Origin of the sequence: Chitinophaga sp. RAB17, assembly GCF_052114225.1 — a bacterium.
Lineage (GTDB): Bacteria > Bacteroidota > Bacteroidia > Chitinophagales > Chitinophagaceae > Chitinophaga.
Window position 1 is genome coordinate 1 of the sequence record NZ_JBFREI010000002.1, and the last position, 115343, is coordinate 115343.

Annotated in this window: 88 protein-coding genes, 2 tRNA genes and 1 riboswitch (1 of these 91 running past the window's edge); of the genes, 47 read left to right on the forward strand and 43 right to left on the reverse strand. The window is 44.4% G+C overall.

Features of this window, described 5'->3' with window-relative positions:
- On the forward strand, window positions 1-3729 hold a 3729-nt coding region (locus tag AB4Z08_RS06035), incomplete at its 5' end, for an Ig-like domain-containing protein (RefSeq protein ID WP_441572834.1).
- Between the two features lie 448 nt (window positions 3730-4177).
- Window positions 4178-8533 carry a glycosyl hydrolase family 18 protein gene (locus tag AB4Z08_RS06040; RefSeq protein WP_441572835.1) on the forward strand — a complete coding sequence of 1452 codons (4356 nt, stop codon included), beginning with the start codon at window positions 4178-4180 and terminating at the stop codon, window positions 8531-8533.
- Between the two features lie 118 nt (window positions 8534-8651).
- Here AB4Z08_RS06040 and AB4Z08_RS06045 read toward each other — a convergent pair whose 3' ends face one another.
- The 10 genes from AB4Z08_RS06045 to AB4Z08_RS06090 form a co-directional block, all read right to left on the reverse strand.
- Window positions 8652-9320, reverse strand: coding sequence for a hypothetical protein (locus AB4Z08_RS06045; RefSeq protein WP_441572836.1), 669 nt, complete (start codon window positions 9318-9320; stop codon window positions 8652-8654).
- 51 nt (window positions 9321-9371) lie between these two features.
- Window positions 9372-11831, reverse strand: coding sequence for a glycoside hydrolase family 31 protein (locus tag AB4Z08_RS06050; RefSeq protein WP_441572837.1), 2460 nt, complete (start codon window positions 11829-11831; stop codon window positions 9372-9374).
- A gap of 140 nt (window positions 11832-11971) precedes the next feature.
- Window positions 11972-13531, reverse strand: coding sequence for a RagB/SusD family nutrient uptake outer membrane protein (locus AB4Z08_RS06055; protein ID WP_441572838.1), 1560 nt, complete (start codon window positions 13529-13531; stop codon window positions 11972-11974).
- A gap of 23 nt (window positions 13532-13554) precedes the next feature.
- Window positions 13555-16506 (reverse strand): SusC/RagA family TonB-linked outer membrane protein, encoded by a 2952-nt coding sequence (locus AB4Z08_RS06060; protein WP_441572839.1) that lies wholly within the window; start codon window positions 16504-16506, stop codon window positions 13555-13557.
- 388 nt (window positions 16507-16894) lie between these two features.
- Window positions 16895-18496, reverse strand: coding sequence for a DUF6377 domain-containing protein (locus AB4Z08_RS06065; protein WP_441572840.1), 1602 nt, complete (start codon window positions 18494-18496; stop codon window positions 16895-16897).
- A 125-nt stretch (window positions 18497-18621) separates the two neighbouring features.
- Window positions 18622-19068 carry a copper resistance protein NlpE gene (locus AB4Z08_RS06070; protein WP_441572841.1) on the reverse strand — a complete coding sequence of 149 codons (447 nt, stop codon included), beginning with the start codon at window positions 19066-19068 and terminating at the stop codon, window positions 18622-18624.
- A 45-nt stretch (window positions 19069-19113) separates the two neighbouring features.
- Complete coding sequence (locus AB4Z08_RS06075; protein WP_441572842.1) at window positions 19114-20262, reverse strand: esterase-like activity of phytase family protein; 1149 nt, start codon at window positions 20260-20262, stop codon at window positions 19114-19116.
- A 94-nt stretch (window positions 20263-20356) separates the two neighbouring features.
- The gene (locus AB4Z08_RS06080) at window positions 20357-21190 is read right to left on the reverse strand and encodes a ferritin-like domain-containing protein (RefSeq protein ID WP_441572843.1); all 834 of its coding nucleotides are present in this window, start codon (window positions 21188-21190) and stop codon (window positions 20357-20359) included.
- A gap of 29 nt (window positions 21191-21219) precedes the next feature.
- On the reverse strand, window positions 21220-21930 hold the full coding sequence (locus AB4Z08_RS06085) for a ferritin-like domain-containing protein (protein WP_441572844.1): 711 nt from the start codon (window positions 21928-21930) through the stop codon (window positions 21220-21222).
- Between the two features lie 263 nt (window positions 21931-22193).
- Complete coding sequence (locus AB4Z08_RS06090; protein ID WP_142684433.1) at window positions 22194-22346, reverse strand: lmo0937 family membrane protein; 153 nt, start codon at window positions 22344-22346, stop codon at window positions 22194-22196.
- Window positions 22347-22606: 260 nt separating this feature from the next.
- On the opposite strand from AB4Z08_RS06090, the gene AB4Z08_RS06095 reads away from it, so the two are divergent.
- Entirely contained in the window at window positions 22607-23062 is a 456-nt protein-coding gene (locus tag AB4Z08_RS06095; protein WP_441572845.1) for a ferritin-like domain-containing protein, read from the forward strand.
- Window positions 23063-23480: 418 nt separating this feature from the next.
- On the opposite strand, the gene thiH is transcribed toward AB4Z08_RS06095, so the two are convergent.
- The 7 genes from thiH to thiS form a co-directional block, all read right to left on the reverse strand.
- Window positions 23481-24593: a 2-iminoacetate synthase ThiH gene (gene thiH / locus AB4Z08_RS06100; protein ID WP_441572846.1), complete on the reverse strand. Its 1113-nt coding sequence runs from the start codon at window positions 24591-24593 to the stop codon at window positions 23481-23483.
- A 31-nt stretch (window positions 24594-24624) separates the two neighbouring features.
- Window positions 24625-25398: a thiazole synthase gene (locus AB4Z08_RS06105; RefSeq protein ID WP_441572847.1), complete on the reverse strand. Its 774-nt coding sequence runs from the start codon at window positions 25396-25398 to the stop codon at window positions 24625-24627.
- Window positions 25386-26018 carry a thiamine phosphate synthase gene (locus AB4Z08_RS06110; RefSeq protein ID WP_441572848.1) on the reverse strand — a complete coding sequence of 211 codons (633 nt, stop codon included), beginning with the start codon at window positions 26016-26018 and terminating at the stop codon, window positions 25386-25388. The genes AB4Z08_RS06105 and AB4Z08_RS06110 overlap by 13 nt, the downstream gene beginning before the upstream one ends.
- Window positions 26015-26767: a hydroxymethylpyrimidine/phosphomethylpyrimidine kinase gene (locus AB4Z08_RS06115; protein ID WP_441572849.1), complete on the reverse strand. Its 753-nt coding sequence runs from the start codon at window positions 26765-26767 to the stop codon at window positions 26015-26017. Before AB4Z08_RS06115 ends, AB4Z08_RS06110 begins: the two co-directional genes overlap by 4 nt.
- Entirely contained in the window at window positions 26743-27324 is a 582-nt protein-coding gene (locus AB4Z08_RS06120; protein WP_441572850.1) for a thiamine phosphate synthase, read from the reverse strand. Before AB4Z08_RS06120 ends, AB4Z08_RS06115 begins: the two co-directional genes overlap by 25 nt.
- Window positions 27321-29177, reverse strand: coding sequence for a phosphomethylpyrimidine synthase ThiC (gene thiC, locus AB4Z08_RS06125; protein ID WP_441572851.1), 1857 nt, complete (start codon window positions 29175-29177; stop codon window positions 27321-27323). Before thiC ends, AB4Z08_RS06120 begins: the two co-directional genes overlap by 4 nt.
- A gap of 83 nt (window positions 29178-29260) precedes the next feature.
- A complete protein-coding gene (gene thiS / locus AB4Z08_RS06130) occupies window positions 29261-29464 on the reverse strand; it encodes a sulfur carrier protein ThiS (protein WP_441572852.1) in 204 nt (67 codons plus the stop codon).
- A gap of 53 nt (window positions 29465-29517) precedes the next feature.
- Window positions 29518-29624, reverse strand: a riboswitch (TPP riboswitch).
- 129 nt (window positions 29625-29753) lie between these two features.
- Between thiS and AB4Z08_RS06135 the strand changes: the two genes are divergently transcribed.
- Window positions 29754-30230, forward strand: a complete 477-nt coding sequence (locus AB4Z08_RS06135) for a lipocalin family protein (protein WP_441572853.1) — start codon at window positions 29754-29756, stop codon at window positions 30228-30230.
- 2 nt (window positions 30231-30232) lie between these two features.
- Here AB4Z08_RS06135 and AB4Z08_RS06140 read toward each other — a convergent pair whose 3' ends face one another.
- The 3 genes from AB4Z08_RS06140 to dnaN all read right to left on the reverse strand — a co-directional run bounded on the left by AB4Z08_RS06140 (window position 30233) and on the right by dnaN (window position 32836).
- Complete coding sequence (locus AB4Z08_RS06140; RefSeq protein ID WP_441572854.1) at window positions 30233-30484, reverse strand: hypothetical protein; 252 nt, start codon at window positions 30482-30484, stop codon at window positions 30233-30235.
- Between the two features lie 48 nt (window positions 30485-30532).
- Complete coding sequence (locus AB4Z08_RS06145; RefSeq protein WP_441572855.1) at window positions 30533-31372, reverse strand: sterol desaturase family protein; 840 nt, start codon at window positions 31370-31372, stop codon at window positions 30533-30535.
- 345 nt (window positions 31373-31717) lie between these two features.
- Window positions 31718-32836: a DNA polymerase III subunit beta gene (gene dnaN / locus AB4Z08_RS06150; RefSeq protein ID WP_441572856.1), complete on the reverse strand. Its 1119-nt coding sequence runs from the start codon at window positions 32834-32836 to the stop codon at window positions 31718-31720.
- A gap of 382 nt (window positions 32837-33218) precedes the next feature.
- Between dnaN and AB4Z08_RS06155 the strand changes: the two genes are divergently transcribed.
- From AB4Z08_RS06155 to AB4Z08_RS06185, 7 genes are all read left to right on the forward strand, one after another.
- On the forward strand, window positions 33219-34478 hold the full coding sequence (locus AB4Z08_RS06155) for a pyridoxal phosphate-dependent aminotransferase (RefSeq protein ID WP_441572857.1): 1260 nt from the start codon (window positions 33219-33221) through the stop codon (window positions 34476-34478).
- A 304-nt stretch (window positions 34479-34782) separates the two neighbouring features.
- On the forward strand, window positions 34783-35388 hold the full coding sequence (locus AB4Z08_RS06160; protein ID WP_441572858.1) for a TetR/AcrR family transcriptional regulator: 606 nt from the start codon (window positions 34783-34785) through the stop codon (window positions 35386-35388).
- A 12-nt stretch (window positions 35389-35400) separates the two neighbouring features.
- Complete coding sequence (locus AB4Z08_RS06165; protein ID WP_441572859.1) at window positions 35401-36015, forward strand: TetR/AcrR family transcriptional regulator; 615 nt, start codon at window positions 35401-35403, stop codon at window positions 36013-36015.
- Between the two features lie 25 nt (window positions 36016-36040).
- On the forward strand, window positions 36041-37399 hold the full coding sequence (locus AB4Z08_RS06170; RefSeq protein ID WP_441572860.1) for a TolC family protein: 1359 nt from the start codon (window positions 36041-36043) through the stop codon (window positions 37397-37399).
- A 43-nt stretch (window positions 37400-37442) separates the two neighbouring features.
- Window positions 37443-38513, forward strand: coding sequence for an efflux RND transporter periplasmic adaptor subunit (locus AB4Z08_RS06175; RefSeq protein WP_441572861.1), 1071 nt, complete (start codon window positions 37443-37445; stop codon window positions 38511-38513).
- A gap of 41 nt (window positions 38514-38554) precedes the next feature.
- Window positions 38555-41737, forward strand: a complete 3183-nt coding sequence (locus AB4Z08_RS06180; RefSeq protein WP_441572862.1) for an efflux RND transporter permease subunit — start codon at window positions 38555-38557, stop codon at window positions 41735-41737.
- Window positions 41738-41896: 159 nt separating this feature from the next.
- Window positions 41897-42772 (forward strand): hypothetical protein, encoded by an 876-nt coding sequence (locus AB4Z08_RS06185; RefSeq protein ID WP_441572863.1) that lies wholly within the window; start codon window positions 41897-41899, stop codon window positions 42770-42772.
- Between the two features lie 45 nt (window positions 42773-42817).
- Here the strand turns inward: AB4Z08_RS06185 and AB4Z08_RS06190 are convergent, their stop codons facing one another.
- The gene (locus AB4Z08_RS06190) at window positions 42818-44404 is read right to left on the reverse strand and encodes a transferase (protein ID WP_441572864.1); all 1587 of its coding nucleotides are present in this window, start codon (window positions 44402-44404) and stop codon (window positions 42818-42820) included.
- A 211-nt stretch (window positions 44405-44615) separates the two neighbouring features.
- Here AB4Z08_RS06190 and AB4Z08_RS06195 point away from each other — a divergent pair, with 211 nt between their 5' ends.
- Window positions 44616-45197, forward strand: a complete 582-nt coding sequence (locus tag AB4Z08_RS06195; protein WP_441572865.1) for a hypothetical protein — start codon at window positions 44616-44618, stop codon at window positions 45195-45197.
- Between the two features lie 130 nt (window positions 45198-45327).
- On the opposite strand, the gene AB4Z08_RS06200 is transcribed toward AB4Z08_RS06195, so the two are convergent.
- Both AB4Z08_RS06200 and AB4Z08_RS06205 read right to left on the reverse strand, forming a co-directional pair.
- Entirely contained in the window at window positions 45328-46743 is a 1416-nt protein-coding gene (locus tag AB4Z08_RS06200) for a nicotinate phosphoribosyltransferase (RefSeq protein ID WP_441572866.1), read from the reverse strand.
- Window positions 46744-46760: 17 nt separating this feature from the next.
- The gene (locus tag AB4Z08_RS06205; protein ID WP_441572867.1) at window positions 46761-47666 is read right to left on the reverse strand and encodes an NUDIX domain-containing protein; all 906 of its coding nucleotides are present in this window, start codon (window positions 47664-47666) and stop codon (window positions 46761-46763) included.
- A gap of 233 nt (window positions 47667-47899) precedes the next feature.
- On the opposite strand from AB4Z08_RS06205, the gene AB4Z08_RS06210 reads away from it, so the two are divergent.
- Both AB4Z08_RS06210 and AB4Z08_RS06215 read left to right on the forward strand, forming a co-directional pair.
- Window positions 47900-48454 carry a TetR/AcrR family transcriptional regulator gene (locus tag AB4Z08_RS06210; protein WP_441572868.1) on the forward strand — a complete coding sequence of 185 codons (555 nt, stop codon included), beginning with the start codon at window positions 47900-47902 and terminating at the stop codon, window positions 48452-48454.
- 38 nt (window positions 48455-48492) lie between these two features.
- Window positions 48493-49110 (forward strand): class I SAM-dependent methyltransferase, encoded by a 618-nt coding sequence (locus tag AB4Z08_RS06215; protein ID WP_441572869.1) that lies wholly within the window; start codon window positions 48493-48495, stop codon window positions 49108-49110.
- A gap of 67 nt (window positions 49111-49177) precedes the next feature.
- On the opposite strand, the gene AB4Z08_RS06220 is transcribed toward AB4Z08_RS06215, so the two are convergent.
- The 4 genes from AB4Z08_RS06220 to AB4Z08_RS06235 form a co-directional block, all read right to left on the reverse strand.
- Window positions 49178-49867 (reverse strand): NUDIX hydrolase, encoded by a 690-nt coding sequence (locus AB4Z08_RS06220; protein ID WP_441572870.1) that lies wholly within the window; start codon window positions 49865-49867, stop codon window positions 49178-49180.
- A 12-nt stretch (window positions 49868-49879) separates the two neighbouring features.
- The gene (locus AB4Z08_RS06225; RefSeq protein ID WP_441572871.1) at window positions 49880-50290 is read right to left on the reverse strand and encodes a hypothetical protein; all 411 of its coding nucleotides are present in this window, start codon (window positions 50288-50290) and stop codon (window positions 49880-49882) included.
- Window positions 50291-50302: 12 nt separating this feature from the next.
- Window positions 50303-50698, reverse strand: coding sequence for a nuclear transport factor 2 family protein (locus AB4Z08_RS06230; RefSeq protein ID WP_441572872.1), 396 nt, complete (start codon window positions 50696-50698; stop codon window positions 50303-50305).
- Window positions 50699-50836: 138 nt separating this feature from the next.
- Window positions 50837-52123 carry a M28 family peptidase gene (locus AB4Z08_RS06235; protein ID WP_441572873.1) on the reverse strand — a complete coding sequence of 429 codons (1287 nt, stop codon included), beginning with the start codon at window positions 52121-52123 and terminating at the stop codon, window positions 50837-50839.
- Between the two features lie 201 nt (window positions 52124-52324).
- On the opposite strand from AB4Z08_RS06235, the gene gcvT reads away from it, so the two are divergent.
- From gcvT to AB4Z08_RS06250, 3 genes are all read left to right on the forward strand, one after another.
- On the forward strand, window positions 52325-53413 hold the full coding sequence (gene gcvT, locus AB4Z08_RS06240; RefSeq protein WP_441572874.1) for a glycine cleavage system aminomethyltransferase GcvT: 1089 nt from the start codon (window positions 52325-52327) through the stop codon (window positions 53411-53413).
- Between the two features lie 91 nt (window positions 53414-53504).
- Window positions 53505-53978 carry an SRPBCC family protein gene (locus AB4Z08_RS06245; RefSeq protein ID WP_441572875.1) on the forward strand — a complete coding sequence of 158 codons (474 nt, stop codon included), beginning with the start codon at window positions 53505-53507 and terminating at the stop codon, window positions 53976-53978.
- 16 nt (window positions 53979-53994) lie between these two features.
- Window positions 53995-54717 carry a 2-phosphosulfolactate phosphatase gene (locus tag AB4Z08_RS06250; RefSeq protein WP_441572876.1) on the forward strand — a complete coding sequence of 241 codons (723 nt, stop codon included), beginning with the start codon at window positions 53995-53997 and terminating at the stop codon, window positions 54715-54717.
- Window positions 54718-54847: 130 nt separating this feature from the next.
- Here the strand turns inward: AB4Z08_RS06250 and AB4Z08_RS06255 are convergent, their stop codons facing one another.
- Complete coding sequence (locus AB4Z08_RS06255; RefSeq protein WP_441572877.1) at window positions 54848-55237, reverse strand: DoxX family protein; 390 nt, start codon at window positions 55235-55237, stop codon at window positions 54848-54850.
- Window positions 55238-55323: 86 nt separating this feature from the next.
- Entirely contained in the window at window positions 55324-56217 is an 894-nt protein-coding gene (locus AB4Z08_RS06260; RefSeq protein ID WP_441572878.1) for a helix-turn-helix domain-containing protein, read from the reverse strand.
- 85 nt (window positions 56218-56302) lie between these two features.
- Here AB4Z08_RS06260 and AB4Z08_RS06265 point away from each other — a divergent pair, with 85 nt between their 5' ends.
- The 12 genes from AB4Z08_RS06265 to AB4Z08_RS06320 all read left to right on the forward strand — a co-directional run bounded on the left by AB4Z08_RS06265 (window position 56303) and on the right by AB4Z08_RS06320 (window position 72131).
- The gene (locus AB4Z08_RS06265) at window positions 56303-57214 is read left to right on the forward strand and encodes an MBL fold metallo-hydrolase (protein WP_441572879.1); all 912 of its coding nucleotides are present in this window, start codon (window positions 56303-56305) and stop codon (window positions 57212-57214) included.
- A 235-nt stretch (window positions 57215-57449) separates the two neighbouring features.
- Window positions 57450-61187 carry a DEAD/DEAH box helicase gene (locus tag AB4Z08_RS06270; RefSeq protein ID WP_441572880.1) on the forward strand — a complete coding sequence of 1246 codons (3738 nt, stop codon included), beginning with the start codon at window positions 57450-57452 and terminating at the stop codon, window positions 61185-61187.
- A gap of 185 nt (window positions 61188-61372) precedes the next feature.
- Window positions 61373-61924, forward strand: coding sequence for a carboxymuconolactone decarboxylase family protein (locus AB4Z08_RS06275; protein WP_441572881.1), 552 nt, complete (start codon window positions 61373-61375; stop codon window positions 61922-61924).
- 67 nt (window positions 61925-61991) lie between these two features.
- The gene (locus AB4Z08_RS06280) at window positions 61992-62876 is read left to right on the forward strand and encodes a helix-turn-helix domain-containing protein (protein WP_441572882.1); all 885 of its coding nucleotides are present in this window, start codon (window positions 61992-61994) and stop codon (window positions 62874-62876) included.
- Between the two features lie 245 nt (window positions 62877-63121).
- Window positions 63122-63466: a DUF7674 family protein gene (locus tag AB4Z08_RS06285; protein WP_441572883.1), complete on the forward strand. Its 345-nt coding sequence runs from the start codon at window positions 63122-63124 to the stop codon at window positions 63464-63466.
- Between the two features lie 108 nt (window positions 63467-63574).
- Window positions 63575-63652, forward strand: coding sequence for a potassium-transporting ATPase subunit F (locus tag AB4Z08_RS06290; RefSeq protein ID WP_441573950.1), 78 nt, complete (start codon window positions 63575-63577; stop codon window positions 63650-63652).
- Window positions 63653-63706: 54 nt separating this feature from the next.
- Window positions 63707-65419, forward strand: coding sequence for a potassium-transporting ATPase subunit KdpA (gene kdpA, locus AB4Z08_RS06295; protein ID WP_441572884.1), 1713 nt, complete (start codon window positions 63707-63709; stop codon window positions 65417-65419).
- 20 nt (window positions 65420-65439) lie between these two features.
- On the forward strand, window positions 65440-67485 hold the full coding sequence (kdpB, locus tag AB4Z08_RS06300) for a potassium-transporting ATPase subunit KdpB (protein ID WP_441572885.1): 2046 nt from the start codon (window positions 65440-65442) through the stop codon (window positions 67483-67485).
- Between the two features lie 25 nt (window positions 67486-67510).
- Entirely contained in the window at window positions 67511-68074 is a 564-nt protein-coding gene (gene kdpC / locus AB4Z08_RS06305) for a potassium-transporting ATPase subunit KdpC (protein WP_441572886.1), read from the forward strand.
- Between the two features lie 128 nt (window positions 68075-68202).
- The gene (locus AB4Z08_RS06310) at window positions 68203-69291 is read left to right on the forward strand and encodes a porin (RefSeq protein ID WP_441572887.1); all 1089 of its coding nucleotides are present in this window, start codon (window positions 68203-68205) and stop codon (window positions 69289-69291) included.
- A 9-nt stretch (window positions 69292-69300) separates the two neighbouring features.
- Window positions 69301-70425 carry a sensor protein KdpD gene (locus tag AB4Z08_RS06315; protein ID WP_441572888.1) on the forward strand — a complete coding sequence of 375 codons (1125 nt, stop codon included), beginning with the start codon at window positions 69301-69303 and terminating at the stop codon, window positions 70423-70425.
- Window positions 70422-72131 carry an ATP-binding protein gene (locus AB4Z08_RS06320; protein WP_441572889.1) on the forward strand — a complete coding sequence of 570 codons (1710 nt, stop codon included), beginning with the start codon at window positions 70422-70424 and terminating at the stop codon, window positions 72129-72131. The genes AB4Z08_RS06315 and AB4Z08_RS06320 overlap by 4 nt, the downstream gene beginning before the upstream one ends.
- Here AB4Z08_RS06320 and AB4Z08_RS06325 read toward each other — a convergent pair.
- A complete protein-coding gene (locus AB4Z08_RS06325) occupies window positions 72122-75067 on the reverse strand; it encodes a PAS domain S-box protein (protein WP_441572890.1) in 2946 nt (981 codons plus the stop codon). The genes AB4Z08_RS06320 and AB4Z08_RS06325 overlap by 10 nt on opposite strands.
- Before the next feature lie 284 nt (window positions 75068-75351).
- Between AB4Z08_RS06325 and AB4Z08_RS06330 the strand changes: the two genes are divergently transcribed.
- The gene (locus AB4Z08_RS06330) at window positions 75352-76056 is read left to right on the forward strand and encodes a porin family protein (RefSeq protein WP_441572891.1); all 705 of its coding nucleotides are present in this window, start codon (window positions 75352-75354) and stop codon (window positions 76054-76056) included.
- Window positions 76057-76173: 117 nt separating this feature from the next.
- Here the strand turns inward: AB4Z08_RS06330 and AB4Z08_RS06335 are convergent, their stop codons facing one another.
- Together AB4Z08_RS06335 and AB4Z08_RS06340 are read right to left on the reverse strand one after the other, a co-directional pair.
- Entirely contained in the window at window positions 76174-76950 is a 777-nt protein-coding gene (locus AB4Z08_RS06335) for an enoyl-CoA hydratase-related protein (RefSeq protein ID WP_441572892.1), read from the reverse strand.
- Between the two features lie 23 nt (window positions 76951-76973).
- Complete coding sequence (locus AB4Z08_RS06340) at window positions 76974-79001, reverse strand: prolyl oligopeptidase family serine peptidase (protein ID WP_441572893.1); 2028 nt, start codon at window positions 78999-79001, stop codon at window positions 76974-76976.
- A 113-nt stretch (window positions 79002-79114) separates the two neighbouring features.
- Between AB4Z08_RS06340 and hflX the strand changes: the two genes are divergently transcribed.
- The 6 genes from hflX (at window position 79115) to AB4Z08_RS06370 (ending at window position 85051) form a co-directional block, all read left to right on the forward strand.
- A complete protein-coding gene (hflX, locus tag AB4Z08_RS06345) occupies window positions 79115-80305 on the forward strand; it encodes a GTPase HflX (protein WP_441572894.1) in 1191 nt (396 codons plus the stop codon).
- Window positions 80305-80646: a Rieske (2Fe-2S) protein gene (locus tag AB4Z08_RS06350; protein ID WP_441572895.1), complete on the forward strand. Its 342-nt coding sequence runs from the start codon at window positions 80305-80307 to the stop codon at window positions 80644-80646. Before hflX ends, AB4Z08_RS06350 begins: the two co-directional genes overlap by 1 nt.
- A 69-nt stretch (window positions 80647-80715) precedes the next feature.
- Entirely contained in the window at window positions 80716-82341 is a 1626-nt protein-coding gene (locus AB4Z08_RS06355) for an ArnT family glycosyltransferase (RefSeq protein WP_441572896.1), read from the forward strand.
- 160 nt (window positions 82342-82501) lie between these two features.
- Window positions 82502-82575: transfer RNA gene (locus AB4Z08_RS06360), tRNA-Asn, on the forward strand.
- Window positions 82576-82845: 270 nt separating this feature from the next.
- The gene (locus tag AB4Z08_RS06365; RefSeq protein ID WP_441572897.1) at window positions 82846-84480 is read left to right on the forward strand and encodes a glycosyl hydrolase family 28-related protein; all 1635 of its coding nucleotides are present in this window, start codon (window positions 82846-82848) and stop codon (window positions 84478-84480) included.
- Window positions 84481-84977: 497 nt separating this feature from the next.
- Window positions 84978-85051, forward strand: a tRNA-Asn gene (locus AB4Z08_RS06370).
- Between the two features lie 523 nt (window positions 85052-85574).
- On the opposite strand, the gene AB4Z08_RS06375 is transcribed toward AB4Z08_RS06370, so the two are convergent.
- A complete protein-coding gene (locus tag AB4Z08_RS06375; protein ID WP_441572898.1) occupies window positions 85575-86318 on the reverse strand; it encodes a hypothetical protein in 744 nt (247 codons plus the stop codon).
- A 353-nt stretch (window positions 86319-86671) separates the two neighbouring features.
- Here AB4Z08_RS06375 and AB4Z08_RS06380 point away from each other — a divergent pair, with 353 nt between their 5' ends.
- Complete coding sequence (locus tag AB4Z08_RS06380; protein WP_441572899.1) at window positions 86672-87622, forward strand: amidohydrolase family protein; 951 nt, start codon at window positions 86672-86674, stop codon at window positions 87620-87622.
- 115 nt (window positions 87623-87737) lie between these two features.
- On the opposite strand, the gene AB4Z08_RS06385 is transcribed toward AB4Z08_RS06380, so the two are convergent.
- The 3 genes from AB4Z08_RS06385 to AB4Z08_RS06395 all read right to left on the reverse strand — a co-directional run bounded on the left by AB4Z08_RS06385 (window position 87738) and on the right by AB4Z08_RS06395 (window position 95387).
- Window positions 87738-90785 (reverse strand): glycoside hydrolase family 38 C-terminal domain-containing protein, encoded by a 3048-nt coding sequence (locus AB4Z08_RS06385; RefSeq protein WP_441572900.1) that lies wholly within the window; start codon window positions 90783-90785, stop codon window positions 87738-87740.
- A gap of 514 nt (window positions 90786-91299) precedes the next feature.
- Window positions 91300-92676: a sugar porter family MFS transporter gene (locus AB4Z08_RS06390; protein ID WP_441572901.1), complete on the reverse strand. Its 1377-nt coding sequence runs from the start codon at window positions 92674-92676 to the stop codon at window positions 91300-91302.
- 47 nt (window positions 92677-92723) lie between these two features.
- Window positions 92724-95387 carry an ROK family protein gene (locus AB4Z08_RS06395; RefSeq protein ID WP_441572902.1) on the reverse strand — a complete coding sequence of 888 codons (2664 nt, stop codon included), beginning with the start codon at window positions 95385-95387 and terminating at the stop codon, window positions 92724-92726.
- Window positions 95388-95948: 561 nt separating this feature from the next.
- Between AB4Z08_RS06395 and AB4Z08_RS06400 the strand changes: the two genes are divergently transcribed.
- Window positions 95949-97238, forward strand: a complete 1290-nt coding sequence (locus AB4Z08_RS06400) for a GH36-type glycosyl hydrolase domain-containing protein (RefSeq protein WP_441572903.1) — start codon at window positions 95949-95951, stop codon at window positions 97236-97238.
- Between the two features lie 93 nt (window positions 97239-97331).
- Here the strand turns inward: AB4Z08_RS06400 and AB4Z08_RS06405 are convergent, their stop codons facing one another.
- The 7 genes from AB4Z08_RS06405 to AB4Z08_RS06435 form a co-directional block, all read right to left on the reverse strand.
- Window positions 97332-98048, reverse strand: coding sequence for a hypothetical protein (locus AB4Z08_RS06405; protein ID WP_441572904.1), 717 nt, complete (start codon window positions 98046-98048; stop codon window positions 97332-97334).
- A complete protein-coding gene (locus AB4Z08_RS06410) occupies window positions 98045-101218 on the reverse strand; it encodes a lantibiotic dehydratase (protein ID WP_441572905.1) in 3174 nt (1057 codons plus the stop codon). The genes AB4Z08_RS06405 and AB4Z08_RS06410 overlap by 4 nt, the downstream gene beginning before the upstream one ends.
- A gap of 48 nt (window positions 101219-101266) precedes the next feature.
- The gene (locus AB4Z08_RS06415; RefSeq protein ID WP_441572906.1) at window positions 101267-101458 is read right to left on the reverse strand and encodes a hypothetical protein; all 192 of its coding nucleotides are present in this window, start codon (window positions 101456-101458) and stop codon (window positions 101267-101269) included.
- Window positions 101459-101607: 149 nt separating this feature from the next.
- A complete protein-coding gene (locus AB4Z08_RS06420; protein WP_441572907.1) occupies window positions 101608-101967 on the reverse strand; it encodes a LytR/AlgR family response regulator transcription factor in 360 nt (119 codons plus the stop codon).
- 15 nt (window positions 101968-101982) lie between these two features.
- Entirely contained in the window at window positions 101983-102180 is a 198-nt protein-coding gene (locus AB4Z08_RS06425; RefSeq protein ID WP_441572908.1) for a hypothetical protein, read from the reverse strand.
- Window positions 102181-102321: 141 nt separating this feature from the next.
- Entirely contained in the window at window positions 102322-103056 is a 735-nt protein-coding gene (locus tag AB4Z08_RS06430; RefSeq protein ID WP_441572909.1) for a LytR/AlgR family response regulator transcription factor, read from the reverse strand.
- Window positions 103057-103062: 6 nt separating this feature from the next.
- Entirely contained in the window at window positions 103063-104202 is a 1140-nt protein-coding gene (locus tag AB4Z08_RS06435; RefSeq protein WP_441572910.1) for a sensor histidine kinase, read from the reverse strand.
- 270 nt (window positions 104203-104472) lie between these two features.
- On the opposite strand from AB4Z08_RS06435, the gene AB4Z08_RS06440 reads away from it, so the two are divergent.
- The 9 genes from AB4Z08_RS06440 to AB4Z08_RS06480 form a co-directional block, all read left to right on the forward strand.
- Entirely contained in the window at window positions 104473-106668 is a 2196-nt protein-coding gene (locus AB4Z08_RS06440) for a peptidase domain-containing ABC transporter (protein ID WP_441572911.1), read from the forward strand.
- A gap of 149 nt (window positions 106669-106817) precedes the next feature.
- On the forward strand, window positions 106818-109217 hold the full coding sequence (locus tag AB4Z08_RS06445; protein ID WP_441572912.1) for an outer membrane beta-barrel protein: 2400 nt from the start codon (window positions 106818-106820) through the stop codon (window positions 109215-109217).
- A gap of 130 nt (window positions 109218-109347) precedes the next feature.
- Window positions 109348-109548 carry a hypothetical protein gene (locus AB4Z08_RS06450; protein ID WP_441572913.1) on the forward strand — a complete coding sequence of 67 codons (201 nt, stop codon included), beginning with the start codon at window positions 109348-109350 and terminating at the stop codon, window positions 109546-109548.
- 149 nt (window positions 109549-109697) lie between these two features.
- Window positions 109698-109904, forward strand: a complete 207-nt coding sequence (locus AB4Z08_RS06455; RefSeq protein WP_441572914.1) for a hypothetical protein — start codon at window positions 109698-109700, stop codon at window positions 109902-109904.
- Between the two features lie 188 nt (window positions 109905-110092).
- Window positions 110093-111406: a radical SAM protein gene (locus AB4Z08_RS06460; protein WP_441572915.1), complete on the forward strand. Its 1314-nt coding sequence runs from the start codon at window positions 110093-110095 to the stop codon at window positions 111404-111406.
- Window positions 111407-111424: 18 nt separating this feature from the next.
- Entirely contained in the window at window positions 111425-112585 is a 1161-nt protein-coding gene (locus AB4Z08_RS06465) for a hypothetical protein (protein ID WP_441572916.1), read from the forward strand.
- A 36-nt stretch (window positions 112586-112621) separates the two neighbouring features.
- A complete protein-coding gene (locus tag AB4Z08_RS06470) occupies window positions 112622-113497 on the forward strand; it encodes a hypothetical protein (protein WP_441572917.1) in 876 nt (291 codons plus the stop codon).
- Window positions 113498-113516: 19 nt separating this feature from the next.
- A complete protein-coding gene (locus tag AB4Z08_RS06475) occupies window positions 113517-115265 on the forward strand; it encodes a galactosyltransferase-related protein (protein WP_441572918.1) in 1749 nt (582 codons plus the stop codon).
- 15 nt (window positions 115266-115280) lie between these two features.
- Window positions 115281-115343, forward strand: the beginning of a protein-coding gene (locus AB4Z08_RS06480) for a hypothetical protein (protein WP_441572919.1). Its footprint extends 1113 nt past the window's final position; the window shows 63 of its 1176 coding nt (coding positions 1-63); the start codon lies at window positions 115281-115283; its stop codon lies off the right edge, out of view.

Sequence of the window (115343 nt, forward strand, 5' to 3'; positions counted from 1 at the left end):
AACCTGTTGCTGAATGGTGCGACTATCAGGGACGCAGCGAATAATAATGCTGTTCTTCTCTTGAATAATATCGGCAATACCACGGGTGTATTTGTTAATACGGCGCATCCAACAGTAACACTGTCTACCGCTGCCGCAGCCGTGGTGAACGCACCGTTTACGGTAACTGCTGTGTTCAGCGAAGCGGTAACTGGTCTTACCGTAGCAGACTTTACATTAACCAATGCGAGTGCTGCTACGCTGCAAACCACAGACAACATTACTTATACCATCATTATCACACCGATAACCGATGGTGCTGTCAGCGTTTTATTGCCGGCAGACGTAGCGGTGAATATTGGCGGCAATGGCAACACTGCGAGCAACACGATTAGTGTAACGGCAGATATAATCGCACCGGTAATTACACAGGTAAGTGTACCTGTAAATGGTTATTATAAAGCTGGTAGTGTGTTGAACTTTATAGTGACATACAGTAAAAATGTGCTCGTTAACACTACAGGCGGCGTGCCATCAATTAGTGTAAATATAGGAGGAACAAATGTTTCAGCGGTTTATACTGGTGGCACCGGTACACAGAATTTATCTTTCAGTTACACGGTACAAAACGGAGACCTGGATATGGACGGTATCACACCTGGTACTAACCTGTCGCTGAATGGTGCTACTATCAGGGACGCAGCGAATAATAATGCTGCCCTTCTCTTGAATAATATCGGTAATACCACAGGCGTATTCGTAAATACAGTGCATCCAACAGTAACACTGTCTACCACTGCCGCAGCCGTGGTGAACGCGCCGTTTACGGTAACTGCTGTCTTCAGCGAAGCGGTGACTGGTCTTACTGTATCAGACTTTGCATTAACCAATGCGAGTGCTGCTACGCTGCAAACCACCGACAACATTACTTATACCATCGTTATCACACCGATAACCGATGGTGCTGTCAGCATTTCATTGCCGGCAGATGTAGCGGTGAATATTGGCAGCAACGGTAACACTGCGAGCAACACGATTAGTGTAACGGCAGATATAACCGCACCGGTAATTACACAGGTAAGTGTACCTGCAAATGGTTATTATAAAGCTGGTAGTGTGTTGAACTTTACAGTGAAATACAGTGAGAATGTGACAGTTAATACTACTGGCGGTGTGCCATTCATCAGTGTAAATATAGGAGGAACAAATGTTTCAGCGGTTTACACGGGAGGCACCGGTACACAGAATTTATCTTTCAGTTACACGGTGCAAAACGGAGACCAGGATATGGACGGCATCACACTTGGTACTAACCTGTCGCTGAATGGTGCGACTATCAGGGACGCAGCGAATAATAATGCTGTTCTTCTCTTGAATAATATTGGCAATACCACGGGTGTATTTGTTAATACGGCGCATCCAACAGTTACGTTGTCCACCACTGCTGCGACTATTGTCAATGCACCGTTTACAGTGAATGTGGTATTCAGCGAAGCGGTAACTGGTCTTACTGTATCAGACTTTGCATTAACCAATGCGAGTGCTGCTACGCTGCAAACCACCGACAACATTACTTATACCATCGTCATCGCACCGATAACCGATGGTGCTGTCAGCATTTCATTGCCGGCAGACGTAGCGGTGAATATTGGCAACAACGGTAACACTGCGAGCAACACGATTAGTGTAACGGCAGATATAACCGCACCGGTAGTAACACAGGTAAGTGTACCTGCGAATGGTTATTATAAAGCTGGCAGTGTGTTGAACTTTACAGTGACATACAGTGAGAATGTGACAGTTAATACTACTGGCGGCGTGCCATCCATCAGTGTAAATATAGGAGGAGCAAATGTTTCAGCGGTTTACATTGGAGGCACCGGTACGCAGAACTTATCTTTCAGTTACACGGTGCAAAACGGAGACCAGGATATGGACGGTATCACACTTGGTACTACCCTGTCGCTGAATGGTGCGACTATCAGGGACGCAGCGAATAATAATGCTGTTCTTCTCTTGAATAGTATTGGCAATACCACGGGTGTATTTGTTAATACGGTACATCCAACAGTAACGTTGTCCACCACTGCTGCGGCCATTGTCAATGCGCCGTTTACAGTGAATGTGGTATTCAGCGAAGCGGTGACTGGACTCACTGCGGGTGATTTCTCCCTGATAAATGCTACAGTTGCTGCACCGCAAACCACCGACAATATTACTTATACCATCATCATCACACCAACCACCGATGGTGCTATCAGTGTTTCATTGCCGGCGGACGTAGCGGTGAATATTGGTGGCAATGGCAATAGCGCTTCCAACACATTAGCTACTACCGCTGATCTGACTGCACCGGTAATTACCCCTGGTCAGGCATTTAGCGTGAATGAACACAGTCCGGTTGGAACAATAGTGGGTACGCTCACAGCCAGGGAAACAGTGGGCACGCTGCAACACTGGACCATTACAATAGATGGTTCCGGTGGAGCTTTCGCTATAGACCCAGTCACAGGAACAATCACTGTAAAAGACAAAACCATTCTGGATAGTAAAGTAAATACTACCGTTACTTTAACGGTGAGGGTAAGCGATGGCCTGAATACAAGTGCAGCTGAAACTGTTAGCATTAGTGTGATACCAATATTATTACCGCCAACAGATATCAGGATCGACAATAATACCATCAACGAAAGGGGCCCTGCAGGTACGCTCGTAGGGACATTGTCTGCTGTTAGTGCAGATCCTGCTGCCACATTTACCTATAGCCTGGTAACCGGTACCGGCAGTACAGATAATAATGCTTTCCGGATTGTGGGCAACCAGTTGCAGACTGCCGCCGTGTTGAACTATGGAGCGAGGAGCATTCGGGTAATGGCTACCAGCAACAATGGATTAACCGTAGAAAAAGTACTGACGATCAACGTGAACCAGGTGAATCAGGCGCCGGTAATGGATGTTATCAATGATCAACGTGTTTGTAACGTCAGCGATGTACAAACATTGCAGATAACAGGTGCATCGCCGGTAGAAGCAGGACAAACCCTGACTTACACTGTAACGGCGGATCAGTCTTATTTCAGCACATTAACAGTGAACAACACGGGCCTGATCTCCTATAGTATGAAAGCCGGTGTCAGCGGTGTATCCAATATAACAGTAACGGTAAAGGATAACGGCGGTACCGCCAATGGCGGCGTGGATGCCCTGCAGCGCACCTTTAAAGTGACGGTTAACAGTCTGCCGGTAATCGTGATTAGTAGTGATAAAGGAACTACCATCAATAAAGGAGATGTGATCCAGTTGACTGCCAGCGGAGGTAATACCTACAGCTGGGCAAATGCAGATGGCATTATCAGCGGGCAACAGGAGGCTGTATTGAAAGTGAAACAACAGGCCACCACTACTTACCAGGTTACTGCTACTAACGTCAACGGCTGTAGTAATACCGGGAAGATCACCATTACGGTAGCAGAAGGATTAAAAATAGATGCGACCAATATCCTGACGCCTAATGGAGATGGGAAAAACGACAGATGGGTAGTAAATAACCTGGCAAGCTATCCTGACAATGAAGTAACGATCTACGATCGTGCAGGCCGTGTAGTATATCATCGCAAGAACTATAGCAATRACTGGGATGGTACTGCTAATGGCAACCCGCTCGCTGAGGGTACTTACTATTATATTCTTCTTATTAAAGATAACAACAGCACCGTGAAAGGATTTATCACTATCATCAGGGATAAATAATAACGTGCTAACATTAAAAAAGGCTTTCTGCATTTAAACGCAGAAAGCCTTTTTTATGATATAAAATATTGATAGTCATGACCAACAACATCTGGCCATTACCACTATACTGCCTGCTTTATGTTGAGTGCGAAGGTATTGCGCCCGGGCAGGAGGGGCTTTCTTTAAGTAGCTAAATATTCAATGATTACAGGGCGGCAATCGATTGAAGAAGGAATTATTTTCAGGAAAAAAAATAATTTATGCTTTCCGATGGTACTATTCGGACTCCTTCCCGACATCGCTTCAGAGAGCCGCTGTAATGTGCATTCCATTGTGTAATTCTGCCGTTTGAAAAACTGAACCTGTAATGAGGCGCCCACTGCCTGGAATACCCGTAGCGTGTGTAAGAGCAACCCATATCAACCAAAACGTATGATTTTTTTTCAACCACAATAAAATCAACAGTATGAATTCCCTCTTTACATTAAGAACCGGCATAGTACGCCGGATGCTGCTCGCATGCTGGCTACTGCCAGGCCTCCTGAGCAGCACTCTGATGGCGCAGGTAAGCCCGCCTGTACCAGCCACCACTCATCAACACAGCAAACAGGTGATAGGCTATATCACCCAATGGGATGCCTGGAAAAATATCGCAGGCATTGTACCTGCTGGCGGTTATAATCACTTGAATGTGGACTACTCGCAGTACACCCAGCTTAATTTTTCTTTCTTTGGCGTAGCGGTAGATGGTTCCCTGCACAGTGGCGACTACCGCAATAAAAACATTTACCAGGTAGGAGCCACGCAAGCCCCGGCAGCTTTGGTAAATACAGATATTTACAGCAGCTGGGATATGTACCTCCTGTATGGAGAACTGGACATCCTTTATAATATATCGGATGGCAGTTACGCTTATTCACTGGGCTATCGCAATTCCGGTGGAGGATGGAGTAATGTCAACACCGGTAAAACAGGGTCTTTCCCTTTATCCGTTCCCAAACAGGGCGGTGCACCAGGTGTCATTGACCTCGCACATCAGAAGGGCGTAAAAGTAGTCGCTTCTATCGGTGGCTGGAGCATGTGTAAACACTACCCTGAAATGGCCGCTGATGCCACCAAAAGGGCCCGGTTTATAGCTGGTTGCCAGGAGTTGATCAGCATGGGTTTTGATGGTATCGACTTCGACTGGGAGTATCCTAATGATCCCGGTATGAACATCGAACATTATGGCCCGGCGGACTTCGCTAACTTTGCCGCACTGGTAGAGCAACTGCGCACCGCTATTGGCCCGAGTAAGATCATCACCGCCTGTTTTGCAGCTGCACCCGCTAAACTACAGGGTTTCGACTGGGCAAGACTCAATAATTCCATGAATTATTTTGACATGATGACCTATGATTATAATGGTGGCTGGTCCAATAAAGCCGGACATAATGCACCATTATATGATTATCCTGGCGCAGAATACAGTGGATTTTCCCTCAATGCCACTACGCAGGCCCTCCGTGCACTGGGTGTAAACATGAGTAAAGTGAACCTGGGCGCTCCTTTTTACGGCCGTGGTGTAATCACCAGCGGTACGGCGGCCCTGAATGGCGCTACCGTTAAACGCGCTGAAACGGTGCAGCCCGATGGTCCTATACAAACCTGCGCGGACTATACCAACTGGGCCAAAGACCAGTGGGATGGTACGCCCAACTACAGCTATATCCTTAACAAAACAGGAAGTGGCTCCGGCTGGACAGACCACTGGGATGATGTAGCTAAAGTACCTTATAAAACCAATGGCAGCTTTTTCCTCAGCTATGACAACGAACGCTCTGTTGGTGAAAAAGCACAGTATATCAAAGACAATAACCTGGCGGGTGTGATCATCTGGCAGGTATTCGGTGATATGCTTAATATGACTGCTTCCACACAGCCCAAGGGAAAACTGATCTATTGCCCTAACACCACTTCTCCCCTGGTGAATAAGATCAATGAAGTTTTTGCAGGTAACGTAGTCGGCAATATACCACCTAAAGTAAATCTCACTTCACCGGTTAACAATGCCACTTATACCCTGCCCGCAACGATTAACATACAGGCATCTGCCAGTGATACCGATGGGGTGGTGAAACGGGTGGCTTTCTATCGCGATACCACGCTGCTGGCTATCGATAGTACTGCACCGTATAGCTATAGCTGGACCAGCGCTGCCGTTGGCAGCTATGCTATCAAAGCTATTGCTACGGATGATAAAGGCGCCAGCACTACTTCCACAGTAGCTAATATTACAGTAACCGGCGGTTCAGTGAGCACCGGAAAAGTGATTGTAGGCTATTGGCAAAACTGGGGTACACCCACAGATGCATCTCCGTATATCCCTCTCCGTAATATAAATCCGAAATACAACGTCATTGAAATTGCGTTTGCTATGAGTGGTACGGATAAGGCTACCATGAGTTTTGTACCGGAGAACACCACTCCTGCCGTATTCGCTTCTGATGTTGCTTACCTGCAATCACAGGGCAAAAAAGTGCTGTTGTCTATTGGCGGTGAAACAGGTACCTTGGATCTTACCACCACCACGCAAAAACAAGCTTTCGTTACATCCCTGAAAGCCTTGCTGGACCAGTATAATTTTGATGGCTTCGATATAGATATTGAAGGAGGTGCTAACCTGCAGCTCAACAGCGGCGACAATGATTTTACCAACCCTACTACTCCCAAAGTAGTTAACCTGATAGCTGCTATAAAAGAAGTAGTGGCTTATCGTAAAGGACTCGGTAAAGATTGCTGGCTGACTATGGCGCCGGAAACTTATTATGTACAAACAGCCTATGGTTCCGCCTATGGACCATTGGTAGGTGCTTATCTGCCGGTGATTCATGGTTTGCGTACAGAGCTTACTTTCATCCACCCGCAATATTATAATACGGGTTCTGTAATGGGCCTCGACAATGGCATCTACAATCAGGCGACTTCTGATTTCATTGTTGCCATGTCAGAAATCCTGTTACAGGGATTCCCGGTATCTGGTACTGGTAAAGTATTCCCACCGCTTCGGGAAGACCAGGTAGCCTTCGGTGTACCGGCATCTCCCAGCGCAGCAGGCGGTGGTTACACCACCCCGGCGAATGTGAAAAAAGCACTGGATTATTTAATTAAAGGACAGGCATACGGTGGCGCATATACGCTACGCAAGCCTGGTGGTTATCCTAACTTCAGAGGTATCATGACCTGGTCTATTAACTGGGATAAGGTACATGCCGATGAGTTTGCAAACAACTATTACGAATATTTCTTTGGTGGCACCCCGGTGAATATCCCACCTGTAGTAAATATTACGGCACCGGCCAACAATACCAATTACAATGCACCGGCCAGTATTACTATTCAGGCTACTGCAACTGATTCCGATGGTTCCGTGAAATCTGTAAAATTCTATAACGGTAGTGCGCTCCTGGCAACAGACAGTGTAGCTCCATATACCTATGTGTGGAACAATGTATCTGTCGGTACTTACAATCTCACCGCCCTGGCAACAGATAATAAAGGCGACAGTACCCGTTCGGCGGTTGTTACGGTGAAAGTAAATACTCCTGGTAATAAACCACCAGTGGTAAATATTACCGCTCCGGCCAATAATGCTACTTATACTGCACCGGCTACCGTGTTAATAAACGCTACGGCAACAGATAGTGCAGGCACTATTGTAAGAGTAGAATTTTATAATGGCGGCACTTTGCTGTCAGTAGATTCTGTTGCACCATACAGCTATAGCTGGGCCAATGTAGCAGCAGGTAACTACGCTATTACTGCTAAAGCAACGGATAACGGTGGCGCATCTACGACTTCAAGCGTAGTGAATATCATTGTGAATCCTGCCGGTGGCGGTGGTTGCGATGGTATTGCTGCATGGGTAGCTACTACCGCTTATAACGGAGGTGCCCAGGTGGTATATGCTGGTAAAGTATACAGTGCCCAGTGGTGGACACAGGGCGATCAGCCAGACCTGAATACCGGCTCCGGCAAACCCTGGAAATATGTAAGGGATTGTGGTGGCACACCTGGCAATACACCGCCAACTGTGAGCATTACCTCACCTGCTAACAATGCATCATTTACTGCTCCGGCCAGTATAGCCGTTAACGTTACTGCCGCAGATACAGATGGCACTATAGCATATGTTACTTTCTATAATGGTACTACGGTGTTGAGTTATGATAGCATAGCACCATATAGCTACACCTGGACCAATGTAGCGGCAGGTAGTTACGCTATTACTGCCAAAGCAACGGATAATGGAGGGGCCTCTACTACTTCCGCTGTGGTAAATGTGGTGGTAAATCCTGCCGGTGGCGGTGGTTGCGGTGGTGTTGCTGCATGGGTAGCTACAACGGCTTATAATGGTGGCAGCCAGGTAGTATATGCCGGCAAAGTATACAACTCCAAATGGTGGACACAAGGCGAGCAGCCGGATCTGAATACCGGCTCCGGTAAGCCATGGGAATACGTGAGAGATTGCACAGGCGCAGCCTTTGCAAATGATGCGGCGTTATCCAAATCAGCTCCTGCTACCCTGCTTTCCTATCCTAATCCTGCCAATGGCAACGAGATATGGTTGAAAGTAGATGGTAATCCGGGCGATAAATTACTGATAGAGGTGATAGACCTGCAGGGAAATGCACCGGTAGTACAACAGGTATATGTGCCTGCGGGCAAAGGCGTACAACCCGTAAGTGTTAATATCAGTAAGGTACACGTAGGTACATGGATTATCAGGGTAACCAGCCAGAAAACACGTAAAGTGAGTAGTACCAAGTTAATCAGGCTATAAGGAGATGGGGATAAATAAAAGGTATCAAATTCCCTGATCTATTATCAGCACTATTAAATAAAAGAGCGTGTATCATTTTTGATACACGCTCTTTTTTATATCGTGTTGCGGAGCTTTTTTATTTTTTCTCCGGCGGAGCAATCTGGTTATGAATTTCTACCAGCGCGGAACTATCTGTACTGATCGTATCTATCCGGTTACCGTTCCACTTAAAGTGGTAGTAGTCATATGTTTCAGAGATAGGTAAAGTAGTATCATCTATACTCTCACTGTGGTTAAGCTGTTCAATTAAGCCCATCCAGTCTCTTTGTTGGTTACGGTATAGCCAGGAACTTTTGTTTACGGCATCACCTGCATCTCCCCAGGAATCAGCCAGCTCTGTTTCAAGGGTAATGACATTCGTTTTTTTATGCCATGCAAATAATTTCACGGAAGAGGACTCATATTCAGAAGGTGTTCTTGTGATTAAGCCAACGGTATTGGCATCGAGGTCGAATTTATAACAGGCATAAAAGAATGGCTCATACCTATCGGTGCTTACTGGCAGCAGGTGAAGCAGAGAAGAGTCTATCAGGGTGCCACGATATTTCCAGTGCCTTACTTCTTCGCCTGGTTTGGAGTCTATTTCTAAGGTATCGGAATTAAATGTTTTGTAGAGTTCCAGTAGTCGGTTTATATCCGGTGAGGAAACGGAGTCACGTGTATTCGTTGTAGTTACACTTTGTTTACCCGAAGAAAATTGACAAGCAGTGAGTCCTAAAAAAAGAATAAAGGCTAAATATTTCATGCCCAAATATAAAGAAGACCCCCTGGAAAATCCAGGGGGCCGTTCCTTTTATTACAAATCCACGTTAATGAGCTGATTACCATTATCCAAGGTTGCCTGCTGTACAGTGCAACGCTCAGCCGGAATAGAGAACCCTTGCGGATCAAAACGGGAAATAGGTGAAAGGAAAGTATACCCGTTTGTTTGTAACGATAGCGGGCTACCGTTAACGGTTATACTTTTTTGCTCATTAAATCCGTGAAGTAATAGTTGTATGTGATGAAATTTAGTGGCATAGCTACCAGTTGCTTTTTCCAATATAATTTTCTTGTCTGCCGGATTATAAGTGATGGTACGTTGATAGAAAACACCTTTTTCATTGTCAAAGCTTTCTCCGTCATCTTCATAATAAACAAAGGAATGTGATTGATTTCCTTTGTAGATATGAAGGAAGAGGGTGTCTGATGGCTTTTCTGCAGTATTTTGTATCAGCGATTGCATAGGTACAATACTGCTTTCTTTTATATATACCGGCAACGTTTTTAGGTTCAGCGGAGTAACCACTTCCTGGTTGCCGGTGGTGGTGCTGTCGTTGTAAAGATTATACCATTTTCCTTCCGGGAAGTAAACGGAACCGAATTCTTTTGTGCTCTCGAAAGGAGCTATCATAAATGCGCTACCATATCCATATTGATTCTGAAAGCGGGTATCGTATACTTTAGGATCAAAAGTATTGGTGAGGGCCAGCGTACGCATTACGGGCATGCCGGTGCGGGTGGCTTCATACATGGAGCTATAGAGATAGGGAAGTAAGCGATAGCGCAGATTAACATAGTTGCGGGTAATCTCCAGTACTTCTTCTCCATATGCCCATGGCTCAGATGATTTGGTATTAATGCCGGTATGATTACGGAAGTACGGAATGAAGGCCCCTATCTGCATCCAGCGGGCATACAGGCTCACAGTAGGATTGCCGGTAAAACCACCGATGTCCATGCCGGAGAAAGGCATACCGCTAACGCCTAAACTATTTAACAGGCGAACACCGAGTAACATATGATCTTCTTCTGCGCGATTGTCGCCGGTCCATATTGCGCTATAGCGCTGGGATCCTGCATAGGCGGCCCTGGTTAATAGAAAGGGCCGTTTTTTCAGCTCTTCCCTGCTGCCTTCATAGCTGGCGCGCACCATCTGTAATCCGTAAATATTATGTGCCTGCTGATGGGTAACCGGATGGCCTTCGTAATCGAAGATGACATTGTCTGGCATTTTCTGTCCCCAGGTAGCTATTTCATTCATGTCGTTCCATATGCCGCGTACACCATCACGCATATACGATTTAATCTGGCCTTTCCACCAATCGCGGCCTTTTGCGTTGGTAAAGTCCGGAAAGTGGCACCAGCCGGGCCATACCTGGCCGGTATAGTTTTGACCATCACTGTATTTAATGAAGATGTCTTCTTTTTTACCGTTTTCATAAGCGGCATAGCCGTCTTCTACTTTGATGCCGGGATCTACGATGACGGTGATTTTGAATCCCATATTGCCCAGTTGTTTGGTCAGCTGAGACGGATTGGGGAAACGATCTTTGTTCCAGGTAAATAGTTTGTAGGCATCCATGTAGTGGATGTCGAGGGTGATACCATCGGCGGGTATTTTTTTCTCCCGCAGGGTCTGCGCGATGCGCAATACTTCGGTGTCCGGATAATAGCTGTAGCGGTTTTGCTGATAGCCCAGGCTCCACAGGGGTGGCATAGGCATACGACCGGTGAGGGCAGTGTAAGAGGCAATGATATCAGCCATTTGCGGATGATAGATGAAATAGTAGTTCATCACCCCTCCTCTTGCGCCAAAAGAGGAAAACCGGTTATTGCTGGCGCCAAAGTTAAAGTCGCTCTGAAAAGTATTGTCGAAGAAAATACCGTAGTTAATATGATGATGGATGCCCACATAAAAAGGAATGGTCGCGTAGATAGGATCCTGATTGGCAGCATATCCGAACTTGTCTGAATTCCAGTTCGTATAGCCTTCTCCTTTACGATCGAGGTTACCGGTTTTTTCTCCCAGGCCAATGAATCTTTCGCCTTCCTGCATTTTTTTGTACGTGGTTACATCATCTCCAATCCAGGAGGTAGTTAACCCGGCTTCATCTTCGTTAATCACTTCTCCCGAAGGGGTAAAAAAATGGATGGAAAAAGGATTTTTTGTGATGCGCAGTTGCAGCGAGTCCGTGATTACTTTGATTTCACTATCATTTTGCGTAGTCTGTACTTTAGTAGCAACCGGTTTGGCGATCACTGCATAGGAGAAGTCAGCGGGCAGCGGATGTTGGTCCATTCTTACCCGGATCACGGCCGGGCTGTACACAGTGATTTCTGCGAAAGCATTTTCTGCACTGATATTGATTTGCTGGCCAGCGATCTTTACCGTGTTTACTTTGCCGATCTTTTTTACCGGGTTTTGTGCCTGGGCTGACAGGCAGGTAAGCAGTAGTAGCCATCCTGAGCGCCTTAGCAAAGCTTTTGTATACATATGAACGATTGATTTTCTACGCAAAAAGTATCCCATCACACTACGGATGTAATGCGTAAAAGTTATTAAACAGCATGTAGCAGGAAGTTTTGCCGGTAGGCAGGATCATATAGATCCTGCCTGCAGCAAAAGGAATATAATTAGTAACCTGGGTTCTGTTTCAGGTTTGGATTTACAGCGAGGTCGCTGGTAGGAATCGGATATACCAGGTTTTTCTCATCATCTGTTGGTTTCAGCTGCCATGGATCGAGGAATTTACCGAAGCGGATCAGGTCTTGTCTTCTCCAGCCTTCCCAATATAATTCGCGGCCTCTTTCATCAAGCATATTGGCGAGGGTTAAGGTAGGCAGTGGAGATGCGCCACGCTTGGCACGCAGATCATTGACGATCAGCAAACCGGCGCCGGCATTGGCAGTTCTTAACTGTGCTTCTGCTTTCATCAGTAAAACATCCGCATAACGGAAGAATACAAAGTCGTTGCTGGCTTCATTGTTACCGGATGATTTATTTGTGGTCAGCATGTCTGGTGGATATTTAAGTACCCGGATACCTGACATTTCTACCTGGTCACCAGTAGCTCTCAACTCTACGGCCTCTGTAAAGATCAGCGGACGTTGACTTCTGTCCAGTATTTTATTACCGTTCTTATCGTATTGTTGTCCAACGAGGAAACCTACTTTGGTACCAGTTAATTCAGTAAGACCTGGATAGGCGCCACCAATACGGCTGTCGGCTGCTTCAAATTTATGGTAGAAGTCAGAAAGAGTAGTAAAGCCATTCCAGCCGCTAGGCGTCATACTGTAATGGAGCGTACACATCCAGCGGCAATAAACGTTATTACCGTTATCACCTCTGGCGGTGCTGATACCAGGTCCGTTTTGTTGCGTGAAGATATTTTCCTTAGAGATCAGATCATTATCCCGCGCAAAGTTTTTGAAGTAATCGCCAGCCCCAATGCTATAGGCGCCCACCGCAGTAATCTGGTCTGCCAGTGCAATGATCTTTTGCATGTCAGCGGCATCGAAGGTGGGTGTTTTCCTATTGATAAAAGTGCCCTTATTCAGGTATAATTTCATCAGCAGGAAACGGGCTGCATCTTTATTAGCTACATAAGCAGGAGTAGCGGGCCTGTCACCGAGGTTAGGCATAATGGCATTCAATTCTGCAACCATGAAATCGATGGCTTCCTGTGGGGTCATTACCTTAGGCGCTTTCAGCAAATCATCGCCGGGTTGACGGACAGGAACCTGACCATACAGATCTAATACGGAGTACATAGATAATGCCCTCAGAAACCTGGCTTCTGCTTCCTGCCCTGCAGTAGGGTGGAAATTTAATACGTTGGTGGCACTGAATTGCTCCAGTAATAGCCGGCTGAAACTATTCGCTATATGCGAATGGTCTGGTGTCCATTTGTGCTCATGTAAGGCACGCCAAACACCACCATCATCCCAGTCTTTACCACGTGTGGGCCCAAGGGCTTCATCGGTGGCGATTTCAGACATGCCCCATACCTGGGAGAAATCCTGGTAAGCCATCTGTAAATTGTTGTAGGCTGTTTGTAACAGCTGAGAGGCTTTGATAATAGAGTCGGCGTGGTCTTTGGTCAGCGTGGAACCCAGCTTTTCATCCAGGGTGCAGGCCGTAAAACCAACACAGCAGGCTACTACGACTATTGCTTTAACTATATTGAAAGACATTTTTTTCAGTTTTTGGTGAAAGATTATAAGGAAAACGATAAACCAAACATCACAGTCCGTGCAGTTGGATAGGGTGAATATTCTATACCAAAAGAACTTACTCCATTCAGGTTTTTATCAGTATTTACCTCTGGATCAAATCCGCTGTACTTCGTAATTACAAACAGGTTTTGGCCGGTAACATACACCGTGGCATTCTTCAGCACTTTACCTACAGTACCAATGCTATAAGAAAGGGTGACGTTATCCAGTTTAAGGAAATTACCCTTTTCCAGGTACCTGGAAGAAACGCCATTGGAGTTGGTCAGGTCTTCACCTTTACCGAGTAATTTCTTCGCGGTGTTAATGGAGCCTAAGTTGCCAATAGGTAATACGGTGTTAGCCGTGTTGTTATAGATTTCAAAGCCAAATGCACCGTGGGAGCTGGCGGATAATGCCCATTTTTTATAATTCACACCGGTATTGATACCTAAAAGTACTTTCGGGTTGGGGTTAGAGAGGTAAACAGGTGCGCCATTGTTGGCATACACGCTCATACCTTTATCATCCAGTCCTTCCCATTTAGGTAAATAGAAAGTGTTCAGTGGATAACCATTCGCGAGCTTCTGGGCAGTAGCATTAGACACACCCTGTCCGCTGATGGCTCCAGTGAGAACATCCGGGCCTACGTAATCTTTCATTTCGTTTTTCAGATAGGTAGCATTCACTCCCAGTGTCCAGTTCCAGTCTTTGCTTCTGATGATATCTCCTTTCAATGACAGTTCCACGCCGGTATTTAAAATCGTACCTGGTAAATTGATCCAGTAGCTGGAAGCAGGTGCCGGTTGGATGGCGGGGAAGCTGAATAAGAGATTGGTGGTATTTTTAATGAAATAATCTACTGTACCGGAAAGTCTGTTTTTTATGATAGCAAAGTCGATTCCTGCGTTGAACTGTTTGGATGTTTCCCATTTCAGATCAGGATTAGGCACATTGCTTAACCGGGCACTTCCACCTGGTCCCAGTTCGTATTGAGCTTCAGCAGCACCGGCAGGAAACTCCTGGTTACCGGTAGTACCATAACCCACTCTCAATCCAAGGTTACTAAAGAAGGTGTTGTCTTTCATGAAATCTTCCTGGGAGATATTCCATTTACCTGCAAAGGAAGGGAAATAGCCATAACGGTTATTCGCGCCAAACTTGCTGGAACCATCTGCTCTTATGGTAGCTGTCAGGAGATATTTATCTTTCAGATTAACAGAAGCTCTGCCAAAGAATGACTGCAGCGAGGAAGATGGATTACGGAATGAGCTGAGATTGGTATTTGCCTGAGGGGGAGCCTGCAGAATATCTGTGTAAGGCACCGCATAGGTGGGGAATCCGGTGGCATTGACATTCACACCAGAGTAATCGAATTTCTGATATTCATAACCTACCAATGCGTTCAGGTGGAAATTAGGGTTCAGCTGTTTATTAAAGTTCAAAGTAGAGTTAAATAACTGGGTATTTAATTCTGCTGTATTGTACAAGCCACTTCCCAGTCCGTTAATTTCTTTAATGTTAATATAGGAAACCGCTTGTGCGCGACGTTGTCCTACCTGGTGATTTACACTGTAGGTGGTTCTTAGTTCCCAGTCATCATTGAATTTAAAGAAGGGGGAAATGCTTCCCAGAATATAGCTGATAGTGGCTTTATCATCATAGGCTGTTGACATTGCCAGGGGATTCACCGCTTGTCCTACCGGCAGTACATAAAAGCTACCGTCGGGGTTCATGAGCGGCCTGGTGGGGTTCCACTGCAGTGCCTGACCAATCAGACTTCCGGTGAAGCCGGCATCATTGGTAATAGGTGCCAGTTGTTCCGCTGTTTGGGCAGCCATGATATTATAGTCAATACCAAGTTGCTTGTTTTCCAGGAATTTATTCTGACCGCTGAGGGTAGCCGTATATTTTTTCATGCCGGTCTTTTTCACGATACCTTCCTGGTTTTGTAAACCAAAGGAAGCCCTGTAACGACTGGTTTCAGTTCCTCCGCTCATTGCTACTCCTACATTTTGGGTGACACCTGTTCTCAGGATGGATCCAAGTCCATCGGTATTGGCGCCATAGTCGCCGGTAGTCAGTTTGTATTCTTTCAGTGCTGACCTGTATTCGTCAGCATCCAGTACGTCCAGCTTTTTCATAATGCTGCTCATCCCTACAGAGTAGTTTACATCCAGTTGGGTAGCACCAACATTACCTTTTTTAGTACTGATGATGATAACACCATTTGCACCGCGGGAGCCATAGATAGCGGTGGCCGAAGCATCTTTCAACACGTCCATGGAGGCAATGTCGTTGGAATTGATAAAGTTGAGCGGGTTGGCATCCGGGGTCTGACCGAGGCCTCCCACAATGATTGCCGGACGAGCCACACGGCCATCCAGTGGTATACCATCCACTACGTATAATGGCTGGTTACCTGCACGAACAGATGATACCCCCCTGATTCTCACAGTAGCAGCTGCACCTGGAGCACCACTGTTATTGAGGATCATGAGGCCGGATACTTTACCCTGAATCAGCTGATCAGGAGCAGTAGTAATCCCTTTATTAAAATCGGCGGCCTTTACCTGGGCAATGGAGCCGGTTACATCCTTTTTACGGGTGGTACCGTACCCTACTACCACTACATCTGTGAGGGTCGTATTTTCCTGTACCAGTTGTACGTTTACGTTAGATTTGTTGGTAATGCTTACCTCCTGAGGGGTATAGCCAATGAAACTGATGATCAATGCGGTTGCTCCCGGGGCAACAGAAACATGAAAAACCCCTTCGGCATCTGCGGTAGTACCGCTCTTCGTGCCTTTTACCTGAACAGAGGCTCCAGGGATGGCGGTGCCGTTCTTGTCAGAGATCTTCCCGGTAATGGTCTTATTCTGGGCGGTGGCAATGCCCTGGAGGGCAAATAACAGCGTGCACAGAAAAAGATTCTTGATGGATCTTGTTTTAAACATAAAGTGGATTTTTTGAACAGCCATCGGTGCTGCTACGTGGATTAAATGTTTTTCATTATTTAGTGAACGGAAATAAGGCGTTGTTTGCAGAGGATATCTCGGCAGCTTGTCAACGTGGATTAAATTGTCATTAGATTTAGAAACAGCTGGTGCCGTTTGTCTTCTTTAAATGGTTTTAATTGCGATGTTTAGAATTTTGGTTTTCTATTTCTACTGATGAATCAAAGTAAAAACACTATCATCAGGTCAACAACTATTACAGTTAAAATATAGAAAATAAAGACGGAATAACCAAAATTATCTGATTAAGATATTTGATAATCAATTAGTTGAAATTATATATAAAATATTTATATATTAATAGAATGAAAGCATTTTGCACCCTTTTTTACAAGGCTTTGATGCCCATAATACGGTTTTCGAACTCTTCGCTGGGGATTAAAGAGCGCTTTTTGATTTTGGTTTTATAGGCGTAAATGGTATTAACGGAATACTCCAGGATACGGGCAATTTTTTCATTGTCACTGATACCTATCCGTATCAGGGCAAAGATCCGGATATCAGTATTGAGCAATTCATTCTCTTTTAATACCACCTGGTTCTCTTTATCGAAGAAAGCATTAAACTCTCCTACAAAGTGAGGGAATATTTTAAGGAACACCCGGTCAAAGTTGGTGAAGAGTTCTTCCCGCTCCTGCCGGATATTAATATTGTTCACCAGGAACTTTAGTTCATTGGGTTTATTGTCGGCCAGCTTTTGTTCCAGGCTTTGTTTGAGCTTTTCTATTTTGCCGATATAGGTGGCATTGATATTAAAGCAATAGCCTACATACTCTTCTTTTATTTTATTGGCTTCCAGCAACTGGTTATTGATCTCCTGTTGCTTCAGGTGCGCGGCGGTGATAATCCGCTGGGCTGTTTTTAGTTTTTGCACCTGCCGGAAAACGGTGATGGCCAATACGACCAGGGCTACCAACAGCAGGGTAACAATGGCAGCGTATATCAACAGCGACTTAGTTCTCTCTTCAGCGGTATTAATCCTTTCATGTTCAATAATCGGCAATATGCTGCTCACCATCACCTTGCGCTGACGGGCGCCATAAAACACGGCTTCTCCGATGGCTCTTTCAATACAGTGGGAAGCATTCTTGATATCACCCCTTTCAAACAACAGGGTAGCCAGACTGTAGCTGGCCATTGTTTCTTTGGTAGAGGACCTGATATCAGCAATAGCGGATCTGGTCATGAGCGCAATGGCAGTATCCGTATTGTGCATGGCCTCATAAATAGCCCCCAACGTACAGGCAGATACAGCCAATCTCCGGTCGCCAATACCCGGTGCATCCAGGTTGGGGTAGATGGCCAGGGCACCGGGGATGTCTCCTAATTTAAATAGTTGTAGCCCCCTGTTGTATCGGTACTCAAAGGAATTGACAGGTATCAGCTGCAAAGCGGAATCAATATAGGTACTGGCCCGCTTAATATAGTCAGGGGTATAGTACTTATCCTGGTTATAGTCGGCCAAATCAAAGTAAAGCCGGCTTTTCATCAGGTAAAACTCAATTTTTAAACTGTCTGGTGCGCCGGTGGCGTCAATGGCATTGACAAAGGCGGCTGTTTCAGTAAACATGCCCGATGACAATAACACGTAGCCAATCTTTACTTTCGATTCTATAATAAGCACGGGGTCATGCAGCTGTATAGCCAGTTGTTCCAGTTGCCGGGCATACACAAAAGCAGAATCAAAATTAAAAACCTTGTAGGCGTTATATAGCTGTTGGTAGATGTGAAACCGCGCAGTGGTATTATTGGCTACAGCTGGTAAGCGGCGCTTTATACTATCAATACCCTTTAGTTTAATAGAATCGTAAATGGCTGATTTCTCCATGGCTTTATTGAGCTCCCGGAGCAAACTGTCCGTAGGCGTTTTGCCATAGGCGTGGGTAGCAATTAATATAAATAGAAACAGATAGCCCAGAATTCGATTCATAGCATGATTGAATGATAAAAGATCACAGGTCACCGCTAAATTTAAGCGACTTTTTTGATATAATATAAAGCGCCGGTTTATTTTAAACCGGCGCCTGTTTATTATTCAATTTTGTTGTAAAAATGCTATAAAACCTTTTTTAGGGTATAATTATGATTACTTTCCATAGCTTTCATGTCTATATCCAGCATCTTCAGTTCATTCTCATCTATTTGTTGAAAGCAGCGTTGCAGGTTTTTGTCTTTATCCGGATTGAGCAGAATGACGGTTGCGCCAGGGTCGGAATGGGTGCCATGCAGTACGGAATAGGTGCCTTCACTGGGAAAGGTCTGATTTTTCCCCTGGTAGGTTTCTTTCAGTGTAAACCGATTATCCGGTTGCCGGTGCAGGGCCAGCTCCGTCACAATACCTTCACAGTCTGCACAGGGCAAGGTGCCGCTATATGTAATCCACGTGGCCGTATCTGCACCGGTGGGGTTAATACCCGAACTATCCACAGCACCAGTATTAGTGCCGGCATGTTGACAGGCAACAAAGGCTACGCATACTAACAGTAATGGCAAGAGTTTCATAAAAGCAGGTTTACTGTTCATAACAACCATTGCACCTTATTGTTTTTACGGGATGACTTCAAACACGAAGAACTGGCTTTCCTCTATAGCGGAAAAGTTATTATCTGCCACAAAAACCAGGCTTTGGTGTCCGTTAGGTAAAACAGGACCGAAGGTCACCCCTTCAATATTGTCTATATATTTTCCCAGGCTCACAAAATCCAGCAAAAGTTTTTTGGTGGCGGGCTTAAAATGTGTGTCTGTCCGGAGTGAGTTAACAGCACTGATATCAGTTGCCAGACTTACATCTGTTATAAAAACTTTGATGGTACAATCTTTTACGCCGGTAGAAAAGGATCGTTCTATTGTCAGCATTTTATGATCAGACAGTACCATGATATCGGATATGCCATTTACCTTAAAGGCATTGGCCGGACTGGCCGGGTATGCCACCGGTTCCAGTTTATAGGCATATTGGGCTACCGGCTGCCGTGTATTGTTATCATATTTTATGAGACGGGTATAGGCTGTTGTGTCGCGTACATCTGCCCGTGGACCATCTTCATAACGGGGTTCTTCCAGGCTCACAAACATATATCGGTACCCGGGCGTAAATCCCAGTCCTTCAAATACGCCGTTTCTGCGCGGACCATTTTCAGTGGCCTGCATCCTGAATTGTGTGGGTAGTATAAAAGAATCAATGTATTGACCGGCGGTGGTGATTTCATATACACCTGGGTTGGTAAGGATGGTATCTTTTTCATTCACGATCCGCTCCCCTTCGCTGCTCCATACCAGGCAATGTTTTTTAGCATTATATCTTAACGCTTCCGGATCGGGAGTTAGCGCGGCATTGGTTTTACTGTCGGGATAGGCGTTGCCGTTAGGTTGCCGTAAGGTAGTGACAGCAGTAAATTGTACACTATCAAAAGATTTGTCAGAAAAGTAAAGCCGCGCTGTATAAAAGCGTGCAGGATTTAATGCTGAGCGGTCATCGCAAATGAGATAATAATTGCCGGTGGTGGCATCGTAATCTATTCCGGACAAACCTCCGGTAACGGTGCCGTTGTAGGGAAGGTTATGTGGAACAATATATTGACCTATGAGTTTCAGCTGTCCGAAACCATTGGCACCAGTGGTTGTTTTACGGGAGGTACTGCAGCTGGAGATGAACAACAGCAAGGGTATACTCAGAAAAAGCAGGTATTTTTTCATGGCGGCAAGTTAGGAAATCTCCCGCATACCAAGCAAGTAAGGCCGGCCCAAAAGAGCCAGCCTTTTCTCCATCTGACCAACTTATATAGCGTATTTAAGCTTTTATAAATAATTTGGCAATGGCATATACCTGGTCCATTGACAATGGTTCATCAAATGATTCAGACGCTCTGTCTGCGCCTATATTACCCAGTGCAGCAATATTGACACCTGCCTGTGAGGTTAATTCTTCACCGGCATAAGTAGCATTTACCGCAGTAGTGGCAATGCCACTCTGATTGAGTGTGATCCATGGTTTCAGAGCAGTAGTAGCGCCAAACTGACCGATAGCGCGGCGCATAGAACGGATATGCGAAGCATGCCTGGCTTCTACAGAGTGAATGCTCAAAGCAGCAGTTAACACGGTAGCATTGCTCTGAATATTACCAGCCTGTCCTTTATAAGCACGTACACCAGTATCTTCAAATGCCTGTGCAATGGCAAGGAACACATTGTAGTCACTGAAAACAGTAGGGAAAGCACCGCCGGCAGTGAAGTCAAACGTAGGACTGTCCAGTGAAGTACCCAAACTGCTCAATACACCTTTCAAAAATACGACGTGTGCATTTTCATGCTTTTGTATGGTTTGAATAGCTGCCTGTGCGGCCGGTGCCGTAATAAGACCAGCAGTATTGACGCCTTTGGTATAATATGCAGCTTCCAGGTATTCCAGTGTGAGTGCGTATTTCAACACATCCACCACAGAAGTACCGCTGGTTTGCGCATAAGCTTTGTTGAACATACTGCCGAGTGCAAATGGAATAGCTGCCAAAGCAATTTTACCGCTGAGGTTTGTAAATTGCTTCATGGCGTTACGGCGGGTATCCAGCCTGTCGTATACTTCAGGATCGATTTTTTCGATTTCCTTGAAAATATTGAGAAGATCCATATGATCAGAGTTTTAACAGGTGAAGTATTTTATTTCGGTAAAGTGTTGGTATCTATCTTGGTTTTAATGAAAGCGCCGGCCATTGCAAACACCTGTGCAGGTGTTCTCACCATATCTAAACCATTGGCATCAATTACATCTGAATCAGCAAATGATCCTGGTGAAATAAGGTCGCGGATATACGCCGCATGACGTGCTTCTACGGATACAATTTTTCCTGCCAGTCCAAGATAGACCAGTCCTGTTGGGGTTTTGGAGATGTATTGCGCAGCACCGTTGTAAGCAGAAACACCTAGATCTTCAAATGTTTTAGCGGTAGCCAGTACACTGTCTCTTTTAGAAAAATCGATAGCACTGAAGTTTACCTCAAGTCCAATAATTGCGCTGCTGCTTAATGCTGCTTTGAAAAATTCACGGTGACCAATTTCATGATCCCGGATGTTCTGAAAGAAATCCAGTTCAGTAGAGGTCATACCGGCATAAGGTGAATTCACTACCTGTGTGTAAAAGGCGGCTTCCAGTTGTTCCAGTGCATAGGCATAATTTAGCACTGCAACATCTCCTGTACCAAGACTTACACCGTTACTGCCGGGGTTGTTGTCATCATCATTTTTGTTACAACTGGCTACCACAGTGGCTGCAGTAACAAGTGCAGAGCCCATACCCAGGTATTTCAGAAAGTTCCGGCGCTGCATATTGGGCATAACTTCCTTACCCCCATCCCGAGAGGGGTTCTTCATAATGTGCATAATGTAAAATTTTATGTGATGAGATAATACATGATCACAATGCTCTGTTGTGTAACAGTAGCGGGTTTCATAGATGCCGGCAGGTACGCTCGCGCAGACACCTGATCGTCATATACGGGGTCTTGTGAAAAGTGGTTTTAAAAAAGAGAAAATATTTTCAGTAGAGTAAAACGGCCTTGGGTAAAACAAAAATTCCTTGTTTAACATGTGCTGTGCAACATATTAAACAAGGAATAAGAAGGTGCAGCGTAATCCTATAAGGCCCTGCCTCTGATTATATTTACAAGGATCGCAATAATAGCCAGCACAAGCAAAGCATGTATTAATCCTCCTGCTGAATAAACAAAGAAACCAAGTATCCATCCTATGATAAGAATTACGGCGATTAAATAAAGAAGGCTGTTCATGTTTTAAGGATTTGATTCACTTCTCCTACTAAAAAATTTATGCCAAGAAGATAATCGCTTTGTTTACAGCCACCTCAGCATTGTTGACACCGCTGTGTTGTGGAAGCTTCTCCACCATCCGAGAAGAAAAAGGACGGGAGTTATAAACACTTCTCTCCGGAAATACTTTATGATAAAGGGTTTAATAAAATGGATACATTTTTGGAAATGAAAAAGGTATATATCAGCACCTATTTTTTTTAACCATAAATTTTTTGATTATGCTACAAGACGAAAAATTGGTAACCCTCTTAAGCGATCTCGTAAAAATCAATAACGACCGGATAGAAGGGTATAAAAATGCGAAGGCTGCCAGTAATGATGCAGATGTAAAAGCATTGTTTCAGCATATGATCAATGATAGTGTGAAATATGTAGCAGAACTGAATCAACAATTATTGGCGCAGGGAGCAGATGCAGAAACAGATACTACTATTAGTGGTAAATTATATCGCACCTGGATGTCTATCAAAACTACATTCACCGGAACTGACAGATATTCCCTTTTCTCCTCTTGTGAGTATGGGGAAGATGCCGTACAACGCGCCTATGCAGATGCGCTAGGCAGTGATACTTCCATGCCTTACAGTGTACGTGAGCTTATCGCAGGCCAACAGGCCAATCTAAAGGAAGCTCACGATACCATTAAGAGTTATAGAGATGTGGTGAGTCAATAGGCATTTTGTGCATTCGGTTTGTGCCTGTTCTTTTTGTTCAAACCACTGCGGAAGGTGGTTGTTCAGGATAGCCATATTACTTTTGAATTAATGAGATTCCAATCATACTTATATTAATAAGTAATATGGCAACTACGGGATTTTCGGTACAGGGCTGCTTCAGGGTTTGAAGCAGCCCTTTTTATGGTCCTTAACCAAGGCATTTAAAGCCCGTTCAGCCCCTAAAAGTGAATTAGGAAATGAGTGCCTGTTCAGTCGGCTGGTGCTTGTTCATTTTGTTCAGTTTGGTTTTGCCCTTTTTATATTCTGCACCTGGTACTATCTTTATTCTGATTGAGAGAAGTAACTCTTGTATGACTTTTTAACCTCCCCATGAAAAACAACAATAATAGCCAGGTGGTCTAACCAGCCACCTTTTTTATTCTCCCGAAAAAGCAGGATCCCAATCTTTCCAAACCGGCTCGTAGCCTTGTTTTTTTAGCATTCCCGCTATTGCAGCCGCGCTCCGCTCATCCGAAATCTCAAACTGCTCCAATGATTGGGCATCTACGGTATAACCGCCCGGATTGGTTTTGGAGGCCGCACTCATCGCCGTAATCCCCAGATGCACAATATTATTCCTGAATTTTTCCTCTTCCCGGGTAGAAATGCTCAATTCAATTTCCTGGTTCAACAACCGGTAAGCGCAAATCAATTGCACCAGCTCCCGGTCGTCCATGACTACCTTAGGGGTAAGTCCGCCGGAAAAGGGCCGCAGCCGTGGAAAGGAGATACTGTATTTTGTTTGCCAGTACTTTTTTTCCAGGTAACTCAGGTGCAACGCCGTAAAAAAGCTGTCTGTCCGCCAGTCTTCCAGGCCTATTAACACACCCAGCCCCATTTTGTGAATACCTGCCCGGCCCAGCCGGTCGGGGGTGTCCAGCCGGTAGTCGAAGTTCGACTTCCGCCCTTTGGGATGGTGCTTTTTATAGTCGTCCTGGTGATATGTTTCCTGGTACACCAGCACAGCATGCAATCCTTCCGCTGTTAGCTCCCGGTAGTCCTGCTCATCCATTGGTTGCACTTCCATGGAGATATTTGAGAAATGAGGACGCAGCAACTGCAGCACTTTCTTAAAATAGTCAGTTCCTACCTGCTGATTCGCTTCCCCGGTAACAAGCAACACATGATCAAATCCCATTTCCTTGATAGCAGCTGTTTCCATCAATATTTCCGCAGGACTGAGGGTTTTGCGTTTGATCTTATTATCCAGGCTAAATCCGCAATAGGTGCAAATGTTTTGACACTCGTTGGAAAGATACATGGGGATGTACATTTGCATGGTATTGCCAAACCGTTGCCTGGTAAGGGTATTGCTGATGGCCGCCATCTGTGCCAGGTAAGGCGCAGCTGCCGGAGAGATAAGGGCGGCAAAATCGTCCAGCGAGCGGCGTTGATTATGTAGGGCCTGCTCTACATCCCTGGATGTTTTAGCATAGATACCGGCTTTTACCTCATTCCACTCATACTGATCAAATATGCTTTTAAACATGATGAAGGATTAATTAGATGATAAAATTGATTTATGCCTCATCCAGAAAGGCGATTAGCGGACTGGAAGCAACAGCGTGGTGGCTACTGCCAGGTAGCCCGGCTTCATAGGCCATGCGACCTGCTTCCACGCCAGCTTTAAAGGCTGCGGCCATCTGCACCGGATTCCGGGCAATGGCAATGGCGGTATTGACCAACACTGCGCTGGCACCCATTTCCATGGCCTGTGCTGCATGTGAAGGGCTGCCGATACCTGCATCTACGATTACCGGAATATTGCTTTGTGCGATAATGATTTCCAGGAAGTCGAAGGTTTTTAAGCCTTTATTGCTGCCAATAGGTGCACCCAGTGGCATTACGGCTGCTGTACCCACTTCTTCGAGGCGTTTGCATAATACAGGATCTGCATGCACATAAGGCAATACCACGAAGCCCAGCTTCACCAGCTCTGTGGCCGCCAGTAAGGTTTCTATGGGATCTGGCATGAGATAGCGAGGATCCGGATGTATTTCGAGTTTTATCCAGTTGGTTTCCAGGGCTTCCCGGGCCAGTTGTGCGGCATACACCGCCTCTTTGGCGGTACGCACACCGGAAGTGTTGGGCAGCAGGTTGATCCGCGGATGTACCAGGTGTTGCAGCATATCATCTGCTTTGTTATCCATTTCTACCCGCTTCAGCGCTACTGTTACCAGCTCGCTGCCGGAAGCCAGCAGGGCGCTTTCCATGATAGCAGGAGAAGAAAACTTACCGGTACCGGTAAACAGCCGGGAACAAAATTGCTTGCCGGCAATGATTAAAGGCTCCATGTAGGGGTGTGGTTTAACTGTTGATGAATATGTGCTACGATCGTTTGTTTGTCGCTGGCCTGGGTAATTAAACCGCTAACGGCTACACCATATACACCTGCTTCCATCAGCGCCGGAATGTCTTCCAGCAAAATGCCGCCGATGGCTATCAGGGGAATGGATATATTTTTTTGTCGCAATGCCTGTAAAATTTGCTGATAGCCGCTCAGACCCAGTATAGGACTTAAGTTTTGCTTGGTAGTTGTAAACCGGTAAGGTCCTACTCCCACGTAGCTGGCGCCATCTGCCACATGTTGGAGGATATCCTCCAGGGTGTTGGCGGTGCCGCCCACAATCATATTGTTGCCGGTAATGGCTCTGGCAGCAGCAACGGTCATGTCCAGTTTGCCTACGTGTACACCTGCAGCACCTACGGCTACCGCCACCTGCGGATAGTCGTTGATGATGAGTGATGCCTGGTAGCTGTCACAGATTTTTTTCACCGCTTCGGCTACCGGTAAAACGGTTTCCGCTGTTTCGTTTTTGATACGCAACTGTATCCATTTGCAGCCGGCATCGCAGGCCGCGAGGATATTGTCTGTATGAGCCGGTTGAGATATATAATGTAATGTGCTGATCATATGTGATGATATCCTGTTAATGATGAATGACTGGCGAGTAATTTCTCCGTATATACTTTACCGTTAGCGCAGGCATCATGCAATGATTGACCATGGGCTAAGCCGGCAGTGATAGCGGCAGATAATACACAACCTGAGCCGTGTTTGGGGAAAACCTCCCTCAGCACCGGCTTAAAAGTATGTATAACATCTCCGGTGTATAAGGTATCATACCCCGGTTTATTTTTATGATGTCCGCCTTTCAGTAATACCGCGCAACAGGCGGACAATTCCCTGGCGGCAGCTTCTCCGTCTGTAAGACCGGATAACATCAACGCCTCATCGTAATTTGGGGTGAGCAGGTATATTTCAGACAGCAGCTCTTTCCATGCGTGTTGTTGTATGCTGCCATGGAAAGTGTATCCTGCAGACGCTTTGAGCACAGGGTCCAGTATAATGCGGATACCGGGAGACAGCTGTTTTACCTGTCGAACCAGTTCCTGCAAGGACTGTATATCCGCCATGATACCGATTTTGCAATACTGCAATTTTGAGTTGTTCAGCAGGGGCTTTGCCTGTGCCAGTATATGCGTTACCGGTAGCCATTCTACCGATATGAACTGTTCGGGTGTTTGTACGGTAATGGCTGTGCATACGCCCAGTCCTGATACCCGGTGTTGCTCAAATGTTTTGATATCTGCCAGCAAACCTGCTCCCCCACTGGGGTCCAGGCCTGCAAAGCTCATTACGTAAGGTCGCTCTTGTTCCATAATTGCTGAATGCGATAATAGTTGTCAACAGCTTTCGCTGGTGTTTTCCAGATGGCACCTAGTAAAGCTGCGCCATCAAACAGCCATTGTTTTAGTAAGATGATATTAGTATGATCCACACCACCTAAGGCGAGTACCGGGCGGTTGTCTTTATTGGTCAGCATGCCCCCTGCCCTTCCATGATAGCCGGGTTTGGAGATGCTGTCGAATACAGGACTCAGCAATAATGTGTTATATCGTTTATTCGTTGACGTTATTTCGCCTGGTGAATGAATACCTGTGCTGTTTTCCCGATACAATGCGGTGGAATGAAAAGCTTTCGCTTCTCCGCTCCAATGTACCCCGGAAAGTCCATATTGGGCTGCGAGTAATGGTTGGTCACGGATGAGAAGGCGATCATAACAATCCGGGTTGATAGCATCCAGCAGGGTCATATACTGTTCGGTCGTCCAGCCTGGCTTCCTGAGTACTATACGCGAAGCGCCGGCGGATAACAGCGCTGCTATTATCCGCTCTTCTTCGTGTAGTCGCTCCGGTGATGTGATAATCCAGATCATAAATAAATCTCTCCACCGTGTTCTGCAAAGGCGGCGGCTTTTTCCTTCATGCCTGCATCCATCGCTTCTTCAGCTTCCAGTCCCTGTTTGGCGGCAAAGTCTCTTACTTCCTGGGTAATTTTCATGGAGCAGAAATTGGGTCCGCACATAGAGCAGAAATGCGCCACTTTTGCGCCTTCTGCCGGCAATGTTTCATCGTGATAAGACCGGGCAGTTTCAGGATCCAGGGATAAATTAAACTGGTCTTCCCAGCGGAATTCAAATCGGGCTTTGCTGAGGGCATTGTCGCGGTGCTGGGCACCGGGGTGACCTTTCGCGAGGTCGGCCGCATGTGCCGCTATTTTATAGGTGATCACACCCTGACGTACGTCTTCTTTATCAGGTAATCCCAGGTGTTCTTTAGGGGTTACATAACAAAGCATGGCACAGCCGAACCAGCCTATCATGGCGGCGCCAATGCCGGAAGTGATATGATCATAGCCGGGTGCAATGTCGGTAGTTAATGGACCGAGGGTATAGAACGGTGCTTCGTGGCAATGTTCCAGTTGTTTGTCCATATTGATTTTTATCAGGTGCATGGGTACATGACCAGGTCCTTCTATCATTACCTGTACCTGGTGTTTCCATGCTATTTTGGTGAGTTCGCCGAGTGTTTCCAGTTCCGCAAACTGTGCGGCATCGTTCGCATCGGCGATACTGCCGGGGCGTAGTCCATCTCCCAGAGAGAATGCTACATCATAAGCCTTCATGATTTCACAGATTTCTTCGAAGTGGGTATACAGGAAGTTTTCTTTATGATGCGCCAGACACCATTTGGCCATGATGGAGCCACCGCGGGATACGATACCGGTGGTACGTTTAGCCGTTAGCGGTATATATCTTAATAAAACACCCGCGTGAATGGTAAAGTAATCAACGCCTTGTTCTGCCTGTTCAATGAGGGTATCGCGGAAAATTTCCCAGGTGAGGGCTTCTGCTTTTCCGTTCACTTTTTCGAGTGCCTGATAGATAGGAACGGTGCCAATGGGTACGGGTGAATTGCGGATAATCCACTCTCTTGTTTCGTGGATATTTTTGCCGGTGCTCAGATCCATGATGGTATCGGCGCCCCAGCGGCAGGACCATACTGCTTTTTCCACTTCTTCTTCAATGCTGGAGGTCACGGCGGAGTTACCGATGTTGGCATTTATTTTCACGAGGAAGTTGCGGCCAATGATCATTGGTTCGCTTTCGGGGTGATTGATATTGGAAGGAATGATGGCTCTGCCGGCAGCAATTTCCTGGCGAACAAATTCCGGCGTCATATATTTCACGGGCGTGTTGGCGCCGAAGCTTTGTCCTTTATGTTGTTCCCACAGTGGGTTATTGGCTTCATATAATTTATCGGCGCACTGGTTTTCGCGGATGGCGATGTATTCCATTTCAGGGGTGATGATACCCTTTTGTGCGTAGTATAGTTGCGTTACATTTTGTCCTGCTTTTGCGCGTAGTGGTTTATGTGTATGGCTCATCAGCGGCATTTTTCCACCTTCCTTCATCAGTTCTCTCACGAATGGGCTGGTGTACTGCGGCAGTTGTTCTACGTCTTTTCTGGCGTTGATCCATTCTTCACGGATGCGCGGGATGCCGGTGCTGACATCGATATCGATGTTGGGGTCGGAAAATGCGCCGCTGGTATCGTAGATGACAACGGGGGCATTGGGAATGGACTCGCCATTTTTTCCGTGCATACGTGTATCCGTGAGCGTTACTTTGCGCATGGCTACTTTTATTGGATGGATGCTACCGTCTACATAGATTTTTTCTGATGCAGGAAATGGTGTACGGCTGATAGCCGCAGGCTGTTGTTGCATGATGTCTGGATTTTTACAGATAGAAATGTTGGTTCCGTAGTTAACGACTACGGAAAAGGCTATACGAAATTTGTGGAACGGGATTAGCCGCCTTGTGTTGCCCGGATAATAGTAATACTATCCGCAGCCGATAACGATTGGTTTTCCCAATGGATTTTGGGAATTACCTGGTTATTGACGGCTACCGCAATGCCTTTTTGAGCGGAGAGTTGAATAAACTGTAAGAGTGCAGCAATGGTTGTTCCTGGCTGCACCGCATAAAGTTTATTGTTTACATGCACTTCCATGATAAATTGGAATTTAGGTGAAACAATAAACTTTAAGGATGTGGAAAGATGAGAAAGGTTCAGTTACTTTTCCCTACGGCAGTATGAACTGCTTCAGGTACTGAGGGTATCATCTCAGTTTATCCGCTATACTAGTGGATAAACACCCCTAAAGTGTAGGCCTAAAAGTAATGCAAATTTTTAGAAATTACGAATTATGAATTACGAATTACGGATTTGTGGGTAGATAATAGTGGATGATCTTTTCACAAATCCGTAATTCGTAATTCATAATTCGTAATTTTAAATCATGGTAAGATTCAATTTAGTGTGTTTATTGATACTGGCCGTTGCTTGTAATGGGGCTAAGAATAAGGAGGTAGTGAAAGAGGAATTGCCGGATGATAGCAGCCTGGTAAGTATCGCAGACAGCAGTAATGCCGGCATTACTGACAGCATCGCTGCTGTTGCGGATACACTGCATGTGGATGCAGCTAAGCTCATAGGGAAATGGGTACAGCCTGTAGCAGGCCTGGATAAAGAAACACAGGGTTTTCAACTAAGAAAGAACGGAACCGCCAAATCCATTAATATGTATACGCTCGTATACGAAAAATGGAGGTTGACGCATGACACCTTACTATTATGGAATCATTCCGAAGGTGTAAAGGACACGTCCACTATTGTGGATACTACTATTATTAAAGAGCTGTCGGATACTTCACTGGTATTATTCCCGGTTAAAGCCGCAGAGGGCTATATAGAAAAGTATCGCAAGCATAATTAAAATCAATTGTACAGCTGCCAGAGTCCTACCAGGCAGGCTACTACAGCCATAAATATACCGGCGGCGGCGAGTTGCATATCGTCAATATTTTTTCTTCCTATAAATAAGGATATCAAACCTATGATGATCGCTACTGAACCTGCGGTGACAGCATAGGAAGGCGTTTTGGTGCTAAAGGCAAATGCGGCCGATAGTACACCAATGATGAGCGCTGATATACAGGCTGTTTTTGTTAAGGCTGTTGAGTGTTGCATATGTATTCGTATTTTGAAAACAGGTGAAGGAATAATTTGTTTATCGTTTTATAGGTTGTTATGTTGACTGCTTACTTTTTCTTCCAGCGCAGTGGTATGTTCCCAGGGTACTTTTAACAAGGTGCCTATTTCCTGGTAGCGGGCATCCTGGTATTCATCTAATCCGTAGCGTATGGCAAGGGTATCCGGTACTTTAACGAAAGTGCCGAACAAACGGTCCCAGATAGAGAATATATTGGCGTAGTTGGCATCTGTTTCCGGCTGGTAATGGCTGTGATGTACCTTGTGCATATCTGGTGATACAATCACCCAGCTAAGCGCATTATCCAACCATTTGGGCAGGTGAATATTAGCATGATTGAACTGTGACATTAAGGCCGACACGCTCTGGTAAAACATTACCATCCAGAAAGGTACTCCCATGGCAACGATGGCAATAAAGAGTGCGATTACCCTGAACAGGCTTTCCACCGGATGATGCCGCAGGGCGGTGGTAGCATCTATCTGCGTATCTATATGATGTATTTTATGAAATTGCCACATCCAGCCGGTTTTGTGTTGTACCCAATGTATGAGCCAGGCGCCGATGAAATCGAGCATTAGCAGGGCGAGTATGGTATGAAGCCATAGCGGAAGCTGCGTCAGGTAAAGAAGGCCGAAGCGGTTTGCGCTGGTCCACTGGGATGCTTTTACAATAAGGAAGGCCAGCCCGGTGTTCACAATCACGGTGGTGAGTGTAAAGAACAGGTTGGTACCCGCATGTTTGTAGCGTTTGTTGCCGAAACGGAACCGGGGCGCCATGCCCTCAATGATCCATAACAGCAAGAGGCCGCTCATTAAAATAGCAGTACGATAGACGGACGGAATATGTTCAAAAAAGGTTACCATATGATGGTAAAATATATATAGTCGTATGTTACTCTGCGCTATGTTTGGTTCTCCTGACCAGGCCAACAAAATCTATACAGTGGATATGGGGAAGTGATCTTATATTATAATACACAGCAATCATATATGCGTTACTGCTATTATCCTTTCGTTACTGTCATGAACCTGCTGGTGTATTTCAACCACTGATTCCGACTAAAAATTACAACTATTTGGGGAATAATAAAAGGCCTCTTTTGGGCCATAGACAAAGAAAAAAGCAACCTCTTTGTTAGAGATTGCTTTATGTATAAGTTTTTAGCTATAAGTATTTTTCTTTTTTAGCATTTAGCTAACAGCAGCCGATTAGTTATTCAGCATCAGCGGCATTACCAGCATCAGCAGATCTTCATTTTCTTCTTTTTCAGAAGGTCTGAGGATACCTGCTTTGGTAGCAGTAGCCAGGTCGATGGAGATTTCATCGCCTTCCGCAGCGTTCAGCATTTCGATGAGGAATTTCGCATTAAAAGCAATTTGCATATCATCACCGGTGTACTGGCAGTTCATGCGCTCGTTACCTTCAAAAGAGAAATCCACATCCTGAGCGGATAACTGTAGTTCGCTACCAGTGATGCTCAGGGCAACCTGGTTAGTGCTTTTATTGGCAAACACACCCACCCGTTTTAAAGCGTTCTGGAAGTCACTTTTTACCACGGTGAGGCGGTAAGGATTATCTTTTGGTATTACTACTTTATAGTCAGGGAAACGGGCATCAATGAGGCGACAGATCATCTGGGCGCCTTCGTGCTGCACGAAGAAGTGGTTCTGGCTATAAGCTATTTTGATAGGAGAATCGTTATCCGGCAAGGCAGACTTCAACAGGTTCAGCGGCTTTTTAGGGACGATGAAGCTATCCGCCTGCGGGCAGGTAACATCTGTTCTTACATATTTCACCAGGCGATGTGCATCGGTGGCTACGAAAGTGAGGCTGTCCAGTGCAATTTCGAAGAACACGCCTGTCATAGCAGGGCGGAGGTCATCGTTGCTCACGGCAAACAGTGTTTTATTAATAGCGGTTACCAGACCGGTAGCGGACATGGTAAAAGAAGTAGTGTCGTCAGCTGCCGGCTCTTTCGGGAAGTTTTCCGGATTTTCGCCCATTACCTTGTATTTACCATTGTCTGAAGTAATTTCTACTGCGTAGGAATTCAGGTCAATGTGGAAAGTCAGTGGCTGGTCAGGCAGATTTTTGAGAGAGTCCATCAGGATCTTCGCCGGAATACAGATACGTCCGGTTTCCTTGGCTTCTACCTCCAGCTTCACCCGCATAACAGTTTCCAGGTCAGTAGCAACTACAGTCAGTTCGTTTTTGTCAATCGAGAATAGGAAATCCTCCAGTATAGGCAATACTGTGTTAGAATTGATAACCCCGCTGATCTGTTGTAATTGTTTTAATAAAGTAGAGGAAGAAACAATAAATTTCATGATTTATATAAGTTTGCTTATCATTTTTTGTTGTTGGGTAACCTTGGCGTGCAAGCCCTGATTCACATAGTTWCCTTTCATAAAAGGTCAAATGTACTGTAAACAAAGATAGAAAGTTTTGTCGTTCTCCCTAATTTCATCACATCTTATACACGAAGATAACGTGGTTTTACACAACGATTTGCAGGTATTCATACATTTGTTTTTAATATAATGCTAGATAGAAAGATTGAAAAACGCCTTTTGTTTAGATGAGATGTAATAACTGCTATTGATTATTGATGAATGTGAAAAGAATTAGGGTATTCTTTTAAATTATCTTCAAATCGGTTACTTTTGCCGCGCTGAAAAATTATTCCAAACCAACAAAAAAAAGCAGGTTATGAAACTGTCTCATTTAGCCGAAACACTGATTGGATCCGAAATCATTAAGTTAGCAGCTGAAATAAAGGAGAAACAGGCCAAGGGTGAGAAGATCTACAATTTCACGATTGGCGACTTTGACCCGAAGGTATTTCCTATCCCGGTTGAATTTGAACAGGAAATCATAACAGCCTATAAGGAGCACCTCACTAATTATCCTCCTGCTGATGGTATCGCGGAGTTAAGACAGGCAGTAGGTGATTTTATAGCTGAGCGTGAAGGTCTCTCCTATGATCCTGCAAAGGAAATCGTTATTTCCTGCGGTGGTCGTCCTATCATTTACGCTACTTTCAGAACGATTCTGGATCGCGGTGAAAAAGTAGTGTATGCTACTCCTTCCTGGAACAATAACCACTACACCCACTTCCTGGAAGCGGAACACGTAGTGCTCGAAACCAAACCGGAAAATGATTTCATGCCCACTGCGGCTGAATTAAAACCACTCCTGAAAGGTGCTACCCTTCTGGCACTTTGCTCGCCGCAGAACCCAACCGGCACTGCCTTCGGCAAACAACAGCTGGAAGAAATCTGCGACCTGGTACTGGCAGAAAATAAAAGCAGGGGTGCTGACGAAAAGCCGCTCTATGTATTGTTCGATCAGATGTACTGGGTACTCACTTTCGGTGAAACACATCACCACAACCCGGTGACCCTTCGTCCCGACATGCGTAACTACACCATCTTCATCGATGGTATGAGTAAAGCCTTTGCTGCTACCGGCGTAAGAGTTGGTTGGGCATTAGGACCTGCACACGTGATCGCTAAAATGAAATCCATCCTCTCTCACGTAGGTGCCTGGAGCCCGATGGCAGAACAAAAAGCTGCTGCCCGCTACCTGGTACAGAAAGAGAATGTGAATACCTACCTGAAACACTTTAAAGGTGAAATCGAAGAAAGACTGGTGAAAATATACCAGGGCTTCGACAAGCTGAAAAAAGCGGGTCACCAGGTAGAAGCCATTGCTCCGCAGGCCGCTATTTACCTCACCGTTAAGTTTGACCTGACAGGTAAAACAACAGCTGATGGTACTGCACTTGCAGATCAGGCTGCTGTTACTTCTTACATCCTGAATGAAGCTAAAATAGCCCTGGTGCCGTTCTATGCTTTCGGATCTGCTAAAAACTCCCCATGGTACCGCCTCAGCGTAGGTACCTGCGTGAAGGAAGAGATCCCGGCTATGCTCGAAAAACTGCAGGCAGCACTGGAGAAATTAAAATAAGCGAGTTTTTGTCTTTGGGCAGGATTATACTGATTTTCAGGATTTTGTTTTAAGGTTTTATATGATGAGCGAAGAAGGATGTGGATTCCACATTCCTCTTCGCTCTTTTTTATTTAAAATCAAAAAACATAAAATATTCAAAATCAGTGTAATCAGTGTAATTCTGCCCTAAGACAATTACTCGTTTCTGACTTTCTGACTTTTACCATCGAAAAGTTAAATACCTGTTAAATGGTCAACTTTAGTTACTATATCCGGAAAAGTTCTTAATTTTGACCTTGAAACTAAAAAAGTCAAAAAGTTGATGCATACAGAAGCTAAAGATGAAATGAGGGATAAGATCCTTGAGGCGGCTCTGAAGCGTTTTACTCATTATGGCGCTTCTAAAACAACGATGAACGAAATAGCAGATGATCTTCACTGCTCCAAAGCATCGCTGTATTACTATTTCCCGGATAAAAAAGCCATGCATACTGCAGTGCTGATGAAAATCGCGGAAGCCTATTTCCAGGCAATGGAAAAGGAAGCAAAGGATGTGAAGTCGGCAACAACAGCATTATATAATATCATCGACCTCCGGAAAGACTTCATCAGTAAATTCTGCCGGCTCGAGATATTTAAAATAATACAGGACAACTCCAAGTTCTTCCTGGAAGAAAAGAAGAAAGCGAAACAACGTGAATTTAATATCCATACAGATATCATTAAAGCAGGTATTGCTTCAGGAGAGTTTAATGTAAAAGACCCCGTGCTAACGGCGGAAATATTAGTACAGGCACTTATGGGTTTACGCTTTTCTGTTCCTGATCATATCCGGGAAGATATGGACCTCGATGATGAAATGATGGACAACATTATAGATAAACAAAAACAACTGCTGGAGATCTTCATTAAAGGAATAAAGGCGTAATAAACGGAAATCATGGTGGTGAGAGAACGGATACTGGAAACGGCACTGAGAATGTTCAGAACCTACGGCGTGAAGGGAGTGACTATGTTTGACATAGCACGTGATTGCGGTATCTCGAAGAAGACAGTATATGAGCATTTTGTAGACAAACAGGCGTTGATAGATGAGGGGATGCAGCAGTTGTTATCTAATCACATTAACTATTTCACAGAATGTCTGCAAACCACAGACAATGCTATTGAAGAGATGGTACGTAACATGAAGTATGTTACCAACATGGCTAAAACGCTGAACCCGGTGATGTTGTACGAAATCCAGAAGTATCATCCGGATACCTGGAAAAGCATTGAGAGTTTTAAGGAAGATGGGATGCTATGTAACATCAAAAAAAATTTAAAAAGAGGGATGGCGGAAGGCCTATACTGTCAGAACCTCCACATAGATATTGTAGCACGTATGCGCCAGCTGCAGCTGGAGGCCGCATTTGATCCGATACAATACCCGGCAGATCAGTTTGAAATGCATGCGGTAATGGAACAGGTAACCGCCCACTTTATATTGGGAATTGCCACTATCAAAGGACACAAACTGGCTAACCAGTATCTGCATATAAAAGAAGAAGAATAAACTACTACGCTAACTGATTTAATTTATGAAGCGATTAAAGTTAACGCTTGTCCTCCTACTGGGGATAGGGGTGTATAATGGCTATGCCCAAACGCAGCTCACCTTACAGGAGGCACTGAAGTTTGCATTAAGTAATAATAAGCAATTGGCTAAAACCAGGATGGACGAAGAAATGGGTAAATATAAAACCCAGGAAGTCCGCTCCCAGGCTTTGCCACAACTAAATGGTAATGCCTCTTACACTGATAACCTGATGTTACAAAAGTCACTCATTCCGGGGGCCGTATTTGGTAAGCCACCAGATAGTTCTATCCTGGTAGCTTTTGGTGTTAAATACAATGCCACTGTTGGCGCAGAACTGAGTCAGCAGATCTTCAACCAGGCGGTGTTTACCGGCCTCAAAGCAGCTAAATCAGGAGAAGAGTATTATAAGATACAAACAGAACAATCTGTTGAAAACCTGATCTATAATGTATCTCAACTTTATTATCAACTGCTCGTAACACAGGAAAAAATTGTTACGACCAATAGTAATATAGAGAAACTCACACAATTGGTAAGCGCTACTAAATCACAGTTTGATAATGGTTTGGCCAAGAAAATTGACCTGGACCGTATCAAAGTGAATCTTACCAATTATGTTACACAACGCACACAGCTGCTGAACCAGTATGCTACGCAAACCAATAACCTGAAGCGGATAATGGGTATGCCACTGCAATCTATGTTTCTGTTGCCACCTGCCTCTCTGAAGGATATTGAAAACAAGGCTGCCGGCGTATTACAGTATGATGATATGAACCTGGCCAACAGAACAGAATACAAATTACTGAAGAAGCAGGAAGAGTTACAGTTGTTTCAGAAGAAAGCTTATCTCGCAGAATATTATCCATCACTGTCATTATTTGGAAGATATTCCTACAACGGGATGAGTCAGCAATTCGCTTTTTCGAAAGACCCATCTAATTCTACCAGTTGGTTCGGTGCCGCCGCCATCGGTGTGTCATTGAAGATTCCCATCTTCGATGGTTTTGGTCGCCGCTCTAAAGTAAACCAACAAAATGTTACACTGCGTCAGCTGAGCAAACAACTGGAAGACACGGAACTGTCGCTCAATACAGATTATGAAAATGCCAAACTGATGGTGCGTAGTAACTTATCTACCATCAGCACGCAAAAGGAAAATATGGACCTGGCCAACGAAGTATATTATTCTACACAGAATAACTACAAACTCGGTCTCGCTGGTTTAACGGATCTGCTGAATGCAGAAACTTCCCTGGCAGATGCACAGAACAGCTACAACGAGGCCCTGCTGCAGTATAAACTGGCAGAGCTGGAAATCATAAAAAGCAAAGGAAGTTTAAAAGACCTCCTCAACTAAACGTATAAACGAAAACAACGATAGACAATCAAACTATTTGCAGATGAAAAAGTTTATAATCTGGGGCGTAGTGACAATAGGTGCAGTGGTACTGATCATGTGGAAGCTCAACGCTAATAAAAAAGCCAACGAGGCCAAAACTGAATTCGTAAAACAAAGCAATATTGGCGATATCCCTGTGCTGGTACAGAAAGTAACCCGCAACGATTTTTCACAGGGCTTCCTGGCTAATGGAAACTTTGCACCTGTTCGTGAATTGTCTTACCTGGCAGAAACTGCCGGCCGCATTACCAAATTACTGGTAGATGAAGGTAGTGTAGTAAGACAGGGACAACCTATTGCTTATATAGATGCACAGATCGTAAGCACAGATCTCGAATCTGCAAAAGCGAACCTCAACCAGCTGAAAGTAGATAAAGAAAGATATGAAGGCGCCTTCCAGACAGGTGGCGTTACACAAAAACAAATGGACGATGCCCGCCTGCAGTATGACATCGCTAAAACACGCTATGAGGCTGCAAGCCGCCGTGTGAGCGATACGTATGTGAAGGCACCTATCTCCGGTATCATCAACAAAAAATACATTGAACAGGGCGCTTACCTTTCTGTTGGTAACAAAATGTTTGACATCGTAGATGTATCCCGACTGAAACTCGCGGTATCTGTTCCGGAAGGCCAGGTGGTAACACTCAAAACCGGTCAGAAAGTAGCTGTCACCAGCAACGTTTTCCCGGAAACAAAGTATGAAGGTACCATCACCTTTATCGCGGCCAAAGGCGACAACTCCCTGAACTATCCCGTGGAAATGGAAGTAGGCAATGTACAGGGCAAAGACCTGAAAGCAGGCATGTATGGTACTGCGCACTTCGTAGATCCCCAAGCGGATAAAACTATTTTCATTGCGCGCACTGCTTTTGTTGGAGGTGTAAACAGCAACGAAATATATATCATGGAGGGTAATGTGGCAAAGAAACGTAAAGTGGTAGCCGGTCGCATTATCGGCGACCAGGTAGAAATACGGGAAGGGCTGAACGAAGGTGATACCGTTATCACCAGCGGTCAGATTAACCTGACAGAAGGTGCCACGGTAGCGGTTCAAGCCGCCACTAAGTAAGCGAGGAAAATGTATCTGGTGTTTGAACAAATTTTTGCAACATGAAGATTACTGAAGTATCGATTAAGCGACCTACGATTGTGGTGGTGGTATTTACCATCCTCACACTGTTGGGCGTGATGAGTTATAAATCGTTGAACTATGAGCTGTTGCCTAAGTTCAGCTCCCCTATCGTAACGATAGCTACTATTTACCCGGGAGCGTCTCCCAACGAGGTAGAGAGTAGTGTCACCAAGAAGATTGAAGATGCGATTGCCTCTATGGAAAAGATCAAAAAGATCACTTCCAAATCCTCTGAAAGCTTGTCTGTTATTACCGTTGAGTTGAATAACGATGCCAATGTGGATATCGCATTGCAGGATGCGCAACGTAAGGTAAATGCTATCCTGGCGGACTTGCCAGGCGATGCGAAACCACCTTCCCTCAACAAATTCTCGCTGGATGATTTACCTATCATGACGCTGTCTGCCACCGCTAAAATGGATGACAAGCAGTTTTATGACCTGGTAGATAAGAAGCTGCAACCTTTATTATCCCGGTTGCCGGGTGTGGCCCAGGTATCGCTGATTGGCGGTCAGGAGCGCGAAATACAGGTGAATGTGGACCCCAAGAAAATGCAGGCATTTAATTTATCTATTCTGCAGCTGCGTCAGCTGATTACCAATGCCAACCTGGATTTCCCAACCGGTAAAGTGAAAACTGCCAATGAGCAGATCCTGATCCGTTTGGCGGGTAAATATAAAAACGTAGATCAGCTCCGCAACCTGGTGTTGAAAACAACAGAAAATGGTACACAGGTACGTCTTACAGATGTAGCGGATGTGCAGGATGCCCAGAAAGATGCGGATCGTATTGCCCGTGTTGATGGAGTGAGTTCCATTGCGCTGCAGGTGCAGAAACAAACGGATGCCAACGCGGTAACCGTGAGTGAGGAAATGAAGAAGACGATCGCACAGATAGAAAAAGACTATGCTGCTAATGATCTGAAGATGCTGGTGGCAAATGATTCCTCCGACTTTACGCTGGAATCGGCCGACTCCGTAATACATGACCTTATCCTGGCGGTGGCGCTGGTGGCGGTGGTGATGCTGTTGTTCCTGCACAGTGTGCGCAGTGCCCTCTTTGTAATGATCTCCATCCCGGCTTCCCTGATCGCTACTTTTATTGGAATGAAGCTGATGGGCTTCTCGCTTAACCTCATGTCTTTGCTGGGTTTGTCGCTGGTGGTAGGTATCCTCGTGGATGATGCCATTGTGGTACTGGAAAACATCTATCGCCATATGGAGATGGGTAAAAACCGCGTACGTGCTGCGTTTGATGGCGTAAAAGAAATAGGATTCACCGTTACTTCGATTACATTGGTAATTGTAGTGGTGTTCCTGCCGATCTCTTTAACCAATGAGCTGGTATCAAAAATTTTGCGTGAGTTCTGTGTGGTGGTAATGATATCTACCATGTTGAGTTTGCTCTCCTCCTTTATGATTGTACCGTTGTTGTCTTCCCGCTTTGGTAGACTGGAACATATCACGGGTAAAAACTGGTTTGAGAAATTTATCCTCTGGTTTGAAGCGCAATTGTCGAAGTTCACCAGCTGGATGACAGATATTCTGCGCTGGGCGCTGGCGCATAAAGCCATTACCCTGATTGTGGCGGTAGGCTTATTGTTCGCCTCTTTCATGTTGTTAGGTAAAGGATATATCGGAGGTGAGTTTATCCCGAAAGGTGACCGCGGGCAATTCATTGTGATGCTGGAAATGCCAAAAGATGCATCTGTAGATCAAACCAACCTGGCTACCAGGACAGCTGAAAAATATCTCAACAAGAAACCGGAAATCACCCGTTTGATCACTACAGTTGGTCAAACCAGTGAAGATGGCTTTGGTAATTCACAGTCTACCGCCTATAAATCAGAGATCACGGTAATGCTGGTAGACCCGGAAAAACGTGCGGATGCGTCAGATATCTATGCAGCAAAGATCAAGAAAGAGCTGAAAAACATCTTACCGGGCGTTAAAGTGAAAACTACGGCGGTGAGCATCATGGGTACAGCGGAGAGAGCGCCGGTAGAGCTGATCGTAATGGGTACGGAACTAGATAGTGTAATGAACTATGCTAAAAGAGCGATGGATACCCTTAAAACCATCAGCGGTGCTACGGAAGTAAAACTGTCTGTAGAAGATGGTAACCCGGAAATCAACGTACAGGTAGATCGTGATAAGATGGCGGCGCTGGGGCTTACCCTGGATGCCGTGGGAGGAACCATGCAAACTGCCTTCAGTGGTACTGCAGATGACTCCAAAGTGAAATTCCGCCAGGGTGATTACGAATACGATATCAACATCCGTTTTGATGATTTCAACAGAAAGAACCTGGACGATGTATCCAATATACAGTTCATTAATGACAAAGGCCAGCTGATTAAATTGTCGCAGTTTGCGGCTGTAACAGAAGGATCCGGCCCGAGTCACCTGGAAAGAAGGGACAAGAACACTTCCGTATCTGTGCAGGCACAGGTAATGGGTCGTCCTTCCGGTACCGTAACACAGGAGTTTACCGATAAGCTGGCGAAGATGGGAAAACCAACAGGCATCAGTTACCTGTTTGGCGGAGATGCCGAAAACCAGGGTGATTCCTTTGGTACATTGGGTGCGGCGTTGCTGATCTCTATTGTACTGGTTTACCTGATCATGGTGGCGCTGTACGATAACTACATCTATCCGTTTGTGGTATTGTTCTCTATCCCGTTGGCGATTATCGGTGCCCTGCTGGCACTGGCATTGACCAACAATACGCTGAACATCTTCACCATATTAGGTATCATCATGTTGATTGGGTTGGTGGCGAAGAATGCGATCATCCTGGTTGACTTTACCAACCAGATGAAAGAGGAAGGTCAGAGCACGTATCAGGCGCTGATACATGCCAACAATGCACGTTTGCGTCCGATCCTGATGACCACTATTGCGATGGTGATTGGTATGTTACCTATTGCGTTGGCAACAGGCGGTGTGGGTGCTATCAAAAATGGTTTGGCGTGGGCCATCATCGGTGGGTTGATCAGCTCCATGTTCCTGACCCTCATTGTGGTACCGGTGGTATACATGGTGGTAGATAAGGTGATGGCGAAGTTTGGAATTGGTAAGCTGTCTACCAAACGTTATATCAGACAACGTATGGTGGCTGCTTATGAAGAAGTACCTCTAAGTGATATTCATTCGAATTAAAGATATGTTACTAACAGTGTAACAGTTGTAGGTTTAGGTAATAGCCGGGATAGTCATATCCCGGCTTTCTTTTTTCTTTGATATTAACAAGTAGTTCTTTCCTTTTCACATTCCATCTTTATTAGCGGCGTATTACTTTTGTGGATATAAATCATCCTTATGAAAAAGTACATCCCCATTTTATCATTATTAGTGCTGCCATTTATTACGCAGGCCCAGCAAACCATAACTGGATTGGCTTTACCTGAAAGCGTAGTAGCTTATAAAGGTGGCTATTTTGTGTCCGACATCGGGGTCAAACTCGATCCCACCGCCAAAGACGGTGATGGTGCTATCTCCTTTGTGAACAGCGCAGGTAAGCTACAGGAGTTAAAGTATTTTAATGATTCACTGAACGCTCCTAAAGGACTGGAGATCATTGGCGATATAATATATGTGGCAGATATTGACCACCTGAAAGGGTATAATATTTCCACCCGCCAAAAGGTATTTGATCTGAACCTGGAAGGAAAAGCAGTACTACTGAACGATTTGAGCAAGGTAGATGATAGTTTGCTGGTGATAACAGACTCTTTTAAAAGTCATGCATTACTGATAAATGTAAATACCGCTTCCTGGACGATACTAAAGGGAGATATGATGGTGCCCAATGGCATTTTATATAACGCGCAACGGGACGAAGTATATGTATGCTCCATGGGCGCTGATTTAGATGGTACCGGTAAATTATTTTCAAAGAAACTGCATGACGACAATGCCGCCTTTGAGCCAATGGAAGGTTCTCCCATAGGGCTTTTTGATGGGATTGTACAGTTAGATGATCACCGTTTGCTGGTATCTGACTGGATCACTATTAAAGACCCGGTGAAAGGTAATTTATATGTGTACGACCTGGATAAAAAACAATACACAAAAATAGAGACAAAACGTTCTCCTGCAGATATCGCATTGGATGTAAAGAAACATGATTTGCTAATTCCGCAATTATTGGATAATAGATTGGAAATTGTATCACTGAAGAAATTAGGGTTGTAAGGCAGAGCGAAGCAGAAAGCTGTGGCCAGCAGCTTTCTGCTTTTATTATTTTCTGGCCATCAATAACATATGTGATACAGGAAATGGGATAGGTAAGGGTACATCATTATTGCACGGGCGCATCAGCTGTACCTTTCCTTCCAGCCTGTTTTTCACAATCCATTCATTCCGCCATGTGGAAGATAGATTATCTAATCTTAGTCCTGCTTCCTCCAGCGCAGCTTTCCAGTCGCTGTAATTCCAGAAACAAAACGTTTCATGCATTTCACTGAGCCAGTTATCGTGGTAATCTTTTTTGAAAAGAAACTCACAGGCATTTTGCATAGATAACTGCGCGTAGGTTTTATCTGCGATGGTTACCCATTCATGGGGTAATTGAAATCCTTCGTGATGACGGAAATCTTTTGCGAACTGTTTGAAAATAGCCATAGTGGATAGTTTACCCAGCCAGGCTGCCAGCTCGTGTGTATTGGCATTTTCAGGTTTAGGCAAATTGTTTTCTCCATCTGTGTTGTTGAGCCATAATAAAACCGTTTCTTCTTTATTCTCAGGTCCTACCACATCTCTGTTAATCCATACGCCGCCGGGAACCAGTTCGCTATAACGGTTACGAATGAACGCTAGCAAATCTTCTCTGCTGCCATACGATTCTATTTCATGTGTGAGTGAAGAGGTATGAATGGTATTCATGCTGCCTGCTTCAAATACGAGGCTTGTCACCGCATTTTTTTGTGAGAAGAAAACTGACGGGTTGGCGAATTCTCCATTATGTTTTCGTTGCAGGCAGATATCGTATAAATGCCGGGATACTTCAATGCCGTAGAAGTCGCACTCATGGAGACGATCATCTTCGCAGGCCATTTTAATCCAGGAGCCTACTGCGCAACCAATGTCGCCGATAGTACCGGGCTGAATGTAGGGTGCTGTTTCGCGGTATTTGTCGGCCGCGATATCGTCCATTTGTTTTACGTACACCTTGTAATCACGGGTAGCGGTGAGATCGCCGTCTGCTCCAATGATAGGATCTTTCAGGATATGCTGCACCTTCTCCCCTACTCCATACAACGACCATATTTTAAAAGATGCCGGGTGCATCTGATCGAGGATGGTTTTGTTTTTGCGCCAGTCACCGGATTGTGCCACCAGTTTTACAATATCCCATGGCATGGGTTGTGTAAACTGATTACTGGCAGGGTCCCATTCTGCCGGTAAAACGGTGTAACCGTGATGGAGGTACATTTCCTTGACTGCAGTAGAACAAATAACGAGGGTGTTTTCCGGATTCAGCTGGTGTACACCTTCGCTGGAATGTCGTATAGTCTTTACCGTATATTCTGTAAAATCGTTGATCACGCCTACGTCATCGATACCATACACAAATGCAGGTACATCCAGCGAGTTGGAGAATTCCTGGATGATCATGGCGCGGAGATAGAATGGTACCGGGTTCCGCTTGGTACCCAGGTGATTGGCAGAAGTAACGGCGAAGATAACACCATCTATTTCCTGTGTGGCTAACGGGTTGCCATACACGTCTTTTTCGCCTTCCAGTTTGCATTTGATAAGGCGGTTCAGGTATTTGAACTGAAAATCTGTTAGCAGGTGATGGCGGCCAGGTATGAGTAGATACATGTCGTGAAGTTAAGCAATGAGATGAATTATCATAAGTCATATTCGTTAAAAAAAGTATAACAATTTAATATTTTGTCATGACCCCGTGCGCGGCTGAGTGACTTATAACCTGCTGTGGAAGGCTATTTTAGCTAGCATGATTCTTGTCTTGTAATAGATGGTTATGCCTGCATGATGTCATCTTTTTTAACGAGTATTAAAAACGTGTCATATGAAAAAAATAATATTGGTCACCTGCTTAATTATCAGTGGTTTCTTCTACGGGAACCTGAGTGCGCAGGTGAAATTGAATGTGAATGTAAATATCGGAAGTCAGCCGGTATGGGGACCAGTTGGATATGATTATGCCGAATATTACTACCTGCCTGACGCAGATGCTTATTATTATGTGCCCAATCATCAATATATCTATCTGAACGGCGGCCGGTGGGTGTTCGCTTCTGCATTACCAGCCAGGTATCACTACGATCCATACAGGAGTTACAAAGTAGTGGTGAATGAGCCGAGACCTTATCTGCATCCGGATATATACAGGAACAAGTATGGTAAATATAAAGGGAATTATAATCAACAGCAGATTATCCGGGATAGCAGAGATGAAAGGTATTATGTAGTAAAAGGCCATCCTATGAATGGAAAGGGTAACCAGAAGAAGTACTACGGCGATGATAACAATGGCAACAAGTATAAAGACAAGGGACACGGGAATAACGGTAATGGGCATGGCAATAATGGTAATGGTAATGGGCATGGGAACGGCAATGGTAATGGTCATGGTCACAACAAGGACTAATCGTTTTTTTATAAGTGTAAGGTGTCTCATTCCTGGGGCACCTTTTTCATTTGCGGTAAAGTAAAAGGCCACCTCACATAGGAGGCGGCCGGGAGCTGAGGCAAACTTGCTGGAAGAAATAAGGATGATTTTAGAGAACAGCGGTTTTGCGGACTTCATCGAAAGTATAGCTCCTGATGACTTCGCCGTTTTCGAATACAGTTTGCAGCAGGTCGGCGGAGGCGGGAGCTTCTGCTTCGCTGACTGTTTTAAAAGTGCTATTATCTTTTATAAGCCTGAGCTTTCCGGCTTTTGATTTTTTGAAAGAGGTGCGTAGGTGGCCGGTGGCATCCAACTCTACCGGCATCTTTTGAACATTGATGGGTGCTCCGTTCACCACAGCGTAAGCGCATTTGAGGGCAAATTCCTGCGTGTCGCGGTTTACGCGCTGGAGCAATGCACCGCCCATACCCAGTACGAGGTTTTCAGCACTGATACCCGCTTGTTTCAAGGCTTCAAATATGCCGGGTATAGAAGAGTAGCTGATACCATCGCCTTGTATTACCCTTACCTGTGGAGGCAATACTTTAAAGCCTTTTTCATTGGTAGTAAAGCCAAACTTATTCATCAGTATACTGAAAATTTTCAGGAGGGTTTGTACCGGATCGCCGCTATCGGGGCGGATAACAAGGGTACCATCTCTCTTCAGTATTTGTTCTTTTAAAGCAGTACCCCAGTATTCTTCACAAGCCCGGAAAATATTGTAGGAGTCGGATACACAGGCAATGGTGCCGGTGGGATAAGTATCCAGTATGTGCCTGAATATTTCCAGTTCTCCTTCTTCTCCCAATAAAGTAACAACAGAGTGTTCGGTAGCGGGAATGGACAGACCGGGTGCTGTGGGGGCATCATAATATCTTTTGGCAAACAGGGATCCGGGAATGGTATCGCTACCAGCGAAGTTAACCAGGTGCGCGCTACCACCTATACCGGCACTTTCTACAGAGCTGGCGCCGCGGAAACCAAAGTCGTTGAGTACAAAATCAATTCCGGCAAAAGCTTCCTGGCTGGCAGTTTCATCATAATATTTCTTTACTACTTTTTTAATTTCGCGGGATACAGATGCTACGGTGCATGGGTACCATACCTGCATGAGCAGTGTTTCGAGGAAGTTGGTGAGCCAGAAACATTCAGGGTCGGTGTTTTCGATGGTCATCAGCACATTTCGTACAGGCACTACCGTACCTTCTGGTACTGCTTTGATGCGGATGGGAAGTTTTCCACCATGTTTGTTAATGATGTATTCAAAGCGGCTGCGGTCAAAGATGTCATTGCGGCCAAAAACCTCTGTGAGCATGGTTTCTGCTTCATCCAGCTTCTCTTTGGTGAATACTTCTCCGGCTAAATATTCTTTCAGAAAATATTGGAGGCCATAGAAAACGGTTTCATCAAATTTGCCACCTCTGCTTTCGAGGTAAGAGTAGATGTATTCGGTGCCGGGAATATAGAGTTTGTGGTGGGAGTATTTGTAAGCATCTGCGAGGAGGATTAGGTTTTCCTTTGTCATATCTCGATATTTTAGTCTTAGTAAGAATATTTTTCTATCAGTTTGGCGAGTAAAGGGAGATGTGTATCTGAAATTTCTCCCTGGGTCATTAAATCCGGTATATCCTTTACCGTTACCCATTTTACTTCGGCCAGGTCGTCACCGGCAGCGGGCGTACCTTCTACCAGGTCTGTACTGAACAGGGTGGTAATGATTTTGTTCACTTCAGAGCGATACCGCCAGTCGTTCACCCGCAGGGAGGCGACGTATTCCATGGGGCCAATTTCCAGTTTGCCACATTCTTCCTGTAACTCTCTGGCAGCGGCCATTTCGAAATTATCGTCTGTTGGGTCGGAAAATCCGCCAGGCAATCTCCATGCTTTTTCGTTGGGCTTACGACCTAACAGTAGCTCTTGTTTATTGTTTCTGAACAGTGCAATATCTACGGTTGCGTATACAGAAGGAAACAGGTTATAGGTATTGTATATGATGCCTGCGCGAAATTCTTCTGTATCAAACACCTTGTCGGATAAGGCTTCCCGCATGGCGGTAGCATTGTAATCTTTCACCGGAGGTAATGCTTCAGTAGTATACTTACCGGTATAAGTGCCCATGAAGCTATCGCGGCTGCCGTATAGCAAAAAGCTTTCGTGTGGAAAGTTGTTATGCAGCAGTTCATCCAGTTTCTGTGACCATACGGCATCGCTTTTCTGATCGCTCAGTGGTAATACGATGATTTCCGGGAACTGTTGTTTGATCATACGTTCGCGGGTGTAGTAGTCGAGCGGATTTTTGCGGCTACCTCTTACCGGGCTTACGCCTAGTATGATCAGTACCCGGTTGTGCTTCTGCTTCACTTGCCGGATTAGTGCCAGATGACCTTCGTGTAAGGAAGGTGTCTGGAACCTGGCGATAATAACTCCTGTGGGCTTTGTGTTTTGCATATCCGAGCTATTTTGTGTAATTGTTACACAAATATATGTAGAGGGTTTGAGATGACAAAATATTTCTTGTAAAAAATACACAAAATAAGAAATCAGTTACCGGAAGATTGAGTGGAATGCAATCTGATGGCAGGCTGAGATAGGATAAATGTAATGAGTTAGCGGGAAAGTTGTATGCCTGCAGGATGAAAAAGAATGTCTTATTTATGAGACATGCATCTTATCTTTGAGCTATGGAAGAAACAGCCCAAAGAATTATTGATGCTGCTATTTATGTATTCAATGATAATCTTTCCGCCACTTTAGACGCTGTTGCAGATAAAGCCGGCGTAACCAGGAGAACACTCAACAGGTATTTTAAGGAGCGTGCGCAGCTGATAGAGAGCTGTAAAACTGAAATGCTTCAGACCTGTGAGCAGGCGATGAATACTGCTTTTAATAGCAATACTGATCCTTTAAAGCAACTGGAAATGATGCTTTATGCCGGAATTGATTGCGGATATAAGTATGCATTTCTGAATAAACTGAAACAGCAAAGCATACCTGTACAAGAAGAGGTCTGTAATGACCAGATGGATAATGTAAAGCAGAAATGGTTTTCGCTGGTGGCGGCCCTGCAAAAGAATGGAGTGGTAGATAGCAAACTTACGCTGTGGTGGATCTTCGTTCTCTTCGGTGGTATGATTAATAGCACCATAGATGCGTTACGGTCTGGTAACGTTGCGCAACATGATATTAAAAAATTCGCCTGGTTTTCTTTTAGCAGGAGTATCGGCATAACGTTTTAAAAATGGAACAGCATGATTGATTTTTTAAAGCCCGCCATATGATAGAATTCTGGGAATCAAGTTTCATAGAAAAGCAATTGATGTGGGGGGCGGAACCAGCAGATTCCGCTATCCAGGCAAAGGATTTTTTCATAGCGAACAATGCTCGTGATATACTGTTGCCTGGATTTGGATACGGCAGAAATGCCAGGATCTTTCTCGATAATGGTATCAAGGTGACCGGCATCGAGATTTCAAAAACAGCCATAGACCTGGCCCAAGCCCAGGGAGCTGATAACATGACTGTTTATCACGGTTCCGTGACGGACATGCCCTTTGATAACAAATTATATGACGGAATATTTTGCTTTGCGTTAATCCATTTATTGAATAACCGGGAAAGGAAAAAGTTCATCAGGGATTGTTATGATCAGCTGAAACCTGGTGGGTATATGATTTTCGTGACGATCTCAAAAAAGGCGCCTATGTACGGGAAAGGCCGGAAACTGAGTAAAGAGCGCTTCGAGGCGCGGAAAGGCGTACAATTGTTTTTCTATGATGCGGATTCAATACAGCGGGAATTTGGAAAGTATGGATTGGTGGAGTTCCCGGAAATGGAGGAGCCTAATAATGGGGCATCATTGAGTTTTATAGCTATTAAATGTAAGAAGGAATAATCGGGCAGATCGATGGGCGGCCGGATATGTTTCCGGCCCTTTCACGGCACACTTCTATTCTCCGAAATTATATCTCAAACGTCATCCCTTCTTTCTTCAACTTAAAATACCGGTCCTCATCGAAGCTGAACAAATTGGCGGGTCTCCCCTGCGACACCTGTTTTTGTTTTTCATTATGCGAAATCAGTATGCCGAGGTGATTGATCTTCTTTTGAAAGTTGCGGCGGTCAATGGGCCGGTCCAGCAAGGTTTCATAGAGTTTTTCCAGATCGGCGATCGGGAATTTTTTATCGAGGAGTTCGAAGCCGATAGGTTCATAGCGGATTTTGCTGCGCAGGCGTTGTACGGCCACGTTAATAATAGTGGCGTGATCAAAGGCCAGTGCAGGCAGTTCTTTGATGTTAAACCAGTTGGCGTCTTCCGCATCGGAGCTGGCAGCCAGTTTAAAGTTAGTGGGATTTACCAGGCCGAAGTACGCGATAGACACTACTCTGCCCCGTGGATCACGGCCCGGGAGACCAAAAGTATACAGTTGTTCCAGGTAGTTGATGTTTACGCCGGCTTCTGTGAGCAGTTCTCGGGTCACTGCTTCTTCCAGGGCTTCTTCGTCCAGCACAAATCCACCGGGCAGCGCCCAGCTGTGCAGATAGGGCTGTATGGTGCGCTTAATAAGCAGTACCACAATGCCTTCTTTGGGAATATATCCAAATACGACCGCATCTACGGTTAGTCTGATGTTTTGTTTTATCGCCGCCAAACTCTTATCTGATTATTTTACTTGAATGTAATGATCTAACTGGGCAGTGCCTTTATGTAAATTTACGAACAAAGGGTTTTTCTGCGGATCAAAAACGATAATAGTGCTTTGTTCCCATATATCCTGAGGAGTGGGTAATTCTATGATCACTTCCTGGCCGTTGGCGCGGTGAAACAGCAGGCTATCTTTTGCGGCGATGTGGCCTTTAAACTGGTGTTGGTCCAGGTAGTCGGTGAGTTGTTTTCTCAGTTGCAGTACGGAATCGTTGAGTGCGCTGGCGGCTGGTTTAAATTCGCGGTACACGTAGGATTTCTCGCTGATCACATCGTAAGCGGATTTGTCTGTCGTGTGCTCGTCATTACGGGAATGGTTACACGCAAACAGTGTTACGGTGATAGTAAGGAGTGATAATATTTTATTCATGATCTCAAAGCTTTAATGTTCGTAACAATCGTAGTTGCGTTGGCGGTAAATTTTGCCATCGCGAAATTCGATGATGGTGCAAATGAATGCTTTCATTATTTGTCCCCGGCGGAATTGTCCTGCATCTACTCCTATTTCGCCGGTCCATTTGGCTTCTACCACGAGGGTATTGCCGGATTCCACCACTTTCAGCACGCTGAAGTGTTGGGATTTTAAAATGATTTTATTGGTGGCCATGCTTTCCAGCATGATCTCAAAATTTCGTTGTTTGATCTCATTAGAGAGCTGATTTGGATATTCAGTCTGAATAATGTTGGGATGAAAAATCCTGGCAAATTCAACGGGGTCTGCTGAAAAGCTCTCCAGCAGCTGGAAATACCGGTATATAAGCGCCAGTTTCTCGTCCATTTAAAGGGATAAATTGAAGTATGTACGGTGCGAAAATATACAATTAGAGGTTAGAATTACGAATTAGGAATTACGAATTACGGATTTGTGGGGAGATAATAGCGGTCAATCTCCCCACAAATCCGTAATTCGTAATTCCTAATTCGTAATTCCTGTGAAGGCGAGTTTGTCCTTATCGTTTGTTTTATCAATGATATTGTATACCAGCTTCAATACGTTGAGGGTGCCATCATAATTTATCTTGTTCTCGCTGGTGGCCGTGCTGGTAGAGAAGTAAAGAACGGGTATATTTTTTTTGTAGAAAGATGCATGATCCGAGTTGTAGATACCGCTGGAATCATATACCAGTGGCAGCTCTTTGGTAGTGGCCTGCTGTAGAATTGCAGCCCATCCCGGGGAGGTGCCGGTGCCGCCGATCTGTAAGGCGGTGCCGGGGTTCAGCTGGCCGATTCCGTCCATATTAATCATATAGTTTACCTGCGAAAGGTTCACGGTGCTGTGGGCCGCAAAATATTTAGAGCCGGACAAGCCCTGTTCCTTGCCGGAGAAGGCGACAATAATATAGTTGTTGTTATGGAGACGGGAGTTGTTCAGTAAGCGGGCTATTTCCAGCAAAGCTGCTGTTCCGCTGGCGTTATCTTCTGCTTTGGACGTGGTTTCCCAGCCGCGGTAGTCGTAATGCGCGCCAATGATGATGGTTCTGGGGGCTTTGTTGTTAATATAGCCGATCACGTTGGTCCCGCTGCGTTTAATCGCTTTAAAGGCAATCTGTATGTTTACCTGGAAGCTGCCGGCATCTTCGGCATTCAGCTTTTTGCTGACATCGTTGCTCACCCAAACGGCCGGTATGCCTGTAGGGGTTGGGTGTTGTTCGAGCCATTTCAGCACTTCTGCGATGGTTTCTTTCCCATTATAAAATACCACCCCGGAGGCGCCGGATTTTTCTGCGATCTGGGTTTGCTGCAGATATAGCTGCAGCATGCTTTTCTGGCTGTCGGTATCTATTTCGGCCACATTGATGAGCCAGATGTTATCGGGTTCATTTACACCGGGCATCGCTTCGCCTTTGGCTGGTTTCTCTGCGCTGAAGGGTAATGGGAGAAATTGTTTGCCTGCCAGCAACTTATCTTCATTGATGGTCATATGGCAGGTGGCTGCCGGTTCGCGGGTTTCTTTTATGGTGAAAGTCTGTAAAAATCCATCTTCTCCCATGGGAGTTAAACCGTTTTGCTGCATCTGTGCGGCAATGTATGCTGCGGCCAGTTGTTCACCGGGAGCCCCGGTACTACGGCCTTCCAGCTTGTCGCTGCTCAGGTAGTTAATGTGCAATTGTAGGTTACCTATGGTTTTTCTGTCCTCTTTCTTCTGTGCATGAACGTATATGGTTACAACCACCAATGGTAACAGCCAGGTTATCTTTTTCACAGCAATCTGATTTGGGTGTTGGTGCAAAATTACGGATTACCAGTGTCGAATAGCTAAATTGAGTGAAGTTCTTTTGACGATCCTATTGTATTCTAACTAATTATAATGTAATGCTTTCGTCTTAAAACAGTCATTCGCCACTTTCTGTTGGCCGTTCATAATTCTCAAATCGCTATTTTTGCCCCGTTTTAAAAACAAAGTATGAAAAACACGCCTTTTACAGAGAAACACATTGCGCTGGGTGCCAAGATGGCCGCCTTTGCGGGTTACAACATGCCTATTTCCTACACTGGTATTAACGATGAGCATCAGGCGGTGCGTACAAACGCCGGCGTGTTCGATGTAAGCCACATGGGCGAATTTATTTTAAAGGGCGAAAATGCACTGGACCTGATTCAGCGCGTTACCAGCAATGATGCATCCAAGCTCACTGCAGGCAAAGCTCAGTACAGCTGTTTACCCAACAACGACGGTGGTATCGTAGACGATCTGCTGGTTTATTGCATCGAAGAAAATAAAGTATACATGCTGGTGGTAAATGCCAGCAATATTGAAAAAGACTGGAACTGGATCAGCCAGTTCAACACCAACAACGTGGAAATGCACAACATTTCCGACAAAACTTGTCTACTGGCCATCCAGGGACCTAATGCTACCAGCATCCTCCAACCGCTCACGGAAGTAGACCTCATCAACATGAAGTACTACACCTTTACAAAAGGCGTGTTTGCAGGGGTACCTAATGTGGTGATCAGTGCTACCGGCTACACCGGTGCAGGTGGTATTGAAATTTATTTTGAAGATGTAGACGGCGCAGCAGACAAGATCTGGGACGCTATTTTCGCAGCTGGTGGCCCTAAAGGACTGAAACCTATTGGTTTGGGCGCCCGCGATACCCTCCGTCTGGAAATGGGTTTCTGCCTGTATGGCAATGATATTGACGATACCACTTCTCCTATGGAAGCTGGTTTGGGCTGGATCACCAAATTCACCAAACCATTTACCTCCAGCGAGTTGTTTGCAAAACAGAAAGCGGAAGGTATTACCAAAAAGCTGGTAGGTTTTGAAATGGTGGATAAAGGTATTCCCCGTCACGACTACGAAATTAAAGATGCAGCAGGTAATGTGATTGGCCGTGTAACTTCCGGTACCCAATCCCCTTCCATGCAGAAAGCTATCGGTCTCGGCTATGTGAAAACAGCTTTCGCAGCGCAGGATACCGAAATATTTATTGCCGTTAGGGATAAGGCCCTGAAAGCAAAAGTGGTAAAAGTGCCATTCCTGAGCTAGGAATATGTATGAATAGCCGGTTAAAGTTGTTAATTTCGGTGCCTGGAAAGTTTTCAGTGCACCGGAATTTTTATATTTTATTACCATATCTATGCCTACCATTCACTTAACTACTGTCATCCATGCTCCGCTGGAGAGGGTCTTTGACCTGAGCAGGAGCATTACGCTGCACAAAAAAAGTATGTCGCACCGCCAGGAGGAAGCGATAAAAGGTCGTACCAACGGACTAATATCCTATAATGAAACAGTGACCTGGCGAGCAAAACATCTGGGCAAAATGAGGGAGCTGACGACTAAGATCACCGCGATGCGCCAGAATGAGTTCTTTACTGATGAAATGACTTCCGGTGACTTTACCCACATGAACCATGAACATCACTTTAAAGAAATCGGCAACGGTACAGTAATGATTGATATCATGGATTTTGGAACGCCCTACGGCTGGTTCGGACGGGTATTTGAACGATTCTATCTGTGTAAATATATGACCAAACTCCTGCAGGAGCGTAATAATGCCATTAAGGGTTATGCAGAGAGTGAAAAGTGGAGAGTAATCCTTGATTAAAGTTAAAAGTAATTGAATGACAGAAAGCAACAAACCCAGCCTGGAAGTATGTTTATCTCCGGCTTTACTACATTTGTTTGATGTAAAAAGCAGTATCGTAGTTATTATAGATGTACTACGCGCTACTTCTACCATTTGCACTGCACTGTATAATGGTGCCTCCAGGGTAATACCAGTCGCCAGTGTGGAAGAATGTGTGAACATCGGCCGCGCCATTGGTGGCATCACCGCCGGCGAACGTGATGGCAGAATAGCAGAAGGACTGGTACACGGAAATTCTCCTTTCGAGTATCCACGTGAGTTTGTAGAAAATAAAACACTCGTTTTAACCACTACCAACGGTACCAAATTATTGCACATGGCGAAAGATGCCATACAAATCATTACCGGCTCTTTCCCTAATATCAGCGCTGTGTGTGATTACCTCATCGCGCAAAATCAAAACGTTATTCTCGGCTGTGCTGCCTGGAAAGACCGTGTAAACATGGAAGATACCCTGTTTGCCGGCGCCGTGGTAAGTCGCATCAAAGCACACTTTGACGTAAACTGTGACTCTGCTGTTGCCGCTGAAACCCTTTACAATACCGCCAAAGGCGATATCTATACCTTTATGACACAGGCCTCCCACTATAAGCGCTTAGCGAATTATGGGCTGGAAAAAGATATACATTACTGTCTCACCGCAGATGGCGCCAATGTACTGCCACTGTTTAAGGACGGGGAGTTGATTGCAGGGTAGTTTGTCTTACCCAGGATTATACTGATTTAGATGATTTCCCAAATTTTGTTTTTTTTGGATTTTATAAGATTAAAAAACTCCTGAAAATCATCTAAATCAGTATAATCCTGCCCCATGACAAAATCTCGCTTTAAGCCGCAGACACGGACGAAACCTTGCCTTTATTCAACGCAAAAAATGTGGTTACCAGCAACATCGTCAACGGGTAAGATATTTCCGCAAAAGAGGCGCCACTGCTCACTTTAAAGATCGTGGCCACGACCATGGTTAAGAATAAACCGATCGCTAATGGTCTTACAAAAAATCCCGTGATTAATGCAAGCCCACCTAGGAACTCTGCCAGGCTAGCCAGTAAGCCAAATCCAACCGGGAAGAAATCAATCCCCACCGTTTTTAAGGTGCCACCCAGGAAGCCCCAGGTACCAGGGCCGCCGGCCAGTTTCATGATACCAAAAATGGTAAATAAAACGCCTATGCCTATACGTAAAATAAGAAATGCCAATTTGTTGTTGTCTTTCATAGCAATTGTAGTTTAGGTAATACCACAAAAGTAGACTACATCAACATACCAGTCGATGGATAAAAAGTGGTTTATATTGTACTTTTTTACATTTGCTGTTCCTGTTCCCTGAATTGCTGCGGAGCCAGGCCCATATTTTTTTTGAAGAAACGATTAAAATAGGCAGGGTCTTCAAAGCCAATCTGGTAGCCAATTTCCTTGATACTGAGGGTATCTGTGAATAACAGGCGCTTGGCTTCCAGCAGCATACGTTCTTTTATAAGGGTGCCGGCAGTTTTGCCGGTGAGTTTTTGTACCAGCGTATTCAGCTGACGGGGTGTAATATGCATCCTGGCGGCATAGTCCTGCACTTCATGCAGTTCATGAAAATGTTGATGCAACAACTTTTTAAATTCCAGCAACTGTGTTTGTGGTATGCCGGGATGAAGATGTGTTTCCTGCAGGTGTTGTTTCCTGATACGCAGTATTTCCATCAGGATCACGCGGATATAGGAAAACAGGATATCTGCTGCGCCGTTGCCCGCCTGGTCGTATTCCTGCAACGCCAGCGTCATCAGGGTATGTAAGCGGGTGTATTCGGCTGGTTGCAGCTCAATAACAGGATAGGTTTGCAGGTTGTCGAACAGGAAGTGGGCGTATAACTGGTTGTCGGGATCATTGCCACTGCTGAAAAACGGCTCGTTAAATTTCAGGGAAAAGCCCCTGCTGCCTTTGGTACGCACCAGTTCATGTACTTGCTCCGGCGACAACATAAATACAGCTGGTCCTTTGAATGGGTAAGCTGTGAAATCTATATGATGTATACCTTCGCTGTCGTTCAGCAACATAATTTCATAATAGTCATGACGGTGGGGATATTGCCGTTTCATGATTTTTCCTTCGTCGTTTATGCCCGCCACCAGCACATCTTTCAGCTGGGTGGGAATGTTGGCCGTAACGCCGTCGGGTATACGATGAGATGGAATCTGTTTTCGCTGCATGTCCAAATGTACAAGAGATTATTAGGTATGTCCATTGAGCCGGCTATCGGGCCGGCGTAGTTTTGTGGGGTAAAATTAATGGAATATGTCAGACGATACATCAAGAAGAAACTGGATCAGGCAAAGTACATTGGCAATGATGGGTTTGCCTGTTTTGTTTAAAAATCCCTATATTCTCAGGACCAACGATAAAGAAGATACTATGACACACTATCTCTGCAGCACCTGCGGGGTGCAATATGAAGCCAGTGCGAAGACACCGGAACATTGCCCTATCTGCGAAGACGACCGCCAATACGTAAATCCGGGCGGCCAAAGCTGGACCACCCTGGAGCAGGTGCAGAAAACGCATAAAAATATTATAGAGCTGGTAGCTCCCAATTTATACGCGATCTATTCTACTCCTGATTTTGCTATCGGGCAGCGGGCGCACTTGCTCATTACTCCCGGTGGTAACATCCTGTGGGATTGTATTGCTAACCTGGACGCCTCTACGATAAATATCATACAACAGCTGGGCGGTATCAAGGCGATTGCACTCTCCCACCCGCATTATTTTTCTACGATCGTGGAATGGAGCCATGCTTTTGGCAATATTCCGGTGTATGTACATCAGCTGGATGCGGAGTGGCTGCAACGCCGCGATGATGTTATTAAATTATGGTCAGGTAATGAACTAACCTTGTGGGATGGTATTAAACTGGTGCTTTGCGGTGGCCATTTTGCCGGTGGTAATGTGCTCTACGCTCCTGCCGGCAAGGGCATGTTGCTCGTGGGTGATGTCATCCAGGTATCCTCCGATAGAAAAACGGTATCCGTGATGTATAGTTATCCCAATAATATCCCGTTATCTGCCCGGGAAATTAATGTATTGCATGCGGCGGTGAAACCCTTAGTATACGATGCCATGTATGGCGCTTTTGGAAAATATATTAAAACAGGTGCATCTGCAGCGGTAGATTTTTCTTTGGAAAGATACCTGAAGCGCATCCGGTAGCCTTATTAAAGGGTTGATAAACAATCATCTATATTTGTAAAAAAAGATAAGGAAAAATTCCCGCTACTTCGCCATGACAACCGGGGTGTGGTTCATGTCTTCCTGATGAGTGGCCTGCGGGTTATTAGAAAATTTCTGCTTACTTTTGTGGATTGCCTTTTTATCAGCTGTTAAGTTTTTTTGATATATCTATTAACCCTTGTGCTGATAATAAAAGCGGGCAACAACGTATAGTATGTCGCTACCCCATTTGCTAAAATATGTTTACAACAACGGCACTGATGAAGTGATCCGCAGGGGGAAGCGTATTTTTTCGGCCGGGGGCGTTGAACTCATCGAGGCAGACCCGGTACTGAAATCAGCTACCTTCCGCGTAAAGAGCGACACACATGCCAATTACTACCGTGTTTCCATCAGCAAGTATGGAGAAACAACAGGTATGTCCATCCGGTGTCAATGCCCATACAACCTGGGCGACATCTGCCGGCACGAAGCAGCCGCGCTTTTCCAGCTACAGGAAATGCTGGATAAAAATCATTTCGAGAGCTTCGACACACAGTTTGATCAGCAGCACACGCTGATTAAAATGAAGTCTATCGATATCAAATCAATTAAACTCCTGACCTCCGGCGCTATCCTCGCCCAGGCAGAAGAAATTGCCAAAAAACATCCTGCCAAAATAAAACTGGCCAAAGATGAAAAGGTAGAAGCCCTCCTGAAGCTGGATGGAGAAGAATTTCCGCTGATCATTCAACGGAATGAGGAACGCTTTTATGATACCCACTGCACCTGCGATGAAACAGAACATGCGCTGTGTGTTCATAAAACAGCCCTCTTCCTCCAACTGCTGCAGAAAAATGGTCCGTTTTACTTCGATACCCTCCGTAACTGGGATAAAGAGAAAAACAAACTGTTATCCTTATACGGCTACTCTCTATCAGATGACCTGAACGGGAAATTCGCCTTCTCTTATATGGATGGCAAACCATTTCTCCGTGTACTCGATCCTACCATTAAACGGGTAGACGGTGCCGGAGCAGGCAGGCAGCCTGTAACGGCTCCCCCGCCACCGGAGGAAACCATTACCATTACACAACGACTGGCAGCGGTTTTCAATGCCAACGAAACGTTGTATCCTTATTTCAAAATAGACCTGGTCAGCGGCGAAATAAACGATGAGCAAACTGCTTTCGTATCACTCGCCAGCAAACTGGATCTTACCAAATACGTAGACTTTTACCAGTACAAGGAAAAAGACAGGGAACTCATAGCGCCTATACGAAAATTACAAGGCAGCGAAGTGAGCAAATTCCTGAGCAAAAACTCTCCGTTTGCCGGTATATGGGAAAATATTACGCACGAAAATGCGGAAGAACTACCCACCGAAACAAAAGAGCTGATGCTGGAATACCTGCATCCTAAACTGGCCAAGCTGTTCCCCCAGCTGGCTGAGCACGGACTGGTATTTGCCCTGCCCAACAGGCAGGCCTTCAAGACAAAAAATTTACAACAGCTGCAAATAGGTGCCGACCGCCTGAAACTGGTGATCAAAACCCATACAGGCGATACGCATGTAGAAGTAAACTGTTACGTAAATATTGAAGGTGAACTGGTAAATGTTGCAGACAACGAATGGGAAAGCCCTTTAATGTTCCTCTATAAACAGGTGATTTATTTGTTTGAAAGTCCACAGGATGCCCTGCACGTGGAACTCTTCAGACAAAGCGGTAAACTGCGCATCGCCAACAAGGAATGGCCGGCTTACCTGAAAGATTACCTGCTGCCTTTAAGCCGGCAGTACGATATCCAGTTCGACAAAGGATTGCTGGCCGAGGTAGATGATATCATGCCTGAATCCCGCGTATTCCTGAAAGAACTGGGTGAAACATTTATCATACAACCAGGTTTCGCTTACCGCGGCCAGGAAGTAGAATGGAATGATGAGAGCAAGATCACCGTGCAGGAAGGCAACAAAGTACTCATCATCCATCGTAATAAAGAGGCGGAAGAAGAATTTGTAGCCAAGCTCCGCACCTTGCATACGAATTTCGCTCAACACGATAACCACAACTATTTTTATCTGCGTGCGAAAGAGGCCCTGAAGAACAACTGGTTCTTCCTCTTCTTTGATGCCCTGAAAGAAATGAATGTGCGTGTGTTCGGATTTGATAACTTGCGCAACTTTAAATTCAGTTCGCATAAACCGGTTACCAATTTACAGATCAGCTCGGGCATCGACTGGTTTGACGCACAGATCGAAGTATTATATGGAGATCAGAAAGTAAGTATCAAGGATATTAAAAATGCACTGGCCAACAAACAGAACTATGTTCAGCTGGCAGATGGCTCCCTTGGGCTGCTGCCGGAAGAATGGCTGCGCAAATATTCCCTGCTCTTTAAAGTCGGGGAAGAAAAAGATAAAGGTCTTAAGCTCAGCAAATACAACTTCAGCGTAATCGATGAACTGTATGAGTTTATAGATGATGAAGCAGTAGTACTGGAGCTGGAACAAAAGCGCCGCAAACTGCTGCAGTTCGATGAGATCCGCAATATTGCGCTTCCTGAGAATTTAATGGCTACCCTGCGGCCTTACCAGGAGAGCGGCTTCCAATGGCTCAACTACCTCGATGACATCAAATGGGGCGGTATTCTCGCCGATGACATGGGGTTGGGTAAAACCATTCAGGCACTCACCTTCTTACAGTATTACAAAAACAAGAACGGTGGTAAAACAATGGCGTTGATAGTTTGTCCTACCACGCTGATTTACAACTGGGAAAATGAAATAAAGAAATTCACACCGGATATCAGACATCATATCCACCATGGCCCTGCACGACTGAAATCGTCAGAAGAACTGGTGAAATTTGATGCCATTATTACTACCTATGGCACCTTGCGCAGCGATATTCAGCTGCTCATGAAAGTGGAGTTTGACTATGTGATTCTTGATGAATCACAGGCCATCAAAAATCCGCAATCCAAGGTTACCAAAGCGGCGCAGCTGTTACAAACAAAAAACAGGCTGGCGCTTAGTGGTACGCCTATGCAGAATAATACCTTTGATATTTATGCGCAGATGAACTTCCTGAATCCGGGTATGCTCGGTAGTGTAGACTTTTTCCGCAACGAATTTGCTACGCCCATCGATAAATTCCAGGATGAAGAAAGAAAAGAACACCTGCGTAAACTGATCTATCCGTTTATTCTTCGCCGTACCAAAGAACAGGTGGCGAAAGACCTGCCGGAAAAAATAGAAACGGTGATCTTCTGCGAAATGGATGCGGAACAACGGCATATTTATGATGCTTACCGTAACACCTATCGCTCTAAAATCCTCGGTGTTATTGAAGATCAGGGTATGGAGCGTTCACAGCTCACCATCCTGCAAGGTTTGATGAAGCTGCGGCAGATTTGCGATTCTCCTGCTATCCTCAACGATACGGAGCAGTATCCGAATCACTCTGTGAAACTGCATGAACTGACCCGCGAAATATCTGAAAACATCGGCAACCACAAAGTGCTGATCTTCTCTCAATTCCTGGGAATGCTGGGGTTGATCCGCGACCGGATGCAGCACCTCAAAATTCCTTACGAATATTTCGATGGGAGTACTTCTACAGTAGATCGGGAAAAAGCCATTCAGAACTTCCAGAACAACGATGAGTGCCGCGTATTCCTGATTTCACTGAAAGCCGGTGGTGTGGGCTTGAACCTCACCGCAGCGGACTATGTATACATCGTAGACCCATGGTGGAATCCGGCGGTAGAGCAACAGGCGATTGACCGTACGCACCGTATCGGACAAACGAAAAATATCTTCGCTTACCGCATGATCTGTAAAGACACAGTGGAAGAAAAGATATTGCAGTTGCAGGAACGCAAGAAGTCACTGGTAAAAGAAATTATTTCTGACGACAGTGGTTTTGTGAAGAAGTTGACGAAGGAAGATGTATTGTACTTGTTCAGTTAATGAACGGTATATAAATAAGTGAAAAGGGGGTGCCTGAGGCGCCCCTTTTTTTATGTGTTCAGGTGTCCGGGAAAATTGTCCATGCGATTGCGTTAATTCTGCATGGTATAGCCGGTTGCTTTGTGTCAATTTTGTGCTATCAATAATAACAGTATAAAATCTTCACAAAGTAAAAACTTAAAAACATGGCACGATTAACTGCATTGAATCCTGACACCGCTTCCGGTAAAACCAAAGAACTGTTTAATGCCGTACAAGGTAAACTGGGCGTAGTTCCCAATATGATGCGTACAATGGGTAACTCCCCTGCCCTGCTGAACGGGTACCTCCAACTGAGCGGCGCACTCGGTGGCGGAAGTCTGGGTACAAAAACGGGTGAGCTGATTGCACTCGCAGTAGGAGAAAGTAACAGCTGCGACTACTGCCTGTCGGCCCATACCTTTATAGGTACCAACCTGGTAAAAATTGATGCCGGAGCTTTGGCTGCATCCAGAGAAGGTAAAGCGGCAGATGCTAAAACACAGGCTATCCTGCAGTTTGCTAAAACACTGGTGAGTAAAAATGGTCATGTGAGTAATGAAGATGTTGATGCTGTGAAAGCGGCAGGTTTAACAGAAGGTGAAATTGGAGAAGTGATAGGCCATGTAGGATTAAATATCCTGACCAATTATTTTAATAATACAGCTGAAACGGAAATTGATTTTCCACCAGTAACAGCACATGCTGCAATAGTTTAATTTTACGCATATAAATAAGCAGGTGAAAGTGCACGCACCTGTTTATTATCAAACTGTTATCACTATTATGGACACATCTGCTGCTTATACACTTACGGATCCGGCTACGGGAAACCTTGCCCTGAAACTATTCTCCTTTGAGAATAACAATCACTTTGACCATGTGCAGCGCAATAATTACTATTCTGTGATTTGGCTGCATCAGGGAAGCGGAACATTGAAATCAGATTTTTCATCTTATGACTTTGATGATAATAACCTGTTGGCATTTGCCCCTTATCAGCCGTTTATGTTCTGTACCAAGTCCCGTTTGACAGGGGTGGCATTGCAGTTTCATCCTGATTTTTTCTGTATTCATATGCATCATAAAGAGGTGTCCTGCAATGGCGTGTTGTTTAACAACATTTACCAGGCCCCCTATGTGAAAGTAGACAGCAGCGCAGCGGCCACTTTCAATATGATCATTGAGCAGATGAAGATGGAAATGAAGCATAAGGAGCTGGCGCAGTATGATGCGCTGATTTCCTATCTTAAGATATTCCTGGTAACGGCTTCGCGGTTAAAGATCCAGCAGCAGGAGGCATTGAATTTATTGTCGGACAGCCAGTACAAAGAACCCCTTATTTTACAACACCTCAAAGATGCCATTGAAGGTAATTATAAGGTGAAACACAGTGCCGGTGATTATGCGACACTGCTTAATATTTCCACCAAGGCCTTAGGGCGTATTACCAGGACGCACTTCAATAAAACCATTACCCACCTTATTGCAGAACGTATCATTGTAGAAGCCAAGCGGGAGCTGTACCTGACCAATAAGGCGGTAAAAGAAATCGCGTATGAACTGGGTTATGATGACGAGTTTTATTTCAGCCGCTTTTTTAAGGCGAACACGGATGTATCCCCACAGATGTTTCGTAATACTGTAGGCTTTGGCCGCGCTGACGGATGATGATTTTTGTAATATTGGAACATGCAGTGCCTTTTAGTTATCTCCTCTTTTTATAAGCAAACACTTTCATTTTTGCATACACCCTACCATTTCTGCATGGTTTTCCTACACCCTGTTCATTCCCTTCTTCCTAAACTATTTTTTAAAATATTGATAATCAATTAAATATATCAATAATAGTTACTTCCCACCATGCTGGCATTCTAATGGCATTGCCCTATTTGTATCAAAACAAATTGATCCAGATGCTACCAGACTCGAAAATCTCTCAGCTAATAGGTTTACAGATCCCGGGATTTACATTTCCCGCTGAGGAACAGGTACCTGCCAAAGGTTCCGTTAGTAAAGTGATTCACACTTTCGCCGATTATACCGGGCGTATGATACGTAGTGAACAATTGCACGAGGTGAAACGTTGCTTCACTGTAGCGGGGGTACTGTACCATAATGGAAGTAATGCATTGCGTAACGCTATCGAGAGCGCATTTATGTATACGTTATCTCCGCTGATCTGCGGAAAGCATAAGGAATTACTGCCTTTATCTCTGAAGAACGTAAGGATCCAGCATTTACAAACAATTGCTATATAAAACAACCTTTTATGATGATGACTATTCTCTTGGTATTGGCGGGGGTGGCCTGCTTTGCCTTATTCTTTAAATCGGTAGACTATTTCGAAAAGATCTAACTCAACTATTATGACTGCATTATTCGTTTTATCACTTTTCGTTTTCGGCTACATGATATATGTACTGTTGAAACCTGAAAAATTCTGATTGGAGTAGTATCTCCCACGCCTATACGCAAAGCTTTTTTAACTAACTATAGAAATGACAACAGAACTTTTAGGCGTAATTGCCACCTATGGCATCACGCTGTTGCTAGCCTGGCCACTGTCCAGGTACATCGTAAAAATATTCCGGGGTGAGCGGACCTGGTCCGATTTTATGTCGCCATTGGAACGCCTTTTCTTCAAAATTTCCGGGATTAATCCGAAGGAAGAAATGGACTGGAAGCAGCACATGAAAGCATTGCTGACGATCAATCTCGTTTGGTTTGTATATGCTTTCTTCGCGTTGTTTTTCCAGGATAAACTGCCGCTGAATCCGGATGGCAACCCGGGACAGTCGGCTGATCTGGCGTTTAATACCGCCATCAGCTTTGTGGTAAACTGTAACCTGCAACACTATTCCGGCGAAACAGGTGTTACCTATTTCACGCAATTATTTGTACTGGCCTTCCTGCAATTTGTAAGTGCTGCTACTGGTATTGCCGCCCTGATAGTAGTGTTTAAGGCGATGAAAGAAAAAACGACTACCAAGCTGGGTAACTTCTGGGATATTTTCCTGAAAACAATTACCCGTATCCTGTTACCTCTCAGCATTGTCATTGCACTCATCTTTATATTTAATGGAATGCCTGCCAGCTTCGCCGGCAAGGATACCATTGTAACCATGCAGGGTGATACCGTGAATGTATCCCGTGGTCCGGTGGCCGGATTTGTGGCCATCAAACACCTGGGAACAAATGGTGGTGGCTTCTTTGGAGCCAACTCCGCACACCCGCTGGAAAATCCGAACTACGTTACCTGGATGACAGAAATGGTGGCACAGGTAGTGATACCTATTGCGATGGTTTTTGCATTGGGCATGTTTATACAGAAAAGAAAATTCGCCAATGTCATATTCGGGATCATGACCATTGGGATGATATGTTTACTGATCCCATCCATGCAACAGGAAATGGCCGGGAACCCGGAAATTGCCAAAATGGGCATACACCAGGTCACGGGGGCCATGGAAGGAAAGGAAGTGCGGTTTGGCGCTGCCGCTACCGGGTACTGGAGTACGGTGACCACCATTATATCTACTGGTTCTGTATGTGGCTGGCACGATAGCACCATGCCTATGACCGGTTTGATGCAGTTGCTGGGTATGATGCTGAACTGTCTTTATGGTGGTTGTGGTGTAGGTATCCTGAACTATTACATCTACATTATCATCGCAGTATTTATATCAGGACTCATGGTAGGCCGTACACCGGAATTCATGGGGCATAAACTGGAAGCGAGGGAAGTAAAGATTGCAGCCATCATTACGCTGTTATCGCCCTTCCTGATCCTGGCTGGTACAGCATTATCTGCCTTTGTGTTATCGCATCATCCAAATGCGGACTGGGCGGTGAAGCCCTCGGCGTGGCTAAACAATCCCAGTTTCCATGGCTTCTCTGAAATGCTGTATGAGTATACTTCTGCCAATGCCAATAATGGTTCTGGTTTTGAAGGTTTGGGAGATGGTAACGTATTCTGGAACGTTTCTACCGGATTTGTACTGATCCTCGGCAGGTTCCTGCCTATTATAGGACCGGTGGCGATTGCAGGTTTGATGGCCTCCAAGAAATATGTGCCTGAATCTGCCGGTACACTGAAAACAGATTCACTCACTTTCGGTGCCATGACATTTGCTGTGATTGTTATTCTCACTGCCTTGTCTTATTTCCCGGCGCTGGCATTGGGTCCTATCGCAGAGTATTTTTCCCTGTAATTTTTTAATGACTGACTACCATGAAGCATGATAATAAATTGTTTCCGAAAGACCTGGTGATGGAGAGCCTGAAGCAGTCCTTCGTGAAGCTGAATCCAAGATTGATGATTAAAAACCCGGTGATGTTCACCGTGGAAATAGGTACCGTTGTAATGCTGATAGTAGCGCTGTATGCGCTGTTTACCGGTGCCAAAGATCAGGGCAGTGCGGCCTATAACGTAGCGATATTTGTAGTGCTTTTCCTCACCGTATTATTTGCCAACTTCGCAGAAGCCATTGCAGAAGCACGTGGTAAAGCGCAGGCAGAAAGCTTGCGTAAAACAAGAGAAGAAACACCCGCTAAAAAAGTAGAGCTGATCGGTGAAATATTCACCAACGAAATAAAAATCGTTTCTTCTGCTACCCTTCGTAAAGGCGACATCTTCGTATGTGAAGCCGGCGATATTATCCCCGCAGATGGTGAGATCGTACAAGGTCTTGCCAGCATTGACGAATCAGCCATCACCGGTGAAAGTGCACCGGTGATCCGGGAAGCCGGTGGCGATAAGTCCAGCGTAGTAGGTGGTACCAAAGTATTATCCGACCATATTAAAGTAAGGGTGAGCACCGAACCTGGTGAATCTTTCCTGGACAAAATGATTGCCCTCGTAGAAGGCGCCAGCAGGCAGAAAACGCCGAATGAAATTGCGCTCACTATCCTGTTGGCTAGTTTCACGCTGGTGTTTATCATTGTATGCGTAACACTGAAACCTTTTGCCGACTACGCACAAACACCTATCACGATTGCGGCCTTCATCTCCTTGTTTGTATGTTTAATTCCAACTACTATCGGCGGTTTGTTATCTGCCATCGGTATTGCAGGGATGGATCGTGCACTGCGTGCCAACGTGATCACCAAATCCGGTAAAGCGGTAGAAACCGCCGGTGATATCGATGTGCTGTTACTGGATAAAACCGGTACCATTACCATCGGTAACCGTAAGGCTACTAACTTCTACGCTACCAACGGTATTTCCAGCGAAGAATTTATTCGCCTCTGTGCACTCAGCTCCTTATCTGATGAAACACCGGAGGGTAAGTCCATCGTGGAACTGGCCGGTAAGGACGTAGTAAATAAATTATCTGTCAGCGGCGCCAGCCTGGTGAAATTCACCGCTGAAACCCGCAGCAGTGGTATTGACCTGCCTGATGGTAACCGTATCCGTAAAGGAGCGTATGATGCCATTAAACGACTGGCAGAAAAAGAAGGATTTAGCTTTCCTGCAGAAACCCTGGCGAAAGTAGAAGCCATCTCTAATGATGGTGGTACCCCACTGGTAGTATCGCTTAATAGCAAAGTACAAGGCGTTATTGAATTACAGGATATCATCAAACCAGGTATCAGCGAACGTTTCGACCGTTTGCGCAGAATGGGTGTGAAAACGGTAATGGTGACCGGTGATAACCCACTCACGGCTAAGTATATTGCTACCAAGGCTGGTGTGGATGATTTCATCGCGGAAGCCAAGCCGGAAGATAAAATGAGTTATATCCGGAAGGAGCAAAATGAAGGTCGCCTTGTAGCCATGATGGGTGATGGTACCAACGATGCTCCTGCCCTGGCGCAGGCTGATGTAGGCGTAGCAATGAACAGTGGTACCCAGGCAGCAAAGGAAGCCGGTAATATGGTGGACCTGGATAACGATCCTACCAAGCTGATTGAAATAGTGGAAATCGGTAAACAGTTGCTGATGACACGTGGTACACTCACCACTTTCTCTATTGCCAATGACGTGGCTAAATACTTCGCTATTGTGCCTGCCTTGTTTGTGACGTCTATACCTGCATTACAGGGTATTAACATCATGAAACTGCATAGCCCTGAAACAGCTATTTTAAGTGCGGTTATTTTCAATGCCATCATTATCCCGATGCTGATTCCGCTGGCATTACGCGGTGTGGCCTACAAGCCAATCGGCGCCAGTGCCCTGCTCCGCAGGAACCTGCTGATATATGGCGTAGGTGGTATCATTGCGCCTTTCATAGGTATCAAATTGATTGATATGCTGATTGCGCTTTTCATGTAATTCTAAATGATTAAAATTTAAAGAGATGAAAAAATATCTTTGGCCTTCTGTAAAACTCACTTTATTACTGGTGGTATTGCTGGGCGGAATATATCCTTTATTCCTGGCTGGTGTAGCTAAAATGGCTCCTGGTAACGGGGATGGTGTAAAGGTGGTGCGTAATGGCAAAGTAGTGGGTTATGAAAATATTGCACAGAAATTTTCTGATGATAAATATTTCCAGCCCCGTCCTTCTACCGTAGATTATAATGCCGCCGGTTCCGGTGGATCCAATAAATCAGCTGCCAACCCTGACTACCTGAAAACGGTGCAGGAAAGAATCGACACCTTTATGGTGCATAATCCGGATGTGAAAAAATCCGATATCCCTGCAGAGCTGGTGACTGCTTCTGCGAGCGGTCTTGACCCACACCTTACGCCTGAAGCGGTGTATGTACAAATCCCAAGAGTGGCTAAACACAGAGGTATTGCTGCTGACCGCCTGAAACAACTGGTGGATGCCAACACCAAAGCACCTGTGCTGGGCGTACTGGGACTGTCTACTGTTAATGTGTTAAAATTGAATATCGCGCTTGATGAGTTGAAGTAAATTAAGCGCTGTCCTGTTATTCCTTTCGCCTGTGAATATCCTATGATGAACTATCTTGCCTGGCAATTCGTCGCAGCGGATTGCCAGTGATTACAACACGAACAACCTATATTAAAAGTCAACTTGAAATGAAAAAAATTCTATTACTGGCCGGCGCATTGGCTGCTGCCATTACTATGTTCGCCCAGGAAGCACCAAAGGCAGAGAAAGAAAAAGACAAGGGTAAAATCACCTTTTCCGGATATGCAGAAGCCTATTACAGCTATGATCTTAATCAGCCGGCAGATCATACCAAGCCCGGGTTCCTGTATAACTACAATCGCCATAATGAACTGAATCTGAACCTGGCCATGGTGAAGGCCAATTATACTTCGGATCGTGTACGTGCCAACGTAGGTCTGATGGCGGGTACCTACCCGCAATACAACCTGGCAGCAGAACCCACTTTGATGCAGTATGTATATGAAGCCAATGTAGGTATCCGTGTAGGCAAAAACGTTTGGATTGATGCGGGTGTAATGCCGGCACATATCGGTTTTGAAAGTGCTATCGGAAAGGATTGCCCTACCCTCACCCGCAGTATACTTGCAGAGAACTCTCCGTATTATGAAACCGGTGCAAAGGTAACCTGGACGCCCAATGACAAATGGTCTTTTGCTGCTATGTACCTCAACGGATGGCAACGGATCAAAAAAGTAGATGGTAACCAAACGCCTAACTTTGGTACTCAGATCACCTTTAAACCATCGGATAAAATATTGCTCAACTGGAGCACCTATATCGGTAATGATCTCCCGGATAGTGCACGCCAGATGCGCTACTTTAATGATGTTTATGGTACCTTTAGTATTACGGAAAAATTCAGTCTCATTGCAGGAATTGACTTTGGATTACAACAGAAAGCCAAAGGCTCTTCCGATCTGAACAGCTGGTACAGTCCTATCGTAATAGGCAGGTATGCATTTACAGATAAATTCGCCATGGCAGCACGTGTAGAACATTATAACGATCAGCATGGGGTAGTGATAAACAGCGGCACACCAGATGGATTTCAGACTACCGGCTACTCCCTTAACGTTGACTTTACCCCGGTAAATAATGTAATGTTCAGATTGGAAGGAAGAACGTTTGATGGGAAAGACAAAACATTTATGAAGGGAACCGAAATGAAAAATACCAGTACATCGATCACTGCATCGCTGGCAGTATGGTTCTAAGCATATAACATGACAGACAAAGAACACTCCGTACAGCATTTTCTTAACCTGGCAAATCGCGCCGGCAGAGGTAAGTTTAAGATATACATTGGCATGAGTGCCGGTGTGGGAAAAACATATCGCATGCTGCAGGAAGCACATGCCATGTTAAGAAATGGGGTGAACATCCAGATAGGTTATATCGAAACGCATGGGCGTGTGGAAACACACGCCCTGCTGGATGGTTTACCCCAGATACCCCGCAGACAGGTATTCTATAAAGGAAAAATGCTGGACGAGATGGATCTCTCCACCATATTATTACTCGCGCCAGACTGGGTAGTAGTAGATGAGCTGGCGCATAGTAATATTCCCGGTTCTAAAAATGAAAAGCGCTGGCAGGATGTGGTAGATCTGCTGAATGCCGGTATTAACGTGCTTTCTGCCGTAAACATTCAGCACATCGAAAGCATAAACCAGGAAGTGAAATCCATTACCGGCGTGGAAGTACAGGAGCGTATTCCGGACCTGGTGCTGCAAATGGCAAACGAAGTGGTAAATATTGATCTTACCGCCGATGAGTTAATTACCCGTTTGAAAGAAGGTAAGATCTATGACCGTTCCAAAGTAGAAAGCGCCCTGAGTAATTTTTTCCAGGCAGATAAAATCCTGCAATTGCGGGAACTGGCACTGAAAGAAGTAACCACACAGGTAGAAAGGAAGGTGGAGTCGGAGATTCCACGTAACCTGCAAATGCGCCATGAAAGCTTCCTGGCATGCATTTCTACTAATGATGAAGTAGCCCGGAAAGTGATTCGTAAAACAGCCCGGTTGGCTGCTTATTATCATGCAGACTGGTTTGTATTGTATGTGCAGGTGCCTGGAGAGAGTTCTGATAAAATAGCGCTATCTGCCCAACGTCATCTTATTAATAACCTGAAGCTGGCTACAGAGCTGGGTGCTGAAGTAATACAGGAGCATAATGCCAAAGTTTCAGAAGCTATCATTAACATTGCATTACAGAAACGGGTCACTACCATTTGTATGGGAAAGCCGCATATCAGTCTTTTTCGTATCATTTTGCGCACTAACCTGTTTAACCAGTTATTAAAAACGCTTTCTTCCAACGATATTGACATCATCATATTATCATGAGTAAGTTCAGATTAAAAACAAAGATCACCCTGGGGGTATTGTTCCTCTACATCATGCTGTTGGTGGTGAGCATACTTGGTTATTACTATCTGAACCGCCTGAATGAGAAAGCAAAATTTATCCTGAAGGATAACTACGAATCGCTGGAATACTCTAAGAATATGCTGGTGGCGCTGGAAGATTTGCCAAAACACCGGGATGCTGCTATGGCCGCGTTTTCCGGCAATCTGAAAAAGCAGCAGGCGAATGTGACAGAACGGGGCGAGAAGGATGCTACTACAGAAGTAACCCGCATTTTTGAACTGTTACGTAAAGATACCACCACAGATGTGGGCGCCATTAAAAAAAGCATCTATACCATCATGGACCTTAACATGGCTGCCATTGTTGGTAAAAATGAAAAAGTGAAGAAAACAGCGGACAATGCGTTAATGTATATCGCCATTATCAGCGGCGTTTGTTTTTTACTGGGATTTACTTTTGTGTATAACTTCCCCGGTTATATTGCCAATCCTATTCATGAACTTACAGAAGGAATCAAAGGTATTGCCAATAAGCAATACAGTAAACGGCTCTATTTTACCTCCGGTGATGAATTCGGGGATCTGGCTACGGCGTTTAATACCATGGCGCAGCGCCTGGACGACTATGAGCACAGCAATCTTGCACGTATTATGTTTGAGAAACAACGTGCAGAAGCGGTGATAGGCAGTTTGAAAGATGCCACTATTGGATTTGATGTCAATAACATTATTCTGTTTGCCAACACGCAGGCGTTGCAATTACTGAGTATGCAGGAAGGAGATGTAATCGGACAGCCTGCTGAAATAGTGTCTAAACGCAATGACCTGTTACGTTTCCTGGTGAGTACCCAGGAGAATGCACCACTCAAAATTGTAGTAGATGGCAAGGAGTGTTTCTTTACCAGGGAAACAACAGATATGCAGCATGAAGGGAAGCGTATAGGCTACGTAGTGATACTCCGTAATATTACCTCTTTCAAAGAGCAGGACATTGCCAAAACGCATTTCATTGCCACTATTTCTCATGAGCTGAAAACCCCGCTGGCAGCATCTGACTTTAGTATTAAGCTGTTGGAAGATGAAAGGACAGGCACGCTCAGTACCGAGCAGAAAGAACTGGTAGACAGTCTGAAACAGGACAACCGGCGCATGATAAAAATTGTGAGTGAGCTGCTGGATTTGTCGCAGGTAGAAAGCGGGAATATACAGTTGCAACCCCAGCCGGTAACCGCATTGAACATTGTGCAATACGCCATGGATACGGTCCAGAAACAAGCCGCCCAGCGGGAAGTAGTTATTCGTACAGACGTTCCAGATAGTTTGCCCAAGGTATTGGCAGATGTGGAGAAAACAGCCTGGGTGCTCGTGAATCTGCTCACCAACGCCATCCGCTATTCCGCTCATGGCGCTGCTATTGACCTGGTAGTGACCAGCACAGGCACTGACATGGTTTCTTTTGTGGTGCAGGATTATGGGAAAGGTATTCCGGTAGCCTTCCGGGGCCGGATCTTTGAGCGGTTCTTCCAGGTGCCTGGCATGAAAGGGCATAAAGGCAGCGGGCTTGGCCTGGCTATTTCCAAGGAATTTATTGAAGCACAGGGTGGTATTATCGGAGTAGATAGCGAAGAGAATAAAGGCAGTCGTTTTTACTTTACATTACCGGAAGCTAATGTTCAGCATTGATCTATATGTTCTTTAATCAGGTGTGCATGTTTATAATAGATCTGCATGATTTCTGTGAGGCGAGGTAGAATTGTATCCAGGTTTTCTTCGAGTCGGGCATCCCGTTCTATGGTATAAGCTACGTTGGAAGCCTGTTGCAGGCCTGCCACGTTAAGGTTAAATTTCATCTGATGTGCCAGCATATATAGTGGTTGCCAGTCCTGTTCATCTACCAGGGTATTCATCTCTGAAAACTTTTTAGGAATGCTGTCGAGCAGGTCTTCCAGCAGGATTTTCACATGTTCTTTTTCACCCGACATCATCTTGTACACCGTGGAAAAATTCAGGGCACTGGGCGCCGTTGTTTCTGCTGCGGTTTTTGTTGACACTTCCGGAACCCCCTCTCCCAGCCCTTTCAGGATTTTGTGAAAAAGATCTTCTCTTTCAAATGGTTTGGAAATATAATCGTTCATTCCTGCCTCTATACAACGTTCCTTTTCTCCTTTCATGGCAGAAGCAGTCATGGCAATGATGTAGGTTTGAATGCCTTTCTGACGTATTGCCTGTGTGGTTTGGTATCCGTCCATACCGGGCATCTGAATATCCATGATGATGCAATCATATGATTTGTAATCCACCATTTCCAGGCCTCCTTTGCCGCTGTTCACCACATCTGTTCTGGCGCCGGCGTTGCGTAGCGTATGAAATACCACCTGTTGATTAATTTCATTATCCTCTACTACCAGTATCGTTTTTCCGTGAAGAGGTTTGTCTATATGAATGAGGTTTCCCTTCTCATCCTTATTGATGATTTCGCCTTTATTCCTGGTGAAGGGGAGTTCAAAATAAAAGCAGGCGCCTTCATCCAGCTGGCTATCCACATGAATAGATCCATGTTGCAGCTCTATCAGCTCTTTGCTGATGGCGAGTCCCAGGCCGGTGCCGCCAAATTTTCGTGCGTTGTCGGTATGTGTTTGTGAGAAACTTTTAAAGATAAGGTCATGTTGTTCCGGGGCTATACCGATACCGGTATCTTTTATTTCAAAGCCCAGTTTAAGTGTAGCTGCTGCTTTATTTTCTTCTACGAGGGATACCTTCATCATTACCTTTCCGTGGTGGGTGAACTTGATTGCATTTTCTACGAGGTTGGTCAATATCTGGTTCAGTCTTATTTCATCGCCCAGCAGGTAGGTGGGAACTGCGCTGTCGATTTCATCAAAGAAGGAAAGTCCTTTTTGTTGGGCTTGTAGTTTCAGCGGGAACAGAGCGTTGTCGATGACCTCGTATACATCAAAGGGCTCGTGTTGCAGATGTAGTTTACCGGCTTTTATTTTAGAGAAGTCGAGTATTTCGTTGATGATGACCAGCAGGTGACTGGCAGACGTTTTAATGGCGCCTGTATATTCCAGCTGGGAAGGTGTTAGCTGGTGTTGTTGCATGAGCAGGTTGGTCATACCAATGATACCGTTCATGGGTGTACGAATTTCGTGGCTCATGTTGGCCAGGAACATTTCCTGTGCGTTAATGGCTTCCTGTGCCAGGGCGTTGGCGTTTTCAACGGCTTTGATATAATTGGCTTTTTCTGTGAAATCCTGTCCGATGCCGCAGATGCCGATCATTTCGCCATCTGCATTACGCAGCGGGAATTTGGTGATGAGAAAATGGTATTCTATACCATTTACCGTGATGATATCTTCTGCTTTTACTCTTGCTTTTGTGGCCAGTACTTCCTGGTCCAGAGGGGCATAACGGGCAACCCAGTCATAGGGTAGTTCCGCATCTGTTTTGCCGATGACATCTTTTTTGGCTACGCCCATCATTTCCGTAAAGCGGTTATTGACCAGCAGGTATTTGCCGGGCATATCTTTTATGAACATCATGGAGGGCATATAATCCAGAATGGCATCCAGTCGTTGTTGCAGGTACATGGGTTGGTCATCGTTTCTTTTTTCCCTGTCTATGTCCCGGACGATGCATTGAAATTCTTTCACTCTGCCGTCTTCCCCATAGATGAGGGCGGCCATTTGTTCTACCCACTTTTTGGTGCCTGACCGGGTGATGATTTCAAATTCCTGGAAGGTGTAGTCATCGCCGGTTTTCACCTGGTTCATATAGAATTCTTCCAGCCGGCGGTGGGTGTCTTCATCGAGGAACAGGGAATAATGTTTGCCTATCAGCTCTGTGGCGGTGTAGCCGGTCATTTCGGCGGCGCGTTTGCTAACGGAAGTAAAGATGCCGTCTACCTGAGATTTGAACAGGATAAGTTCTGTTTCTTCTGCCAGCCGCATAAACGACTGTTCTCTTTTATAGAGGCGGTTGGTTCTTAGTTTCAATTTGAGGAAGAGCCGGTATATGTAGCGGGATTCTCCCAACAGCAGAATAAGGGTAAAGAAGCTGATGATGATTGTTGTGAGGAAGGAATACCAGGTGTATAGATTGTCGTTGTCTACCCGGGCAACGAGTTTACGCCGGTTTTCCCCGAGATATTCCGTTACCAGCTTCATGAGATTGATCCGTAAGTCGTGTCCTTTTTCCGCGGTAATGAGCTGTTTGGCGAGTGCCGGCCGGGTGGCGGCTGTCGTAAATATTTCGTTGTTGTAGGCGATTTTTTCCAACATCACGGTTTCCAGGCTGGCCAGTATTTTTTGAGAGGCAGTATCATTTTCCGAATTATCCCTGATGTTTTTCAGCGTGTTTTTCATGCTATCCGGTAATCCGTAGCTGCTGGCCGGCATGGTGGTTTTATCCATGATCAGCATATCGCGGATGGCGTTGGTATAGCTATTATCCATCATGGCAATACTCCTGACCCTATCGATCATAGCATTGGTTTGTACCATCAGCTCAGAAGCGCTTTTACTCCTTTTCTGCACTATCCAGGCATAGTATACAAATCCGGCGAGTGCCATAAACACTACCAGGACCAGTACCAAAACTGTATTTACAATTTTTTTCATGCGTAGTTTTTCAACGACTCATTAAAAGCATTGGCAGGGGTTATGACCTTAATGAAGGATTATTTATTCAAATTAGGATTTTTTGCGGCAATATTGTTGTTCATCTTGTTCAGTATGGACAGGGGCTATCAGGAAAAGTTTATAGGGGGCAATATCACTTTTTCTGTAACTTTCGACATGGGAATGTATAATACGGAACATGTTTTTGCAATATTTTAACCAATTGTGTTACAATCATTCCATTATATTTGCCTAATATTCTTTTTCCTAAGTATGTATATTATATGAAGAAAATAATTTTTACCCTTGGTCTGATAGCTGTTTCTATTGGAGTTTTCGCGCAGGATGGTGGCTCACCGATGAATAAGGCGGTTAATAAGGTTACCCATTCCAACGACTTTTTGATGATACAGTTATCTTACGATGGCTGGGCAGGTTCGCCTGATAGTATTAAGACCGGCCTGAACAGGGGTTTTAATGTGGCCTTGATGTATGATTTCCCGTTTAAGAAATCCAAACTAAGCATGGCAGCAGGTTTAGGGATAAGCACGAGCGGTATCTACCTGAAAGATCATAGTATGGATATAACAGGAGAGAAGATTAAAAACCAGGCTTCTTTCCCTAGTTCTACTGCCAAAAAGAATAAAGTAGCTACTACTTACCTGGAAATTCCGATTGAATTACGGTATCGTAGCGTGCCAGACAACGCCAATAAAGGTTTCAAAGCCGCGATAGGTGTGAAAGTGGGCGCCCTGGTGGATGCGCATACTAAAGATAAAATTACAGGCCCTAATGGCAGCAAGCAGATTGAGAAGGAGGCTAACCGCGGATTCTTTAACCCATGGCGCTTTTCAGCAACTGCCCGTGTAGGTTACGGTAACTTCGCCCTGTTTGGCGCTTATTCCCTGAACCCATTGTTGAAAGACAATAGCAGCGGTAACCTGGATATCAGACCTTACTCTATTGGTATCTGCCTGAGTGGATTATAATTAAGCTGAAGGCGTAAAGCATAAAGCAAAAAGCTATTAAAGCGAATGACCAGAGCAAAGAATATAATTTCGCTCTGGTCATTCGCTTTAATAGCTTTTTGCTTTATGCCTTCTGCTTTATGCTCCTTTAAATATGGGTTTTCGTTTCTCCAGAAAGGCTAATATTCCTTCCGCATTATCGGCCGAGTTACCGGCTATTTCCTGGCAATATGCCTCGTAGTCGAGTACTGCGTCCAGGTCTTCTGTCATTCCTTTTGTCAGCATTTTCTTCATCAGCGCAATCGCTTTCGTAGGTGCGGCGGCGTAATAAGCAGCTTCGGTGTGTACAGCGGCATCCAGCTGGGCGGCCGGTACTACTTTGTTGACCAGTCCCATTTGCAGTGCTTCCGGCGCTGTAATTTTAGTGGCTTTGGTGGCCAGTTCAAATGCGCGGTGGTAGCCTACTGTGCGGGGCAGAAAATACGAAGAGCCGGAATCCAGCACCAGGGCGATGTTCACAAATATTTCAATCATGGTGGCTTCTTCGCTGGCAATGATCATATCACAAGCCAGTGCGATGGAGCATCCGGCGCCAGCCGCTACCCCATTGAGCCGGCAGATGACCGGCTTGGGCATGTTGCGGATGGCGCGTATAATAGGATTGTAGCGTTTGTGGAGCGATTCGCTTAAGTCGCGCTTTCCTGACTCCATAGATGCCTTCAGGTCTTGCCCGCTGCTGAAGGCTTTCCCCGCTCCTGTCAGCACCACCACTCTCACGGAGGAATCCTTTTCTGCCTTTTTTAATGCGTCCTGCAGCTCGTAGCTGAGCGGATCGTTGAATGCATTGTATACTTCAGGTCTGTTAAGTGTGATGGTAGCAATACCATCCTGGATATCCATTAATAAAGCCGCCATGATAGCTGGGTTGTTTTGGTGATTTACAGGGTTTCTTTCAGCCAGTTAAAGAATTCGCGTTGCCATGCGATGCCGTTTTGAGGTTTCAGTACCCAGTGGTTTTCTTCAGGGAAGTAGAGCAGTTTGCTCTTGATTCCTTTCAGCTGTGCCAGCTGGAAAGCCTGTAAGCCTTGTTCAATAGGCACGCGGAAGTCGATACCACCTTGTATAATGAGGATAGGCGTATTCCATTTGCCGGCATATTCGCTTGGGTTGAAATGTTTGAAGCCGTTGGCATTAGCCGGATCCCAGTAAGCGCCGATATCCCAGTTGGCAAACCAGAGTTCTTCAGTAGTACCATACCAGCTTTTCAGGTCAAAGAGACCGTCGTGGGCAATGAAGGATTTGAAACGATTTTCGTGTACGCCCGCCAGCATGTATACAGAATAGCCGCCGTAGCTGGCGCCTACTGCGCCTAAACGGGATTTGTCTACATAACTTTCTTTACTCACATCATCAATGGCACTCAGGTAGTCTTTAATGGGTTGTCCGCCCCAGTCCTTACTGATAGATGCATTCCACTCTACCCCATGTCCTGGCATCCCTCTTCTGTTAGGTGCTACCACAATGTAGCCCTGAGAAGCCATCAGCTGGAAGTTCCAGCGATAGGAATAAAACTGGGATACGGGAGACTGTGGGCCGCCCTGGCAATACAGCAGGGTTGGATATTTTTTAGCAGGGTCAAAGTCCGGAGGGAAGATCACCCAGGTGAGCATATCCTTGCCATCCGTGGTTTTTACCCAGCGCTTTTCAATTTTGCACATGCCTATTTTGTCGTAGGTCGCTTTATTGACGTTGGTAAGCGCCGTCACAGTGCCTTTCTGCAGATCTACCGTGAAGAGTTCCGCAGCATGGTTCATATCAGTACGGGATACTACCAGGGTATTACCGCTTTGCGCGAGCATATCATTGATATCGAAATCACCGGTAGTGACCTGACGTATATGCTTTTCCGTTGTTTGGGCGATGTTTTTCTGCAGGGTGATTTCCAGTACCTGTTCCGTACCTTTTATAACGGCGAGGAAATATATTTTTTTGCCATCGTTGCTGAAGCGGGTCGCGCCGGCAGTGCCATCCCAGCCTTTGGTAAGATTGGTGATGGTGCCGGTAGCACGGTCCATGATGATCACATCATTTTTATCTGCTTCGTAACCATCGCGGGCCATGCTTAGCCAGGTAATGTACTTGCCATCCTGGCTGAAAGCGGGTGCCACATCGTATCCCATCATGCCCTGAGAGAGGTTGCGGGTGCTTTTGGAATCGAGATTAAATTCGTAGATGTCGGTATTGGTGCTGAGGGCGTAATCTTTCCCGTATTTCTTCTTTGTTACATAGAGAATACTTTTCCCGTCCTGGCTCCAGATCATGTCTTCAGGGCCACCGGAGGGTACCTGCGGGCAGTCATACGGTTCATCTGCCATAATATCTACAGGCGTACCTACTTCCCCGTTATTATACGTAGCATAAAACACATGGGAGAAGTTGCCATCTTCCCAGGTATCCCAGTGACGGTAGTTGAGGTTATCATAGATCTGTACGTTGGATTTCGGGAGATCGGCGTAATGATCGACGCCAGAGATCTTCTTTACTTTCACTTCTTTCGAAAACAGGATATGCTTACCATCGGGGGAAATACGGATGTTTTGCATACCGCCTTCCACATTGGTTTTCTGTACCGGATCGGAGCCATCGGCATTCATTTCATACCATTGGCCTTTCAGGGAGAAGCCAATTTTATTGCCTGGCAATATGGCTACATCGCCTTCTGCACCTGGTGTTTGGGTGAGTTGCTTTGGTGTACCGCCTGCGAGCGGGATGGCATAGAGGTTTTTTTCTCCCTTATTCTCGGTCATATTGATCTGGGAAACGCCGTAGATAACGGTTTTGCCGTCAGCACTTACCGCTTCTCCACTCACCCGGCCCAATTGCCATAGCAATTCGGGTGTCATTTTATCCTGGGCTACTGCCATAGTTGATATTAATAGTCCTGTCAGTAAAAATGGTTTATACATGATATAGATGGGTTGTTTTGGATCGGGTAAATGTAGGAAGAAAAGGGGATTTTACGGGGTCCGCTAAATGGCGAGCAAATTCTCTGTAAATTTGCTGCAAATTCAGAAATAACTTGATTGAGAAAAAACAAGTAGTAGAAAAAGAAGAAAGAGCCGTCATCGTTGGTGTTATCACCAAGGACCAGACAGAGCGCCAGGTAAACGAGTTCCTGGACGAGCTGATGTTCCTGGCAGAAACAGCGGGTGCTCAGGCCGTAAAACGCTTTACCCAGCGACTGGCACATCCTGACAGGGCTACCTTTGTAGGTAAGGGAAAGTTGGAAGAAATACATCAGTTTGTTGCAGGCAGGAATATTTCACTGGTCATATTTGATGATGAGCTGACCGGCTCTCAGATAGCCAATATAGAAAAAGTGTTGAAGGTAAAGGTGATAGACCGCAGTGATCTTATCCTGGATATTTTTGCCCGCCGCGCCCGCACTGCACAAGCAAGAGTGCAGGTGGAACTGGCACAGTACCAATACATCCTGCCACGTTTGCGTGGTATGTGGAGTCACCTGGAAAGACAGGGAGGCGGTATTGGCAGCAGGGGACCTGGTGAAACGGAAATCGAAACAGATCGCCGTATCGTAAAGGATAAAATAGCGCTGTTACGCAAAAGACTGGAAGACATCGACCGGCAATCGCTTACCCAGCGTCAGGAACGGGGTGAATTTATTCGTGTGGCGCTGGTAGGTTATACCAACGTAGGTAAAAGCACCATCATGAATTTGCTCAGCAAAAGTGAGGTATTTGCCGAAAACAAACTGTTTGCCACCCTGGACACCACTACCCGTAAGGTAGTTTTTGACCAAACGCCTTTCCTGCTCAGTGATACGGTAGGATTTATCCGCAAGCTGCCCCACCACCTGGTAGAGAGCTTCAAATCCACGCTGGACGAGGTGCGCGAAAGCGATATCCTGATCCATGTGGTAGACATTTCCCATCCGCAGTATGAAGAGCAGATTGAAGTGGTTAACCGCACCCTGCAGGAGCTGAAAGCCTTCGAGAAGCCCACCATCATGATCTTTAACAAGATGGATCTGTATGAGGCCAACACCTTTGACCAATGGCTGGAGCCAGAAGTAAAACAGGATATCCTGAATAACCTGAAACAACACTGGGAAACAAAGACCCAGGGCAACTGTGTATTCATTTCCGCGCTGGAGAAAAGGAATATTGAAGAGCTGCGTAAAACCATCCTGGATAAGGTATCGCAGCTGTATAAGGAGCGTTTCCCTTATAAAACTGAATTCTTCTACTAATGGCCAAAGAATATTCCTGGTATAAATTAGAAGAAGGCCGGCTGCCATTTGCGGAGAAAGAAATCAGTGTAATAGAGGTAAATGGGAAAAAGATTTGCTGTACCCTGCACGAGGGACGGCTTTTCGCCTTTGCATATAAATGTCCGCATGCCGGTGGCATTATGGCCGATGGGGTGATAGATGCCGCCGGTAACGTGGTTTGCCCGTTGCACCGCTATAAATTCAGTCTGAAAAACGGCTATAATAGCAGCGGCGAAGGCTACTACCTGAAAACCTACCCCATAGAACAGCGTGAAGACGGCCCCTGGCTGGGTATGGAGAAAAGCGGCTGGTTCTGGTAAGCAATTATCTTTCTGTTAAAAGTGATATGTGTGTTTGAAGTAACCGGTATATGCCTGTAACTTTTCGTCATGCTGACAACACCTACAACGCGCAGATTTATACTTACGGAACAACAGGTATGGCTGCTGATAACAGCCATGGTTATACTGTTGCAGTTCAGTGCACTGTTTGTACCTATCCTGGAGCCTGATGGCGCACTTTATGCCGGTATTGCCAAAACCATGGTACTGAAACATGACTACTGGAATCTCTATGCAGATGGTCATGACTGGCTGGATAAACCCCACTTCCCTTTCTGGATGGCTGCTATCAGCTTTCAGCTCTTCGGCATTCACACCTGGTCTTATAAACTTCCTGCCATTCTTTTTTTGTTGATGGGCGCCTGGTATACTTATCGGTTTGCACTGCTGTTATACGATGAAAAGGTGGCCCGCTGGGCAGTTTGCATCCTGCTAACCGCCGAGCACCTGGTGATTTCCAACAACGATGTCCGGGCAGAGCCCTATCTCACGGGATTGATCATAGCAGCAGTCTATCATTTTTATAAGCGGGGAATCCTCCTGGGAGCCGTTTTTACGGCTTGTGCCATCATGACCAAGGGTTTGTTTGCCCTGGTGCCTGTTTGCGCCGCAATTGGGGGGCAAATGCTGTTTACCCGTAACTGGAAGGAACTGCTTCACCTGCGCTGGCTCCTGGCGCTGCTGCTCATCGCTGTATTCATCACCCCTGAGCTATACGCCCTGTACCGGCAGTTTGACCAGCATCCGGAGAAAACTGTTTTTGGTACCACCGGCGTGTCCGGGCTGCGCTTTTTCTTTTGGGACAGCCAGTTTGGCCGTTTTATGAACACCGGCCCCATCAAAGGCTCCGGTGATCCGTTCTTCTTTTTCCATACCCTGTTATGGGCATTTCTGCCCTGGTCAGTGATGTTATACGCGGCGGTTATCATCTTCATAAAAAATTGGAAACAACAAAAGGAATACTACTGCATATGCGCCGCCCTGGCCACATTTGCCCTGTTTTCCCTCTCCCGCTTCCAGTTGCCCCATTACCTGAATATTATTTTTCCTTTTTTTGCCATCCTCACCGCACAATACATTTTATCCCTGCACAGCAGCAAAGGGCTGAAATTTTTCCGGATCACACAATACACGATTATCATCCTGCTGGCGGTTGGCGCAGTGCTCATAGACCTGCTCTACAAGCCCGCCATGCATTATGCCTGGCTGCTGCTGGCAGCATCTCTCTGCCTGCTGTATCTCCTCCTCCACTATTGGCTGGATAAATCCACTAAACAAGCGGTGTTTTATCGTACTATTTCCATCAGCATCCTGCTGAATTTATACCTGAATACGATCTTATATCCCGATATGATGCAGTACCAGAGTGGTAGTACCGCTGCTGTGTATGCAAATACCTATCTCCCCGGACGTAGTATTGGTTTCTATTATGCCAATTCTTATGCCTTCGATTTTTACCTGGAGGCGCCGGTGCTACGCCCCGACTCCGCTATGCCGGGCGTTGTATTCACTACGCCAGAGGGGACAGCTGCTTTGCAACAGCAAGGATATACCTGCACCGTTCTTAAATCATTTCCGCATTTTTATGTGAGCAAACTGGATTTACCATTTGTCCGAAAGGTGACACGGGCGGGTGCTTTAGGGGAAAGACAGCTGGTAGCCGTGAAAAAATAATTTTTTTTATTTTGCCAGGAATGCTGTGTGGTGGCTGAATATGCTGGATTTATTTTCTCTTTTGAGTGGTTTTTTTGAAAAAAAACAGAATAAGATTTTGCAAAAATAAAAATTTACCTATTTTTGCAATCCCAAATCGCGTAAACGATGAGGGCAACACTCCTCCTTAGCTCAGTTGGTTAGAGCATCTGACTGTTAATCAGAGGGTCTCTGGTTCAAGTCCAGAAGGGGGAGCAAAAAGAATCATAAAGATTCTAAATGAGTTAAAAACCTGCGCTTCATGCGCAGGTTTTTTTTATGGCTTTTTTATCAGTTTTTTTCCTCCCGCGCAACTCCGGATCATGTTGATCCGCCACTCCCAGTTCACCGAATACGTAAATACAATGCGTATAGTGATTGTACTTTAGAATATATATGATCAGTAGCGGTCTCCATAAATCGTCTCAGATAATTGTACCCTATTTCCGTCATTACGGAATTATCTTAAAAACACTATTTAAAATCATGAAAAAATTCATTTTTATCCTTGTTTGTTTTATTTCTGTTCAGTCTACTGCCAAAAGTGAAAATTGTGTCACTGGTGTAAAAGGTGAACGTAGCTTTTTACAAAAGAATATCCTGAACATAACCAGGTTTAGGGAAGTATTAAATTCCTGCTATAGCGCCGGAGCCAGGATGTTCACAGGGTTGGCGGGGTTTTCACCGGAAACTCTTAATTACGTAGACGTAAAAACATTTGGTGCTGTGGGTGACGGTGTTACCAACGACCTAGTTGCCGTACAGGCAGCTGCAGAACAGGCCTGCGTGAATGGATTAAATCTTTATTTCTCTCCTGGTACCTATAATCTGGGAGATCTTTCTCTCGAGCAATATGCTATTTCTATCCACGATGTGAATGGAATGGTCATATCAGGGAATAAAGCAATGATTGTTTGCAGAAGCACGGGTAGCAATGCGGATAATCAAACCAAGCCGCCTCGTATTTTCCAGGTTTCCAACTCTCATAATCTGACATTTAACGGGCTTCAATTTTTTGATAAAGGGTATTCAAATTCGGCCACCTATCGTGGCGCATATGGGATTTACATACCAGTAACCTCCGGCGATGTTACCAATATTGAAGTAGTAAATGTACATGCCAGATCCATGCTTGGCTTGATGTACAGAGCTTATTCCACCAGCCGTTTTGAGAATATTGATGTACGCAACACGCTGGTGGAGAGAGGATATTATGGATTGATCCTGAATGACCCAAGAAACCTTCATACAAGCTCTTTCCGTACGGATAGCGTAAAAAGAGCACTGTTTCTTACTGGTGGACAGTTCATCAACGCAGATATCCTGAGTAATAACCATCAGGAAGCCAGTGCGGAGGTATTGCTGAAATGTTATGGAATACCACTTAAAAATATCCGAATACATTATCGTAGCGATAGCAGCCAGTCTGCAGGTAATGCATTTGTTTCGCTTGAGCAACAGGGAGATTTATTGGGGGAGTTTCTCATTGATAATGTAGATATAGATGTAGATTGTAGTGGTAGCTCAGTTGGTTATCCTGTAGCCATCAGATCATACAATGGGAGTGGCGTCCTTGAAACGAATACTACTAAGCATTGGGATAATATACACATCCGGGGCTTGTCTGCCGGCACACCTGGTAGACAGGTACAGGTGTTTTCCACTCAAAGTATTCCTGGATTGATTGAAGTAGACCGACAGTTAGATCCCAATAATTTTTTCGCGCCTTATTTCCCCGGATTTGTGCGTAAAGAAGGGAATACCTGGAATTATACAATTACCGGCCCGCTGACAACTGCTACACAGTTTATTGATTTATCAAAATTTCCGGGCTTTCCAGGTAAAGTAGGTACAATAAAAGTACGCTCAGTAATGATAGATAATACCAGTAGTGGAGCTACCACTAACATGAACTATCAGGAAGATCTGCTGTTTGTTGCTGTTGCCAATAATGGAAATGTAAACATTATCAGCCAAACTAATTTACAGAAGAAAAGCAGTACTACTACTGCTGTTGCTACTGCTACTTATTCGGCAAGTGCTAACGGTATTAATGTTACTTTTTCTAGCTATGGAAATAGTCTATCTACTGCCTATTTAACAGTAGAACCATTTCAATAAGGAGATCAGTCGATAAGAGATGAGCTGTTGCAGAGGCAATTATACTTCGGGATAAAATGTGCTGAAGCCTGACACCGCAGTTAATGAAAATAATCCGAATTGAAAAGGCTGCTACCTGGTGGCCTTTTCAATTTGCATGTCGGACCAAGCCAAATTTGTTGGGTTCATACCGTTTCTCCTGGATATTTACATTATACCATCTCCGAAGATTATATTTGATTAATGGCAGTGGTCGCATGTGTAGCCGGATACAATTTCCTAAACATTTATTGGCCAAAACCGATACTGGAGGTAATAGCGTAAAATTGCAGGTAACCACAGCTCCTACGGTATCTCTCCCCATCATCATATCATAAGGAAACATTTTTTACACATCCCCCAATAAAAAACAATATAAACTACACATTTATTCAAATATTTAACTAGCTTTGCCGCCGATGTTCATAAAAATGGGCATTTAATAAGACATTCTGCATGGAATAAGCTTATAGTCATCTTCCTCCTTAGCTCAGTTGGTTAGAGCATCTGACTGTTAATCAGAGGGTCTCTGGTTCAAGTCCAGAAGGGGGAGCAAGAGTTAATCGTTTGAAAGGTCGCTTAGGCGACCTTTTTTATTTCTACCAATGCTTTTTGCGATCAGACAAAGAGCGGATCAAGTTGAAAACCTGAGGGATGGTGTAATTTTTAAGCATAAAGTTTAGCCAATCCTACCGGCTGCCCGAAAGCCTTCATCACGGATATTTTATAAGGAATTTTATCTTCATTGTCGCTAAATGCTCTTTTAAGATATAGGGCATCAAGAACACGCATCATTGTAATCAGCATTACCTTTTCACTATGTAGATTCCGTCTATGCTCTGCTTAGCACCCGCTAAGTACATATAGAAGCAGTGGAGGAAAGGTGGACTTGATGCGGGGGTGAGGTTCGGATGTATAACAGGGATGAAATTGAATCAGAGGATGTTTGGAGGTCAGCACTGGCCATAGCAGCGCTACTTCAGTACCAGGCTGTAGCTGCGGAAAGAGATGTATTATTGAAAGAAAGCAGGTATAAAGGGATTATTCATCAAAATATCTCCGTGGGCAAGATGGTTTTATTCCAGTTGAATGATAGCTGGATATGCGTGTGTATAGGTAAGGTTAGGAAGCAATTTCGTCCGCTTTGGATAAGTACGTTTTTTAGCATATTTGGGTACCTGTGGTGCTGCTACCGCAATAATATCGGCGGCCATATATTGTCTGCTGTTTGATGGGCCGTCTTTGTACATGGCTCTTACCTGGAAAACCACTACCAGTGAACCCTCCCCGGGTGCATCCAGCGAAACATTTGTTTCCTGGAAAGTGGTATCGGGGTCTATCATGAGTGTAACCGTTTCGCTACCCGTCACCTGACGCGATATAAAATCAATATGCGTTGCGATCACTTTTACTTCCAGGGCAGTAATGCCTTTATACCCATCGATAGTTTGTGCGGGAATATTTAATATCCCGTTAGGGAGAAGCCGTGGCGCCACCGCAAAAAAGCGATCTACTCCGGTATGCTGATTGAATCGGAAGCCTGTGATGGCGGCGTGATGATCGCCGGCAGCAATGAGTAGCTTGTTGAGCCGATTGATGTGGCCGCCGTCACAGTGGATGTCCAGGTTGCCGTAAAAAGCATGACGGATAAAAGCGCCTTTCCTGCTGGCGATGCCAAAGCGCCTGGATGCGCGGCGGGTAGCAGTGGTTTGCCGTACGCTTTCAGGCATGGAGCGCAGGAAGTATTGCCCATTGCGCTTATACCCAATGAGAGGGCCGAGTTTTCCCGTAAAGGGAAGGATAGACATTTGTTTTGCCATGGGAGATTATTTTGATTACTATAAATATAACATAATTCGGGGAACGTGTTTTCGAGCCAGATGGAGATTAGCTAAAGGGAGTGTAATGGGTATTATATAATATTCAAAGATAGTGTAGTAGTGATTTGAGAATGGCAAATGCGAGTGTATTGGCATTTAGAGAATATTCAAAAAAGATATTCCCCCAGATTTTCAACCTGATCCCAAACCTGTCAGTAAACTTTTGTGATAGGCAAAGAGCTAGTTTGAAATGTTTTAATCTTTCGTCAAAAGATGTACTTTCATTTCAGTAAACCCAATTTGCATCGAATGGTCGCTTCAATTTGGATTTTTGTCGTAATAGATTGTATAAAATGCGTACTATCACAATAGAAGAACATTTTGCTACCCCTCTTTTTCTTGCAGGGCCAGGTAACAGTATCACCCAATATCCCGAAATAGCTGAAAAATTGCTCGATCTGGGCGAAAAAAGGATCGCTGAAATGGATAGTGCCGGTATTGATATGCAGGTGCTGTCGATTACTCCGCCGGGGGTAGAGCAAAGTTCAGGTACTGAAGCCATCATTTTAGCCAAAGAAATCAATGATAAGCTGGCCCAGGCCATGGCGGCCTTTCCTGATCGTTTTTCAGGGTTCGCTGCTATTCCAACTTCCGATCCCAAAGCGGCAGTTGCAGAATTAGAACGGGCTGTTGGATCCTTAGGATTTAAAGGGGTGATGATTAACGGCCATGTGAACGGACGTTACCTGGATGACAAATATTTTTGGCCGATATTCGAACGTGTGCAGTCGCTGGGTATACCGATTTATCTGCATCCTACCAAACCGCCCAAAGCCATCAGCGATATCTATTACAGCGGTTTTTCACCTGTCATTGATGAATTTTTTGCAAGTGCTGGTTATGGCTGGCATATTGAAACAGGCATACATGTAATGCGGTTGATCCTGGGTGGCGTGTTTGACCGTTTCCCTGATCTGCAAATAATCATTGGGCACCTGGGTGAGTCATTACCTTTTATGCAGCAGCGGATGAACAGACTGTTCACAACCGAAAGAACAGGACTGGACCGTTCCATAAGTGCCTATTTAAAAGAGAATATCCATTACACGATCGGTGGCTTTAATTATGAAGCACCTTTCCGGAATTTATTTATCGAGGTCGGTGCTGAACGTATCCTGTTTTCCGCCGACTATCCCTGGGCCACTATGGCCAATGCAAAGGATTTTCTGAAGGCGCTTCCAGTCAATGATAGTGAGCGGCAAATGATCGCCTACCAAAATGCTGAGGCGTTATTGAAAATTTAGATCAGTTTTGGCAATTATGTACTGAAAGTCCCGTACTGTTTGCGACATGAATGCGGCATAACATCGGGATTTTCAATCTAATCTTTTTGTATGTTGAGTGACTACCTGCCAGCTATTATTCTATTATTAATGTTGTTATTCCATATGGCAACATATGAATTGAATCGCCTGCTTTTTCGCCAGGTACTTCGTCTGCAATGCAGGTACGTATTGACTTTGGCACGAATGAAGGGAAGGTAAGGCTTACGTTTTCCGGTTTTTCAGATAAGGATCGAAGTCGGATAATCATAGCATTGCCATCTGCAGATGTTTTAACAATCGACATAAAAATCTTATCATTATTTATCTTAACCAGGGGCTTGATATCCACCTTTTCTCTAACAGGGGTAGCTATTAGTGGTTGTGATTGTTCGAGTCCAAAACGATTAGCTTTAACAGCGTCATAGGCATGTTGATGCGGTAAAATCCGGTAACGGAAAGTCAGTTTTCCTTCCTGGAAAAGAGGGAAATTTGTATGCCAATGATTATTAAGGGCCCACGAATATATTGTGGAACTTAAAGGCAGATGCTGAATCCATTGGGGAGAATGAAAAGCGCCTCCGATAATATTGGCGGTCATATTACCACTTTCAAAGATCGGGGCGTCCAATGAGCACCAGGTTACTCCCTTATCTTCATTAGATATATCAAGCCAACGTTGAAAAGCCATCCAATTACGGTTTGCAGCGGGAAGCTGGTCGGCTTCCATTTCTACTACGCCCCAGGGAATATCCATTTTCGTACGTCCGTCAGGGATATCAAAGGCAAAACCAAAATGAATGCCTTCTTTTTGAGTGGTTGCTATTTTATCTACCAGGTTATTTATTTCAATTTCAGGCTTATCTGCAATAACACGAACTTCCCGTGTTAATGCATTGCAACCCTCTGCTTTTGATGTTATCAGTATGGATGCTACAAGCGTCCCGTTTTCTTTAATGACTGTTTTTACCATTGTTGGGCCCGATGCTTTAATGGTATCCTTAGACAAACTACTGGTAGATGCATCATTTGATGCGGCATACTGTGGTCCGCTGGCTGCTGGTTTCCCGCTTCCAGGCAGATATCGGAAACTGTTTACTTTACTTGCATCATCCTTGCTTACAAAGTCGTTGCCTGTTTTATCTTTTATACTAGTTATATCTCCGGTTACGGGATCTATCAAAACTTTAAACAAACCATTCTCCAGGGTATTCCCGTTGGCCATTTTGGCTTTGGAACCCGCTACTGTTTTAGTACTTAATGAGTAGTTTTTTGCTCCCAATGCAGGTATATCAGCCGCCATAAACACTAGTTCACCTGTGCTTAATCGTTGCGAGAGAACTATTTTATTGTTTTCATCCATCACGGAGGATATTCCTTTGCTCTGTTCTGCTGAAAGTGTAATTAAACCGCTTCGCTGCCAGCCGAGGGTATTAAATACCGCAATAGTATTTGATGTTTCGGTTGATAGTGGCTTTAGTGCTTGGGAAAGCAGTTGAATGCTGCTATCTTCGGCGCTCCTGAAGAAGTTTTGCTTCACTTTCCATATTTCATTCTGCATATCAGCCTGGTTGGGGTTCATATAGCACCAGGTATGTTCTGAGCCCATCAGCACATTTCGCCATGCTTCATTCAGCGCTGTGCGAGGTGCTTTTTCACCACGATGAAGCATGGACCAAAGCATATCAGCCTGAATTAACCGCTCCTTGGATTTACGGTTCATGGCTGTTTCTTTTGCAGCTGAACCCAGGCCATCTGTCCAATATTCAGTGAAATCCCCCCTGTAGGAAGGAATGATAGCACCATATTTTTTTTCAAACGCAGACATAATATCTGTTGAACCTGAAATGATTAAATGAGGGAAAGCGTATTCTTCATTCCAGCTTTTAACGGCGTCAGGGAGATCGGCATCTATAGGGGTATTATCTGCCATTGCCCATGTCATTGGAAATAAATCATAGGGATAATCGTTATCCCCTTCCAATTCTTTGAGCTTTGACCACAAATAATCATCAATGAAATTTTCACGTGGATGATCCGTTTTAACAATTTGCAATAGTTTACCCGGATCTTTTTGACCCGCCATTAAAGGCCAGTATTTATATCCTTTTGCCCTTGCTCCGGGAGTATAGTCACCTGGTTGCAGGAACAATACTTTTGAAATGCCGTCCTGCCCAATCCACCAAAATGGTTTAAAATTAAGTTTGTCGGCTAACCCAATGCGGTCCGACCCATTGAAATCAGCAAAGACGTATTGAATGCCAAATTGTGCCGCCATCGGAACAATTCCCCATGTCATGCCGGGAACATCCGTTTGAACGATTGTTTTTACGGGTACGCCTGTTAATTTTTCCAGGCTCTTCGCATCTCCAAAATATCTCGGAAATTCTTCGTCCGCCGTAACACTGGTATTGTCGTTTATATACCCGGCATCTAAGTGTATATAGCCTTTCCGGATAGCTTCCAATAATTCACTTTTTTCGGTTGGCGTTGCATCTTTTAAATAACGTTCCACCGGCCAGATAACTTCCGGGTTCCAAACATACCTTGCTCCTTCCGGATAGCTGGACGTTTCTTTTGCAAGCCTCATTCCGTTAACAAGATTCCGTTTATGAATGATCTCCACATTGGCCTGTGTATTTGTATATCCTATATCTACGTGAGAGTGTGGATAAATATAAACGGTCCATTGCCTTTGCTTAGGGAGCATAAATGATTTTCTTATGACCCTGCTGCCTGATTTTAGTTTTATGAACGCCTGTATCTCTTTCTCTACACCCACCTCAGAAGGTAGCAGCACTTTTGCAGTTTCATAGCCGTATTTGTTGAATGGCAGTAAGGTCGTTTCTGTCCGGCCATCAACAGTTACTTCGATTGCTGAAGATTGATATAAATTACTTCCCTGAAATGTTAGTATTACTTCTCTTCCTGGTTTGCCATCTTTACAATGCCGGTATACACTTGTAGAGGCACAGGTGATATCAAGCGGATGTGGAAGTTGGGCATCTTTTAATTCAAGTTTAGTGCTGAATTCCACTTCACTTAGTCCGTAAACATCACCTCCCCAGTTAGATTGGGCGGCAATAATGACGGATGCCAGCGGTTTTTTTTCGTCAATGGTGATTTCAGTTGCCTGACCATTCAACGCCCTGGCATCCGGCAATTCGAGTTGTTTCAACACAAACCAATTAATCCTATCGGTTGTTCCATATATTTTTGTTAACCGGAATCCACGATTGGACAGGTTATGCTGATTGTGATTCCAGACTAATATAGTGTTAATAGATGTTGACGTTGAAAAATCAAACCTCACCCAGGCCGGAAATGCCGGTAATCCTTTAGCGGGTGCGGTCGCAGCAGGATGTAAGGGCGTATGCCACATGGTACGTGCACTGCCATCATTATCATGCAGGTTATCATGAATACCTGACCCATCTGTTAAATGGTTAACACTTTGATCCGGACCAAAGCTGCCGGATGCAGATAAGCTGATTTCACCGGCCCTGATATTTTTAACTATCCTGAATGCAGTTTGCTGCGCTAAAGTGTTAAGGCAAATAAGGGTAAGTAATAAACTGAATGATATGCAGGGCTTGAATAGTTTCATTACCGTCTATTTATTAAGTTATTATGCTGAGTTATTGCTACTCCGGCTTAGGTTAGGCGAGCATTTTTTCAATCTCTTCCAGACTTTTTCCTTTCGTTTCCATCAGTTTACTTTTAGCATAGAAAAAGGACAGCAGACAGAAAAAGGCGAAAATGAAAAAAGTAACCGCTATACCCAGGCCATCTCTCATGACAGGGAACAGCAGGTTAACGAACCAATCAGATACCCACATCGTCATAATGCATACCGATACAGCCGTGCCCCGTATATGTGTTGGGAATATTTCTGTAGAAATGACAAATTTTAAAGGGCCCAGGGAGAGCGCAAAAAAGAGTAGAAAGAGAATAATCGCCCCTAGCATTAACCACCCTGTTATGCCCATTAAAAAGCAGCAACCGGTCAATAGCAATGCCAGTGCAGCAAACAAGGAACCATACAGGTATAATGGGCGGCGCCCCCAGCTATCCACTTTCACAATGGCAATAATGGTGAAAAGGGTATTCGCCAGCCCCAGTATTACCTGGTAAAACAGGGCATCGCTGGTAACGATACCGGCCGACTTCATGATAGTGGGACCATAAAAGATAATGCCATTAATGCCGCTGAGCTGTGACAAGGCAGTGAGTATCATGGCCAGCGCCAGCAATTTCCGTAAAGGCAAACGCATTAGCTCAGCAAAGCCACCTTTTTGCCTGGATGCTGCTTCCTGGATAGCTTTTAGCTCAGACGCGGCCTCCTGGTCACCACAGGTCTTTATTAATACCGCCAGGGCCTTTTCTGTTTGTCCATACTGCACCAACCACCGGGGACTTTCCGGTACTATCAACAGTAACAATGCAAATATCATTGCGGGGATCACCGCCACCAGGAACATACCACGCCATACCTCTTTTATAAACAGCCAGTGTAACAAGCTTTCGCCAGTACCCACATAGGCAGCCGCATTCCTTTGTAGAAAGAGATTGCTCAAATAGGCACATAGCACGCCAATGGTGATGGCCAGCTGATAAAAGGTGACCAGGGCCCCGCGTTTATGTCCGGGAGCTATCTCCGAAATGTAGAGTGGCGACACATTGGACGCTACCCCTACTGCCATCCCTGCCAGGATGCGATAGAAAATTAATACAGCATATTCTTTTGAAAACGCGAAACCTACTGCACTGATCAGAAAAAGAAAAGCGGCAATAAACAACACCTTTCTCCTTCCTATCTTATCACTGAGATAACCGGAGAATGCCACCCCGGCAATACAGCCCAATAGCGCGCAGGAAACAAACAGGCCTTCCTGCGAAGAGGATAATCCATACTGTAATTTAACAGGTTCAATAATGCCACTCACCACGGCCATATCAAAGCCAAAAAGAAATCCTCCCAGCGCTGCAATAAGCGTGATGAATGCAATAAACCGGCTTGTTTTTACCTGCGTCATATATTTTGGTTGTCAGATGATGAATTATATTTTTTTTAGAAACCAGTTCAGCAATATTCATCTTTTACATATGCCACTACTACAAATGCACTGCCATTGCCCTTATTGGTTATTTCATAATTCCCTGTAGCAGCGGGTACTACAAACGTTTCGGCATAGTGAAAGTCAGCAGACTTTCCATCGCTGCCAACCGATATTTTTTCTCCTTCCACCAGCATACAAATATGACATTGATTATTGGTATTGATACGAATGCTGTCAGTAAATTCATACCGGTAAACACAGTAAAAATGCTCCTCATGCGTAGGGAGTTGTATTTTTCTGCCACCCTCCCATTCTTCTTCCACTATCGGATGAGATATTAATTTATTGACTACATAATCACCTTTCCTGTCGAAACAAAGGTTATTCATGCCATGTTCGATGTTAATCGGGCGAGGTTGGCCGTTGAGTCCTACCCGCTGCCAATCGTATTGTTTGAAGGTAAAAATATAAGGGGTACTGCTGATCTCAAGCACCATGTTGTTTTTCCCGGAGGCGTGTATGGTGCCGCTGGGAATAAGGAACAGATCATGTTTATGTGCAGGAAACTTTTGTACATACTTTTCCACTTCCATCTCAATGCCGTTTTCCTGTGCAGCTATCAATGCCGTTTTAAATTCCTCCGGATCTATCTGATCCTGAAAGCCAAGATAAACATTGGCATCCAGCTCGCAATCGAGGATATAATAGGTTTCGTCCTGTGTAAAATTCTCTCCGAAATGTTCTTTTGCATATGCAGGTCTGGGATGGCACTGAATAGAAAGATTACCGCCATCAAAGGTGTCCAGGAAATCAAAACGGATGGGGAACTCGGTTCCAAATCTTTCAGCAGCCTTGCCAAGTAATTTTTGATTATCTGCATAAAGGAGATAATCGAAAGATACTTCCAGTAAATTATTTTCGCCTTCTATTACAATGCCATTTTCAGGTGTAATCAGTTCAAAAGACCATGCATAGTTAATCTCGTCCTGGTTCAGCTGGGGAATATGTTTTTTCATCCAGTCGCCTCCCCAGATGCCTGCTTCAAACCAGGGTCTTGCCCGGAAAGGTTGTTCCAGCATCTGATTCAGTGTGCTTCTGAATGCATCTCCGTTCATCCAGGTAATCTCCTGTATACGCTGTTCGTCAATAATAGTGTTTATATGAGGGAGTAGTTTGGCTTTATGGTGGCTCAGCACGGGCCAGTCAACGAAATAAAACCGTTTATACATCTGCGAATGCTCTGCTGTATTACTGGCGCCAAGATTGGTAATGCTGCCAGCCCGCATACGATACTGGATTTCATTTTTGGGCACATCTGCATAAAGCAGTTTTCCTTTAACACCGGCTAATGCGGCCCCTGTTCCGTAAATAATGGAAATGTCTGCAGCCGGGTCTGGACTGATCAGGTTTAATTTCTTTTCATCAAAAAAATCTGACAGGTCGCCAGTATATCTTTTCCCAAAAACCGGATCATCTCCATTCAGGCTGCCTGCTATCATCGCATCTATTTCAGTAGCCGGTTTCAGACAGGTATTGATGTCATACCAAAATACATTTTTGTTTTCGGCTCTCAGTGCCGTATGCAACTGCTCCCTGAATTCTTCCCACAATACACCGCCATAGCCATCAATAACTATTACCTTTTCGTTACGTACATCTGCTGCAAGCGAAGCAAAACCTTTATAAACGTTTTCGCCTGAAGAAAAGGAAGGGTATATATCGTAGATGCCTGTATCTGTTGATGATGCACTTGATGGTAGTAGTTCCTGCGAAGTTTTTCTCATTGTCTTGTTACTGTTTGAAAGTTGATGGTTGTCAGCTAGAATAGCTGCACCGGTAATAATACAGTTCTCTGTGTCTTCACACAATTCAATATGTATGCTATCTGCGAGAGATCCTATTTCTCTTTTTATAGAAGGTCCGAATAATGGAAAGGCTTTGGCAATATTTCCGCCGATGACCAGTTCATCACATTGAAATTTTTGTAACCAGGGCAACAAAAAACGACCGATATTTTCGCCATACTGGCTCAATATAGTATGGGCAATGTCTGCATCGCTTTCCACTAAATCCTTTACCGAGGAGATAGTTGTTCCAGTGATTTCCGCATAGGTGTTTAGTATCCACCTGGTAGAAAAATAGTCATCTGCTTTAGCATCTGAAAAATCCTGGTCATAAAAGCCGCCTGAGGAGGGGATGTCAGGATGGTTGTGTAACAATACGCCATCCAGCATGAAAGCGGAGCCAAATCCTGTGCCCAGTGTAATGAAAACCGTCCGTTTGCTTTTAAGCTGGTGCAGTTGGGAAGCGCCGGCAGCAAAGCAATGTGCGTCATTTGAAAATTTGATGCGCGTATTGTGAAGACCGGTAAAGTCTTTTAACGCCTGTTCCATATGCAACCCAAATGTTTTCTCGAACTTCCCACCAACATTCATAACAGCGCAAATGCCTTTCTCATAATCGAAAGGGCCCGGGAAAGCGATACCTACCGTTTCCACGTCATTTTTTCCTGTAAGAAGTTCTTTAATACAATTCCCGAGGGCAACAATAATATTATGGGCGCTGTCGTGAGAATTAAGCGCTATCCTGGTTTTAAGAGCAGGCTCTCCGTCTATTTCACTGATAAGGGTTGCCGATATATGACTGCCACCCACATCCATTCCTATTTTTCTATTCCTCCTTTTCATCTGTTGCTGAAGGTTTAATGCTATACAATAGGTAACAAATCCGGGAATCCTGTTCCTGCCGGGAACAGTTCACCTTCTCTCATTTGCTTCGTTTTGGCTGTAAGTAAGGCCGAACGAAGCAATGGGTATTCAGTGATAGGAATATGTCCATATGTACAAACATATTGCTAAATTAATAATTTCCAAAATACTTCCTCAAAATTGTTATTTATCTATATGAAAAATAATGATGCCCTGCACTTTCAACTTTATTCGGGCAACTCTTTGTATTTCAGCTACTGTGGCTGCTTGATGTCTTTCCGGGGAGAGTTGCTGTCCAAATTTGGGTTAAAATTGCCCCCTATGGCCTGCGTCAGCGGTCATATAGATGGAATAAGGCCACCAGGTTACTTTTTTCAGGTCTTTTTGATGAGAATGCAAGTATTTCCGCTAAAAGCGAATAAATTTTGTCAATATGTATATATGTATATACATTTGAAGAATTGTTTAGGTTAGTTATATTGTTCCGATGGGTATGCTAACCCTTATTGATATCTGTTAATTAAACTAATAGACATATAGATGAGAAAGTACTATTCACTGATGTTGCTGTTTCCTGGTTTTCTTGCCACAGCACAGGTAAAAGAAACAAACAACAAGATACTTACGGAAGAAATAAAGAGCAATCAGTACTTCGCCTTTACAAAAAACAAGGCACTGGAAGTAATGAAAACAGGGTTCAATGCCGGTGATGGCTATCGCGAAGTGTGGATACGCGATTACAACACATTTATTGAACTGGCTTCACAAGTGTATCCAAAAGAAGTGCTGAAAGAAAACCTGCTTGTTTTCTTCAGAATGCAGGGAGATGATGGGAATATTATTGATGGCTTCACTCCGGCAGAAAAAATCGGTAAAGGTGAAACTGATTTTTCCTATTCAAAGCTGGAGCCCCGTTATGCCGGGCATAAAAACACGGTAGAAACCGATCAGGAAACCTCCCTGGTACAGGCGGTCTATAAATACATTCAGCTTACAGGAGATAAAACTATCCTGGATGAAAAGATTGGCAATAAAACTGTTGGCAAACGACTGGAGTGGGCAATGGATTTTCTGATGAAACATCGGTTTAACAAGCAATATGGATTGATTATAGGGGCTACCACGGCCGATTGGGGAGATGTACAACCGGAAGCCGGCTGGGGAGTTGATCTGGATGCCAATACACATCCTGCGATCGATATCTATGATAATGCCATGTTTGTTATCGCATTGAATAACCTGGTGGAAATAATGCCATCCTCAAAACAACAGTGGAATGTGATAAAGAACAAGGTTGCAGCAAACTGCAAAAAATATTTATGGGATAGCAAGCAACAGAAATTCATTCCTCATATTTATTTGAAAGGCTCTCCTTTTCCTGCTGATTTTGATGAACGTAACATCTATTATTTCGGAGGAACTGCCGTTGCCATCGAAGCCGGATTGTTAAATAAGGCAGAGATCAAAGCATCCCTGGACGAAATGGTGAGTAGAGTGAAACAGGCTGGCGCCCCCTCAATAGGTCTCACTCTTTATCCACCCTATCCTGACGGTTATTTTAAGAATAAAATAATGAACCCGGTTTACAGTTACCAGAATGGTGGCGACTGGACCTGGTTTGGAGCCAGGATGATACAACAATTGATTAAATACGGATTTACAACTGCGGCATATGAACAGATACAGCCTATGGTAAAACGTGTAAAAGACAACAATGGCTTTTACGAATGGTATTCAGTAGATAATAAACCAAGAGGTTCCGGAACTTTCAGGGGAGAAGCCGGCGTTTTATATACTGCTATCGTGATGCTGGAAAATTTAAAAAAATAAGTACCACGATCCGGAAAATATTAATAGCATCATATATGGGTCTACTCTTTCAGGAGGGCTTATGTATGATGCTATCCGGCGGAAAATTCACCGTTATAACCGGAAGGTCTTTTCTACAAATGTGGTGAAGACACTTTTCTCGGACAACGTTATTTCCAGCATGCCTTTACAAGAGGGGGTAAACGTAGTATCGTTTGCCAGCTGCCGGTTGGACGAAGGAGATAGTATACCATTAAAAGCACAATTGCCATTTATTGCAATAGCCGCTATTTCTGTAAGATTGCCTTGCAGGGTAAGGATATTGCTGGTAAGATTGTTCTCCTGTACCAGCAGTTTTACTTTTATAGGTTGTTTACCTGAGCTTATCAACCGTGCGGGTAAGTTGCCATTGAAGGTATAGCTGGTTTGCTGAGGAATAAGAATCGCCAGGGTATCAGGAGTAGCAGCCCCTTCACGTTTTACTGATTTAATGGGCACAATAGTGCCGGTATAGGCAGCCGTAATAATACGTGACTGGCCACTGTCTGCCGATGCAACAGCTATAGTTCCATTTCCTGTTATAGATCCGGTAGATTGCTGAAATGAAATCTTTTCATTTCCGGATTGTATGATATACTGCGGTGGGGTATCCAATGAAATATTTACCGGATATTGGGCTGTAACCGGATAAACGATGAACATACTTAGTATCAGCAATAAGCACATTGTAATAGCAAAAGCAAGAATTCCCCAACGCACCATCCACGCAGGAGCTTTCCCTATTATTTCCTGTACTTCAAAAGAATGCTGATAAGTATGATTGTCTATCATGATAGCAGGTTATTTGTTGTTTTTGTTTTATTTCTTGCCAATACAGAGGTATAATGTTTCATCAGGTAATGATATATCACGAGTTCGTGTAGCCGTTGATTAGCTACGAATAGCCTGTTAAGGAACAGATGTATATAATCCGGTACTAAATGTCTTAACGCTTCTGTGGTAGCCTTTTGCTGTTCATTCGACGAATGGATATGCTGGCTGATGGTATTAGTGGCAATGGATCTTGCATGGAATATATCAATCACCGTTGCAGGTATCAGCAATGATTCAGCCAGCAGTTTGTCAATTGCTTTGCTGTTGTCCCGGTATTTATTATTCAACTGGTACAGGAGTGATCCATCACCATTAAATTCCCGGAAGAAGTTTTGCTGAAGCTGTTGTAATAAGTGTAATTTTTGTGCGGTTGTATAGCCAAAGTCATTTAACAGGCAGTCCACTCCTTTCAACGCAAACAGCCAGCGATGTTGTTCATTTCCACCTGATTGTATGATTGGCAGCAATTGTATAACGGCTTCACTGTCGTGAAAAAAGAATTGCTCACTCAGCTCAATATTCACTTTCCCATATCGTTCTATTTCCCGTACATAGGTATCGAACTGTATCTTATGTACAATATCATTTGCTATATAGTCTTCAAAAATTTGATGCAGTCTGCTGATTACATGTTGACTGAATGCGGGATCTGTGGTGTTTCTAAAGCGTATCCGCAGGTGACTGTCCGGATCCTGGTACCGGATATAAAACCATTGCGTAATGATTTTTTCCTGTTTTAACTCTGTCAACAGCGGTAGCAGCTCTTTTGTCAGCAATTTATCCATCCACTTCGCACCGCAATATATTTTGGCATACAGCCATTCGCTGCCTGCTGCAAAAGATCGGGATGCAGTGACTGTCTGATGTGTTTTATATGCTGTTAAGGGAATTTCATGGCTGGTATGGCAGAACGGGATCACCATTTCATTACAGTGGCTGCCCCCCGGACCCGCCACCAGGTTATTGTTTTCATTCACCAGCGATTCATACAAAACTACATTATCCTTATGCAGCTTATCTGTTAACAGCTCTTGTGCATATTCGCAGGAAAGATCCAGGAATAATTCATTGTCGCCTTCTGCCATTACTACTTTTTCGGGCAGATTATATTTTGTCAGCAGTTGCTTCAAACAGTCCGCAGCCGGCGAAGTACCCAGGAGGTCATTAAATTCATTTGAGAACAACAGCCAGCGTGCCCGTTTTAAAATCAGCTGTTTGTAGCTGATACGTGGAAGAAAAGGAGTATTTAAGAATATGTTCCAGTCCCATGTTATATTGAATGGAGCGTATTGATTTTGCAGATCACATAAGAACTTATAGATAGACAGGCTTTGTGTATAATTATGCGCACTGGTAAGCCGTGGTATAATTTCCTTGTTGAGACTTTTGGAACGTAGTATGACCATATTATTTTTCACGGTCACATACAAATCACTTACTGATAGCTGGAATTTTTCATCTACGCTGGCAGTTCCGAGGAAAGGAATTTCGTAGTCATAGAGTTGTGGTCTTAGTAATACGTTACCGGTACGGCCTTCCGGCAGATGTATTACTTCCGCAATTATTTTATCGGGAAATAAGCTTTGTTCATAGTCTACGCATGCTTTCATCTGTTGGGCCAATTCACTGTTTCCGGCTGCAAAGCGGCCCATTAAGGCTAATGCGCCCGGGCCACCGCATGACTTCATGATAAACTGGAAATTGCCTTCGTCCAGCTGTTCATTGTCCATTGCCAGAAGCGTACCCATTAAACAGGCAGTTGCAGGCACATTGCTGGTAGGACCCGCCGGGGTTATTTTTTGCAGATCTGCATCTGTTATTTCAATGGCGTAAGTATTTTCTTTCTGGGCAAGCGTAAACTTTTCAAGTACCAGTTTATTATAAACATTCCATACTATTTGTGCAGCCGGCGTATCACCAGGTACCACCAGGTCGTCTACCAATGGGGTATAGCAGGTTTTATCACCTGCAATCATGCCATAGCCTATACCACTTTCACTGTCTAATACCGTCATTAGTGGCATTTCTCTTTCTTCGTAGCGCTGATAGAATTTTTTGCAGAAGTTTTGTAAATCAGGGGGGATAGCAGCCTGATTTAATACGGTTAGATGTTGCAGATGGCCGGTAATGGTAGCAATTGTTTTGGCTGAAATGTTATTGGCGGTGGTTTTATAGAAAAGATCTACCTGTACCGCATCCTTGCCGGTTATGACAGGAAATTGCTTTTGCAGGATATCGCGGATGCCTGCATAATGCCGGGTACCGATGCCTGGCTGGTCCAGTAAGTATTGTATTTGTTTCAGCAGTAGTGTAAGTCCCGTTTCCCCCGTACCTGCTTCCAGTTGGGCGGATAATGTCCTGAAATAATCCGGGCCTGTAATGGTAGGTTGCCACAGGGATACCAGTATCTGATTTTGAATGAGTGCTGTTATAAAATCAGCCGCATCTGCTGCGGGTATTGACATATTGGTAAGCACTTGTATCAGCTGATGTAAACTGGCTCCTTTGCTGGCGGTAGCTATAATTTGTTCCAGGTAAGGTGTATGGGAGAAGGTGCTGAGAAAATAGTGCCTCTTCTTATCTTGTAACTTGTATTCGTAGTACCGGTAGGTAGCTCCGGTAAGATATAAGCTGGTGTTGGATTGATATTGCAATTGAGTGCTGATGGTTTCATCCTGCAGTAGTTCATCTGCCAATGCCGACAAATAATGCATATCCAGGCGGGTTACTTTGTGATGAGGATCAGCTGTCAGTGCAATATGGGTGGGCTCCTGGCTGATAGTACCAGGTGTACATCCCGCAAATAAGCCATAAGGTGTGCAACGGGTGCACATTCTTACAAGATATTTATAGAGGGTGAGTGCTAATTTATGCTCCTTTTGGGGGCGAAGGGGAATGGTGCCGAGCAGCCATTGTTGTAGTGTTGTATACAAGTCGGGACTGGCCAGATAAATGGCCTCTTGCAGCAAAGGATCTGCAAAGATTTTTTTTATAGCTGCAGTTAACTCGTTTGTATCGTTTCTGTAATTGGTATGTAATGATAACAGCGTACTATATGGCAACAATGGCACCCTTAATAGATAAAAATCAAACGCTTTCAACTGGTTATGAGGTTTGTTGTCGTACATATTTTCAGCTTTTATCAATCTATCCTTCCATCAGCCCCTGGTAGCTTATTACTGCTCGCCGGGCTTTTGGGTACTGTTGTCTTCCAGCCCCAATTGCATAGTAATATATGGCCTTGTTTCTTCGCCACCTCCCAATACAGCGGCCATTTCAGCTTCGCTGAAAGGAATAAATCCCCCTGTGGCCGGAATGTCTGTCATGTGGGGTATCCTTTCGGGATGGCTAAAAAGTTGCTTCAGCATACTATTCATTTTTTAATGTTAATGGTTATATTATTTGCCATGAACTTTGAGCTATGTGCAAAGTGCTTACTATTGTACGTTTGCGCGTTTTTTTTCGATAAGTATTGTTCTTAACACGACGAAAAGCACATTTTGGTTAATATTTACACCTATAGCCCCAGTATTTTTTGCACTTCCTGTTGGAATCTGGTGAAGCTTACGGGCTTGATCAGGTATCCATGGTTCGGGCCTATTGCTATATCTTTTATATGTGATAAGGGATAGGCCGTAACAATAATAAAATGACAATTTTTTGTTCTAAGCAGCAGGTTAATACTGTCTCTCTTAACTCCCTTTATATTCACATCCAATAGGATTAAATCAATCTTATTCTCCAATATTAGTTGCTCTACGCCTTGCAGTTTATCTGTAGACATGATCAGCTCTACCCTATCTATGCTGCCCAGATAATTACTGAGTAACTCCACAGCCAGGGGTTCATCGTCTACTATGGCGCATCTGTAAGACATATCAATAAACCTGGTTTAGTGAGCAACGGAAAGGGATAGTGTAAGACCGTTTATGGTAGTGAAGATGGTATCATGGGTATTGGTGGTATCGCTCCCTGAGTTCATCATTTTGGTAATGCTCAGGTTATTAACAGTGCTCATGTCTGTTTTTGCCACGATTTCTTTATCGAGGCTGAGTTTCACGTGGTGCAGGGGAGATGCTGGATGTTTCATATTTGTATGGATTAATGGGTTTTAGTTTACCATACAAAAATGCAATAGTAGAAACAGAGACGCGTTTTTTTTAGATAAAAGAGAGAACTGACACGACCAATTCAAATTAATCGGTCATTTTTAGTAATTGCCGGCCGTTTATTACTCTTCATCCGCGGTATCCTGGGCTATTCCAAGCCGCTTATTCAGCTCCTGTTTGTATTGTTTGGAGATAATGATAGAGTGATTATTCAATAATTCGGCAGTGTTACCCATGATGTTTTTAATCGCATTCAATTGTACAATATAGGATTTGTGCGCCCGTGTAAACAGGCTGGTAGGAAGCACGCTCTCCATATATTTCATGCGCTGGTAGATGATATATGTCTTTTGCGCGGTCACAATTTTTATATAGTCTTTCATTCCTTCCACATAGTAGATGTCATTAAACACCAGCTTGCACAGCTTCTGTCCATCTTTAATGAACATATAGGTACTGGGTACGGTCTCTTTGGCAGGAAGTTGTTTTTTCTGTTGTAGCAGGATTTTGGCTTTATTGAGGGCTTTCAAAAAGCGGTCAAAAGAAAAAGGCTTCATCAGGTAATCCACCACATCCAGCTCAAAGCTTTCCAGTGCATAGTTAGGACTTGCTGTTGTAAATATGACCAGGGGAGCAAAATGAAGGGAGCGTATCATTTCCACGCCGTTAATAATGGGCATCTGGATATCGGAAAACAGCAGATCGATATGCTGTTGCTGTAATACATCGGAAGCCTCAAAAGCGCTTTCGCAGGCCTGTACCAGTTCCAGCTGGGGGATTTTGGCGATATAGGTGGTCATTAATTCACGGGCAATGGGCTCATCGTCTACAACCAGACATTTAATTTTCTGTTCCATTTGGGTTTAATTGGCAAGTGTTAAGGAGAGGATAACTTTGTAATAGTCTGTTGTATCTTCGATATGGAGTGTATGGCGTCCCGGGTAAAGTAGTTCCAGGCGTTTGCGGGAATTGGATTGTCCTATCCCTCCTACATCGCTTTTTACCATCGTTTCTTCATTTTTGCTATTGCCGATCTCTATTGTTATTTGCGGGCCTTTTGCCTGAATACTTATAAGTATCTCACATTTCCCGAGTGCATTACTTTGTCCGTATTTAAAAGCATTTTCCACAAATGGAAACATTAAAAGGGGACCAATCTGTTGATCACTTATTTCCTGTTCATTGCATTCAAACCGGATATCGGCATTTTTACCATAACGTACGCGCTCCAGCTCTGTATAGTTCCTCATGAAATCTACTTCATTCTGCAACAGCACCTGTGGCGTATCGGATTCGTAGAGGGTGTAGCGCATCATGGAAGAAAGGTGGAGTATTAAGCCAGATGCCTGCTGATCCCCTTTCAGTGAAAGGGTATAAATATTATTCAGGGTATTAAACAGGAAATGCGGGTTGAGCTGGGCTTTCAGGAAGTCTAGTTCCAGGTCTACTTTATCTCTTTCCATGTTTAATCTGCGGATAGTAGCTCTGATTATGTCCAGCACCAGCTTAAGGACCGCGCTGGGTGCGGCGGCAGAGGCAAAAAACCAGGCCCCTTTGAGGGTACGGTGAAGTAAGGATACGCCGAATATCCCTTCGTTTACGATTGTTTCAACACTTTCTTTGGTTACCGGGTCGTGGACAACCAGGTTGTTGTGAATAAACAGACAGGTAAGGTAATTGAGCAGGCTATGTACAAAGAAGGGTATGGTAAAACATATTACTCCCAGTATAAACCGGCCTTTTAAAATAAGGTATGGAACTACAAAATATAGTATAAAGTAGAAGAAGAACATGATACCCAGCATGTTCCTTGTCCCAAACGCCAGACAGGTGGCCAGAGATTCATTGTAGTTGACGTAAACAAGCGTAGTCTGTAAAATCAGTATCAACAGCCACATGGTTGCATGCGCTGCCAGCCTGACTTTTTGGGTATAGAACTTTTCAAACTCCCCGGAAATTATCCAGTTCAATATCGGGTTACCTCTTACAGTTGTGCTCTCCATTGCGTTACGTCTCGTAGAAGTTGGTATTGGTCGAATAATGTTTCACTGTTACCTAAATTTTTCGTGCTTAGCAGCTAAAATAGGGAAAAAAAATTATCGGCAAATTTTTTTTCTCTATAGGAACCGGGCACATGGTGTTTTTTATACTTTTTTACCGCAAAAGTCGCATTAGATGGCACTTTAAAGACTATAAAGACCAATTCCCGGCCAATGAAAGGACCCCGTAAACAAGCTGAGTTTACGCCATTTTAACTAAAAATAACTATCAGGATGGCCATTTTCCCGCATTACAAGCAGCATGATATGATGGACTGCGGTCCCACCTGTTTGCAGATCATAAGTAAGCATTACGGTAAAGTACTTAATATAGAACGTATCCGTAAGCTAAGTGACATCGGTAAAACCGGTGTATCCCTGCTGGGTATTTCCCGAGCCGCAGAGGCATTGGGCATAAGGGCCCAGGGCGGGAAAATAGCTTTTGAAAGCATCGCCGGCAAATCGGTACTCCCCTGCATTGTGCATTGGCGCCGCAACCATTTTGTGGTAGTATATAAAGTAAGCCGCAACAAAGTATATGTGTCCGATCCCGCCAGTGGCCTGATAAAATACTCGCAGGAAGAATTTATAGAGAACTGGGCATACGCCTGGCAGGGCAGTAAAGCCATGGGCGTCATTCTCCACCTGAACCCTACTCCTACCTTTTACCAGCAGGAAGATGATATTCCAGTAAAGGGAATGGGGATGCAGTACTTATGGGACCATGTCTGGCATTATAAAAAACTGCTGCTGCAGATAGGTATCGGCTTAGTGGCCGCGAGTGTGATCCAGTTAGTATTTCCTTTTCTGACGAAAGGCATTATTGATGTGGGCATACAAAATAAGAGCGTGCACTTTATTTATCTTATGCTCATAGGGCAACTACTGCTGAGCGCCGGCCAATTCTTTATTGACCTGCTGCGGGGTTGGGTATTGTTGCATATTACCAGTCGTATCAACATTATGGTACTCAGCGACTTTTTGCATAAGCTGATGCGGTTGCCGTTATCTTTTTTTGATACCAAACTAACCGGCGACCTGCTGCAACGCATCGAAGACCATAAACGCATCGAAAACCTGTTGACCGGTAATACCATCAACACTTTGTTTTCCCTGATAACGCTCGCATTATTCAGTGGTTTGATGCTGCACTATAGCCTGGATATTTTTATAGTGTTTGTTATTGGTAGCGCGCTCTATTTAGGCTGGCTCCTGATATTTTTACGCAAGCGTAAAAAGCTTGACTTTAAACGCTTTGAAGCCCGCGCACAAAATCACAGCAAAACCCTGCAGATCATAAACGGTATACACGAAATAAATCTGAACGATAACGGCACGCAAAAAATATGGGAATGGGAAAGGCTGCAAGCCAAACTGTTTAACCAGAATATAAAGAGTCTCACCCTTAACCAGAACCAGTCTTTAGGCGCCTTGTTTATTAACCAGGCGAAAGATATTCTGATCGTTTTCCTTGCTGCCAAAGCCGTGCTGGAAGGGCGGGTAAGCGTGGGTGAGATGATGGCGATGCAATTCATCGTTGGCCAGATGAACGGACCGGTGTTGCAGATGGCAGGATTCTTACAAACGTTACAGGATGCCAAAATAAGCATGGAACGTTTGGGACAGATCCATTCCCTGCAGGATGAAGAAGTACCTGAAATGCATCAGCAGCACCATCTGCCCTCTGCCAGGAGCATAGCACTGAATGAAGTGTCTTTTGCCTACCCTGGTGCCGGCAATCAGCTCATATTAAAGGATATCAGCTTTACCATTGAAGAAGGACACACTACCGCCATTGTAGGCGCCAGCGGCAGTGGTAAAACAACCCTGCTGAAATTGTTATTGAAAATGTATCCGCCAGTGGAAGGCACTATGCAAATAGGCGGTAGCACCGACTTCCGCGGCATCAGCCCTAAATTCTGGCGCAGACAGTGCGGCATTGTAATGCAGGAAGGATTTATTTTTTCTGATACCATTGCAGGCAACATTATTATGGGTGATGAACAACCTGATATAGCCAGACTTGAACATGCATTGGCGGTTGCCAACCTAACACAGTTTGTAAACGACCTGCCATTGGGCCTTAATACAAAGATAGGTGCAGAAGGTAAAGGGATCAGCGGAGGGCAAAAACAACGTATACTCATCGCAAGAGTAGTATATAAGAACCCTGAATATATTTTCCTGGATGAAGCCACAAGCGCATTGGATGCCAATAATGAAAAAATGATTATCCAGCAGCTGAATGAGTTCTGTAAGGGCAAAACAGTAGTGGTGGTGGCACATAGATTAAGTACAGTTAGGAATGCTGACAACATCATTGTATTGCATAAAGGAGAGATCATAGAGCAGGGATCACATCATGATTTGGTGAATCTGCGCGGCCATTATTATGAGTTAATTAAGAACCAACTGGAGTTGGGAAATTAAAAAGTTGATGAATTTTTGATTTCATCGTGTCGCCTCGGGATTTGGTCTAATAATTTCAGAAAACAAAAGCAGAAATAACAACTTTGAATTAAGCAATGAGACAAGCAAATAGACGCTGCGTTTCACTGTAAATAAAAACACACTGGACTATGAAATGGTTAACTACAATCCTTATAACACTTGTCACTGCGGTTGCTGCCAATGCACAAAATGCAGCCATCACCGGTTGGGTTGTAGATAAAACAAATGCGCCAATACAATTTGCCTCTGTTGTATTGCTTTCTCAAAATACCAATAAACCCGTAGCGCAAACTACCTCTGATGAGAAAGGCGCATTTAAGCTGGAAGCAAAAGCAAGTGAAGCTTATGTGTTGAAAGTGTTCCAACTGAATTATGATTTGTACAGCGTAAACATTGCTTCTTTTACAAATGCCGACATGGGCCGTATCACACTTAGTATCAAATCTGACAACTTAAAAGAAGTAACAGTAGTAGGTAATCCTCCTTTAATTACCCGAAAAGTAGACAGAGTCGTGTTGAATGTGCAGAATAATCCGCTGACTGCAGGTAAATCTTCACTGGAGTTATTTAAACTGGCACCAGGTGTATCTGTACTAAACGGTAACATCAGTATCAACGGCATCACACATGCCAGGGTAATGCTGAATGGAAGGATGTTGAATATGGGAGGTGCTGAGTTGATTAATTTTCTTACCACGCTGAGAGCAGAAGAAATAGCCACCATAGAAATAATTGCTAATCCACCGGCAGAATATTCAGCATCAGCAGGAGGCCTCATTAATATCGTGTATAAAAAGCAACGAAAAGATGGATTGAATGGTTCCATCAGCAGTAGCTATGTACAGGGAAGGTATGCAGGAGCAAGTGAAAGTGCATTGTTGAACTATAAACAGAAAAAGGTGACCCTGTTCGGCAGCTACAGTATGAACTGGGATAACGGATACGGAAGTGACTGGACCACCAGAACAAATGAAAAGGGAGAATTTAATTATAAAGAAAGTTCATTCAGAAAAGATACTTATGCCGGTCGCAGGTTAAGAGTGGGTGGAATCTACGATGTCAATAAGAACCAGTACATGGGAATTGAATATTCCAATTCCACCTGGAAGGATAAGTCGCCCTATCAAACAACTACTACCCTCGGGAATGCTGGCGGCAAAGACATTGTATTGAATGGCATATTCCCTCAGAATCAGGAGGCATCATATAACAATCTTGGTTACAATTATCGTATAAAGTTAGATTCACTGGGCACGGCGCTGACCTTTACAACAGACTATACCTGGAATACTTCTACCAAAAAGAATAGTGCAACTTCCAATTATTACGATGAAGTAAACGGAAAATTTGGAGACACCTTATATCGTAATACGATACCGGCTAACTCCCAGGTATATTCAGCCAATGTGAAATTGGAAAAACCATTGTCAAAATCGGCTGCTATCAGTTTGGGAGGCAGGTTAGTAAAGGCATCTATTGATAATGATGTACAATTCGAAAACTTTAGAAATGCTGCCTGGACAAAGGATCTTACCCAAAGCTATCAATACCGGTACAAAGAAGATATCTATGCCGGGTTCTTAAACTATACCGGCAAGGTTTTTAAAACAGATGTCAAAGTGGGATTACGTGCGGAGTATACCAATACAGACGGACATCTGTTGACAGCTGATACTATCAGAGATAACCGCAAAGGTTACCTGGGATTGTTTCCTAGTCTGTTTATACAGAGAACCCTCAATGCAAAAGCAGGGAATAGTATTGAATTTTCTTTCAGAAGGGGGATTGACAGGCCCTCTTATACACAACTGAATCCATTTGTAATATATATGGATAACTATACTACGCTGGAAGGGAATCCCTATCTGAAGCCTCAATATGCCAGCACGTTTCAGTTGACATATGTCCATCACGAAGATTATTCCTTATCGTTTATCTATCAGAGAGCCAACGATGTCATCTTCAATATTTTACATACACGTCCCGGAGATGCCCTGTCAGTGTACTATGCGCCGGAAAACCTGGATATACGGGATAACTATATTGTTATATTGAATGCGCCGCTGGAGGTGGCTAAATGGTGGAGCATGTACAACACTTTTGTGTTCAAACAGGAGAAAATGAGGTTCCAGGACTTCCAGTATAATAAGCCGGTAGTATTTGTGCAAACCGCTCAGGATATAACATTGCCCGCTAACCTGAGATTAAGTGTAAGCGGATTGTATTATTCAAGCATGATGCAGGGTAATATATCAGTAGATGGATTTTATAGAATAGACCTGGGATTACAGAAGTCATTCATGAAAGATAAACTTATCGCCAAAATCAATGTGAATGATGTGTTTAACACAGAAAGAAGCAGAACAAAAACGATCTACCAACACTACATTCAAAATGGTCTGGAAAAAAATCAGACACAAAGCATTGCTCTTCAGCTGATATATAGCTTTAAGCTTGGGAAAGCTTTTACTGTAAAGGAAATGGACCGTAGCAACAGTGATGAAAAGAAGCGGTTGGGTGATAAGTAAGTGTCCCCTATGATCATGAGAGAAGCTTTGATAATAAGTATTCAATAAACGCATTGTTATAACAAGAGGGGGAAGCTGAAAACCCTTGGTAAGAGTAAGCACTAAAACCTTAATTGAAAATCAAATTAACATGTCTACAGAAAAAAAAGACCTGGGATTAACCCCTCTGAAAGAAAACGAATTAGGGCAAATTGAAGGCGGCTTCGCTGAAGTTGATGGCGCTGAAACTGAGTCACTGGACGATACAAACGTTCTTTGTGGTATCAATATCAGCAAATGTGGTAAAACTACTACTGCCACTCCTCCTCCTACCACTCCTCCTGCTGAGTAATCAGTCGTTATTTTTTTAGCATCCCTCTGAACCGTCATTCACCCCTGGTTCCCTTATGCAATATATTAAACCTATTGTTATAGCAAGAGAGGGATGCTGAAAACCCTTCATCTGAGTAAGCACAATCCTTAATTGAAAATCAAATTGACATGTCTACAGAAAAAAAAGACCTGGGTTTAACCCCTTTGCAAGAAAACGAATTAGGCCAGATCGAAGGCGGTTTCGCTGAAGTTGATGGCGCTGAAACTGAGTCGCTTGATGACACAAACGTTCTTTGTGGTATCAACATCAGCAAATGTGGTAAAACTACTACTGCTGCACCTGCACCTACTAATCCTACTCCTACCGTTGAATAGTCAGGTTGTAGTTTTTCAGCATTCTTCTGAACCGTCATTCACTTCCTGGTTCACTTATGCAATATGTTAAACCTATTGTTATAACAAAGGAGGATGCTGAAAAACCTTATCAGGTAAATTTCAAATCAAACACAATAGGATAGGGGTAACTCCCTATCCTATATTTCCAGACCGATAAGAGATGATATATGAAATTAAGCCGTTTTAATAATGCCGTAGGATACAAGGACAAGGTTGTTCTGTATAATTCCCGGAGCAATAATTTCCTGTTGGTAGATCCTATGTTACAGGAGCTGATGGAGGCCGGCAAAACGTCATCCAATATAGAAGAACTGGCGAATTATCATCCCCAGTTTTATAAAGCACTGCAAACAAAAGGATTTATTGTAGAGGAAACGCTGGATGAAATACAGGCAGTAAAAGACTGGAGCGCCCGGGTAGATGGGAACGAAAGTACCTATCACCTTGTGATTAACCCTACCATGAACTGTAATTTCAAGTGCTGGTATTGTTATGAATCCCACATCAAGGACTCCAAAATGTCGGAGTTTACCCTGGATAATATCCGGAAGCATATTGTATCCGTATTGCAGAATAAACCCGGGTTAAAGTTTTTCCATATAGATTGGTTTGGCGGAGAACCGCTGTTGTTTTTCGATAAAGTGATAGATCCTATACTGGATTATGGCACTAAAATATGCCAGGAGTATGGTGTAGCATTCAGCACATCGTTCACTACCAACGCATTTCTGATCAATCCTGCAATGATTGAGCGTTTTAAGTTGTACAAGATTACCGACTTCCAGATTACGCTGGATGGTAACCGTGACACGCATAATAAAGTACGCTTTGTTAACGCCAAAAGAGGCTCCTATGATGAAATAGTAGCTAATGTTGCCGCCTTGTGTACTGCCGGTTTCCATGTAACACAACGGATAAACTATACCAAAAATACCCTGGACAACCTCGAAAGCATTGCAGATGATCTGCAACAGGTGCCAGGAGAATTCCGCCGCAATATTTCTATTTCCCTTCACAAGGTATGGCAGGTGGAGGATGAAACCCTGAACGACCGTGTTACTGAACTGATACAATACTTTATCAGTGCCGGATTTTATGCTGCTTATGGAGGAACGCCCGATAACGTAAAGCATTCCTGTTACGCAGATAAAAAAAATCATGCTACCATTAATTATAACGGAGAAGTATATAAATGTACTGCCCGTAATTTCTCCAGCGAAACCAGGGAAGGGCTGCTGAATGATGACGGAAGCATTACCTGGAACGAGAAGTTTGAGGAACGCATGAACATCAAGTTTAAAAATAAGCCTTGCCTGAGTTGCCCGATTATGCCTATTTGCAATGGTGGATGCTCTCAGGTGGCATTGGAGAATAAGGGCGAAGATTATTGCGTATACAATTTCAAGGATTATCTGAAGAAAGAGATGGTGCTGAATAAATTCCTGGAGACATTAAATTCAAAGGCATTAAAAATTGCTTAATACCATAACCTGCGTCATATGGAACTTAAACTTTCCCGGTATATCGTAGATGTGACTATTCCGCAGTTCGCATCGGAACCAACAGCCGATCGCTTGCTCTACTCTACCCGTAGTGGTAAAACAATCCGGTTAAGCCATCGCTATCTGGACATATTGTACACCGCTAACTTTAACCTGCTTCCGGATAAGCTATTTACTATACTGTTTGATAATGAAATACTGATACCCGCAGCCGAAGAAGAAAAAGAAACGCTGTTAACCCGCAACTTATTAGCATTGGAAGATGTAACCGGTAACTCCACCACGCTGCTGGTACCGGTAAAAGCAACCCCCGATAATAGTTTCTTCGATGTGTTGATGGCTCAGTTGGACAATGTCCTGGCGGCTATCAAAAAAAATAATATAAAAGGTTTCAAATATACTGTCCGCCTGTTGTTGGTCATTCAGTATCCTGTTTCGGGCCTGGATTGGTTACTTTTGTTGGACACCCGCTTAAAGGAAATTAATTCAACGGTTAAGCTTACCTTTACGCTAAATATGCTGTATGACACCATGGACTATGATAACCTGGTGATCCCTCCCCTACAGGTATTGACAGTAAACCGGCTCTTTTTTGTTTTCAATGAAGAAAAATACAATCATCTTCAGCATTGCACGGGAGATATTGAAATCATCCAAAGAGACCTCTTAACAGGTCAGCATCACCCCGGCATGAAGCTGCAAATGATGTTCAAGGTAAACGGTAAAAGCTGGGATAGCTGGAAAATACCATTTATCTATGTCATCGCCACCAGCGCCAGGCACAAGAAAGTAACGATTGAATTTGCCATTGATAAGCCCGCGGCAGAGATGAAGGAGCAGGAAAAAGAGTTAATCTATTTGCTTTCCGACTACAAGATTAAATGTAAATGGTTGCCCAGGCCCTATCAGATTGGTTTTGCGCCGGCGTTGCAACAGGACAAATTATCGCAGTCTGGTATACAAATAATTAATACCGACTTAAACCTGGATGGAGAAGAATTATTACAGCTAATCTCGTACTTGTCGGAAACAACACCGCATCTTCATCACCGGCAAGCGCCACTACGGGAGCAATTCGCTGCAACCGGCTCCGTTAGCAATATTGAGGAACGGATATTGGCTACAGCCGGCATTCCCCTACGTGCACAGGAAGTATAAACCCTATAGAAGATAATACTGATTAAATACTATCATATGCTGCTTTTAACTACAGGCGCTTCTCTCACGCAGGCCGCTGAGAGGCTGGAAGCTTTTTTTAATGATGTATTGTTAGCTAAGCTAACGCCGGAGGATAAGCATACGCTGTATCCACTAAATTCCTGGTTTATGAAGGGACTTAACTATAGTAAGTCCGGAAGTATGGAATTGGCCAAGTATTACTTTGAACAGGGGGAGCGGTATGAGCAGTCACTGGCCAAAGATACCTTGCTTTGGCAGGCAGTACAAAATGAGTATCTACCCAAAAAAGCCTATTATTTATATAAAACCGGCGAAAGAGACAGCGCCGAAAAAATGCTGCATGAAGTAATGCTTAATATGCAGGCAATGGAGTTGCAAGGATTTGAGTACCTGGTGTTTGGCCGTATCCAACAGTATCATAACCTGGTAAGGATGTACTTTGCTTATGGACAAACAGATGAAGCTATCGGCCTTGCATCGGAAGTAGTTGCATATTTGCTGAGCGGGCATTCCGATAAATTAACAGACCTTAACGTCCCGCTGGCACAGCATCCTGAAGAATACGATGTATTTAAATACCTTTTTATATGCCAGGTATTGTTTGAAACACTGAACGTAATGATCGCGTTCTTAAAGGTCCCCCAGTTGACAATAAAAGTAAAAGGACTATTAGAAATAATTTTGCCGGCGGCAAAACAATACCAACCATATTCTGACGATGCTCAGTTAATAAAACAAACGATCCTCCTTTTTGAATCATTTTATGCAGGTAACTATCAACTGTTTTGTGAAGAAGCTGATTTATTTGGTGCAAATAACCCGGAACAATATATACCCGCAAAGAAATGCCTTGAATCATATATGGATCTGTGCCGGAAAATAACCATGTAGCCCGTAATAAAATGCATCTATGATATTTCTCTCCGCACAACCTGATGACGTGTTTTTCCTCTGGCAGTTAGAGGTCATGTTACATAATTTTAAGCAGGCAGGCATAGATCAGACCTGTATCCATATATTATTGGGTGTAGATCCACGTGTTGGGCTAAGAGTGGAATATAACGCACTGGTGGCCCGGACGGACCTGGCCCAATTTTTCATTTACCCGGATAACAGGGCAAACCCCAGGTACGTATCCGGAATAAGACCGCACATCATCAAGCAGCATTTTAATAGTAATCCGTGGTTGGAACAGGAGACCCTGTTTTACCACGATTGTGATATTATTTTCCGCGAGCTGCCGGATATGCGGGAAATGGAAGCAGGTAATACCTGGTATGTTTCCGACACCAAAAGTTACCTGGACACAAAGTACATACTGAAGTACGGCACTGCAGTATTGGATAGTATGTGCCGTGTTGTAGGCATTGATAAAAAGCTGGTGATAGCAAATGATGAAAATGCCGGTGGCGCACAATATATACTGAAAGGAACAGACTATGCCTTCTGGGATAAGGTGGAGAACGATGCGGAAAGGTTATTTACACAGCTGGAGGAAACTAATGAAAGCTTTGCTACATCTCATATGCAGGAAACCGGAGAAGAGGCGGATGCATATGTTGGTATTCAGGCCTGGTGTGCTGATATGTGGGCGGTATTGTGGAATGGATTGTTAAGAGGGAATCCAGTGAAGATCAGCAAGGAGCTTGATTTTTGCTGGCCTGTTAATAGTATTGAAAAATGGAATGAATGCAAAATATTCCATAATGCAGGTGTAGTTGGAGGGCAGGCGAGAAAGTACTTTTGTAAGGGTACTTATGAACATAAAATACCCTACTTCGAAGTATTTGGCTATGTGGATAAGTCGTCTTGCAGTGTCAAATATGTAGAAGCCATATATAGCTATATTAAATCTACCAAAATAGTTCTCAAAGACACTACTATATTAATACCGGTAAGAATTGATTCACCTGATAGAATGAATAATCTGCATACTATCCTCCGGTATATCGACACCTATTTTGAAACAAATGTAATCATCCTTGAAATTGATAGTTCCCCTAAAGTAAATAGAGATGTTATACCATCCTATATGAGGTATAGCTTCCTATATGAGGAACGTGCAATCTACTATCGCACTTATTATAACAATTTATTGTTGAATATGTGTGAAACTCCTTATGCTGCAATATTTGATACAGATGTTGTAGTGCCACCGAATCAACTATCCTGGGCAGTGGAATATCTCCGCCATAGAGGAATGTCGCTGGTATACCCTTTTAGTGGCGGCTGCTACTTCGTGGATAATAACTTCAGCAATCTTTTCCGCCGGCAATTGGATTTTGGCGTACTTAATAATTATAAGGACTCTTTCTATGAAACGCCTGTGGATAGCTATGGTGGTGCTTTTGTAGTTAACCTTTCCACTTTTAAAAGGCTGGGTATGGAAAACATAAACCTGGTAGGTTGGGGGCCGGAAGACCAGGAGCGGTATAAGAGATTTAAAATAGCCGGAGAAAAAATAAAGAGAATTGACGGACCGTTGTATCATTTGCATCATGCCAGGAAGGAGAATTCAAACTTTCATAATAGCCAGTTGGAGTTGAGCAACAGGCATGAGTTTTTGAAGATATGTAATATGTCCCCGGCCATCTTGCAGGAGTATATTCATGAAATGAAGAGTGAAGGTTATCAACCGCCTGCCTTACGATACATTTAAAAGCATAAATTCATTATGAATACAGTAGCAACAAGTGAAGCCAAACAAACACGGGAAGAGCATCTGGACAGGATTGCC

Coding starts and splice junctions, on each gene's coding strand:
- AB4Z08_RS06420 (WP_441572907.1), bottom strand. CDS start 101,967: ATGTCTTACAGATGCGCCATAGTAGACGATGAACCCCTGGCTGTGGAG.
- thiC (WP_441572851.1), bottom strand. CDS start 29,177: ATGCAACAACAGCCTGCGGCTATCAGCCGTACACCATTTCCTGCATCA.
- AB4Z08_RS06135 (WP_441572853.1), top strand. CDS start 29,754: ATGGTAAGATTCAATTTAGTGTGTTTATTGATACTGGCCGTTGCTTGT.
- AB4Z08_RS06145 (WP_441572855.1), bottom strand. CDS start 31,372: ATGGTAACCTTTTTTGAACATATTCCGTCCGTCTATCGTACTGCTATT.
- AB4Z08_RS06290 (WP_441573950.1), top strand. CDS start 63,575: ATGACTGCATTATTCGTTTTATCACTTTTCGTTTTCGGCTACATGATA.
- AB4Z08_RS06170 (WP_441572860.1), top strand. CDS start 36,041: ATGAAGCGATTAAAGTTAACGCTTGTCCTCCTACTGGGGATAGGGGTG.
- AB4Z08_RS06320 (WP_441572889.1), top strand. CDS start 70,422: ATGAGTAAGTTCAGATTAAAAACAAAGATCACCCTGGGGGTATTGTTC.
- AB4Z08_RS06335 (WP_441572892.1), bottom strand. CDS start 76,950: ATGGCGGCTTTATTAATGGATATCCAGGATGGTATTGCTACCATCACA.
- AB4Z08_RS06315 (WP_441572888.1), top strand. CDS start 69,301: ATGACAGACAAAGAACACTCCGTACAGCATTTTCTTAACCTGGCAAAT.
- AB4Z08_RS06205 (WP_441572867.1), bottom strand. CDS start 47,666: ATGCAAAACACAAAGCCCACAGGAGTTATTATCGCCAGGTTCCAGACA.
- AB4Z08_RS06440 (WP_441572911.1), top strand. CDS start 104,473: ATGGCCATTTTCCCGCATTACAAGCAGCATGATATGATGGACTGCGGT.
- AB4Z08_RS06045 (WP_441572836.1), bottom strand. CDS start 9,320: ATGAAATATTTAGCCTTTATTCTTTTTTTAGGACTCACTGCTTGTCAA.
- AB4Z08_RS06460 (WP_441572915.1), top strand. CDS start 110,093: ATGAAATTAAGCCGTTTTAATAATGCCGTAGGATACAAGGACAAGGTT.
- AB4Z08_RS06250 (WP_441572876.1), top strand. CDS start 53,995: ATGACAGAAAGCAACAAACCCAGCCTGGAAGTATGTTTATCTCCGGCT.
- AB4Z08_RS06110 (WP_441572848.1), bottom strand. CDS start 26,018: ATGATCAGCACATTACATTATATATCTCAACCGGCTCATACAGACAAT.
- AB4Z08_RS06190 (WP_441572864.1), bottom strand. CDS start 44,404: ATGTATCTACTCATACCTGGCCGCCATCACCTGCTAACAGATTTTCAG.
- AB4Z08_RS06040 (WP_441572835.1), top strand. CDS start 4,178: ATGAATTCCCTCTTTACATTAAGAACCGGCATAGTACGCCGGATGCTG.
- AB4Z08_RS06200 (WP_441572866.1), bottom strand. CDS start 46,743: ATGACAAAGGAAAACCTAATCCTCCTCGCAGATGCTTACAAATACTCC.
- AB4Z08_RS06425 (WP_441572908.1), bottom strand. CDS start 102,180: ATGAAACATCCAGCATCTCCCCTGCACCACGTGAAACTCAGCCTCGAT.
- AB4Z08_RS06435 (WP_441572910.1), bottom strand. CDS start 104,202: ATGGAGAGCACAACTGTAAGAGGTAACCCGATATTGAACTGGATAATT.
- AB4Z08_RS06210 (WP_441572868.1), top strand. CDS start 47,900: ATGGAAGAAACAGCCCAAAGAATTATTGATGCTGCTATTTATGTATTC.
- AB4Z08_RS06075 (WP_441572842.1), bottom strand. CDS start 20,262: ATGAAAAAATACCTGCTTTTTCTGAGTATACCCTTGCTGTTGTTCATC.
- AB4Z08_RS06405 (WP_441572904.1), bottom strand. CDS start 98,048: ATGATAGACAATCATACTTATCAGCATTCTTTTGAAGTACAGGAAATA.
- AB4Z08_RS06050 (WP_441572837.1), bottom strand. CDS start 11,831: ATGTATACAAAAGCTTTGCTAAGGCGCTCAGGATGGCTACTACTGCTT.
- AB4Z08_RS06450 (WP_441572913.1), top strand. CDS start 109,348: ATGTCTACAGAAAAAAAAGACCTGGGATTAACCCCTCTGAAAGAAAAC.
- AB4Z08_RS06310 (WP_441572887.1), top strand. CDS start 68,203: ATGAAAAAAATTCTATTACTGGCCGGCGCATTGGCTGCTGCCATTACT.
- AB4Z08_RS06060 (WP_441572839.1), bottom strand. CDS start 16,506: ATGTTTAAAACAAGATCCATCAAGAATCTTTTTCTGTGCACGCTGTTA.
- AB4Z08_RS06120 (WP_441572850.1), bottom strand. CDS start 27,324: ATGATCTGGATTATCACATCACCGGAGCGACTACACGAAGAAGAGCGG.
- AB4Z08_RS06325 (WP_441572890.1), bottom strand. CDS start 75,067: ATGAAAAAAATTGTAAATACAGTTTTGGTACTGGTCCTGGTAGTGTTT.
- AB4Z08_RS06105 (WP_441572847.1), bottom strand. CDS start 25,398: ATGGAGCCTTTAATCATTGCCGGCAAGCAATTTTGTTCCCGGCTGTTT.
- AB4Z08_RS06055 (WP_441572838.1), bottom strand. CDS start 13,531: ATGTCTTTCAATATAGTTAAAGCAATAGTCGTAGTAGCCTGCTGTGTT.
- AB4Z08_RS06415 (WP_441572906.1), bottom strand. CDS start 101,458: ATGCTGAAGCAACTTTTTAGCCATCCCGAAAGGATACCCCACATGACA.
- AB4Z08_RS06140 (WP_441572854.1), bottom strand. CDS start 30,484: ATGCAACACTCAACAGCCTTAACAAAAACAGCCTGTATATCAGCGCTC.
- AB4Z08_RS06395 (WP_441572902.1), bottom strand. CDS start 95,387: ATGAAAAGGAGGAATAGAAAAATAGGAATGGATGTGGGTGGCAGTCAT.
- AB4Z08_RS06215 (WP_441572869.1), top strand. CDS start 48,493: ATGATAGAATTCTGGGAATCAAGTTTCATAGAAAAGCAATTGATGTGG.
- AB4Z08_RS06445 (WP_441572912.1), top strand. CDS start 106,818: ATGAAATGGTTAACTACAATCCTTATAACACTTGTCACTGCGGTTGCT.
- AB4Z08_RS06155 (WP_441572857.1), top strand. CDS start 33,219: ATGAAACTGTCTCATTTAGCCGAAACACTGATTGGATCCGAAATCATT.
- AB4Z08_RS06175 (WP_441572861.1), top strand. CDS start 37,443: ATGAAAAAGTTTATAATCTGGGGCGTAGTGACAATAGGTGCAGTGGTA.
- AB4Z08_RS06355 (WP_441572896.1), top strand. CDS start 80,716: ATGCTGACAACACCTACAACGCGCAGATTTATACTTACGGAACAACAG.
- AB4Z08_RS06165 (WP_441572859.1), top strand. CDS start 35,401: ATGGTGGTGAGAGAACGGATACTGGAAACGGCACTGAGAATGTTCAGA.
- AB4Z08_RS06400 (WP_441572903.1), top strand. CDS start 95,949: ATGAGAAAGTACTATTCACTGATGTTGCTGTTTCCTGGTTTTCTTGCC.
- AB4Z08_RS06225 (WP_441572871.1), bottom strand. CDS start 50,290: ATGAATAAAATATTATCACTCCTTACTATCACCGTAACACTGTTTGCG.
- AB4Z08_RS06270 (WP_441572880.1), top strand. CDS start 57,450: ATGTCGCTACCCCATTTGCTAAAATATGTTTACAACAACGGCACTGAT.
- AB4Z08_RS06280 (WP_441572882.1), top strand. CDS start 61,992: ATGGACACATCTGCTGCTTATACACTTACGGATCCGGCTACGGGAAAC.
- kdpC (WP_441572886.1), top strand. CDS start 67,511: ATGAAAAAATATCTTTGGCCTTCTGTAAAACTCACTTTATTACTGGTG.
- AB4Z08_RS06380 (WP_441572899.1), top strand. CDS start 86,672: ATGCGTACTATCACAATAGAAGAACATTTTGCTACCCCTCTTTTTCTT.
- AB4Z08_RS06475 (WP_441572918.1), top strand. CDS start 113,517: ATGATATTTCTCTCCGCACAACCTGATGACGTGTTTTTCCTCTGGCAG.
- thiS (WP_441572852.1), bottom strand. CDS start 29,464: ATGGAAGTGCATGTAAACAATAAACTTTATGCGGTGCAGCCAGGAACA.
- AB4Z08_RS06195 (WP_441572865.1), top strand. CDS start 44,616: ATGAAAAAAATAATATTGGTCACCTGCTTAATTATCAGTGGTTTCTTC.
- AB4Z08_RS06255 (WP_441572877.1), bottom strand. CDS start 55,237: ATGAAAGACAACAACAAATTGGCATTTCTTATTTTACGTATAGGCATA.
- AB4Z08_RS06265 (WP_441572879.1), top strand. CDS start 56,303: ATGTCAGACGATACATCAAGAAGAAACTGGATCAGGCAAAGTACATTG.
- AB4Z08_RS06185 (WP_441572863.1), top strand. CDS start 41,897: ATGAAAAAGTACATCCCCATTTTATCATTATTAGTGCTGCCATTTATT.
- AB4Z08_RS06180 (WP_441572862.1), top strand. CDS start 38,555: ATGAAGATTACTGAAGTATCGATTAAGCGACCTACGATTGTGGTGGTG.
- AB4Z08_RS06115 (WP_441572849.1), bottom strand. CDS start 26,767: ATGGAACAAGAGCGACCTTACGTAATGAGCTTTGCAGGCCTGGACCCC.
- AB4Z08_RS06375 (WP_441572898.1), bottom strand. CDS start 86,318: ATGGCAAAACAAATGTCTATCCTTCCCTTTACGGGAAAACTCGGCCCT.
- AB4Z08_RS06065 (WP_441572840.1), bottom strand. CDS start 18,496: ATGAATCGAATTCTGGGCTATCTGTTTCTATTTATATTAATTGCTACC.
- AB4Z08_RS06245 (WP_441572875.1), top strand. CDS start 53,505: ATGCCTACCATTCACTTAACTACTGTCATCCATGCTCCGCTGGAGAGG.
- AB4Z08_RS06390 (WP_441572901.1), bottom strand. CDS start 92,676: ATGACGCAGGTAAAAACAAGCCGGTTTATTGCATTCATCACGCTTATT.
- AB4Z08_RS06465 (WP_441572916.1), top strand. CDS start 111,425: ATGGAACTTAAACTTTCCCGGTATATCGTAGATGTGACTATTCCGCAG.
- AB4Z08_RS06410 (WP_441572905.1), bottom strand. CDS start 101,218: ATGTACGACAACAAACCTCATAACCAGTTGAAAGCGTTTGATTTTTAT.
- kdpA (WP_441572884.1), top strand. CDS start 63,707: ATGACAACAGAACTTTTAGGCGTAATTGCCACCTATGGCATCACGCTG.
- AB4Z08_RS06455 (WP_441572914.1), top strand. CDS start 109,698: ATGTCTACAGAAAAAAAAGACCTGGGTTTAACCCCTTTGCAAGAAAAC.
- AB4Z08_RS06080 (WP_441572843.1), bottom strand. CDS start 21,190: ATGGATCTTCTCAATATTTTCAAGGAAATCGAAAAAATCGATCCTGAA.
- AB4Z08_RS06275 (WP_441572881.1), top strand. CDS start 61,373: ATGGCACGATTAACTGCATTGAATCCTGACACCGCTTCCGGTAAAACC.
- AB4Z08_RS06160 (WP_441572858.1), top strand. CDS start 34,783: ATGCATACAGAAGCTAAAGATGAAATGAGGGATAAGATCCTTGAGGCG.
- AB4Z08_RS06230 (WP_441572872.1), bottom strand. CDS start 50,698: ATGGACGAGAAACTGGCGCTTATATACCGGTATTTCCAGCTGCTGGAG.
- AB4Z08_RS06470 (WP_441572917.1), top strand. CDS start 112,622: ATGCTGCTTTTAACTACAGGCGCTTCTCTCACGCAGGCCGCTGAGAGG.
- AB4Z08_RS06085 (WP_441572844.1), bottom strand. CDS start 21,930: ATGAAGAACCCCTCTCGGGATGGGGGTAAGGAAGTTATGCCCAATATG.
- AB4Z08_RS06365 (WP_441572897.1), top strand. CDS start 82,846: ATGAAAAAATTCATTTTTATCCTTGTTTGTTTTATTTCTGTTCAGTCT.
- kdpB (WP_441572885.1), top strand. CDS start 65,440: ATGAAGCATGATAATAAATTGTTTCCGAAAGACCTGGTGATGGAGAGC.
- AB4Z08_RS06285 (WP_441572883.1), top strand. CDS start 63,122: ATGCTACCAGACTCGAAAATCTCTCAGCTAATAGGTTTACAGATCCCG.
- thiH (WP_441572846.1), bottom strand. CDS start 24,593: ATGTTTAAAAGCATATTTGATCAGTATGAGTGGAATGAGGTAAAAGCC.
- dnaN (WP_441572856.1), bottom strand. CDS start 32,836: ATGAAATTTATTGTTTCTTCCTCTACTTTATTAAAACAATTACAACAG.
- AB4Z08_RS06070 (WP_441572841.1), bottom strand. CDS start 19,068: ATGAAACTCTTGCCATTACTGTTAGTATGCGTAGCCTTTGTTGCCTGT.
- AB4Z08_RS06330 (WP_441572891.1), top strand. CDS start 75,352: ATGAAGAAAATAATTTTTACCCTTGGTCTGATAGCTGTTTCTATTGGA.
- gcvT (WP_441572874.1), top strand. CDS start 52,325: ATGAAAAACACGCCTTTTACAGAGAAACACATTGCGCTGGGTGCCAAG.
- AB4Z08_RS06095 (WP_441572845.1), top strand. CDS start 22,607: ATGCTACAAGACGAAAAATTGGTAACCCTCTTAAGCGATCTCGTAAAA.
- AB4Z08_RS06430 (WP_441572909.1), bottom strand. CDS start 103,056: ATGGAACAGAAAATTAAATGTCTGGTTGTAGACGATGAGCCCATTGCC.
- AB4Z08_RS06340 (WP_441572893.1), bottom strand. CDS start 79,001: ATGTATAAACCATTTTTACTGACAGGACTATTAATATCAACTATGGCA.
- AB4Z08_RS06090 (WP_142684433.1), bottom strand. CDS start 22,346: ATGAACAGCCTTCTTTATTTAATCGCCGTAATTCTTATCATAGGATGG.
- AB4Z08_RS06260 (WP_441572878.1), bottom strand. CDS start 56,217: ATGCAGCGAAAACAGATTCCATCTCATCGTATACCCGACGGCGTTACG.
- AB4Z08_RS06350 (WP_441572895.1), top strand. CDS start 80,305: ATGGCCAAAGAATATTCCTGGTATAAATTAGAAGAAGGCCGGCTGCCA.